Here is a 115,343-nt window from a genome sequence, read left to right as displayed (position 1 = left end):
CTGCTCGCGGCTCCACTCGCTATAAGCTTTGAAGGCCGAGGATGCGTTTCCCGGCTGACAATCGCAAGTTTGACCATCAAGGAGTCGGACCGCGGCCGCCTCCGCTTTCCCATCCCGCTTCGCCTCAGCCAAAATGCGAGTCTCCCCGGTCCATTTGCGCCATTTCCCGTCCTGCTGCAGCATGACGGCTAATCCTGTTTGCGATGCATTCCCTTCGCCTGTTAATAGAGCCCCCAGTGCATTTCCTAATGTTTTCTCCCTTGCCGGTTTAATGAAGGCCACTCTAAGCCCATTCTTCGCAGCTGCCGGCGACTTCACTTGGACGGTTTCCTTGCTGCTATCCTGCTCTGCCTCATCCTTGGCCATACCGAAGGGTGCTGCCAGTATAATCCCGAGAAAGACTACGGAAGCAACGGAGATGCGGATCAAGAGCCGGCTAATCCTTCGCTTCTTGTTCCACTGCTCGAGGATCACACTCGGATCATGAGCCAGCTCATGCTGTTTGCGTTCATAGGCTTCATACACGCTGCCGGACTGCAGAAAACAGTAGTTGGCTTTTGCTTCCTTGCCTTCTTCCATATATTGTTTGCCAAGCAGATACCATGCCATTCGATTGGTAGGATGGTTCTGTACGTAGCGCTTCAAATAAGATTTATCATTCTGATCCTCAAACATGAAACTGAACCTCCGATTCTTCGCATTGTTGTAGCTACTATATCGGCAAAAAAAACTGTACGGTTTGCACCGTACAGCTTTTTTGTGAAAATTTTAATGTTCGTCCTTTAGAACTTCTTATTGCGCAGCAGGACTGCCCGGGTATCGGATAACCACTGGACATCAAGTCCAAGCTCCTCCGCGAAGAAACGGACCGGCAGGAACAATCTGCTGTCTGACGTGAACGTTGCTGAACGAAGCGTCAATGTTTCAGTCGCCCCGCTCGAAAGCTTCTTCATGATTTGAGCTGAACCGCTCTTTACCGTATAGCTGACACCATTGTGCTCCAGAACGGCCGATCCACCTGCATATTTCACTTTGAAACCAAGCTTCTCCGTCAACACTCTAAGCGGTACGAACGTTGTACCGGCCTTAATGATCGGTGCTACATCGGCATCCAGCACGTTCTGATGATACAGCAAATGGATGCGTCCATCCGCTTTCAACTGCCCCGGAACCGTATAGGGGATCACAACTCGAATCGTATTACTGCCTGCATCGGCAATTGCGAATGCGCCGTTTTCCATCAAGGCAACATCGGTCGGCCGATTTAGCGTCGCATTTCCCGCAACTCCGCTGGTTCTGCCTTCTTCTCCGGGTGTACCTGCAATTGTGGATACCATGCCTTTATACAAATACCGGATAACATGATTAAGCGAATCCGCAATCAGCACGCCGCCTTCCGGCGTAACGGCCAAACCACGGGGTGTTTGGAACTTCGCACTGGCTGCATTTCCATCCGCATATCCCCCTGCACTGTAAGGATCGTTGGTTTGGTAGTTGATTGCAGTTCCGGTTACGCCGCCTGCAACGGTCGTAACCGTCTGTGTTTTGAAATCAATATAACGAATGCGATTATTGCCTGTATCGCTTACATATAAATTGCCTTTCGCATCTAAAGCAAGGCCGCTTGGTTCATTAAACTTCGCTTGACTGAGCGGGCCGTCCTCATAATCGCCGACTCCTTCAACGACACCGGGGAAATACTCGACAATACGCGTAGAAGCCGCGTTCAACGTCGTCACTTTACCTGCTTTGATCTGGCGAATGACATGATTTAGCGTATCAGCTACATAAATGACCCCATTACCCGAAACGGCTACATCCAGCGGATGATAGAAGCGAGCTGCTTCACCACTGCCATCAGCCGAACCCATTACCCCATTACCGGCAATCGTGATTACTTTACCTTCATTCGTAATTTTGCGGATTGCATTGTTCTCTGCATCCGCAACATATACGGCACCGCTCGCATCTTCAGCTAAACCGGACGGACGATTAAATGCAGCTTCCGCAGCGGAACCATCAAGCAAGCTTCCAATCGGCGAGTTAAGCTCGTCGTCTCCGATGTAAATCCCGGCTGCTGTTGCTGTCTGCGAAGGAGTTACAACGCGCAAATTCTGATTACGGGAATCTGCCACCAAGAAGGCATCCGCGCCGGAGTCATACAGCAGCGAGGTCGGTTCACGAAATGCTGCAGCAGCGGATTTGCCGTTTGTCAATTCAGAAACGCCGGTGCCTGCTGCCGTATAGACTTCATAAAGCGGTTTGTTTCTGAGCACGGAATCGGCCGCAGCAGCGGCGGATGTGGATGAAGCAGCATGCACGCTGCCGCTGAACGAACCAAGCAGTACAGCCGCTGCAAGTGTCAACGCGGCTGTTTTCTGTTTATTGATCATGAGATGCTTTTCCCCTTACGTCAATTTTTGGCGGGTTTAACTTGAAGCGTCAGCTCCGGCCCTTTAACCGTTGCCACCGGAGCACCGGCAGCATCTACGGCAGTAATGGACTTGATCCGAAAATGAACCGGTGCTGCCATTGTATCCGGACCAATCTCTTCATTAGCAGGCAGTATCGCTCTGACCAAGAACGGCAGCTTCACGACCGATGCAGCATTCGTGATTTGAACCGAATCCCCTGCGAATTTCGCAACCGTATAAACTAACGTATTGCTAGTTTCGCCTTCCACGATCCGGTAGTCGTCTACACTGTTAGCGCCGGTTACATGCTGTCCATCAGGCTCCACTACGAAGCCTCCGCCGCCTGAACGGTAATTCAGCGAAGTGGATACGCCATCAAAGCTGCTCGTATCGAAAGCGGCTGTCCATGCATCGTACTCGATCTCGATTTGATAACCATTGATTTTACGTGAATCGCTAAAACCGCTGAACTCGACTTCAAGATCGACTGCTCCTGTAGGACCTGAAATAATGAGCGGCGAGGTAGCATAGCCTACTTGGCTGAATTTCAAGCTGGCAAGTGCATTCGGTGTTATAGTCCCGCTATTACCGCCGCTTGAGCTATCTTCTTTGATGGGCGGTTTCTCGATTTCTTCGCGATTGGCATTAAACTTATCCTGTTCGGCTTTCGTCAATTTCTCGAAGTAGAGCTGCTCCAGCTTCTTCGTGAACTCTTCCAAGGCTTTCCTATTCTCTTCTGCGATCTTAGCCTGCTTTTCTCGTGCCTTCTTTACGGCCTCTGCCAATTTATCCTTCTGCTCTTGAAGCTGCTTCTCTTTGGATTCGCCCAGCTTCTTCTGCTTCTCCTTTAGCTCTTCGGCTGCTTTCTGCTTCAGCTTATCCGCTTCCGAGAGTTTCAGTTCGGCAACCGTGTCGAGATCCAGCAGCTTCTCTTTGGCATCCTTATTGATTTGATCGATTTGGGACTGATCGATCTTTTGCTGTTCCAACGCTTCGCGAGCTATGAGCGACAGGAGGTTCGTCAGATTATTGGCCGCAGCCTCCAGATCCTCTTCCGAATTAATCGTCCCGCCGAAATTATCCTTGCTCGCGGCTTCGCCCAGACTGTCTTTGGCTTTCTGCAGCATTTCATCTTGTTCCTTGCGAATGTTAGCTGCGTCCGCCAAGATAGCTTTGATGATGTCCGGAGATGCTCCATTAATGAAGTTGGTAATATCCATAATCGAAACGGAAGTCGTCAGCCCTTGTCCGTCTGCGTTGTTGGCTTCATCAAGCTGCTCCGACGGGTACAACGTAACCGTGTTATCCTTCGCCGGTGTTCCGTCGGTCTCAAGACGAATACCGCCGGTAATAGCCTCAATTACTCCCGCTGCCAAGAAAACGCTCGTCAGCCCCGTTCTCGGATTGACGCCGACATAGAACTGCGTGCCGCGAACGCCCATGATGGAGGTTGGCGTTTCCACTTCGAATTGATCATTCGCATTCGATACGGATTTCACCTTCACCCACAGCGAGCCCGCCCACACGCTCATCTTGGTTTTGGTACCGCTGGATTCCTTTAGTTTCGTGAACGTAACTTGTGAGCTGGGACCGATCGTAACGCTGTCCTTGTCCGCATCATCGCTCGCCAGCTGGAGTACCACACTACCGTCTTTACTTGTGGCAATCTGGTCGCCTTCATTTAAACTCATGTTTTTAAATGCCGCGAACGGTTTGGCTCCGCCTGATTTAAGAACCGTAACGGAACCTTTCATCGAATCGACAATGGCAACGCGCATCACTTGAGCCGAGGCTTTGCCTGCACCCGCAAAAAAAGATGCCGGCCCGATCGCGAGCAGCAAGCATAACATCGCGAGCAGCCTGCGGTTGTTTGTGCTGATCATGTTCCTACTCTCCCTTTCAGCTGATCATTCATGATCGCTTCCTTAATCGTTGTTTCCGTCTGCGTATGTTCCTCGGCCTCGCCTAACACTTCCGTAACCAGGACAGGCCGCTCTTTCCCTTTCACCTTCACTTCGCCGATGGATTGCGTAATGAACTTCCCTTTTACCCGAGCGAGTGTTTCTTCACTGATCAGAATTTGCCCTGGCTTCGCATTCGACTCCAACCGCGCCGCCAAATTGACGGTGTCGCCTATCGCCGTATAATCAAGCCGAAGCATCTGAGAGCCGATGTTGCCGACGACGGCAGGGCCGCTGTTCACGCCGACGCCGAAACGAACGGGCACGCCGATCTCTCGCAGACATCGTTCCTCGAGCTCCGCTGATTGGCGTTTCATCTCCAGTGCCGCACATACGGCGAGCTCAGGATGGTTGGGTTGCGTAATCGGTGCTCCGAAGATTGCCATGACACCATCGCCGATGAATTTATCGAGCGTGCCGTTCCACTTGAACACAGCCTTCGTACAAATATCCAAATATTCATTTAGCACTTGAATGACCTGCTCCGGCTCCAGCTTCTCTGACATCGGAGTAAAGCCGCGAATGTCGACGAATATAACGCTGATGTCGCGGCGTTGACCGCCTACCGTCACTTCCTCGCCGGAAGCAAGCATTTCATCCACGACCGTTCTCGGTACGAACCGGCCGAATATATTCGTAACCCGGCTGCGCTCGCGTCGTTCCGCAAGATAATGGCTGACGACGGACCATATGAAGACCGTAGTTAAGGCCAAGAACGGATATGTAAAGGTAATAAATAATGATTTAAGCTGATAGAGCTCGATCCACACCAATATAAATACGGCTGCAAGCACTCCGTATACCGCGAACGCTTTATTGCCGGTAAACCGTTCAAACAGAATCGTAGAAAGGAATGTCAGTAGAAAAATCAAAGCGTAGTTCACCATGGGACTTGCTTTGGTCGAGAATTTCCCGGCAACCAGCGATTGAATCATGTTCGCATGAATCTCAACCCCGTACATCTTCAGCGTCGTGCTGAGCGGAGTAAAATACTCGTCCTGCAGGCCGGGTGCGTAAGGTCCGATCAGAACAACATCGCCTTGATAGTAATCCGCGGGAATGTTTCCTGACAGCACGTCGAAGAAGGATTGCGAATCATATCCTGTTGCAAGGCTCATCTCTTCGCGAGGCTCCGTGTAGAACTCCGTGGCAATCTGATTGCGGCTGTCAGCCGGAATCCACTGCTCTCCGCGGTACCAGCCCTGCTTCTCCTCATTCCACGCGATTTGATGCTCTTGATCCAGTAAATAATTAGCCAGCTTCACGCTGAAAGCCGGAATTACTTGAGCTGTATCATCTTTCAGTCCGATCGTCAGCTTACGGACAGTACCGTCTTTATCCTGCAGTACATTGATATGTCCTAATTGATCCGGCCCTGCTTCAATCGTCTCGGCAGGATAGGAAATCGATTCCGTCTCCAGTTCGCCGGCTTCATCTTGTCGGGCCTTGAAGTTAAAGACGACAGGTAAGATGACATTGGGGTACTTCTTCATCGTTTCCGCCATCAGCTTATCGCTCTCCGGATCATTCCCCGGCTCTGCCAGCACGACGTCCAGCGCGATCGCTTTGGCGCCTGCGTCCGCCAGCATCGAGATAAGCTGTGCATAGAGTCCGCGATCCCAGGGGAATTGCCCTAAATTGTCGAGCGAGGCTTGGTCGATTTTGATGAGTTTAATGTTCACATTCGGTGCACGATCCGCATCTGCCTTCTGCATGATCTTATCTTGTAAAACGGACTCTACCAGTCCCAGTGTGCCTCCAGTTCCCAAACTGCTTAGAAACGACCAGAACAAACAGATCAACAGCCCGAGGGCTGTTGTAATCAACCACTTTCGCCTAAGCATATTTTCCCCCTAGTTCCCCGAAAATCAGTAAATTTTTCCTAGTAATCTTCCTTCTATTCTAGTTCACTTCCAGAAGAGAAGGCAATATAAACATGTCGAAACAACAAGAAAAATCCCACCTCTTGTCGAAACAAGAAATGGGATTATTCTTCAATCCTATTTAGCCGAATTAGTTATTAAAAGGAGCGTCTGCGATTTTGATGGAATCCGTCGGGCAGCCGTCTGCCGCGTCTTGCAAATCATCATATAGATCCGATGGGATTTCTGTGTTGCCGTGGTTACCGTCGCTGCCGAAAATAACCTCTGCTAGACCTTCATCGTCGTAGTCATAAATGTCCGGTGCCGTTGCTCCGCATGCTCCGCAAGCAATGCACGTATCTTTTTCAACCCAAGTAAACTTCGACATCGTATTCCCTCCTATTAATTGTAAGCCAAGAAACTTACGATTGTGTGGTTTTTTAGCGAACAACCCTCACTCATCACTATATAACATATGCTCGTCTGTTTGCAAGGATGTCCCCCTAATTCGTTTGTTGCGAATTAATGCCGACGGGTCGTCTCCCAGCATGCCCGCTGTAAGCACCGCATCCTCGCCAAACTTATCGCGAAGCATATCCATAGCCTTCGTTAAAGCGGCTTTCTTAGGCTGTTCTTTATATTCGAACAAGTCTAGCTGAACCGCCGTTTCAACCTGCAATGATAGATTCTGCAGCGTAATTCCCAGAAGTCTTACAGGCTCGCCGAGCGGCCAGTGTTTATCGAATAGTTTACAAGCTTCCTTATGAATATCTGCTGCGGAATCGGTTGGAACTGGAAGTGTAATCGATCTGCTTACCGTTGTCATATCCGGTTTGCGGATGACGATCTGTACAGTGGAGGCCATCATTTTCTGATGACGCATTCTGCGGCCGGTTTGATCAGCCAGATTCAGCAGTATTCGATGCACTTCCGGGCGGTCTTTCACGTCTTTAGGCAATGTCGTCGTATGTCCGACGGATTTGTTCCGTTCTCTGGCCGCATTGACCGGTGAATGATCATATCCGTAGGATGCCGACTTCATCCATGTACCGAGTACGCCGAAATGTTTCGTCAGCATGACTTCGTCGGCTTCTGCCAATTGCCCGATTGTTCGTATATTCAGTTTCGTGAGTTTGTCGGCCGTCTTCCGTCCGATACCGAACAGCGAGTCACAGGGTTTATCCCACAGCAGCTTCGGCACATCACGAATTCGGAGCACGGTGAACCCGTTCGGCTTCTGCATATCGGAGGCCATCTTCGCCAGCAGCTTATTCGGCGCTACACCTATCGAGCATGGAAGGTTCCATTCGCTGCGAATCCGTTCCTGAATGGCGTGCGCAATCTCCAGCGGTTCACCAAATGCGGATGAGCCCGTTATATCCATATAGCATTCATCGATAGACATCGCTTCAACTAATGGTGTGTACTGCCGGGCAATCGACATAAACCCGCGAGAATAGGTCCGGTACAGATCAAAGTCAGGGCGAATGAGTATCAAATCCGGGCAGCGCCGCATCCCTTCGCGTACCGTCATCCCCGTCTTGACCCCTTGCTTGCGGGCCGCATAGGAGGAAGTGACGATAATGCCTTTGCGCAGCTCCACGCTGCCGGCGACCGCTGTTGGCTTTCCTTTATATAGATGCGGTTCTTCCGCTTCATGCACGGAGCAATAGAATGCATTCATGTCCAGGTGCAAAATAATGCGGTTCTTGGCAGCTGGTTTCTGATGATCCGTGGGCATGACCGACTTCCTCCTATTCCGCAGAAAATGCTTCTAGTCTCAGCATACAATTGCCGATAGAGGCAGTCAACTTGCGGCATAACGGGCGCGTTAACCTAACATTTACGCACCGCACAAGTAATGCTATAATAAAAAATTATGACTACGCATAGGATTAGTAGTGAAGGGGGCTTCTGCAAATGATGGCAAACACAATCTCCATTTTCGACACTACGCTGAGAGATGGCACGCAAGGCGAAGGAATCAGCCTCTCCGCAGACGACAAAATAAAAATTGCCCAGAAGCTTGATTTACTTGGCGTTCATTATATTGAAGGCGGAAATCCAGGCAGCAACAGCAAGGATATCGAGTTCTTTCAACGTGTCAAGCATTTGAAGCTGGGAGCTAAGATCACCGCGTTCGGCAGCACAAGACGCAAAAATTCACTGGCAGAGCAAGACAGCAGCCTGCTGCGAATTGTCGAGTCCGGTGTTCCTGCGGCCACGCTGGTCGGCAAGTCATGGGATTTCCATGTACATACCGCTCTGCAGACGACGCTTGAAGAGAATTTGGCAATGATCTACGATTCCTTTGCCTTCCTTAAACGCAATGACGTTGAAGCGATCTTCGATGCGGAGCATTTCTTTGATGGGTACAAGCATAACCCTGAATATGCACTCTCTGTCCTGCGTAAAGCGCAAGATGCCGGTGCAGACTGGATCGTGCTTTGCGACACGAATGGCGGTACATTGCCGTCCGAAGTACATGACATCGTAACACGTATCCGAATGGAGCTTAACGCGCCGATCGGTATTCATACGCACAACGACTGCGAGCTTGCCGTAGCGAACACTTTAGCTGCCGTACAAGCCGGTGCCCGGCAAGTGCAAGGAACGATCAACGGTTACGGCGAGCGCTGCGGCAACGCGAATCTATGCTCGATCATTCCGAATCTTCAAATCAAAATGAACTATCGCTGCGTGAGTGATGATCAGCTTCAATCGCTTACGAAAACAGCCCGCTATATCAGCGAGATCGCGAATGTCCACATGCCTGTTGCGCAGCCTTATGTCGGAAACGCAGCTTTCGCACATAAAGGCGGCATCCACGTTTCCGCCATTATGAAGGACTCGAAGACGTACGAGCATATCCGTCCCGAGCTGGTCGGCAATAAGCAGCGCGTACTCGTCTCTGAGCTTGCCGGTCAAAGCAATATCATCTCCAAAGCGCAAGAGCTCGGACTTGATATCAATGCGAATAACGACAAGACCAAACAAATTATGGAACGAATCAAAGACCTTGAGCATCAAGGCTACCAATTCGAAGGTGCGGATGCATCGCTCGAGCTGCTGCTGCGCGATGCCTTCGGCGAAATGAAAGAAATTTTCAAGCTGGAATCACTCAAAATGATCGTCGAGAAAACAAACGGCAATAACATGAACGCCGAAGCGATCGTTAAAGTAAATGTCGAAGGCCAAACCGTATACATGGCGGCTGAAGGCAATGGTCCTGTTAATGCATTGAATAACGCGCTTCGCAAATCACTGGAGCAGTTCTATCCAAGCATTAATGACTTCCACCTCTCCGATTACAAAGTTCGGGTCATCGATGAGAAGGACGCAACGGCGGCTAAAGTCCGCGTGTTAATGGAATCCACGGACTTCAAGAACACTTGGAACACGGTCGGCGTCTCGAATAACGTTATTGAAGCGAGCTGGGAAGCGCTGGTCGACAGCATCCGTTACGCGCTGCTCAATATGTCCAAGATTGATAATGCCATGGATGAACCTCGCGAACAGTTCGGATTGGTTAATCACTAAACGGCAAGAACGCCGTATCCGCCATAATAGGCTGATACGGCGTTCTTTATTTTACGCTGGAATGGTGGTTATGTGCCTGTATGCTGCTCTTCTTGAACGTCAATCCACTTGTCGATGATCGCTTCCCATTTGCTCTTAGAGATGACCCCGCCTATCCGCTCTCTTACAATCCCATTGCTGTCGATCAAGAGCGTGGTAGGGAACGTGTTCACTTTGTACAAGTCAGTCGCTTTGCCGTCCCGATCCATCAGGATAGGGAATTTCAGCTTCTGCTCCGTGACGAATTCCCTTGCCTGACGCTCTTTATCCAGGCTTGTTGCATTGATGCCGTAAAGCTCCAGCTTATCGCCATACTTCTCCGAAAGTGCCTGCATATCCGGCGCCTCCATCTCGCAAGGCCAGCACCATGAAGCCCAGAAATTCACCATCAGCAGCTTCTCGCGTTTACCGCCGATCGCGGTTGCTTGGTCCGTCAAGTTCGGAAGCTCCAGCGTGGGAGCCGTATAACCCGGTTTGGGCAGCATATCGCCTGAAGCGGCAAGCGCTTCGTTATGTTTTCCTTTATTTTGGTAGACTGCGGCACCGGCCAACACCAGCACGATGACGATCAGTACAATCGAACGTTTCATCCTTGCGCCTTCTTTCTTATATGCGATATCTGTTTCGGACAACCTCCCTACATGTTACCACGCTTGGGAATGGATGCTCAAGTTCGTGGGAACATTACCGTCGAGATGACACAATTTCGCCATGGGAGCTGTTCTAATGAAGCAAGCAACAAAATCCGGTTGGACCCAAGGGAAACCGGGCAGGCTGCGCACAAGCGGAGCGAGCAGCGGCAGCAAGAACAAGGCTAATCAAGATGAACAGGGCAAAGGAAAATGGTTTCAATACTGCGCGCTCGCTACTGTGCCGCTCGTGCTTGTATTGGGTAACTCCATGCTCGTCCCGATTTTGCCGGATATGGAGAAGGAGCTTGGCATTTCAGGATTTCAAGCCAGTCTGGTCATTACGTTGTTTTCGGTTGCAGCCGGTCTTATCATCCCAATCTCAGGATACTTATCCGATCGCTTCACGCGTAAAGCCGTTATCCTACCCTCTCTTGCACTCTATGGAATAGCCGGTATAGTAGCGGGCATCGGAGCGGTTACGCATGCCTATTGGCTTCTCATTACGGCACGCGCGCTTCAAGGAATCGGCGCTGCCGGCACTTCCCCGATTGCGATGGCTCTGGTAGGGGACATGTACAAGGACGGCAGTGAAAGCGAAGCTTTAGGCCTCATAGAAGCTTCGAACGGCGCAGGCAAGGTCGTAAGTCCGATTATCGGCTCTCTACTCGCCTTAATGGCTTGGTATGCTCCATTGTTTGCTTTTCCATTATTTTGTGCAGGGTCGTTCTTCGCCATGATGTTCTTGATTAAAGAACCGCCCAATGAAAAAAAAGAGAAAACACCGGTTAAGCAGTATATTGCGGGTATCGCAAAAGTCTTCAAGGAGAAAGGACGCTGGCTCATTTCCGCATTCGTTTCCGGTTCCCTGGGGCTTTTTATTCTGTTCGGTGTCCTCTTCCGGCTATCTGACGTATTAGAAGAAGCTCCCTATAATATCGACGGTGTGGCTAAGGGCGGCGTTCTTGCGATCCCGCTCCTCTTCTTGGTTATAACCGCATACGTGACCGGCCGCAAAATCAAAAACAACGGTGCTCTCATGCGACGGCTTATGATCATCGGGTTAGCTGTGATGGGCTCGGCATTGGCAGCTGCTGCTTTCATCCACAACAGCGTATATGCGTTAATCGGCTTCGCGGCGCTCAGCAGCGCCGGCACCGGCCTCTTGCTTCCATGTCTGAACACGCTCATCACCGGTTCTGTAGATCGCGAGCATCGAGGCATGGTCACTTCGCTCTACAGCAGCTTACGATTCTTCGGAGTCGCCTTTGGACCCCCTTTATTCGGCTGGATGGCCAAACGTTCCGATACGCTGCTGTACAGCGTTGTAGCCGCACTTTCATTCGGCGCTTTACTCATCATTATTTTTATGGTCCATCCGCCTAAGACAGCCGGAGATGCTTAATGCCGCTCACTGTTTTCCGAGGATCGGAAACGATATAATGAAACAATGACCTTCGATATGAAAAGAGGCATTGTATGAAGAACACCATCATCCAAGCTAACGAGGCAGAACTCGATTCTGCTCCGGCTCAAGTATTCATTACGTCCGAAGCCTATCAATTCCTTATCGAACGCTGTCGCAGAGCATTACCGGAGGAAGCATGCGGGATATTGTGCGGGACTGCCAGTCAGGCACAGCAGCCATTCGTAACCGTAACAAGCATCCAAGCTGTTCGTAATGGATCGCGGCAGCCGCTTAATCGGTTTGCGTTCGACCCCGAGGAATGGATTCAGGCTTATTACGGCATGCAAAAAAACCGACAATCGCTTGTCGGCTATTTTCACTCCCATCCATCGTCCATGCCGATCCCAAGCACTGCGGATTGGAATGGTCTGCACACGACGGCAACGGGCATCAATTATTGGATTGTTTCGCTCCAACAGGCAGACCGTCCGTACATTCAGCCTTATTGGGCAGAGAATGGCAGCTTCACACCTTTAATGCTGACTCAAATAAGCATATAAGTCCTCAAGCGTAATGACGTTTCGATCATGCATACGCCGTAAATAATGTACCCACAGTTTGGCTGTCATAAGGGAATCCTCCAGCGCATGATGCCGCTGCGTAATCTCGATCCCGCTTAATGTCAACATATCGTCCAAGTTATAAGTAAGCCGGTTAGGCTCCAGCCATTTCGCCACCAGCATCGTATCCAGCACGCGATGTGTCAGATTCACTTTCGATGTCCGCCACAGCGCTGCATTGAGAAACTGCTTGTCATGGCCGCTGGCGTGGGCGATCAGCAATCTTTTGCCGACGAACTCCATGAAATCATGAAGCACCTGCATGAGATCCGGCGCATCCTGGGCCATTTCATTCGTAATTCCGGTTAGCTCCGTGATATGCTTGGGCACTTTCCGTTTAGGATTCACTAAGCTGTAGAAGGTTCCGCCTTCTCCTTCTACCAGTTGATCTCCTTTCACGAGCACGGCTCCAACCGAAAGAATCTCATCCCCGTTCGTCGGATAGAAGCCGGTCGTCTCCAGGTCGAAGACAACGACCTCCATATCGTGCAGGGACTGATCCATCATCGATTCCTTGCGCTGCTCCTTCGACATCGAGCGGATGAAAGCCATTTGCTGCGCGTTTTGAGCGCCCATCATCGAAGCAATCGCCGGTGTAATTCCGCCCATTTTGTATAAATGCCACATCCTGCCTACACTTTTCTGCTCCTTCATGGTTCTCCCTCCGCTGCTCTAGAGCCTTCCCGTCGTCTGCTTTTGAACGAAGCGTTGCAGCTTCTTTACTCCCTTGAGTCCGGATTTCAGCTCCTCGATTAATTCCTTCGTTAGCTTCGCATGCGGCAGCTTCCCATTGTTCATGTACAGCCCGTCTTCACGCTTCTCCGTGCTCATCAGCCGAAGACGCATGAACAAACGAAAAATGTCCGCGTACATCATGCAGTCTTCTTCCGATATGACCTCCAACTGGCGTAAACGATTAATACGTGCAAGCGTGGAAGTCTCTCGAACACCAGCTTGAATGCTTAATAATCGCATCGCATTGACCATTGGAATATAGGCACCGTATTTCAGATCCAAGCTGCCGGCGTCTGTGCCGTATTGTTCTTTAAGCAGCTGGCCGAACACGCCAATCAGCACCTTATGACGCATCGTATTATTAAGCATGTGACGAACGATAACACGGTGATTTAACATATCGGTATAATAATGATCCTTCAATAATTGCAGCAGCCGGTGCTGCCCGTAAATCATCCGACTATCGGCTACGATGAGAAGATACCTGACACATTCCCAATCCGGATCTTCAAACCAGCTGTCCAGCTTCTCTTTCCACTGTGAGAGGGATTGGCACCAGATCGGATTGGAGCTGATGACCTCACCTTCACATGGCGGATAACCGAGCTTCTGCAGCGTGTCGACAACCGTGTCGGCAAAGGTTCGAAAATAAGCCGTTACTTGCTCCCGCTCCGATTCTTCCTTCGGATCGTCGTAAATCAATCCGCTGTCCTGGTCGCTTGACAGCGTTTGTTCCGCCCTGCCTCCGCTGCCGAACAATAAATACGCGTAAGGCACGGGAGGGGAACCGTGCCCCAGCCGTGCCATTTGCGCTTCTGATAATGAGATCGCCCGACGTATAAACGCATCATGTACCTCATTCAGATCCGTATTAAATTGTTCAATCGGCTGCTTCGCGTGCAGAGCTTCCATCCGCTCGTGGATTTGATCCCGCAAGCCGCGCAGCGTCACCACATCGTCGGTAGTCCCGATGCGTGTAAGCAGCTTCGCACGAACCGGATCGCTCATGCTGTGCTCACCCCTATGTCAGTATCGAACAACTTATTCAGGCTGCGTTTTTGCTGCTTACAAGCTTTGTTGTGCTTTTTTCATTTGCTCCGGATAGCCGAATGTACCATGCTCGGAAAGGTCAAGACCGATAATTTCTTGTTCTTCCGTAACACGAAGACCCATAACGACTTTCATGATTCCGAGCAATACGAAGGAAACAACGAGTACGTAGCCGCCGCAAACGAGTACGGATTCAAGCTGTACCCACATTTGATGCCAATTGCCTGTGTCGATGATACCGCCTTTACCTACATTAAGCTTTGTTGCAAGCTCATCCGTTGCAAAGATACCATTCGCCAGCGTACCCCAAACCCCTGCTGCACCGTGAACGGAAAGCGCATAGATTGGATCGTCGACTTTGATTTTCTCGAAAAACTTAGCACTGAAGAATACGAGTACACCAGCAAGCAAACCGATTACAACAGCTGCCCAAGGATCTACGAACGCACAGCTTGCAGTGATGGCTACGAGACCGGCAAGCGCACCATTCAATGTTGTAGGAATGTCTGCTTTGCCGTTTACAAGCCAGGAAATCAGAAGCGCCGCTACTGCGCCGCCAGCTGCGCCGAGTTGGGTGTTGAATGCAACGTATCCGAAGAAGCCGTCGCCTACGCCAAGTGCGCTACCTGCGTTAAAGCCGAACCAGCCAACCCATAGTATAAGAACGGACAAAGCACCAAATACTTGGTTATGACCTAGAATTTCATTTGCGGAGCCGTCTTTATTGAAGCGGCCGATACGCGGCTTCAGAAGTACGGTTGCCGCAAAGGCTGCAAGCGCACCGGTTAAGTGAACTACCGTGGAACCTGCATAGTCTTGTGCGCCTTCAGCGAACAACCAGCCAGTTGGGCTCCAGATCCAGTGGGCGATAACCGGATAGATGAGTGCAGTAAACAATACGGTAAATACGAGGTATGCGGAAAGCTTAGCGCGTTCTGCGAAACCGCCCCATGCGATGGAAAGCGATACTGCGGCGAAAGCCAGTTGGAATACGAAGAAGATCGTGGATGGAAGTGCTTCGCCTTCTGCAGCTGATACGGCAGGAGCGAATAAGTAGCTGCCCCATCCGATAAATTTACTGATTGAATTCTCAGCGTTATCTGCGCCGAAAGCAAATGCATAACCTACTGCCCAGTAAACCAAGGTACAAAGTCCCAATGTGAAGATTGTTTTACCGGCAATATGCCCGGCATTCTTCATTCGTGTCGAACCGGATTCGAGAAGGATAAATCCACCTTGCATCAAGATAACTAACACTGCCGCGACCAGAACCCAGATCGAGTTCAACCCCATGTTCAGTGTTCCTGCAGACGGGTCGTCTGCGAAAGCCATTGCTGGAAATAACAACATAAGAGCACCTAAAGATAAAATCAACTTTTTGACCACTACGACCACTCCCTAATGTAATGTTTCTTGACATGCTAGGAAAGACTTAATGTCATTATAGTCAGAAGTACCACATTTGACAATACAGTTTTTTCATTTTCTCGAAAAAAATCTAACATTCGCTTCTTCAAATGAATCGAATGTTAAGTTTTTTCACAATTTTAGCACCGAAACCGCCTTTTCACCGCCTTATCCTTCGCGTTTTGATCGTTTTTCTCTCCTATCCTATGTCACACGCCCCTTATAAATTACGAATATCCTTCCTAGTAGTAAGGTCTCATGTCAGGTTTTATACTAACAAAATTCGTCAAAGCATTACGTTTGACTGTATGGTTATAGATTCTGTATCATAGGTACTAGAAGAATTAACGCCAAGAGAGAGGTGATTCCATTGTCCGAACATGTGCTGCACCGGATTGGCGAACTATCGAAGTTAGCCGGCGTAAGTTCACGTACAATCGATTTCTACACATCAATGGGTCTGATCGAACCCGAACGCCGCTCAGCCAAAAATTATCGTCTCTATAGTGATGAAACCTTGAATCGGCTCAAACGTATAGTACAGTTGAAGAAAGACAAATATACGCTCGATGAAATCAAGGCAAATATGGCAGGCTGGCGCAAAGTTTCAACCGAGGAGCAAGTGTCCGGAAGGCTTATGGAGCTCCAGCTTCATCTAGAACAGCTGCAACGAGAAGTTCAGGAGATTGAACCTGTCCTGAACCAATTGAAGCCCCAGCAGGCGAAGCAGGTGTTTAAACGGCTGGTGCCTCAAACAGCCGCCTGCGTTGAAGCCTTGATGCTTCTCATTAACAAAGGCGGCATTATGTAGGATTTCAACACTAATGGAGGGAACTATTTATGTTTTTTCACCCAATGGATTTTCTAATCATTATTGCCTTCCTTTTATCGTTATGGGCACAGTTTAGAGTTCGCGGCACATTTAACCGCTGGTCTGAAGTTCCAATCAATAGCGGCCTCACAGGATATCAAGCCGCAAGGATGATGCTCGATCGCAACGGACTGCATGATGTACCGGTTGAACCCGTACCTGGAACGCTCTCTGACCACTACGACCCGATTCACCGCGTCGTAAGGCTGTCAGAGCCCGTCTACTACGAGAATTCAATCTCAGCGGTTTCTGTAGCCTGTCACGAGGTCGGCCACGCCATTCAACATAGTGTGCACTACCCGATGCTGACGCTGCGCCATAAGATCTTCCCGGTCGTGAACTTCGCTTCCGGTGTTGCACCTTTCTTGTTAATCGCCGGTTTTCTGTTTCAAGCCACTGGGCTAATCGGAATTGGTATCTTGTTCTTCTCTTGTGCGGTAGCTTTCCAGCTCGTTACACTGCCCGTAGAGTTCAATGCCAGCAGCCGCGCTCGTGAAATTATGATTTCCGAAGGTTTCATCACGAATGAAGAAGAACGCGGTGTAGCGAAAGTCCTTAATGCCGCAGCGTTAACGTATGTTGCAGCAGCATTGATTTCCCTGCTTGAGCTAGTCAAGTACATTATGATTTTTACGCAAAGCCGAGATTAAATAATAAGTAGAAATTGTAAAGAGGCGGGGGATTGGATTCCCCCGCCTCTTTCTTGTTATTCCCATGCAAAAAGGCTGACATCGGACAATCGATGTCAGCCTTCCTTGTTTTCTTAGGTGCGGAAACGGCTAAGCGTTTCTTTCAGCCCGGATGATACCGTCTCGAGTTTATCGGATAGGCGAACAAGTCCCTCACTGATGCTGTTTTGCTCATTGCTCAGCGATGCCACTTCCTCGGAAGTAGCGGATGACTCTTCCGCTACTGCGCTAACATTACCCATCGCTTCGGAGAGAACCACCTGCGAACGCTCCAGCATGCTGATGGAATCAGTAACCGAGCTCAGGCTGCCGACAAAGTCGCCCATTTGACCTTGAACGGTCAAGAAAATTTGGTTCGCTTCTTTAACGGATTGAATTTGCTCCTGGAAGATCGGGTAGGCATCAGACAAGACATGTACAGTTTCGTCGATTTCCTTCTGAATGGTCTCTGTAATTTGACCAACAACATCGATGGATTGACGGGATTGATCCGCCAATTTGCGAATTTCATCAGCCACGACCATGAAGCCTTTGCCAGCTGCACCTGCACGAGCTGCTTCAATGGTTGCATTCAGAGACAAAATGTTTGTTTGTTTCGTCATATTATTGAGAACTTCCAGAATCTTACGAATGGAACGCGTGCTTTCTTTGAGGCGGTCGACTTTCTCCACCATCGAGCGGGTCATTTCTTCCGTCATCCCGGTTTTCTCGATTAAGCTGTTCATGTAAGCCGTACCTTGGCGACTTGCTTTCTCTACCTCGCCGGCAGCCTGTCCCATGTCCTGGTTTGCCGTCATCACCTGCTGCATCTGCTGGCTGATTTCCGAAGTCAGGTCACTGCCTTTCTCCGCTTCCATCGCAAGGCTCGTTGCCCCGTTTGCGATTTCTTCAGTCGCTACAGCGATTTCGCGAGCGGATACCGCTGTTTTCTTCGAAGCATCCGATAGCTCCCCTGCTGTAGCCAGAACATCCTGCGCGGACTGATTCGTCTGCGCGACGAGCACGGTGATTTGCGTCATCATCTGGTTGAAGCTTTGAGCCAATTGACCGATTTCGTCTTTCTTATTGATCGTCGAACGAACGGTCAAGTTACCGCGTTCACCTTCGTTCATCAGATTGCGCAAACTAACAAGCGGCAGTGCAACCATACGGATGACGAGCAAACCGATACCAATCGCAAGCAGCGCTGCGATCCCTGCAATAATATAAGTTGCGTTGCGGATCTGCTTCGCATCCTTAACAAGCTCATCTACCGGAATCGATCCAACCAACTTCCAATTCACCGTCGCGAACTGGTTGTACATCGCAAGCACTTCTCCGCTGGCAAGTTCTACTGTTGTCGAACCGGACTTTTCTTTCTCAGAAAGCGTAATCGGAGATGGTTTGCCGATTTGCTCCAGGTCTTTGGTGTAAACCAAATTATTCTCGCTGTCAACAATCGTGACATCACTGCCATCGCCGATCTTGAGATCCTCGAGCTGCTTGGAGAATTCTTTCAAATAGATCTCAACGATCATAATAAATTTGCCTTCATTCGTCACCGTGTTCTTCATAACACGGCCCATCGCAATTGTCGGCTCCGATGCACTGCCGCTGTAGCCTTTCACTTGAGCCGGAAGCCACATCAATTTACCGCCGCCATCGATTATCGTCTTCATCCACTTCGTATCCTTCGCATCTTCTGTACTGATGCTTGAGGATCCAACCGTTACAGAAGCCGCATCACTGCCAATCGGAATAATCGCAGCTCCGACAATAGTGGAGTTACCGAGTATGTATGACTGAATGGAATCACTTAGTTTCTTCATTACATCGAAACGCTCGTAGTCATCAGTAGTTTGGTCGTATTTCAACAAATTGTCTTGAACAATCTTATCGAGCAGAATCTGCATCGACAGCGCTTCATAGTTCTTAAACATTAAATCAAGCTTGCCCTTGGACTGGGAAATGGCTACCGCGCTCGAATCCGCTACTTTATTCTTGATGATGCTCTTCGAGGTCGAGTAGGAGAATAATCCGACTACCAGTACGCAGACGAGAATCGCGCTGAAAATAATTAGGAATAACATAAGTCCGACAGACTTAATGGGATTCGTCAGCTTCACATTCTTGATCCCATTTATGGAGGAAGAATATAAGGCTTTCACGTTTGCCCCTTTACCTTCGACTTCTTCTGATTGCGTTTTCATCTTATTTTTCTTCTCTTTCAACTTCAATTTCACTTCATGACACCACCTAATCTGAGGATAATTTCCGTGTGTGGAGCTGGTGCGTTCGTGTGGGTATGTGTCTGTTGACTTACACTAGCTGCTTAATGCCTACGTCACGCAAATCCATAATTCGACAATATACACGCAATATCCTTAATATCGGCTTTACATCTCCGTATTGTTAGGGAAACAGGGAATATTTTCTCAAAAAAAATAATCCCAATCGATCGCTCGACTAGGATTATTTGGGTCCAAATGCTTATTAACGCACTCGTTTACGCATCATGTCCATCGGTTTTACCGGATGCTCCGTCTTCAGCACGATGTGCTGCAGCGGATGTCTTGCCGCATCCAGCGCATTGCCGCTTTCGTCCGTGATGGAACCAACGGATTGTTTAAAGAAAGTGCCGTTCGGTCCGAAGAATTCTACTTCCTGCCCCGGCTTGAAATGATTCCTCTGCTGAACAACTGCAAGTCCCGTTGCCTCATCATAAGAAATAACCACTCCTGCGAAATCATAAGGAGCCGCTTTGTCTTCCGGTCCATAAATATGATCTTCAGGACCCGGAGTATCGTAGAAGAAGCCGGTATTTACCGGACGATTGGCAGCTTTCTGAATGTCATCCAGCCACACTTGCTTCAGCTCATAATGATCCGGATCAGACATGTACGAATCGATCGCTTGACGGTAAGCATTCACGACTGTTGCAACGTAATGCAAACTCTTCATCCGGCCTTCGATCTTGAAGCTGTCAACGCCAACCTCGATTAAGTCCGGAATATGCTCGATCATACATAAGTCTTTGGAACCCATCGTAAATTTATCCGCTTCGGGACCAACCATTTGCAGGTCGTCTTCATAGATATCATACTTCCAGCGGCAGGACTGGCAGCAGCCTCCGCGGTTGGAATCCCGGTCCGTGAAATGGTTCGAAAGCACGCAACGACCCGAGAAGGAAGAACACATAGCACCATGAATGAACGCTTCGATCTCAATATCGACATGCGCTTTAATTTGCGAAATTTCTTCGAGGCTCGTCTCGCGGCCTAACACGACACGCGGCAGCCCTTCGTCTTTCCAGAACTGTACAGCCTGCCAATTCAGCGTCGATTGCTGCGTGCTCAAATGAACCTCGAGCTTAGGCGCTACCCGCTGCGCGGTTTCGATAATGATCGGATCTGCAGCAATAATCGCTGCAATACCGGCTGCTTCGAGCTCGCGCAAGTACTCTTCAAGACCGCCAATATCCTCGTTATGAGCATAAATATTGGTTGCCACAAACACTTTCGCGCCATACCGTTCCGCGAACTCAACGCCTTCCTTCATCTCAGCAAAGGTGAAGTTGTCGGCATTGGAACGAAGGCCATACTTCTGACCGCCGATATATACCGCATCTGCGCCGTAATGGACGGCAAACTTCAGTTTCTCCAAATTACCTGCCGGAGCAAGCAGCTCCGGCTTATCTAAACGATTTCTCTTCCCCGTAAAGCGGGGGGATGTTTTTGTGGTCACCTGCTTCACCTCCACAACTTCTTTAGGTGACGATTAATATACTTGTTCCTTATAGAAAAATCCGTACGAAAGCTCACGGGACGGATCCTGTACTTTCACAATGCTATCCAACCATTCTTCGTTGAAGGCGTAACCTTCCGGATCCTCGCAATAGGCATCAATTGCAGCACGATACGCTTTAACGATCGTTTCATTGTACTCAATTGATTTTAACAGTCCTTCAATCCGAAAGCTATCGATATTAACTTCCATTAACTCATGTAAGTTCTCGAGCATGCATAGATCATCAGAGCTCATAATGTGAGTTCCGCCAGCATCCTCATAGATTGGGAAACGTTCATCCGGCCGTTCCGTTTCCACTAGGTACAAGCCATCTTCCCGCTTGCCGTGAACCGGAACCTCGGTCGTTTCACCATCCTTCGTCTGATGCTGGAAATAATTTTGAACAAGCGGACGCTTGGAATGATAAATATTGGTTAAACCGTGCACCTGCACCTGTACTTCAAGCGTCGTATTGGTTTTCACATCGATCACTTGATCCATGTTAAGCTCACGCGCCAGAACGAACCTAGTGGCGCCGCGGCGTCCCCAATAATTCGCTGTCGCATAGTTTGTGGAAGTCATCTCCGCGTTCCAGTGCAGCTTCATGTTTGGCGCTTCAACGCGCGCAACCATCAATACTGCAGGGTCGCCGAATACTAAGCCGTCTACGCCCGCTTCGGCCAAACCTCGAATGTAGCCGGGCAACGCACCAACGGTTTCATTGTCCATTAAGTTATTGACTGCTGCATAAACGGAAACTTGATGCGAATGAGCAAGCTTTACTGCTTCTGCCATTAGGGCCAGATCAAATTCACCCGACAGGCGCATGCCATAACGGGATTCACCCAGAATGAAAGCATCCGCACCCGCAGCGATGAGCCGCTCCATATCAGCTAGAGAACCCGCATCAACGAGCAGCTCCGGTTTTGTTGCCATTGTAAATCCTCCTATTGTCCAGCCGTTTGATTGCTCTTCTCGATGTTGCGATTATGCTCCTTGAGCGTTTCCGCAAACAGATGCTCGTGGCTGCCGTCTTTCTTCGTTACATAGAAATAGTATTCCGTCTCTTTCGGGAAAAGCGCAGCTTCGATCGATTTCAAGCTCGGAGATGCGATTGGCCCCGGAGGGAGACCATCCACTTTGTACGTATTGTAAGGGCTGTCCACCTTCAAATCGTCAATCAGCAGCCGTTCCTTCTGTTTATCGAGCAAATATTGTACGGTCGCATCGATTTGAAGCGGCATGCCTTTCTTCAGTCGATTATAGATAATGCCTGCAACGATTGGACGTTCCGCATCCACGACAACCTCACGCTCCACGAGAGACGCGATGGTCATCATGCCGTGAAAATCCACGTTATTGGCCGCAAGCGAATCCTCCCAATTCTCGGGAAGTGTATCCAGCTTATGATCCAGCTCTTGAAGCAGACGTTTGATGATCTCCTCCGGCTTGCTTGCTTTCACAAGCTCATACGTATCCGGGAATAAGTATCCTTCCAAACGATGGCGAAGGTCAGGATTCTTCGGGATGTTCTTCGCTGCATCCACGTCGCTCCATGCTTGATCCTTATCCGCAAGCGCCATGAAATCCGCTTTCTTCGCATAGCCTGCTTTATCTAGTGTTTCCGCTATTTGCTCAACCGTAAACCCTTCCGGAATCGTGAAACGCATTGTTTCTTCCTTCAACGTCTCTCCGGCGTTTAATTTAGCAATTATGGCGTCCTTGTCCATCCCCGGCGACAGCTCGTACACGCCGGCTTGAAACCGCGGTCCTTCGTCCTTGTAGCGCAAGTAATATTTAAAAATAAATGCATTCCGAATAACCCCTTGATCTTCGAGCACTTCAGCAAATCCGAATGGAGATGTCCCTTTCTTCAGCTCCACTTGAACAACATCGCCTGTCGGTGCAGGCCGCAAGCCATTCCAGATGTAGAGATAAAGACTTCCCGCGGAAATAAGCATTAATCCGAGTATGGTCACAATTACCCAGAACGTAATGCGTCCGCGTCTTGGTCCGGAAGGCCTTATGGCTCCCTCTTCCGGCAAATCTTCTGAATTCTGATGCTCTGCTCTTCTCAAGCGACCTATCCTCCATTTCTATATCAGCGCGGAAAAAGGGCGGTCGGCGCCGCCCTTCCGTACTCCTATAAGTAAAACCGGGCTCTTGCCGCCCTGTTTAAAGCTAGAGGTGCATGTTAAGGCTGATCTTCGCCTTCGAACAACAAATCGTCATACGCTTCAGAAACAAGCTCCCACTCTTCATCACTTTCAATGGATTCCAGCTCCGGATCGGAGCCTTCCTTGAAAGTAATGCGGAAGAATGCGATTTCGTCTTCTTTCTGCATATCATGCGATTGCAATCCGGCATAGGAACTGTCTCCCATTAGGAATTCGGCGATAATTTGGAATGGTTCCGTAGCGCCTTCTTCCCCAATGAGATCCACTTCCGTGCCGTAGATGTCCTTCAGGACGGAAATACGTTTTACTTCAGACACGCGTTAAGCTCCCTTCGACTATGGTTCATCGTGGATTCAACAAATCCAAAGAACTAGTCGTTATCGTCAATTTCAGCAAGAAGTGTGTTAAAGGTTTCTTCTACCATGTTCCACTCTTCTTCATCTTCAATGGTATACAGTTTCAAATCATCGCCGTCTTCTTCATAACGGAAAGCGTAGACTTCATCGGAGTCTTCGTCTTGCTCGTCTTCGGAATCCACGTTGAGCGGAACTACCATCATATATTTCTGATCGGAGCCGTCTACCTCGAACTTCATGACTACCTCGAATTCTTCTTCGTTGCCGTCTTCATCCGGAATGTAGATGATTTCCGGCTCTTCAAACTGCATGTTGTCCTTTGTCATCGTTACCCTCACCTTTTCGTTTTAGAATCGAGATAATTTTGCAAAATTAGCGCTGCCGCCATTTTGTCCACCACTAACTTTCGCTTCTTACGGCTAACGTCGGCCTCGAGCAACGTACGCTCAGCGGCAACGGTCGTAAGCCGTTCGTCCCAAAGGTGTACGGGTACATTTAGCTTTTGCTGTAAATGTTGTGCGAATGCGATGCAAATTTCGCCACGCGGCCCGATGGTGCCATTCATGTTCTTCGGTAAACCGACTACGATCTCGGATACTTCGTGTTCAACCATAAGCTTGGCAATGACTTCGTCTTCGCTGTTATCGCGGCGTTTCTCAACGACGCCCAAACCTTGCGCGGTCCAGCGGAATGCATCACTGACGGCAACGCCGATTCTGCGATCACCGTAATCCAATCCCATAAGACGCATACGACAGATTGCCTCATTTCCTTGAAGGTAATTATTTGCTGTGCTGACTTAGGTAGGAACGGACTAGTTCTTCAATTAGCTCGTCTCGTTCTTTCCTGCGAATTAAACTTCTGGCATTGTTATGCCGTGGAATGTATGCGGGATCTCCGGACAATAGATAACCCACGATCTGGTTAATCGGGTTATAGTCCTTCTCGAGCAACGCATCGTATACAGACAGCATAATTTCCCTCGAGGAAGCTTGAAGCCCTTCCGCCTTCACGTCGAATTTCATTGTCTTGTCCATCGAATTCATCGCCAGCACCTCACTTTCCAAGCCGCTTAACAGCCGTTTAATACTCTTATCATATCACATTTGTCTGTGATAGAACCAGTTCTTCGGCAATTTGGAGCGCTTCACCCAATTTAGATGGATCTTTGCCCCCGGCTTGGGCCATATCAGGGCGCCCGCCGCCGCCGCCGCCGCATGCCGCGGCTGCTTCTTTAATGATTTTACCGGCATGGAAGCCTTGCTTCACAAGCTCCGGCGAAACAGCTGCAACAAGGTTTACCTTATCCTCTGCAACTGCGCCAAGCACGATTACCGCATTGCCCAGCTTCGTTTTCAGCTCATCCACGATACCGCGGAGCGCATCCATCGACGGAGCATTAACCTCTGCAGCCAGCAGAGTGACGTCTCCTACTACTTTCGCTTTCGATTCCAGGGAACCCGCTTCGATACGGCTAAGCTTGCTTTGCAGCGATTCGTTGTCACGCGTCAGCTCTTTCACTTGACCGTGCAGCGCTTCGATGCGTTTCGGAACATCTGCCAGGTTCGACTTCAGCTGCGCAGCTGCTTGCTTCAACAGATCCAGCTGGCTTTCCATGTACAGGTACGCATTGCGGCCAGTTACGGCTTCGATACGACGAACGCCTGAACCGATACCGCTCTCGCTCACCAGCTTGAACAAGCCGATTTGCGCTGTGCTCGTAACATGGCAGCCACCGCATAGCTCCAGGCTGTAATCGCCAACGCGAACGACACGCACAACATCGCCGTATTTCTCGCCGAAGAGTGCCATCGCGCCCATCTCTTTCGCTTCCGCAAGCGATTTGTAGTCGATTTGGAGCGTCGTGCCCAACCAAATTTGTTGATTGACGCGGCGTTCGATTTCCGTAAGCTCCTCTTGGCTGATGCTGCCAAAATGCGAGAAGTCAAAACGAAGGCGATCCGGTTCAACCAGGGAGCCCGCTTGATTGACATGCTCGCCGAGTACATCTTTGAGCGCGCGGTGCAGCAAATGCGTTGCCGTATGGTTCTTGATCGTATCTTCGCGCGTTTGCGTCGAAACAGCTGCTTGCACCTCATCACCGACAGATACGGAACCGCTTGCCACTACGGCATGATGCACCGACTGGCCATGCGGAGCTTTTGTGACATTCTCAACCGTCAACGTGAAGCCTTGGCCTGTAATCGTACCGCTATCGCCTACTTGACCGCCGCTCTCTGCGTAGAATGTTGTACGATCCAAGATCACAAGAACATGGCTGCCTTCAACCGCTGAGTCCACAAGAGCATCGCCATTAACGATCGCAATTACCTTAGCGCCTTCCAGCGTCAGATCCTGATAGCCCACAAATTCCGATTTCACGGTGAAATCAGCAAGCGGCCCGCCTTGCACATTCATACCGCCAGTGTCCTGACGAGCTGCACGTGCGCGTGTACGCTGCTCTTCCATCGAAGCATCGAAGCCGTCACGGTCGACGGTCATGCCGTGTTCAGCCGCGTAGTCTTCAGTTAAATCGAACGGGAAGCCATACGTATCGTAAAGCTTGAACGCATCGGGACCGCTGATCAGCGTTTCTCCGCCGGCCTTTGCCGTCTTCACAAGCTCGCCCAGAAGCGCTAAGCCGTCCGAAAGCGTTTCGTGGAAACGTTCTTCCTCTGTACGGATAACCTTCTCGATAAACTCGCGTTTCTCCACAACCTCCGGATAGTGGCCGCCCATGATGTCGCCGACGACTTTCACCAGATCATGCAGGAACGGACGATCTACGCCGAGTGTTTTGCCGTAACGCACTGCGCGGCGAAGCAAACGACGAATGACATAACCCCGACCTTCGTTGGAAGGCATGACGCCATCGCCAACAGCAAAAGCCACGGTACGGATATGATCGGCAATGACTTTCAGCGCGATGTCCGTGTCCGCATTCGTATGGTACGTTACTTTTGCAATTTCGCAAGTGCGGTCAATAATCGGACGGAACAAATCCGTATCGAAGTTGGAGTCCACGTTTTGCAGAATCGAAGTGATCCGCTCCAGACCTGCGCCTGTATCGATGTTTTTATTCGGAAGCGGAGTGTAGCTGCCGTCTTTATTATGATTATATTGCGAAAATACAAGGTTCCATACTTCCAGGAAACGTTCGTTTTCTCCGCCGGGCCAGCATTCCGGATCATTCAGATCACCGAAAGCTTCGCCGCGGTCAAAGAAAATCTCGGTACAAGGACCGCATGGACCTTCGCCGATATCCCAGAAGTTATCCTGCAGACGATAAATCCGCTTCTCCGAAAGGCCTATTTTCTCATTCCAGAAGCGGAATGCTTCTTCATCCTCGGGATAAACCGTGACGGACAGACGCTCGGGATCGAAGCCGATCCATTCTTTGCTGGTCAGAAACTCCCAAGCCCAAGTGATCGCTTCTTCCTTGAAGTAATCGCCAATCGAGAAGTTACCCAGCATTTCGAACATCGTTTGGTGACGACGCGTTTTACCGACATTCTCAATATCATTCGTACGAATGCACTTCTGTGAATTCGTAATCCGCGGATTGTCAGGAATAACGCGGCCGTCGAAATAAGACTTAAGCGGTGCCATCCCTGCATTAATCCATAGCAAGGAAGGGTCATTATGAGGAACTAATGAAGCGCTGGGCTCAATCTTGTGCCCTTTGCTCTCAAAAAATGCGAGCCACTTGGAACGGATTTCACTTGCTTTCATCACGGTTCAGCCTCCAATTTATATAATAAAAACAAAAAAACGCCCCTAAAAAACAGGGACGAATCATTCGCGGTACCACCCTGGTTATCGCCCTAGCTCCCTCATGAGCAGCACAAACGATCTCCTTAGACAGACGTTAACGGGTCTGATCCGGTGAAGTTCATTCACACTCCGAAACCAGCCTTCAGTCATCCTTCACCCCTAGAATTCTCTCAGCCAGCGCGGAGCCTAATCGGCATACGCGAAGGAATTCTTTCTCTGCTTGGCGGTCTATGACCTACTACGGTTTCATCAACGATTTTTATTGATAGTCAGGCGTAATTGTCATAAGTATAGCGACTTTTGGCATGGTCTGTCAAATCGTCTTTCGCCTAACATAATACGCGAAGATATGCTGCACAATGACCTTCACAGCGGCAAAGATCGGCACTGCCAAAATCATACCGACAATGCCTGCTAACTCGCCTCCGACCAGCAGGGCAAAAATGATCGACAGCGGATGCATATGCAGCGTTCTTCCAACCACTTGCGGCGAGATGATGTTGCCCTCGAGGATTTGGCAGACCGAGTTCACAACCGCCACCAGCAGCATCATTTTGATCGAAACGGTAGAAGCCACAATGAGCGCAGGTGCTGCGCCGAAGAACGGTCCCAGATACGGAATAATGTTCGTCACCGCGACAACACTCGCCAGTAGAAGCGGATACGGAATGCCGATGATCAAATACCCGACATAGGCCAGCGTTCCGACAATGACGCAGACGAGAAACTGCCCCCGAATGTAACTGCCAAGCGCATGATCGATATCCTTAAGCAGCCGGACCGCATGCTTACGATGTGATTTCGGCACATAAGTGAGCAATGTTCGTTCAAACACCTCGAAATCTTTCAAGATGTAGAACGCGAGGAACGGGATAATAAACGCAATAAAGATCACGTTAATCATTTCGCCAATATTGTTGATGAATGCAAATATGGCATCGGAGCCCTGTTTCTCCAGCTTGTACAGCGACTTCTCTATTCCTGAACGGATGCTCTCCGGTAGAAAGGAGGAGTTGTTCAGGTCGTTCACCATACTCCGCGCCTGCATGGTGATATCCGGCATATGCCGGTTCAATTCCTTGAGCTGATCCATAAACATCGGAATGGCATTCACGAGCACAACCGTAAGCGACGCACAGAAAACGGCATAAATAAGCAGCACCGCGATCGTGCGCGGCACTTTTCGCTCATTCAGAAGGCTGACTATCGGATTGAGTACATACGATATAATCATCGCAATGAGAAACGGAGCCAGAACCGCGCGCAAAAAAACGTAAATGTGGATGATGATCGGTTTTAGCAACAGCAACAGATATAGAGCCGTCAGCCCCAAAATGAGATAGACAAGCCATGCAAAAAGACGGTTGTTCGTAAACCGTTCCACGGCTTCACTCCCCCTCGACTCGCGATACCCTTTACTGTCAGTATATGTACAAGTTGTTCAATTCATCCTTCGGATTCTTCAGGTCCGTTTGTAAACACAAAAAAGGCGACCCCGGCAAGGTCGCCTCTTTCACTATTCTCCGCTTAGTTCGCATGAACCTGCGGCATTTCGTCTTCGAAAAACAGATCATCCAATGAACTCAGTGTGCCGTCTTCTTCAACTTGATAGACCGACATTTTGTCACCGTTAACCGTCAATTCAATGAAGCAGCCCCAGCAGTAATACTGGTGTGATCCGATCTTTCCGATATCCTTGGAACTACAATTTGGGCATTTCATCATTCATTTCTCCCTATATCCGACTCAGAAACTGCGACCGGTGAGAGAAAAGCCTCACTTCCGGCCGGTACTATGATTACATTTTCGCCAAGCATAACCTCATCAGCTTGCCGCGGAGCAGGAAGCCACTTGCGACCTTCCATAATATCCGCGATAAATCCGTCAGTCAGCTCATATCCTACTATTTGTGTACCCTGTATCTCGTCAAAATAAACATCAGATACACGACCAAGTTGTTCTCCATCCACCGTAATGACGGGTAGATCCTTCAATCGGATCGATCCGGTATGAAAAGAGCGCTGAATTTCGGCTTGTTTGGTCCTCCGGACGGATGCTTCATTCATAATGATAACCGCATCCTCACCGCAAACCATTACTTCATTCCAGATCACTGATTTCATTGCAGTCAGAAACCGTCTGCCGGCGTCCAAAATGATTCCGCCAAGCTGCCAATGCTCATCAAACCATGCATCCTTCACATGTCCGACTTGCTTGCCGGCATTCATTTCGATGACAGGAAGACCAATCAAATGCTGTAAACGCAACATCGATGGCAGAGCCTCCTAGGCATTAGTACGAACACGCTCCATAAAAGTTTCAACTTTCTTGGCGGCCAGTTCGAGTTCCTCCATAGTATTTCCCAAACCAAAGCTGAAACGTACAGCGGATGCTTGTCTTTCTTCCGAAACATTCATCGCTATAAGCACATACGAGGGTTCGATGGCTCCCGACGTACAGGCTGACCCACCGGATGCCGCAATTCCGGCTATATCCAGATTCATCAACATCGTCTCCGTGCTAACTCCTATAAAGCTCACATTCAGAATGTGAGGAGCATAGTGTTCGGCATGGCCGTTGACGATAAGTCGGTCTGACCCTGCGATCTCACGCAACCGTTCTATCCATGTATAACGAAGCTTGTCCAAGAAAAGTTTCCGTTCTTCCATCGAATTCACAGAAAGTTCAAACGCTTTGCCGAATCCGACGATACCGGCGATGTTCTCGGTCCCCGCACGCCGTTTGCGCTCTTGCGAACCGCCGCTAAGCAACGGTTCCACAGCCGTGCCTTTACGGATATACAAAGCGCCGATACCTTGAGGCCCGTTAATCTTGTGAGCAGAGAAGCTCATGAGGTCGACGGGAAGCTGACGCAAATCGATCGGAATAGTGCCTAACGCTTGTACCGCATCAACATGTACAAGCACGCCACGAGACCGGGCGAGTTCACCGATCTCAGCAATCGGTTGAATCGTTCCGGTCTCATTGTTTACATACATGACGCTAATAAGCGCTGTATCGGCTTCAATAGCTTGTTCTACATCCGAAACCTTCACAAGGCCCTGCTCGTCTACCGGCAGAAACGTCACGCGAAATCCTTCGCGCTGTAACGCTTTGCAAGATTGGAGCACTGCCTGATGTTCGGTTGAGGACGTAATGATATGGGATTTGCCTTGTTTGCGGGCAGCTCTGGCAGCGCCGATGAGCGCTGTATTATCACTTTCCGTTCCACCGCCGGTAAAAACCAGCTCAGCGGCCGTACAGCCGATTCCTCGCGCAATCACATCGCGCGAACGATTCACAAGCTGTCTTGCAGCACGGCCAAAGCTATGCGTACTTGAAGCATTGCCGTAATTGCCGGTCAATACTTCAAGCATGGCTTTCGCCGCTTCGGGATGCATGGGCGAAGTTGCTGCATGATCATAATAAATGCGATCCATTATACAATCATCCTTAAATATAGAACATGTAGGAGTCCTGAGGCTCCTCTTCTTTATAAGTTACGAGATCCGCGAGCGTTGTCGAATCAAGCACTTCTGCAATGCTGTCACGGATTCTGAGCCATAGATTCCGCTTCGCCGGGTCATCCTCTTCCGTGAAATCGACAGGCGAAATAGGTCCTTCCAGAATACGAATGACATCGCCTGACGTAATTTCCTGCGGTTCCTTCGATAGAATGTAACCGCCGTAAGCGCCGCGGATACTCTTAACTAGCCCCGCATTACGCAGTGGCGCAATAAGCTGCTCGAGATAATGCTCTGATAGATGATTCCGCTCTGCGATGCTCTTCAGTGATGTTGGACCTTCTCCGAACTTACCTGCAAGCTCCATCATGATGGTTAGACCGTACCGGCCTTTGGTTGAAATTTTCAACTACGACACCTCTTCCCGGGCTAAACTGTATCTTATTTAAAGGCTGGAGCAATCATGGATTACAATTCATGGTATTCCCATATCATATCTATGTTAACATACCGGAAACAGAATTTGTTGAAAAAACGATGACACTTTCATGAAAATCATACGCAATCTATGCTACAATAGATAAATTGAATCGGTCGCACGGTGGAATTGACCCTCCGCAGCGGCTTTGAACTATCAAGGTGGTGGCATTTGAGATGAGCAATTCTTCTATTCGAGTCGTTGTCGGCATGTCCGGCGGTGTGGATTCGTCCGTTACCGCATTGCTGCTTAAACAGCAGGGGTATGATGTCATCGGCATATTTATGAAAAACTGGGATGATACCGACGAGTTCGGCCATTGCACGGCTGAAGAAGACGCGGAAGATGTTCGCCGCGTCTGCGATCAAATCGGCATTCCTTATTATACGGTAAATTTCGAGAAAGCCTATTTCGATAAGGTGTTTGCCTATTTCCTCGATGAATATCGTAACGGCCGTACGCCAAATCCGGATGTCATGTGCAATCGCGAAATCAAATTCGGCGACTTCCTGCAGAAAGCGATGGAGCTTGGCGCCGATTATTTGGCAACCGGCCACTACGCTCGCTTGGAGCGTACGGCTGACGGAGAAGCTAAACTGCTCCGAGGCGTGGACTCCAACAAAGACCAAACTTACTTCCTTCACGCCCTTCGTCAGGATCAGCTTGCCAAAGCGATGTTCCCCATCGGCCATCTTCCGAAGCCGGAAGTCAGAAGAATCGCCGAAGAATTCGGTCTTCATACGGCTAAGAAGAAAGACAGCACAGGCGTCTGCTTTATCGGCGAACGCAATTTCAAAGAGTTCCTCAGCGGCTACCTGCCTGCTCAGCCCGGTCCGATGATTGACATTGAATCAGGCGAAACGAAAGGCCGTCATGATGGCCTTATGTATTACACGCTTGGGCAGCGGCAAGGACTTGGCATCGGCGGGTCCGGCAATGGCGAGCCTTGGTTCGTAGTTGACAAGGATTTGAAAGAAAACATTCTGTATGTCGTGCAAGGCGATCAGCATGCAAGTTTGTACTCCACTAGCCTGACTGCAACCGGAATCAACTGGATTTCCCCGGTTAAACCGGAAGTTCCAATTACGGTGACGGCGAAATTCCGGTATAGACAAGCCGATCAAACCGTCACATTGACGCTGCGCGAAGATGGCACAACAGGCGATGTCGTGTTCGAGAAACCGCAGAAAGCCATTACACCGGGGCAAGCTGTAGTCTTCTATGACGGCGATGTTTGTCTGGGCGGCGGAACCATTGATATCGTGAATAAGTAGACTCTGAATGTATACGCAGAAGCATCTCTGATCCTACGATCGGAGATGCTTTTATTTTGCATTGGCGCGTAAATGTTTTCACTTAATCGTTTAAGTTACACGCGAAATATGATATTCTACTACTTGAAAACAGGATTGAGTCGTCAGTTCCCATTGAAAGCGAGATGATTTGGACTTATGCGTAAAGCAACGATGAAAGATATTGCCGAACAAGCCGGCGTCTCTGTCGCAACCGTCAGTTACATCATTAATAATGCCAGCAACCAGTCCATTCCGGAATCCACACGGGTAAAAGTGCTGCAAATCGCAAAGGAAATCGGCTATGTGCCCAATTTGGCCGCCCGTTCGCTGATCAAGAACAAAACGGGTCTGGCAGGGGCACTCATTAACAAAACCGGCAAGCCCTCTTCGAGAGCAACGTTTGAGCAATTGGCATTTATAAGCGAGTTGGAGCTCCTCCTCACCGCTGCAGGCTATCATTTGATCATGTTCACTTTTGACGGGACAGATCCTGCCTCCTTGAATGTTATTACGGAACGGAAGCTCGACGCCGTGTTTCTGCTCGATGTAATGGATGATATTTTCTACACGGTATCCGGTAATTTCGGAATAGGCGTCCCTTTAATTCTAATTGACAGTCTAATTACGGATAACCTGTTTAAACAAGTTATTTATGACTATGAAGCTGCACTGAGTAAAGCCGTTGAAGCTCTCGATGCACCGCATTGCTTGTTTATCGAGAAGAGCAACAATGTGGCTTACATGACATACATTGAGGATTGTGCGACTGCCCTCCGGATTCCCACCTATTCTTATGGAAACTTGGCTGAGTTGGATGCCCTGCTCGTAGCGGGAGCAGCATATCGACAAGCAATCGTCATGAATGAATTTACCGCGAACCATATCCGAAACAAAGAGATTATGGAGAAGCTTGCCGTAATTTGTACATGCGGTTGTCCCGAAATCCTAAGAAACGACATCATTCCCGTCACCTTCGGCAGCAAAGCAGCACTTGCTTATTCAGTAATGACCAATTTGCTAGCTAGGGACGAACAGTCCGTACTCGAAGAACAAACTGTGTTTAGAGTAGCTCTGCAATAGATTTTTTTGATCGTCACTTAAACGTTTAAGTTCCTATTCAACAGGAGGTATCCCCAACATATGTCCAATATGTCCATCCCTACAGCATCTTCAATGGCATCACAGCAGCCGAGTTTATCTCGCAATATTCCGTTCATCCATCTTTTTACCGCTTACACGTTATCGATTTTCGGTAATTCCTTCCACAGCATTGCCATTAATCTATGGGTACTCAGCGTCACCGGAAGCGCGAAGCTGATGACCGTCATGATGGTGACCAATCTCGTACTCAGTGCTTTGCTCGGAACTGTTGCCGGAACCGTAACCGATCGTATGAACAGACGGACCGTCATATTGGTCGCCGATCTGCTGCGCTTTGCCGTCGTGCTGCTCATCGCGTTCTGCGTGGCGATGCCGCATGCACCTTTTGCAATCATTGCCGTCTTATCTGCATGTGTCACCGTACTGGGATTGTTTCAATCCCCGGCCTTGCAAGCCTCAATCACGCCTATCGTCGGAAAAGCGCACATCCAGCGCGCCGTAGGCTTGATGAACATTTCAGATAACATTGCTCGCACAATCGGCTTTGCGGTCGGTGGCATATTCGTAGCCGCTTTCGGCGGTGCTTGGGCCATCACCATTGATGCTGTAATGTACTTAGCATCCTTCCTGCTTGTATGGAGCGCCGGATCCCTGACCCGAATATCCGTTTCAGATCAAACAATGCCGAGCACTTCCGGTTCATCATTCCGAGCAGCCTTTATGGATGGCCTCCGCAGCGTACGCAGCAATCCATTCGCAAAGTCCGTTATGATACTCATCCCGAGCTTGCTTCTGTTCTTCATGACTGCTTTCATGCTGACTCAAGTGATGGCCGTCAAGGTCTGGCATGCTTCTCCCTTCGAATTCGGCCTTATAGAGGCTTGTATCCCCATCGGCTATATGGCCGGCTCCGGCCTTATTGTGATGCTTGGAAGCCGTATGCGGCATCGGGGTAAATGGATTATGATCAATCTCATGCTCCTGGGTCCGCTCTATATGCTGCTGGCAAGAACAGAATCAGCTGCGACTGCGATTCCGCTTATCGTGCTCATCGGATTTATGTTTTCCTTCTGCACGCTTCTTATTAACATCATTCTGCGCGTTGAAGTGGCTGAAGAGCTGCAGGGCCGCATGTTTGGCACATTAGGCTCGCTTACAGGTGTTGCGCCTTCGTTAGGACTTGTTCTATCTTCCTATTACGCAGATCTGTATGGTTCCGGCGTAATCATGCTGATCGTCGGCGGTTTGATGCTGCTGTTCGGCTTAGCCGCGAATTGGCGGCTGTCTGTAATAAGAAATTATCATTGAGCCAACCCCAAAAAAGCTGCCCCAAAAGTCATCTTGCACTTTTGGGGCAGCCTGTTATAGGTATGATGGCAGTTAGCCGGTTTCTGCTTGCAATTCGATACTCTCTTCTTCGATTTGACTTCCTTGCTTCCGGATGATGATTCTGGATATCCGCAAGTGGTCTGTCTCTTCGATCACAAACTCAAAGCCGTCCGGATGCACGACACGTTGGCCTTTAGACGGAGGATTCTCGATTTGTGCATAGAACCAGCCGCCGATCGTATCGTAATCGTCGCTTTCGATTTCCAATCCGAAGTAACTGTTCACCTCTTCAATCAACATCATGCCGTTGATGGAATGCGATTGGTCATCTCTTGGCTCGATATCGGGGCGTTCTTCATCAAATTCATCCTGAATTTCACCGACGATTTCTTCCATGATGTCTTCGAGCGTTACCAGACCGGACGTACCGCCATATTCATCGATAAGGATGGCGATTTGAGTCTTCTTCTTCTGCATCAGCTTAAGCAAGTTGCTGATTTGCATGGAATCAGGCACCGTTGTCATTGGTCGCGTAATCGTTCGAATATCTAGCAAGCCTTGATGCGTGACTTTAAGTAAATCCTTAATGTGGACAAAACCGATGATATTGTCCTTGTCGCCGTCGCAAACCGGATATCGAGTATGCATTTCTTTAAGCGCAATAGCCTGGTTCTCGTCGAACGTCAGATTGGCATACAAGCATGTCATCTCGGTACGTGGAATCATAATCTCCCGCGCATGGGTTTCGGCAAAATCAAATATATTATCGACAAGCGTTAGCTCCGTATTATCAATTAGTCCGGATTTATGACTTTCTTTCATCAGGATGCGAATTTCTTCTTCGGTATGGGCGGATTCATGTTCTGCAGCAGGCTCGATACCAACGCGCTTAAGCAACCAGTTGGCTGTACCATTGAGCAGATAGATAAACGGATACATGATTTTGTGAAAACCTATGAGCGGCATAGCCGTCCACAACGTTACCGTTTCAGCTTTACGAATCGCAAACGTTTTGGGAGCCAATTCTCCAAGTACAATGTGAAGCACCGTAATGATCGTAAACGCGATAATAAAGGCAATCGTATGAATGGCGACTGGGCTAAAATGGAACTTCTCAAGCACAGGCTCAAGCATCGCTGCAATGGCAGGTTCACCGACCCAACCAAGACCAAGTGATGCCAGCGTAATTCCAAGCTGACAGGCCGACAGATACGCATCCAAATTGCTAGTTAGCCTGGATGCAAAATGAGCACGGCGATTGCCGTCCAGCGCCAGTGAATCAATCCGGCTGCTTCTTACTTTTACCATGGCAAATTCCGCAGCTACGAAAAAACCATTCAAAAAAACGAGAAAAACGATTAAAAGTAAGTTTAAAAATATGGGTAACGGGTCACTACTCAACGATTCCCTGTTTGCCGCGATTGCGACGAACAGGTGCACCTCCTTCTGGGACTTAAAATTATAAAGAAACGTTATAATACTAGAGTAGTCGATGAAGCAAGTTTACGTCAAATGCCGTCATCCCACCTTCTGGCCCGTATTCGCGGTTCTAGTTATGTTTATTCCATAAAGGTCGGCCTTTATGCGCTATTTTCTAGCTCCTGCTAACGTTTTTGGGGATTCAGAAGCTTTTTTGGTCATTTCCGCCGCTCCTGATTTTGTCGAATCTTGTCCTCCATCCCCTGATTGGTGGCATGATAGAATGTTTTCTTCGCAATTCGTTCAGGCAAATACACCTGTTTCACATAGTGTCCGGGGTAATCATGCGGATACTTATAACCTACATGCCCAAGACGCGCAGCACCGCTGTAGTGGGTATCTCTCAGATGATGGGGTACCTCGGCTGCTCCAAGCTGCTCAATGGCATTCATGGCATTGCCGATCGCAACAGCGGCGGCATTGGACTTCGGACTTTCTACGGCAAACAGAATCGCCTGGGCGATATTATATTTCGCTTCCGGCCAGCCAATTTTGTGATACGCGTCCATGGCCGTCACCGCTTGAACCATCGCCTGCGGATTCGCAAGCCCGATATCCTCGCTGCAAGCCACAATCAGCCGCCGTATGAATGTCATGGGATCCATGCCCAGCTTCTCAACCGCATACAGAAACCAAAATAAAGCCGCGTCGCTTGAGCCCCTAACGCTCTTGTGGAAAGCGGACAGCACATCGTACTGTGTCGATTCATCTGCGCGGATGGTCGGCTTGCGAATGGACTCTTCCGCTACTGCCAAGGTCACAATAACCGAGCCATCAGGCTGTGACGGTGTCGTCACCGCTGCAAGCTCAAGCGCATTCAGCGCGCGGCGTATATCTCCGCCTGCCATGGATGCCATATGCTGCATCGCTTCATCCTCGACATTCAAATCCATGAAGCCGAGCCCTCGATCACGGTCTGCCAGCGCACGGCGCATCGCAGTAAGGGCATCCTCGCGCGTCAGAGCCTCCAGCTGAAAGAGCGTCGATCTCGACAGCAGAGCTCCGTTCACATAATGAAACGGATTCTCCGTAGTAGCCCCAATGAAGATGATAATCCCCTGCTCGACGGCCGGCAATAAAGCGTCCTGCCTGGCCGAATTGAAACGATGAACCTCGTCTAAGAACAGGATTGTCTTGCGGCCATACATCGACTTGGTTATCCTTGCCTGCTCGATCACTTCCCGCACGTCTTTAACGGACGCATCTACGGCATTCAGCTTCACAAACTCCCCCTGCGTTCGTTTCGAAATGATATGTGCAAGCGTTGTTTTGCCGCAGCCCGGAGGTCCATACAGCAGAATGGAGGTGATTTGATCCGCTTCAATTGCGCGCCGAAGCAGCTTGCCCGGCCCGACAATGTCGGACTGCCCTATATATTCTTCAATCGTTTGAGGGCGCATGCGGTCTGCGAGCAGCTTCGCTCTTGGCGCTTGTTCCTCATTCTGATAGGTAAATAAATCCATCGCTCACCCGTTCCTTTCCTGCTTATCATAGCACACTAGCACAAACGTTCGCTATTGCTGTGCGTGCCTGCATGCAAAGAAGACCTTCCCCAGTGCGGAGAAGGTCTTCCGATTCGATTGGTTTTCTTATCCAAAAAACGTCTGGTAAAGCAAATAAATATTCAATCCGGCAATGACGATTGCAACAAACCAAGCGAGCACTTGAAGCCAAAGCGGATTTGCAAACTTACCCATCTTCTGTTTGTCGCTTGTGAATTTAACAAGCGGTATGACGGCGAATGAAAGTTGCAGCGACAAGATGACTTGACTCAGAATGAGCAGCTGCGCCGTTCCGCTTGCACCGTACAACCAAGTTACGATAACAGCCGGGATGATCGCGATAAGCCGCGTAATCAGTCGTCTCAGCCATGGAGCCAATCGGATGTTCAGGAACCCTTCCATGACGATCTGACCTGCCAGCGTGCCGGTTAAGGTTGAATTCTGGCCTGCTGCGAGCAGTGCGACACCAAACAATACACTTGCTGCTGTTGTTCCCAGCATTGGTGCGAGCAGGTGGTATGCTTCACCAATCTCCGCGATCTCGGTATGGCCAGCCTTGTAGAAGGTGGCCGCTGCGATGATGAGAATAGCTGCATTAATGAATAATGCGAAAAATAAAGCAATGGTGGAATCCCAAGTTGCATATTTGATCGCTTGGCGTTTACCAAGCTCGGTTTGTTCGAATTGACGCGTTTGTACGATAGACGAGTGCAAATACAGATTATGCGGCATAACCGTCGCACCCAGTATACCAATCGCGATATAGAGCATCGCCGGGTTCGAAATAATCTCCGTGCTTGGAATGAAGCCTCTCATCACTTCGCCCACTTGAGGCTGCGACCAGAAGAGTTCAACCAAGAAACAACCGCCGATGGTAACGATCAGAACGATAACAAGTGCTTCAATATATCGGAAACCCTTATTTTGCAGAAGCAGTATTAACAATACATCCAATACCGTTATGATGACCCCTGCTATAAGCGGTATGCCAAACAATAAATTCAGAGCGATCGCAGTTCCGATTACTTCCGCAAGATCGCAAGCAGCTATTGCGAGCTCACAGAGCACCCATAACGTCATCGCAACCGGTTTGCTGTAATGATCTTTACAAGCTTGGGCTAAGTCGCGTCCTGTGACAATCCCCAGCTTCCCAGCCAGTGCTTGGAGTAGAATCGCCATTAGGTTGGATAATAAGATTACGGATAAGAGCGTATATCCGAACTTTGAGCCTCCCGCCAGGTCGGTCGCCCAGTTACCCGGATCCATGTAGCCAACGGCTACGAGGTAACCCGGTCCGGCAAAAGCAAGAAACTTGCGAAACCACGAACCGGTCTTGGGAATCTTCATGGAACGATACACTTCGGGAAGGGTATTCGATGTCCTTCTATGTCGCCAGCCTTTCTCTTGTGCGGCCGATTGATCACTCATTGTTCTCACCTCATGTAAACATCAAATGTATCGTACACTCCTTACACATATGCAGGAGTGAAACTGTTGTTGCCTAATTTCATTGTACACATACAAAAAAGTTTGTCAAAGGCAACTTTTGTTGACTAGGACAAAACTCCGACATAAAAAAAGCCCGAATTAGCAGGAAATACTGCATAATTCGGGCTTTCTCACGTTATTTATCCGATGGACGTTTATGCTGTTTCGCCAGCTTTTCCGCCATTTCATTGATCCGTTTCGCGCGCGTCACTTCTTGCTTCGCTTCATTGATCCAGCGAATATATTCTTTGCGATGCGAAGGAGCGAGCTCTGCGAAGAACGATGCTGCTTCCGGTTTCAGCGTAAGTGCTGCAGTTACATCATCCGGAATAACCAGTTCCTTCACCGCTGTGGTCGTTGTACGTCCGATATCGGCCGCGCGGCTGGCTCTCGCAGAAGTCTGAGCCATCCCTACCGGGCGGAAACGCATGGCAGACCATGTCTCATCTACTGAAACGAGGGCAACGCCTTCCCAGCCTTCTTCCTTAACGACTTTCCAGCCGCGGTCACGGTTGATGTCCGTCCGAATCTTAGCCGTTCCTTTCGGATAACAGATCCAGAGGAGCCCCTCTTTCTTAACCGCTTTGAGCGCCTTAGGCGCATGTTCATTCAAGCTCGCAATGTCTTTGGCGAACAGCATGACAAAATCATACGTACCGGCGTCCATTTCATCAAATGGCTCGTGATCTTCAACGCCGAGTTCTTCCTCGTAGGAAGGAGCAGGCGCTTCCAGTACCGCGATGCGCATATCGAGCGATAGACGTAATTTGTTAACGAGTTCCGCATTCATCTAGGAAATACCTCCTTTAGCGAGCAAGTCTTTCACCACTACGCTCACCATGATTAGTCCCGCAACCGGAGGGACAAAAGCATTGCTGGACGGCGGCTGCTGCGCCTTGCGAATTTCAGGCGCATTCTCAGGCACGATACGCTGTGTGACATCCTCCCGCGGCTTCATCGGCTCTTCGGTCGAGAATACGACCTTTACGCCCTTCTTGATGCCGTCTTTGCGCAATTTCTGGCGGACGACGCGTGCGATCGGATCCATCGAGGTTTTGGAGATATCCGCTACCTGGAATTTGGTCGGATCCATTTTGTTCGCCGCACCCATGCTGGAGATGATCGGGATATTGCGCTCCAAGCATTGTTTGATCAAGTGGATCTTGTAGGATATCGTATCCGAAGCATCCACAACATAATCCAGCGGATATTCGAAAAGCTTCTCGTATGTTTCTTCCGTATAGAACATCCGCAGCGAAATCGCATCGCATTCCGGATTGATAAGCTTAATGCGGTCGCGCATCAGGTCCGCTTTGGGCTGGCCGACCGTCGTCGTAAGCGCGTGGATTTGACGATTAACGTTCGTAATATCCACGACATCTTTGTCGATCAGGATAATGCGGCCAACGCCTGTCCGCGCGAGCGCTTCTGCGGCAATGGCGCCGACGCCGCCGATTCCGAGCACGGCAATCGTGCTGCCTTTCATCAGTTCCAGACCTTCCGGACCGATGGCGAGCTCCGTTCGTGAAAATTGGTGCAGCATAATGGAAATACACCTCTTGGCTTTAATTTGTACCTGCTATAAACATAAATAATCCGGCTCTCGCCGCTACACGCGGACGAAAGCCGGTCGTTGGATTAGTTAGTTTGCTGTGCGGAAGCACCGGCTGCCGCAGCCTCAGGCTGTTTCGCAGGCTTCTGAATAGTACGGATATGCAGCTGTTGGAGCTGGGAGATATCCACTTCGGATGGCGCATCGCTGAGCAGGTCGGTTGCACTTGCTGTTTTAGGGAACGCAATCGTTTCACGAAGATTCGTGCGTCCGGCAAGCAGCATGACAAGGCGGTCGAATCCGAATGCAAATCCGCCGTGCGGAGGCGTTCCGTAATCGAATGCATCGAGCAGGAAGCCGAATTTCTCATGTGCCTCTTCAAGGGAGAAGCCAAGCGCTTTAAACATAAGCTCTTGTACGTCACGTTTGTAGATCCGCATCGAACCGCCGCCTACTTCGTAGCCGTTAAGAACAAGGTCGTAAGCTTGTGCGCGGATTGCGCCAGGATCTGTCTCGAACAATGGCAGATCGTCATCGTTCGGACGCGTGAACGGATGGTGTTCCGCTACATAACGCTTCGCTTCTTCATCGTAGCCGAGCAGCGGGAAGTCAACAACCCACTCCAGCTTGAATTTGGACTCATCGATCAAACCAAGCTGTTTACCGATTTTGAGACGCAGGTTGCCAAGTACATCCGCAACGACTTTCTTCTTGTCGGCGGAGAACAGCAGCAAATCGCCTTCTTCAACGCCAAGACGCTCCGTCATCGCCGCGATTTCTTCAGGCTTGAAGAATTTCACGATCGGGCCGCGCCATTCGCCTTCCTTCACTGTCACCCAAGCCAGACCCTTACCGCCATAACGCGCTGCGAACGGCTGCAGATCGTCAAGCTCTTTACGGCTCCAGCTCGCACAGCCCTTCGCGTTCAGCACTTTAACAACGCCGCCGCTTGCGCTGACGGATGCAAATACTTTCACGTCGCTGTTGGCCACGATATCCGTGATGTCTTCCATCTCCATGCCAAAACGAAGGTCAGGCTTATCGGAGCCGTATTTGTTCATTGCATCCGCATGCGTGATACGTTGGAACGGAGTTGGAATTTCAACGCCAACCGTTTCGCGGAACAATTTCACGACGAGCTCTTCCATCAGGTTCAGCAATTGATCCTGCGACAAGAAGGAAGTTTCGATGTCGACTTGCGTGAACTCCGGCTGACGGTCTGCGCGAAGATCCTCATCGCGGAAACAGCGTGCGATTTGGTAGTAGCGCTCGAGTCCGCTTACCATCAGAAGCTGTTTGAAAATTTGCGGCGATTGCGGCAGCGCGAAGAATTCGCCCGGATGAACACGGCTTGGCACCAAGTAATCACGTGCGCCTTCCGGCGTGCTCTTCGTCAAGATCGGCGTTTCCACGTCGATGAAGCCTTGACCGTCCAAGTAGTCGCGGAACACTTTAGCCGCTTTGGAGCGAAGCAGCAATGTCTTCTGCATTTCAGGGCGACGCAGATCCAGGTAACGATATTTGAGGCGAAGCGACTCATCCACTTCAACGCCATCTTCGATTGGGAATGGAGGCGTCTTCGCTGCATTCATAATTTCGATTTCCGTCACGCGGATTTCAATTTCACCGGTCGAAATGTTTTTGTTAACCGTCTCGGCATCACGTTCCACCACTTGACCGCGAACGGCAAGCACGAATTCGTTACGAGCACGGTCTGCGATCGCAAGTGCATCGCCGGAGAAGTCAGGGTTGAATACGATTTGCACGATACCCGTACGGTCGCGCAGGTCGATAAACAATACTCCGCCAAGGTCGCGGCGGCGTTGTACCCAGCCGTTCAAAGTAACCGTTTGTCCTACTTCCGCTTTCGTCAGTGTTCCACAAGAATGAGTTTTCAACATCATGATAGGTTAGTGGCTCCTTTTATAATGGGATTATGGGGCGTTTCCTTATTTCAGAATTACATCTGCAAGCTGATCAAGCGCAACGGCTTGCTGCTCGCCGGTCGTCATGTTCTTCAGCATGATCTCGCCGCGCTCCAGCTCGTCGTCGCCGAGAATGGCGGTGAAACGAACTTGAAGGCGGTCAGCGGACTTCATTTGCGCCTTCATTTTACGACCTTGATAATCCCGCTCCGCTGAGATGCCCCGCATTCTCAGACCGTGCAGCAGCCGCGTCACTTCGCGATCGGCCGCCTCGCCGAGACCTACCATGTACACATCAACCTGATGCAAGTTATCCAGCTGTACGCCTTGGCTCTCCAGCAGCATGACCGTACGCTCCAGGCCGAGTCCAAGACCAACGCCCGGTTGATCCGGTCCGCCGATATCGGCTACAAGCCCGTTGTACCGGCCGCCGCCGCCGATCGTATCGATGGCGCCAATGCCTTCAGCTTTGTACTCAAACGCAGTATGCGTGTAATAATCAAGACCGCGTACCAGACGAGGATTGATGGAATACGGAATGTTCATACCCGTCAAATGCATTTGCAGCGCTTCAAAGTGCGTGCTGCACTCTTCATCCAAGCTATCCAGAATGGAAGGCGCACCTTCAAAATGATGCTGATCGTTCTTACAATCCAGCACGCGCAGCGGGTTGCGGTCCATACGCGATTGGCAATCCTTGCACAGGATCTCGCGTTTAGGCTCCAAGAAACCAAGCAGCTTCTCGCGGAATGCCGCCCGAACAGCCGGCGTACCCACGGAATTGATTTCCACGCGAACGTCCTTCAATCCCACTTCAGCGTAGAACGTATAACCGAGTGCAATCACCTCGGCATCCAGCGCGGCATCCACAGCGCCAAGCGCTTCAATGCCGAATTGGTGGAACTGACGATAACGTCCTGCTTGCTGCCGCTCATAACGGAACATCGGTCCGATATAGTACAGCTTCGTCAGGTCAGGCTCGCCATAGAGCTTGTTCTCGACATACGCACGAACCGCGCCTGCCGTTCCTTCCGGACGCAGCGTTAGACTGCGATTGCCGCGGTCGGTGAACGTGTACATTTCTTTCTCCACGATATCGGTCGTTTCGCCGACACCGCGCTTATACAGCTCCGTCATTTCAAACATCGGCGTGCGGATCTCACGGAAGTTAAAGCGACGGCAAATCTCACGCGCTTTGCTCTCGACAAACTGCCATTTCTCTACCGAGCCCGGCAAAAAGTCCTGCGTGCCCGGAGGCTTCTGAAAGCCCATGTCCATTCCCCCTAAAAGTACTGCAATCCAGAATAATCATCAAAAAAAGCCCTCGTCCTCCGCCTCAAAAAAGGCAAAGGGACGAGAGCTTGTTAGATACAAAGCTACCGTGGTACCACCCACATTCCGAATCAACCAAATGATTCGCTTCAATCGGTTAACGCCCCGACTACGCATTACAGCTAATGAGCAAGCGCTTAAAGCTCTTGCAGGTTCACCGCATGTCCTCTGGGAAGTCTGTCCGCTCAAGCACGCCAAGGATTCTTCCAGCCTAGGAATCCCTCTCTGAATCGGTGCGGGTAGAACGAATCGGTCCCTTCAACGGATCGACATAATATAACCTTTATTGTATCGTGCACTTCACCATGTGTCAAGAGATCAACACACAATCATTTCCACTCATTATACCCGCCTTAAGCAATTGCATACCTGCTCTGCCCTTAGGCCGCGATAGCGGCCGTCGCTCTTGGCTCTTGGCTCTTAGGTCGCGATAGCGGCCATGCTCTTCTCCCTTCGCTCATGCTCTTAGGTCGCGATTGCGGCCATCGCCCATCGCTCTTCGGTCGCGATAGCGACCAACCCCCAACTAACATCCCCGCGGGCTACGAGCGGGCCTCCAGGTTACCGTGCGAGCGGCAAAGCCGCGAGCACCTGGTAACCCTATCGCGCGCCGAATGTAAAGCGTGTCCCGGACGGGACGAAAGCGAGCACTGCACGCACCCGATCACATGCGCCTCTGAGGCGGACTACGTTATGATGGTCCCGGAGGGACACCAGGTCGATAAACCCGGCCAAAAGTTAAGCGTGTCCCGTATGGGACGAAAGCGATCCTCCGCACCAAATATAACTCGCGAGCGCTTCTCTGTTACTCCCACGTTAGTCACATTCCGGGTGTCCAGAGGGACGGGTCCCTCGGGGTCCCCCTTGTAGGGGGATTTAGGGGGTCTCCACCACCGCAAAGAAAAAGAACCCACAAACAAGTTGTAGGTTCATCAAAGTAATATATTCAAAAAAGGGGGTCGGGTTTCATTATAGCCCGCCTATGTTAGAGTATCATTTTAAACACATTACAGTTTGGTTACAAAATATAAAGCGATTTCTTGCCGTTTCCGCAGCAACCGACAGCAAAGGACGGAGTGCTTCGACGAAGAGGCAGCCCGTCCTTCCTGTATCGTTACATATGCTCGCCAACCGGCGAACGTCTGGGTGTTGCAGCGAAGCCGCCGAAGTCAGCCGATGCTTCAATATTTTCTTCCATCTCTGCGAATATAAGCGCTTCGCGGCGATCCGCATGAAGCAGTCTCCGCGATATCCGTTCGACACTCTGCTCCTTACGCGACTGATGCATAACGAGAATCCCTCCACCGTTGTCGTGCACGAATAAAGCTGTGCACTTCTAAGGCTAGTGTTCCCGTTCGAAGCTATTCTAACACTCAAACCATCAGAGGCCTGGCTTAAGCTTTACTGTCGATTATCAAGGTAACCGGTCCCCAGTTGATCAAGGACACGTCCATCATCGCACCAAATTTGCCGGTCTCCACAGCCAGTCCGCTCGATTGAAGCTGCTTGTTGAATGCATCATACAGCGCTTCCGCTTGTTCCGGTCGTGCGGCAGCCATGAAATTCGGCCGTCTGCCCTTACGGCAGTCGCCATATAAAGTAAACTGCGATACCGAAAGAATCGCGCCGCCCACATCCTTGACGGAATGATTCATTTTGCCTTCTTCGTCCTCAAAAATGCGCAAGCCCGCAATCTTCTCCGCCATCCAGCGAATATCGGACTCATCATCCTCATGAGTAATGCCGACCAGCAGCATTAGCCCCCTATCGATCGAGCCGACCTTTTCTCCATCTACGGTAACGGAAGCCTTTTTGCTTCGTTGTACAACAACTTTCATAACCTTACGAACTCTCCCTGCCAAGCGTAATGAAATATCAGATCTGCCGTTATTGCATAATCCGCTGCACGGAATAAATATCTTTCACCCGTTTGATGCGCTCCACCACAGACTGTAAATGCTCTATGTTCCGAATCAAAACCGTCATATGAATCATGGCGAGCTTATTCTTATCCGAACGTCCGGAGACGGCAGATATATTCGTTTTGCTCTCAGACACGGCTTGCAGCACTTCGTTGAGCAATCCCGGGCGATCATGTCCGGTAATTTCGATATCAACGCTGTAGTTCGCCTCAACCGATTGTTCCCAATCTACTTCAATAACGCGAGCAGCCTCTTCACCTTCAGCACTTGGACTTACGTTCAGACAATCCAAACGGTGAACCGACACGCCGCGTCCGCGCGTGATATAGCCCACAATAGCATCGCCGGGCACCGGATTACAGCAACGAGCAAACCGGACAAGCAGATTGTCTACCCCTTTAACGGAAACGCCATGCGTCGGACGAGATTTACGAAGCGAAGGGGAGGATTTCATCTCCTTCATCTCATTCGTCAGCTCGATCTGATTCGCTTCTTCCGCTTCCTTGCGCATTTTCTCTGTCAGCTTCGTCACGATCTGAGCAGCGGTAATCCCGCCGAACCCGACAGCAGACAGCATATCGTCGATATCGTTAAACGTGAATTTATAGGCGGCTTCCTGCAGCTGAGAATCCGACATAAAGGCTGACGCTTCAAGTCCGAGGCGTTTGAGCTCGCGCTCAATGTTGTCACGGCCTTTAACTACGTTCTCTTCGCGTCTTTCTTTTTTAAACCACTGCTTGATTTTGCTTCGCGCATGAGACGATTGCGCAATCTTGATCCAGTCCTGGCTAGGGCCGTACGAATGCTTCGAGGTCAGGATTTCAACGATATCCCCGGTCTTCAGCTTGTAGTCGAGCGGAACGATTCGGCCATTAACCTTGGAGCCGATGGTGCGATTCCCGACCTCAGTATGAATCCGATAGGCAAAATCAAGCGGTACCGCGCCGGCCGGAAGCTCGAATACCTCTCCTTTTGGCGTAAACACAAATACAAGATCGGAGAAAAAGTCCATCTTCAGCGATTCCACAAATTCGGAGGCATCGCTGGCTTCATGCTGAAGCTCGATGATTTCGCGGAATAACGTCATTTTCTCTTCGAATGAACCACCCGGAACGACGCCGCCTTCTTTGTAAGCCCAGTGGGCAGCGATCCCGAATTCAGACGTGCGATGCATATCCCATGTCCGAATCTGCACTTCCGTCGGCTCGCCGGTAGGACCGATGACTGTCGTATGGAGAGACTGGTACATGTTTGCTTTAGGCATCGCAATATAATCTTTGAAACGGCCGGGCATCGGCTTCCATAACGTATGAATGATACCGAGCGTTGCGTAACAGTCTTTAATATTATCAACGATGATCCGAATGGCGAGCAGATCGTAAATTTCCGTAAACTGCTTGCTGCGCGCGGTCATCTTCTTATAAATGCTGTATATATGCTTCGGACGACCGGAGATGTCGCCTTCGATCCCCATATCCTCAAGCTTCTCCGTGATCCGGGTAATGACATCCGCGATGTATTGCTCCCGCTCCGCACGTTTCTTCTTCATGAGATTGGCGATGCGATAGTATTGCTGCGGATTCAAATAACGAAGCGCAATATCCTCCATCTCCCACTTGATGGCCGAGATGCCGAGCCGGTGAGCGATCGGGCAGAATATTTCCAGCGTCTCGTACGCGATACGCCGCTGCGCTTCCTCGGATTGATATTTCAGCGTCCGCATATTATGAAGGCGGTCAGCCAGCTTGATCAGGATAACCCGCATGTCCTGTGCCATCGCAACGAACATTTTGCGGTAGTTCTCGTTCTGCTGCTCTTCCTTGGAGCGGAATTGAATCTTCTCCAGCTTCGTAAGTCCGTCTACAACAGCGGCGCAAGCCTCACCGAAACGGGTTCTGACCTCTTCAAGCGGGACAGTTGTATCTTCAACGACATCATGAAGAAGCGCAGCGATAATCGACAACACATCCATCTGCATGTTGACGAGAATTTCAGCTACGGCGACAGGATGTAAAATATACGGCTCTCCCGATTTACGCACTTGCCCGTGGTGGGCTTGATCGGCAAATTCGTATGCTTCTTTGATCCGTGTCAGATCTTGCTCCTTCATATAGGTCGATGCTTTGTCGAGTAACTGCTCTATGCCCATGAATGTCCCTTTCCGGAAAAGCACGCTGCCTCGCGTTTTGCTTCCCAAATCATTAAAAGTGATGAACCTAACTTCGATAATCAGATTCGCCCGAGTTTTCCTATTATTATGCCTGTTTTAAAGCCTTTCCGTCAACCTCTCGCAATCCGGCCGTAAAGGCAGGTACAGAGAACGCCGGACAGCAGAAGGATGACCCTTCCGTGTCCGGCGTTATCGTGTCTGGCAGAGATTAATACGTCATTAGCGAGAAAATGTCGATTCCATCCAGCTTCTTGCGGCCATCCAGGTAACCCAGCTCGATCAAGAATGCAGCTCCAACCACTTCGCCGCCCAGCTGGCGAATCAGGTTGATCGTGGTTGCAATCGTTCCGCCTGTAGCAAGAAGGTCATCGGCAATCAGCACGCGTTGACCCGGCTTGATCGCATCCTTATGAATAGCCAGCTTGTCATTGCCATACTCCAAATCATAGCTGGCTTCAATGACTTCGCCCGGCAGCTTGCCGCTCTTGCGAATAGGGACAAAACCGACACCAAGCGTTACGGCAAGGGGAGCACCGATAATAAAACCGCGGGCTTCCGGTCCGGCAACCAAATCGATTTGTTTGTCGGCAACGGCTTGACGAATAGCGTCAATTGCATGCGCGTAGACAGGACCGTTATTGGTCAATGTGGTGATGTCCTTGAAACGGATTCCCGGCTGCGGGTAGTCAGGGATAATGCGGATGTAGTCTTTGTAGTTCATGAAATAACGACTCCTTCGTTTAGGTGTAATAATGAGTTCTGTACTTCCTTGATAATCCAATCGGTTAACCCTTTGATCGGCGCGCTGATGATTTCGTTGAGTTCGGCAGTACGCTGTGCATCGCGGTACTCCGCCGAATGCGACAGCTCACGCTTCACCGTAACAGGGCTCAGCTGAACCAGCCCTTCTTCCGTGTGAATAAATTCCAATTCCGTAAACACCTTTAACATGAACGAAACGGTGGATTCGGTAATACCGCTCAGCTTTGATGCCAATTGTTTACTTATGCCCTCTTCATCCATCGGGCATTCGCGGCGCAGCAGCTTATACATGTCCCCGAATTGTTCCCGTGTTGGAAATGCCGGTATGGCTCGGCTTATATCGTAATGAAGATGGACCGCTTCAAGTCCTTCACAAGCCGCCAGGGCATAGGATAGTTTCTCTGCGGATGGAGGTCGGCCGAAAACGAATAAGTGGGAGCATGGGACCTTCTGCTGCTTCACAAATGCATCATAAGTCATGTACGAAACATCTGCTGCTTCCTGCGAAGGTTGAGCTGCTTCGAGCCAAACCTCGCTTGGAACCAGGACAATTGGTACTCTGTACTTGCCGGCAGTAAGCTGTTTCCTAAGTCCGGGAAGCGACTCGCTGCCGGCATCCCCGCGTTTATCGAAAACTTGAATATGCGGCACTCGCAAATCGTTCACCATAAACTGTGCTTTGCGCTGACCGTTCCACTCATTAACCGAAAGCTCCCCGACCAACTCAATGGCAGCGCCATGGGAGAGATGCTCCGTCAGATGTCCGTTCCCGAAACAAACCGCATCGAGCATTTTGCCTTGTCCGCTTATGGACAGCTTCAGATGTTTGCTTTCTTTCCCCATCGCTTTGCGATCGGCAAGCGTAACACCGGTGAGCAGCAGCTTAGGGGCTTCATTGCCGATTCCGAATGGTTCCAGGTGAGCGAGCTGCTCCCTGACGCGCAAAGTCGCATCTTCCATTTTGCAGGTCAAATCGATCATCGTTTTCGGAATCCAATCCTCTTCCGTCAGCCAGCTGTCCGCAAGCGCGCTAAGCTGCGCTTCAAAGGCTTCCAGGTTGTCGCGGTGCAAGGTCATGCCGGCCGCAGCTTGATGGCCCCCGTAATGGTCCAGCAAGGCATCGCATTCGGTTAATGCCGCATGAAGGTCATACCCTTCAATGGAGCGAGCTGAGCCTTTGCTTTTGCCCGTTTCACCGTCGATGCCGAGGATCAGTGTCGGTTTATAGTACTTCTCGATGAACTTCGATGCCACGATGCCGACAACGCCAACGTTCCAGCCTTCGCCTGCAAGCACGATAACAGAAGGCTCCGGTTTGCCTGCTTCTGCGGCAGCTTTACATTTGGCCCCCCACATGTCCTGCGCTTCCTGCACGATCGTCTCCACGATGAGCTGTCTTTGGCGGTTTAACGCATCTAAGCTGATCGCACTCGCTGCTGCCGCTTCATGATCGGTTGACGTGAGCAGTTCCACCGCCTGTTTGGCATGCTCCAGTCTGCCCGCTGCATTGATGCGCGGCGCCATTCCGAATGCCACATTGGATGATTGCATAGATGCCAGCTCGATTCCTCCGACCTCGGCCAGTGCCCGGAAGCCCGGCTTCTCGGTTTGGCGAAGCTGTTCCAGCCCCAGTCTGACGAGCACGCGATTCTCATCCTTAAGCGGCATCAGGTCGGCAATTGTGCCGAGCGCAACGACGTCCGTCCATTCAATCGGAGGCTCGTCCAGCAAAGCTTGCGCAAGCTTGAACGCAACCCCAACGCCGGCCAGCCCTTTGAACGGGTAACTGCAATCCTCTTGCTTCGGATTCACGATGGCGTAGGCTTCCGGAAGCTGATGAGGCGGCTCGTGGTGATCCGTGACGACAATATCGATACCGAGCTCGTTCGCATACGCGATTTCTTCTACCGCACTAATACCGGTATCGACGGTAACGATAAGGGTAATCCCGCTATCGGCGGCGGCACGTAATGCAGCTTTATTGAGTCCATACCCTTCCAGCGTCCGATGGGGAATATAATAATCAAAATTCAGCTCCAGCCGCGTAAACAAGTAGGTCATGAGTGTGGTCGACGAGACGCCGTCACAATCATAATCGCCATAAATCCGCACTCGTTCGCCGTTCTGGGCTGCCGCTCGAATACGAGATACGGCTTCATTCATGCCCTTTAGCAGAAAAGGATCATGCAGACATTCGATGCCCCCGTTCAAAAACTGACGCGCAGATTCAACCCGGTCATAGCCGCGCTGAACCAGCAGTCTCGCGACAAGCGGTGAGAGGGACAAGCTGCGCGCTAAACCTGCTGCACGCGCCTCTCCCTCCAAATCAAACGAAGCGAGACTCCAGCGTGTTTTGGATTGCATCAATTGGCCTGACACCTCTTTTCTCAAAAAAAATCAACGCTGCTGCTATTGCAGTAGCGTCGGTAGTTGTTCCTGACTTGGATCATGATTTGTTTTGTACGGATAACCCGGATCATACGGCTCCACGTGCACGGTCACTTCCGTCATGTGACTGAACCGTTTCATCAGAAAATATTTCACGCGTTTCGCGATCTCATTGCCTTCCAGCACTGAAATGCGAGGATTGACGCTGATGACCACATCAGCAACCGCATAGTGACCGTGCTCTCTTGCACGAAGCACCTCGACGCCGATTACACCTTCCATGCGAAGCACGACTGCCTTAAGCTCCGACATATCCGCCGGCTCTACTTCCAGGTATCGGCTGCGCATGACGGAAGCGGAAGCGACTCGGTACCCGCTGGAGAAAACAATCACTACGATGATGAGCGATGCTGCCGGATCCAAGTAGTACATGACGGGCATGCCAAGCGGCTTGCCCAGCATCGCACCGCCTGTTCCGACGAGCGCCGCAAGCGAAGCGTATAAGTCCGCTCCCCGTTCCTTGATCGGGAAGCGAACCTCTTTAAGAATAAATGCAAGAAACACGACAAGAGCTGCCGGCCAGCCAGGTGCTTCATCAACACCGTCTGCGATGGATTTGATGGCAGAGATGCCAATTTCCAAACCTATAATCATAAGCAGTATGGATGCCAATACGCCGGTTGCTGCCTCCGTTCGCCCTCTGGTAGCCGGTACAGGCGCGTGAGGTGATCCCAGCTGCCTGCAGCGGCGGACACCCGTTAAGGAGACGAATGAGGCTGCTGCATCCGAAGCGGAACGGCATGCATCGGCCATTAACGCTTTGCTGCCTGCCAACATGCCGATTCCGCCTTTAATTACTGCTATACAACCGTTACCTATAAGACCGGTCCATGCGGCAGACTCGGCTTTGGCATAACGTTGGGTCGCTGTCATGGATGCCTCCTGTTCAAGCCTGTTCGCTTAAGTTTAGTACATGTGGATGAACCCGATTCGGCCCCACCCTCTACTTATCATACTACGATGCAGCCGGAGACTTGACTGCTGCTTTCGGTTTTTGTTTGTTTTTCAGGACAAGCCAGAGCTGACTCGCGATAAAGATGGACGAATAGGCTCCGCTTACGAGTCCAAACAAGATAGCCAGCGAGAACAGTCTGATGGATTCGCTTCCGAAGATAAGCAAGCAAAGCGCAGCCACGACAACGGTCATAACCGTATTAATGGAACGCGTCAACGTTTGCCAGATGCTCTCATTGACCAGTTTAGCGATATCCGCGGCATTTTTGAGTTTCGCGAATCGCAGGTTCTCACGGATCCGGTCAAAGATAACGATCGTATCGTTGATGGAGTAACCGATAATAGTCAGGATCGCCACGATGAATGGCAGATTCACTTCCAGTTTGAAGATCGAGAACAAGCTGATGACGATAAATGCATCATGCAGCAAAGCAACGATCGCCGCAATGGCAAAGCGCCACTCAAACCGGATGCTGACATAGATAACAATCCCGATGCTCGCAACCAGCATCGCATACAAGGCATTCGTCTGAAGCTCTTTGGCAATTTCAACGTCTACCGTATTGACTTCGGCAGAAGCGTCCTTGTCAAATTTCTCGTTAAAGCCTTCCTTCAGCGTCTTTTCCTTCGCATCTGTCAGTACATCGTCGAAACGAAGCGTAACACGGCTTGTCCCGACTGTTAAACCAGGTTCACCGAACCCACTATCCTTCAGGTACTTCTCGATCTCGTCCTTCTGACCCGTCAAATCTTTCTTCACTGCAATATCAACGCTGGAGCCAGCACGGAAGTCAACTCCGTAATTCAAGCCATGGATGCCAAGTGTAACAATACCAAGCACCGTAATGACAATCGAGAAAATGAAGAAGTAGCGAGCCTTCTTCACGAAATCGAATTTACGATCCGAAACCTCTGCAAATCCACTAAAGCGCACGTACTTCACTCTCCTTGACACCGAAGTAGGATTTCTTCTTCACAAGACCGCTGCGGATAATCAAAGTTAGGAGCAGGCGCGAGAAGAACACGTTCGTTAATACACTGATGATGATACTTAGAAGCAGGATTACAGCAAACCCTTTAACGGAACCAACACCGATAAAGAACAGCACGAGCGCAGCGATTGTAGTTGTCACGTGCGCATCGATAATGGTGCGGAACGAATGCTTGGAGCCTGCTTTCTGCGAGGACAGAATGCTCTTGCCGCTGCGCATCTCTTCTTTGATCCGCTCGGCCATAATGATATTGGCGTCCACCGCCATCCCGATTCCGAGAATGAAGGCTGCGATACCCGGCAAGGTCAGCGTGGCATCAATCAAGTTGAAGCCAAGCAGCAGCAGCCAAATGTATACGATGATACAGAAGCTCGCAATAAGGCCAGGCAACCGGTAAAACACCATCATGAAGAGTAAAATCAACACGGTACCGATGGCACCGGCAATAATTGTCTGTTGCAGGGACAATTTACCCAGTGTCGCACCGACGCTCTGCGTGTATTTCTCGGTCAGCTTAAGCGGCAGCGCCCCTAAGTTGATTGTATTTTTAAGGTCATTCGCTTCTTCACGCGTGTAGTTACCCGTAATAACCGCTTCGTTGCTGTTAATTTCAGCCGCAACGTTCGGCGCGGACAACTGCGTCTCATCCAAATAGATGGCAAGCTGGTTGTTCGGGCTCAGCTTGGCAATTTCGCGTGTGATTTCAGCGAACTGACTTGCGCTTTTAAGCTTAATCGCAATTTCGTAAGCATTCAGGTTCGTTTGGTGAACCGAAGCTCCGTTTTGTTTGAAGTCACTGCCGTGAAGCTCGATTTTACAGTATCCTTTATCAGCTGCGCAGCCGCGCGCGCTGCGGAATGTCAATTCGGCAGGTTTCTTGAGGATGTCCCTTACTTTGTTCTCATCGGAAACTCCGGCAATCTTGACGCGAATCCGATTGCTGCCCTCAGTCGTAACTTCCGGCTCTGTTACCCCCGTAGCATTGGCACGCGACTCAAGGCTCTTAGCCGTCTCGATCAGAGACTCCTTCGTCACTTTCCCGCCCGCCTCGATAGGCTGGGCTTCATACAGGATTTCAAATCCGCCTTTCAAATCAAGTCCTAGTTTCACGTCGTTGAAAAGCCAAGAGCTTGTTCCCGCTACTACGCCGGCAGATAGCACGACGATGAGTACGAATGCTAACAGACGATTCATAATACCCTCAGTTCCCCCTTAAATTCTCTTGTGTCAACATTCCTATTATAGCGATGCCTCAAAAACGAGTCAAAAAAAAGAGCCCACTCGTTAAAAATGGGTCCCTTTATAGGCACTTACCGTCAAAAAGTTCATAAATTTTGTCACTTTCAGCGACAAGATATCGTTGACGACCTGATGCATGGCCGGTTCGCCTGTTTTGGTATACCGGTCCTTGACACACTGCCAAATATCATTCCCGGATACATGCTCGTAACCGATCAATCGGAATTCATCCGCTTTGCTATCACATAAATGCTCGATGGTCGCGATCCATTCTTCATTCGTTAATGGTAATAGTTCGCCTGTCATACTCACGACCTCCTCACGTTACTATGCCCTTTATCCTATATTCATTCGCCGCCCTCTTGCCACTTTCCTGCTTCTCGGATCAGCATTTGAAAAATTGACATGGATTCGGACATGCTGCGCATAAGCATAAGGATAGAACAGGACAGGTCTTGCTGGTAATGGGAAGTGAAGGAAAGGGATCGAACGTAAAGGGAGAGGAACCGACTGTGACCAAGCAATCTTTTATTAAAGGCGCGTTAATTCTGCTGCTTGCAGGCATTGTGAATCGAATCCTTGCCTTTGTACCGCGTATTGCGCTTCCCCGCATTATCGGTGCCGAGGGAGTAGGGTTGTACCAGCTCGGTTACCCGTTTCTGATCGTCCTGCTCACTTTGATTACCGGCGGCATTCCACTGGCCGTTGCCAAATGGATTGCGGAAGCCGAATCCAAGGGCGATTCCAAGCGGGTCAAACAGATATTCCGTTCCGCGATGGCGCTGACGGTATTGTTGTCCCTCCTGCTTACCGGTTTATTCGTATGGCTGACCCCATGGATCACGACGCGGCTGATGACTGATCCGCGAGTCTATCAAACCTTCCTCATGATGAGCCCGCTTCTGCTCATAATCGGGATCTCTTCGGTGTATCGGGGCTATTTTCAAGGGAAGCAAAACATGATTCCGACCGCGCTTTCACAGACGCTCGAAACGGTGATTCGCATCGTATTTGCCCTGTTATTCGCAAAATGGCTGCTGCCTTATGGACTAGCCTGGGGCGCTGCGGGAGCGATGCTCGGCGTGGTCGTGGGTGAAATCGGGGGGCTGGTCGTTCTGCTCTGGCAATATGCGATTGACCGTAAACGAGTGAAGCTTGCAATTATCCGCGAGGAATCCGTTACGGAGCTTGCCTCATCGGACATTCCGTCTGCTGCAGCGAAACCACGATTTCATATTCCCTTTCATAAACGGCGTGTTCCGGTGATGCGCCGATTGATCAGTTTGTCTGTGCCGGTAACGGGCAGCCGGATGATCGGCTCATTATCCTATCTGCTCGAATCCATATTGACCGCAAGAGCTTTGCTCGCAGCAGGGATAGCTGTCGGAGCGGCAACCTCTCAATATGGTGCGCTGCAAGGGATGATTGTCCCAATCCTCCTGCTTCCGACGGCACTCACCTATTCCCTTGCCGTTTCGCTCGTTCCCTCCCTTTCGGAAGCAGCAGCCAAAGGAGACCGCGCAACCATCCATAAACGACTCCATCAATCCATGCGTCTATCTCTTGTTACGGGAGCTCCTTTCGTAGTGGTGATGCTCCTATTCGCAGAGCCGCTTTGCCGTATCCTCTACGATCATGTGGAAATTGCTCCAATGCTGCAATGGATGGCCCCTGTCGGCTTATTCATCTATTTACAGGCTCCGCTTCAAGCGGCGCTGCAGGCGCTCGATAAGCCCACCACAGCACTCCTGAACACCTTTATCGGTGCCGTCGTGAAGCTGGTCCTCATTGTTGAGCTGGCATCCAATCCATCCCTCGGGATATACGGCGCCTTAATTGCCATCAATGTCAATATCGTCCTTGTTACCGCGCTGCACTGGATCGCCGTTGTTCGCTCTGTCGGTTTCAGCATGGATCTGCTTGATTTCCTTAAAGTCGGCGCCGCGATGTTCATTATGGGAGCCGCGTCGTTGTGGGTGATGAATCTTCAGGCGCTTCCTGCCTTGTGGCATAACTTGATTCTCGCTTGCACCGCAGGCATCGTCGTCTATCTCGTTCTCATGGTGATGATGCGCATCATCGACCGTTATGATGCGGAGCGCATCCCCTATCTCGGCAGATGGTTCAAATCCTAAGAAAACACCGGCTTCTGTGAGCCGGTGTTCGTCACTTACTTATGTGGATTTTTGCCTCTTCTCGCATCGAGAAAGATTTTGCCCCGATGATCAATCGTGCATAGGAAGACTTGCTTCGGATCGGTAATTCCGCGCTGACGCAGCTGATTGTTCAACCAGAAGCGGTCTTTGCCGAGCTGCTCCAAATTCGTTTTCTGAATCTCGCCATCCATGATGAGCGGTACGGGCAGCGTTTCGAAGCGGTAATTTTTGGGGAACGGCTTAGGGAAATGGGCTTCATGGCTTTGCCCTTGTCCCCCATGCTCACCGCCCGATGATCCCGGATGGTGATGATCTTTCCGATCCTTCTGGATAATGGATAGTTTGCCTGTCGTCTCTAAGATGGCAAACTCGACATCGGCGATATTCGTTTTATTTTCCCGAAACTGAAGCATCAAGTCATCCAGATTATAGCGCTGCTTGCGCATCGCTTCTCGATTGAGCTTACCGTGCTCCACGAGTACAACCGGTTTACCGTCAAACAGGATGCGCAGCTTACGGCTTTTCAGCGTAATGACGGCAATGACAATCTGAATGACGAGCAGAAATACCATTGGCAAAATACCGTGGAGTAACGGGCGTTGCGTATCCTCGATGACGAATACGGCAATCTCGGCAATCATGACGGAGATGACTAAGTCAAAAACGGACAGCTTGCCGATCTCCCTCTTCCCCATAAGCCGCATAATGAGAAACACGATAAAGTAGATGAGAAGCGTCCGGAACATCAGAATCAAGTATTCCACTTGAGCCGCCCTCCTTGGATGTAGTGCGAGGCTGCTGCATCCCCGCATTCGCATCTGGCTGATTTATCGCTGCCAGCTGTAGTTGTTTCATGCCAGCACAAAGTACAACTATTGTCACCTGATGCAAAGTACATCATACGAAGGCCGATGTTCGAATATTTGGTAATCAAGCGGAGTGCCTGCTGCTGCGGGCCAACTTGTACTAATCTGCTCAGCTTGACCATATCTTGTAATAATCGTGAACGCGACCGTAAATAATTGGAGGGATAGCGATATGAAACCGATCAATGCCATGAAAAATGTTCCTAAGGTACACATGGCTTCACCGATGCTCGCAGGCATTTTGTATGCATCCATTTGGCTTGCATTAGGGGCGATTCTTCTCTCTTCTATGCTGAGATGGGGCAGCATGCAGGAAACCCAGCTGCCGCTTTACAGTTTAATTGTGCACGGCTTTTCCTCGCTTGCGGGCGGGTTCGTATCCGGCAGAAGATCCGGAATGCGCGGGTGGTATTATGGAGGCATGCTCGGCATTGCCTACGGCCTATTGATTCTGCTTGTCAGCTTTCTTTCCACGAACACCGGAATTAGCGGCAGAACGTTTACGATGCTGGTCGAAACCTTGCTTTGCGGCGCGTTCGGCGGCATGATCGGCGTGAACACCAAACGGTCCTGACAGCTTGTCCCGTTTGTGAACACTTTTGGAAATGGTCTCACTTGGGTATAGTTTGTGATATACTAGATCGAGCTGAAATTACGAAGGTGCTTTTAGGAGGAAAGAACGTATCATGACTTTGTTTGACAACATGACGACGGTCGCGATCTATTCGGCCATTACGGTGACGCTTCTGATCTGGTATGGAGCCGCAACGAACCCGTTCAAGGTTGGTGGATTGTTTCTCAGAGAGATGGCACTAAACCGCAAATATCTGCTGCATTTCGGCGCTTTGATGTTGATACTGTTCCTCAACAAGCTGGAGATGCGCATCGAACATCATATGACGTACACTTATGATTTCGCAACGTTCTTCCAATCGATTGAAGGAAACTTCGTCGCCAATCTTCAACATATGTTCGAGAATCGTTATTTGACTGTGTTTCTGGCTTTCATGTATGTGGTTGTCTTTCAAGCGATGCTTATTGCATCCATCGGGATATACTCCAAACGCAGCAAAGACAAACGGATGTTTTACGCATTATGTTACGCGATTATGATTAACTATTTAGTCGCGATTCCGTTCTATTTGTTCCTGCCGGTCAATGAAGTTTGGTATCATGATCCGACGAACGTTTCATTCCTTATGCTGAACGTGTTCCCGGATTTCGAGAACCAGTATCGGGCTTTATCAGGCCTTGATAACTGCTTCCCAAGTTTGCATACGTCGATATCGGTTACGCTTGCGATATTGGCCGTGCGTTCCGGTATCAAACGATGGGCATGGTTCTGCTGCATCTGTGCCGTCATCATTATCTTTGCGATCTTCTATCTGGGTATCCACTGGTTGATCGATATGTGCGGCGGAGTGGTGCTTGCTACATTTGCTTCCACGATGGGCATGCGTCTAAGCGCGATGAACCTGTCCCTGCGTCGTGGTCGCCGCAGCGGTTCCGTTACCCCGGGGAACATTACTTATCTTCGCGAGGATGCGAAATAAACAAAAGAGAGACCGTCGGTTCATTCCATTGTGGGAACCGACGGTCTCATTTTTATTGATAAATAAGCGGTCTAACCTCATCGATTAATTGCTGCAGCTGCTTGGAGCAGGCAGCATATTTCTGCTTCTCGTTTTCGTCCGCCGTCAGCAGTCCGTACATCTCCATATCCGCTTCGCATTTCTTCAATGCCGCAAGCAGTGTCGCTTGATTCTGGCTCTTCGGCTGCTTGACCTTGTCATCGTACAGATCGATCGTCAGCGTGCCGAAATCATCAATTTGGGCCAGAAACACATCCTCGACGCGAAGATCCGATTTCTTGAGCTCTTTGACCAGCCAGGCTTCGTTAAACCCTCTCACTTGAAGGGGATCCACCAGCACGACACCATCCATGACTACCGCGATTGGCTCTCGCTCAGGTGTCACTTTAATCCCAAGCTGCTTCGGGGTTAAGGGTAAATTCTCGGTCTTGAGGAGCACATTGATCGCCCCGCTTGCCTCCATGATGGCAAATTCAACGTCGGCTGCTTTGAACACATCCTTCATTCGCAGCTGCTGCATCAGCTCATCTGTGGTCAAGCGCTCTTTCTTTAAGTTCTTCTCTAGTATTTTGCCCTTCTGAATCAATACGGTCGGGGTCCCGTCAATCCAATTTCGGACTCTCTTGCTCTTTAATTGAAGCAGCTCAATGCCGAGCGACACGGCTACCCATACGCCTAAGGACAAAAAGCCCAAATACCATTTCTCATCCGTATCCAGCGAAATATACCCTGCCAAGTTACCTATAGTGATGCCCGTGATATATTCAAATACGGACAGCTCGGTAACCTGGCGTTTCCCAAGCAGCTTCGTCATAAGGAGCAAGAAGACGACTGCCATTAACGTCCGCCACGTGATCTCCATCCAATTACCCACTGTTCTCCACCTCCATCGGCGCCTGGCATGTACGTTCATTATGCGCGTAAATGCTGGAAATTATGAATGAATCTCGATCCATGTCCACTAGCTTATAATTAAAAGAAGCCGGAACGATAAGGGCTCTAAGTCCCCCTCGTTCCGGCTTCTGTTACCAGCTGGATTAAGCTTTAATGTTCTCTGCTTGATCGTCTTTCTTCTCTACTACAGGCGCAGATGGTGCTGCAGATACTGCCGCGCTTGTCGTAATCGTGTTAATCGCGCTGCGGTCGAATGTAATCTTCGTTGCATCGTTGACGCGAAGGACAACGACATCATCCGAGATTTCCATAATCGTTCCGTGCATACCGCCGATCGTTACGATTTTATCGCCTTTCTTCAGCGAGCTAAGCATCGAGTTGCGCTGCTTTGATTTACGCTGCTGCGGACGAATCAGAAGGAAATAAAATACCGCAAACATAAGTACAAACGGGAGTAAAGATGCTGCTGATCCCATATTAGTTCACCCCTTTCCTTAAAATCCTTTATCATTCTCGTGCAAGCCGTACTTATTAAAGAAGTCATCACGGAAGTCAAGTAATCTGTCATCCATGATTGCTTGTCTCACGCCTCGCATCATCTCTAGAAGGAAGTGCAGATTGTGAATCGTAGTCAATCGAATTCCGAACGTCTCGTCAGCCTTGATGAGGTGACGCAAGTACGCACGGGAGTAATTCGTACAGGTATAGCAGCTGCATTCCGGATCCAACGGACCGAAATCTTCCGTGAATTTCGCATTGCGGATAACTAATCGTCCCGAGCTCGTCATCGTTGTACCGTTACGGGCAATTCGAGTAGGCAGTACGCAATCAAACATATCGATGCCGCGAATAGAGCCTTCGAGCAATGCATCCGGTGAACCTACGCCCATTAAATAGCGCGGCTTATTGGATGGTAGCAGCGGAACCGTACAATCAAGCACGTTGTACATCAGATTCTTCGGTTCTCCGACGCTCAATCCTCCAATAGCATACCCCGGGAAATCCATGGAAGTCAACTCTGCCGCGCTCTGACGGCGCAAGTCTTCGTACATGCCGCCTTGTACAATCGCGAACAATCCTTGATCATGCGGACGTGCATGAGCGGCTAAGCAGCGCTCTGCCCAGCGGGTCGTACGCTCCAGCGATTTCTTAACATAATCATAGTCGGCTGGGTACGGTGCACATTCATCGAATGCCATCATAATGTCGGAGCCGAGCGCATTTTGGATCTCCATCGCCACTTCCGGCGACAAGAACAGCTTGTCGCCGCTGAGATGACTGCGGAACTCTACGCCTTCTTCTTTGATCTTACGCATGTTGCTTAAGCTGAATACTTGAAATCCGCCGCTGTCGGTCAGAATCGGTCGATCCCAATTCATGAATTTATGCAGTCCGCCCGCTTTACGAACGATTTCATGTCCGGGCCGGATAAACAGATGGTAGGTGTTGCTCAGAATAATATGAGCGTCCATCGTCTTCAGCTCTTCCGGGCTGATCGTCTTGACTGTAGCTTGCGTGCCTACCGGCATGAAAGCGGGTGTTTCAATAACTCCGTGAGGCGTATGTACGCGTCCAAGGCGCGCCCCTGATTGCTTGCAAGTTTTAATTAACTCGTATGTGATTGCCACTCGTGCACTTCCTCTTTCTGTCCTAGTAAATAAACATGGCGTCGCCGAAGCTGAAGAACCGATATTCCTGTTCAATCGCTTCCTTGTACGCCTTCATAATTGCCGTCCGTCCGGCTAATGCACTGACGAGCATCACCAGCGTTGACTTCGGCAGGTGGAAATTCGTTAGTAACGCATTAACCAGCTTGAACTTGTAGCCCGGAAAAATAAAAATGTCTGTCCAGCCGCTGCAAGCCTGTATATCCTCATACGTAAACCGAGACGCAACGGTTTCAAGTGTTCTTGCAGAAGTTGTGCCCACGGCTACTATTCTGCTTCCTCGTTCCTTCGCGGAGCGGAGCATTGCTGCTGTTTCTTCGCTTAACTCGTAATATTCGGAGTGCATGGTGTGTTCTTCGATCGTATCCACCGACATCGGCCGGAACGTTCCGAGCCCAACATGCAGCGTGATATAACCGATATGTACCCCTTTGGCCTTCAACTGATCCAGAAACAGTCTGGTAAAATGCAGCCCGGCCGTCGGTGCCGCGGCTGATCCTTCATGCTTGGCATAGACCGTTTGATAACGCTCGCGATCGTCAAGACGCTCTTTAATATAAGGCGGCAATGGCATTTCGCCTAGCCGGTCCAACAGTTCAGGGAAGATGCCTTCGTAATGAAACTCGATCTCGCGACCGCCCATTTCACCTTCCGCAACCACCGTTGCTCGCAGCAGCGGTTGACCGTTTCCGTCATCCCCGAAGGAAAGCTGCGCGCCAACCTTTAACCGCTTGCCCGGCTTCGCCAGCGTATCCCATCGATCCCCTTCAAGCTGCTTAAGCAGGAGCAGTTCGACTTTAGCGCCTGTATCGGATTTAATCCCCATCAATCGTGCCGGCATAACGCGAGTATCGTTTAAGATTAGGGTATCCCCCGGCTGAAGCAGTTCAGCCAGCTTAGTAAACGTATGATGCTCCACTGCGCCCGACTCGCGATTAAGCGTCAGCAGCCGGGAGGACGTGCGGTCTGCAAGCGGAGTTTGTGCGATCAGATGCTCCGGTAATTCAAAATCAAATTCATTTACATTCATCGACTGGTTCTCATTCCTTAACGATCGTCACGTCTTTGTAATAGTATTGCATTATATATTTATAGTCATACCCAAGCTCTGCCAACCCGCGCGCTCCATACTGGGACAAGCCTACGCCATGCCCGTTGCCTGAACCGACGAATCGGAAGCCGGGATCTTTGGTTGCGGCTCGCAGTTCCCCATCGCCATTGAGGATGAAGACATTGCGATCTTTCAATTCCTTGGTTTGACCATCGCCGCCGATGAGATACATCGTACCGTTATCGGTTGCCGTCGGGCGTTCACGCACGGCTTGATCTCCGCCTTTAATGGTCATTCTGGCTGTTTCGTCAATTTTGAACAATGTGCTTGGCAATCCTCCGAATGCGGCGCGATAAACATCCGGATATTTGACCTGCAGCTTCTGTCCGTTCACCAAAAGCTCAATGGGACGCCCGGACGGTCCGCTCTGGCTGACTTCCAGTGTCGAGATCTTGCCTGTTATAGGCTTCTGAAGCTTGCCGTTCGTGAATGCAAGAAGCTCTGCAGCCGTGTACGTTCCTCTTACCCAAGACATCTCATTGGATTGCGGAACTTTCTCCAACCGGACAACCAGCGTTCCACGATTAGCCTGATCGACGACAGGTACATTCTCTTGAATAAGCGGGATTGGACGCAGCTTCGCTCCATCGGCATTTACGCGCAGAAGGGCTTGTCCGGCCTTTGATTTCTGATCGGTAGCATCCAGCAAGTCCTCGCGCATGTAGCCAACGGATCCATTCGGGAGGGCAATCCGATACCATTGGTACAGCCCTTTCTCTGAGGAAGAATCCGGACTCTGCGCACTCTTCAAGTAATTAATGCTATTGCCCCAAATCTCACTCGAATCGGCTGTAGCGCCCCCAGCGCTTGAAGAGAATACCGCCTCTATCACTTTGCCGTTGTACGTGGCCACTTCGCCGTTAGTCGCATCAACCGCTGCGATCGTCGTCGGTTTCTCTGAACCGATGCCACCATAGGCTTGACTGAGTGTAGTATCTACCACATGCGCGATTTGAAAACCAAATCCCTGATAGATTGCATATGTACGCGCCGCAACCGCCTGCGACTTCAACGCTTCCGCCGGCCACGATGCCGGCATCTCTGCACCTACAACGGCGTACAGATACTGCTCGAACGGCAATTCGTTAATGACAGCAAGCTTGTTGTTTAATCCGCTTACCTCAAACTGCCCGCGATAGCTTCGATTATATCGTTCCATGAGCTTAATGCCTGTAGGAGCCGAAGTTGAAATCCATAGCTTCGCTCCGGTAGTTGGTACCGAATAAAGCGAAACCGGCGGTTTAGAAGCAGAATCAACCGTAGTATAGTCGTCCCGGATTACAAAATAAGCGGAAGTCGCATCCGTCTGACGCAGCGCCAAAGCACCGTTCACATTCAACGCTTGAGCTTTGACTTGACCGAGCGCCGTCTGATCACTCTCCGAGCCGACCACGACGGTAAACACGCCTGCATCCATGCCGGATTGTTTGATGGCGGCATACGCTTCTACGCCGCTTGCCCCGAGAGACTGCGCTGCTTTCACAGCTTCGTCTTTGGAGGCATAAACCAAACCGGTATCCAAATGAAGCGGACCGACCAGCTCTGCTTTAGTTGACTTGCCTGCATAACCGGCAAGCGTAGCATCCTTCAACCAGCGGTCTCCGGCAGCTTTCGCTTCTGCGGCTGTGGCATATGACCCTTCTTCGATTTGATAAACCTTCCCGCGAGAGTCGTTCGCCGCAGTCATAAAACCCGCTGCTCCCATTGCCTTGAGGCGTTTATATGCGGCCAGTGCCGTCATATAATCGGTCGTCTCAAGCAGCAGTGGTTTATAGTCGTCCAGAGTAAACCTGGTCGTTTCTCCGTTTCCGCTTTGAAACATCGGGACTACGCCGGAAGGCTGGCGAACGCCGACTTGCAGTGCAGCGGCCGAACTGAAGGTGGCTGCAGCCGTATCGAGCTTATACTTACTTGTATTCAGGAAGATGGCTACACGAATATTGTCGAGTTTAGGTACCGCCGCGCCGTTTGACGGTACGGATGTCCAAACGGAGAGGCCTACAACCCCGGTCAACAGCAGCGTAATTGTTCGCATCGTCTTCGGCAGCCTTGATCGTTTCACTGCCGGCACTATGGACTCGTTCGATTGAACGACGTTTATGCCCTTCATCGGCAAAACATCCATTCCCCCTTCACCATTAATCTTTTTTGGGTAACGCACAGACTCCTTCATGACAGCTGTCATCCGTTCGGCCGAACCAGTCATAACGTTTCGCCGCAATCACGCGGTAGATTCCATCCGCGGCGATTCGCAGACCCGGCACACGGTACAGCCATGCCAGCCATCTTAGCCCTCTGACCGTCCGCAAAATCCGAATGACGCCTGCAGCTCCCGCATGCAGCGTCCCATCCGCTTCAACGACATGCATCTTCGTCAGCAAGGTCTCTGTATTTAACGAAGCGAGACCGGGAATTGTTTCGTAGGTTTCGTCTAACGACTGAACCGGAATGAATCGCAGCACGGCAGTCGACTGCAGCTCCTTTAACTTACGAACGCTGCCCAGACATAAGTTGCAGGTACCATCATATAAGACAATAAGCTTCTCACGTTTGCTCTCATCCGTGCTGCGTTCTTTCTTGGCCATTATACGGAACTCCCTCCCTCACCATTGTCGGCGTCAGCTCCGGGCTGCTGCGGCACGGGAAGACCCAGATGCCGATAGGCAAGCGGTGTGACCATGCGGCCGCGCGGAGTGCGCTGGAGGAAACCGATCTGCATCAGATAAGGCTCGTAGACATCTTCAATCGTTTGACTTTCTTCGCCGATCGTGGCTGCTATCGTATCGAGCCCGACGGGACCGCCGCGATAGATGGATATCATGGCACGGAGCATTTTGTGATCGATGCTGTCCAGGCCAAGCGGATCCACTTGGATAAGTCCAAGCGCAGACTGGGCGAGTTCATGCGTAACAATTCCATCATTGCGCACTTGAGCGAAATCACGTACCCGCTTCAGCAGCCGGTTCGCAATCCGCGGCGTCCCACGGGAGCGCATCGCAATTTCTTGCGCCGCTTCACCGATAACGCTGACGCCGAGAATTTCGGCTGCCCGCGACACGATAAAAGCGAGCTCATCCACCGAATAGAACTCCAACCGGCTCACTACGCCGAAACGGTCGCGCAGCGGCGCGGACAATAGTCCGGCCCGCGTCGTAGCGCCGATCAGCGTGAACGGCGGCAGTTCCAGACGAACCGAACGCGCACTGGGGCCTTTGCCGATCATGATGTCGAGCGCAAAGTCCTCCATCGCCGGATAGAGCACTTCCTCCACCGTGCGATGCAATCGGTGAATTTCATCAATAAACAAAACATCGCCTTCCTGCAAATTCGTCAGAAGCGCGGCGAGATCGCCCGGCCTCTCAATCGCAGGGCCGCTAGTGGTTCGCAGATTAACGCCAAGCTCGTTGGCGATGATATTCGATAACGTTGTTTTGCCAAGTCCCGGAGGACCGTAGAGCAATACATGATCCAGCGCTTCTTTGCGCAGCTTTGCCGCCTCAATGAATACTTTCAGATTCTCTTTCACTTGAGTTTGACCGATATACTCGGCCAAATAGCGAGGGCGCAAACTCAGCTCCACCGCTTGATCTTCCATCATGAGGTTGGCGGAAATAATCCGATCGTCCATTCACGCGTACCCCTCTCTGCTAGCCTTTAAACAATTGCTGCAATGCCCGTTTCATCAGGGCATCCACGGATTCATCGGCTGCCGCATGATCCTTCATGCCCTGCCATGCGCGATCCAGCTCTGCTGCCGTATAGCCGAGCGTCGTAAGCGCTTCGCGTGCTTCCTTCCAGTTCTGATTGCCGAACAACGTTCCGCTGTCCGCGCCATCATCGAGTACAACGCTTGCCGCCGCGAAGCTGAAGCCTCCCGGTATTGCATCAAGCTTATCCTTCAAGTCAAGAACCATCCGCTGCGCCGTCTTCTTGCCAATGCCGGGCAGCTTGGTCAGAAACGTCAAATTCTCCTGCTGGATGGCAGCCGCGATCGTCTCCGGCTTACCGCCTGCCAGTATGCCGAGCGCGACGCGCGGTCCAATGCCTGACACTTCAAGCAGCTTGCGGAACATCGCCTGTTCCTCGCGGGTAGCGAATCCGAAGAGCAGCGTCGCGTCTTCCCGAACATGATGATGGGTGTAGATGGTCACTGCATCATCGCTCTTGGCAAACGCATACGGGTTTGGCGTAAACACCTGGTAGCCGATATCTCGCACATCTACTACAACAAACTCTGTATCCAAATGGACGACGCGTCCTCGTACATAATCGATCATTTCCGGTTCACCCCGTTAATTTTATCCGTCAGAACGGAAGAATGGGCGTGGCAAATGGCCACCGCAAGCGCATCCGCTACGTCATCCGGCTTGGGTATCGCGCTCAGCTTCAGGAACATCCGCACCATCTCCTGTACCTGTCGCTTCTCCGCTTTGCCATATCCGACAACCGCCTGCTTCACCTGCAAAGGGGTATATTCCGTCACAGGCAATCCCCGCTGGGCCGCTGCCAAAATCATCACGCCGCGTGCTTGACCGACAGAAAAAGCCGTTGTCACGTTCTTATTGAAAAACAGCTTCTCTACAGCGACGGTATCCGGTTTGTAGCGATCCATCAGCGCACAAGTAGATTCATAGACCTGCTTAAGACGCTCCTCTTGAGGCGTATGCGCTTCGGTTTGAATACAGCCGTATTGGACGGGAACCAGCTTACTCCCGATTTTGTCGATGAAACCAAATCCAACGATCGCAATCCCTGGATCTATCCCTAAAACACGCAAGCCTCTTCTCTCCCCATGCCAAAAAATAGTATGTTCAAAAATTGGCTTCCATCTATTATAGCAAATGATAGGCATGATGAGAACACGCGTTTTGTCTTTCGGGCAAGCTCCTTACCAATATAAAAGACGAACGCTGCGCGCGTCCGTCTCTCCACTGTTTGAATATTGGGCTTAGCTGGTATTGTTATTGGTATGACCTGCAGCTAGAAGTCTCGTTTCATTACTTTCTCGGTCCGATCGACTGCATAATCGCTGAATGTGGACAACACGCTGTTGTACTCGTCTTTGTCCGTTATCCGAATCCCGTTCACGAGCTCCTCGATCCGTTCCTTCGGCAAGCTGCTCTCCATGTAGTTGACATCCAGTTGAAAAAAGGTTCGCAGCACCTTTTCTTTCTTCGGCGAACCGTCGAATAACGTTAAGTTGCCTGCTTTGTCCATACTGATATAGCCGTTATGCTTGCAGGATTCCGACAAATCATCGATACGCTGCTCCATTACGACCGCTGATTCCGTATCAAGCACAGCCGTCCACTCCGGATGCTCTTTGAGTAACCTAAGCGCTTCCCTGGATGTCATCTGTCCTAGCGTGCTCTTCTCCTCACCGCATAAGAAAATACGATGAAGCTTGACGGTCACCTGCTCTGAAGGTGAGGCCAGCACGTCGATAACGCTTCTTGAAGGAGGATGCCCCTGCTTCATGGCTTGTACGGAACGAACGCTTGTAAGTGACAGTAAGGTCACAGCAAGCAGGCAGCCTAATTGCCACATTGGCCGTCGATTCCGGAGCAGCTTTTTTTTGATTTTCTTCCAGAGGCTGAATTCCATCATCGGGAACTCCCCTTTTTACCTTTTTTGTTAGTCTCTCACCTCGGCTGGAGAATTATGCACATTTTGCTCGAATATGTAGAAAAGGCTGCTACACCCGCCACATCACGTCACAAAAATAAGCCCGGCATCATCCGCGCATTTCTCCATGCGAGGACGGCCGGACTTATTTAGCGACATCGTTTAGCGATTAATCCACGGTAAACTTCCGCGGCGTTTCGGTTTCACGGTGCGCGTTTGACGAACGACAACCTTTTTGGCCGGTTTACGCGGGGAGGCCGATTTGCTCGGGGATACATTCAGTGTATCCTCTTCTTCGAACTGATCGACTTCATCCTCGCGTTTCTCATGGCAGCCGCAGTTGCAATTTTTCTTGCCTGTTGAAGCTCCTGCTACGACAGGCGCCATTTGACCGCCGCCCATGTAGCCGTAACCGCCTTGCGGGCCCATATTGGCCGGAGATACCATCGATGGATCGTAGTAGCCGTAGCCGCCTTGCGGACCCATATTAGCCGGGGATACCATCGATGGATCGTAGTAACCGTAGCCGCCTTGCGGACCCATTTCGGCAGGGGATACCATCGACGGATCATAGTAACCATAGCCGCCTTGCGGGCCCATGTTAGCCGGGGATACCATCGACGGATCATGGTAACCATAGCCGCCTTGCGGACCCATGTTAGCCGGGGATACCATCGACGGATCGAAGCCGTAGCCGCCTTGCGGACCCATGTTAGCCGGGGATACCATCGACGGATCGAAGCCGTAGCCGCCTTGCGGACCCATTTCGGCAGGGGATACCGCCTGTGGACCCCAACCGTAGCTCGGAGCTCCCCATGGCAATGTTACGGGCGGACACCATTCCATGTCTTCTGCAGGACTAACTGCAGATGGATAGCCATATCCGCCTTGCGGACCCATCTCGGCAGGGGATACCGCTGACGGATAACCGTAGCCGCCCCCCATCGATGCAGGGGATACCGCTGACGGATATCCATAGCCGCCTCCCATCGATGCCGGAGATACAGCTGAAGGATAGCCGTAGCCGCTTCCCATCGACGCCGGAGATACGGCTGTCGGCTGCCCATAGCCGCCCCCCATCGATACCGGAGATACGGCAGTCGGCTGCCCATAGCCGCCTCCCATCGATGCCGGAGATACGGCAGTCGGCTGCCCATAGCCGCCTCCCATCGATGCCGGAGATACCGCTTCTGGCATTTTCGGCATATCATAGAGCGACATGACCTCGGTAGCCGGAACGCCGTATTGTTTGAATAAGTCAACATGCTGCTCATAAGAGTTGTAAACCGGATATTTCTTTTCTGCGACCGGCATGATTTCCGGCAACGGCATCGGCATTGGAGCCGGCTCCGGCATCGGCGTCGGAGCAACTTGCTCCGGTACCGGCGTAGGCATCGGTACCGGCATCGTGTTCGGCTTTTGCCCAGTCGATTTCTTGCCGCCGAGCAAGGAAGGCGCAGTCGACATCTTGCCCATCAGGCCTTGAACGCCTTGCATCACCGAGGAAGGGTGGAGCGGATGATGACCTGATCCCGAATTCTCGTTTACGCTTTGCATGTGCGTTTCATGCATAGGATGTGCTGCGCCTGGCTTAGGTATATTTACAACTTCGCCGGTCAGCAGCACGTTTGGATTTTTCAGCTGCGGATTGGCTTTAATCATATCACTGAGCGGGATTCCCCATGCTTTGGAGAGCTTCCACAATGTATCCCCCTGCTGAACAACATGCTGGTGCATAAAGTCCGTATTTCCCGTATGGGAAGCAGGTACTTTGATCTTCATTCCGACGTCAATCATGTCCGGATTGGTGATAGCAGGATTCAGTTTAATGATTTCTTCCTGCGACACATTATACTTCTGGGCAATGAGGTATAGTGTATCGCCTTTTTTGACAATATGAATTTTCACCCGTCAAAAACCTCCTGTCACGTTTGTACGCCTTGGGCAGACGTGGTAAACGCCCGTTATCAATCCCTACATCCTATGCATGAGATGGGCGAGTGTCACCCTTCCTTACAAAAAAAAGTTAAAGCCCCGCCTCCATTACACGAGGCAGAGCTTTAACTTTCCGAACGGACCAACCACGCATGAACATGTCCATGACACCTTTACGACTACTCAGACGCGGTATATTTGAAGCTTGGATAACTTCCTAGGACGCGGACTTGACAGCCAATCGCTTCGATTTCAGCAATTGCGGACGGCAGCAGAACCGTATCCAGCGACATATCGATGTCGATCAGGAAATAATAATTGCCAAGCTGCTTCTTCGTTGGACGGGATTCAATCCGCGAAAGGTTGATGCGGCGCCAAGAGAACGCCGAGAGCACCTGATGCAGCGCACCCGGATAGTCCTCCGGCATCGTAATGAGGATGCTCGTCTTATGGGACTGCGAATCACGAAGCGTAAACGGCTCAGATCCCACCAACAAGAAACGAGTAAAGTTGTTGTCATGGTCAGTTACCGCTGTCTCCAGAACGGCGAGTTCATTATCGGCAGCGGCAGACACTTGTCCGATAGCCGCCCAGCCGCGGCCGGGGTTATCGCGCACAATGCGCACAGCTTCCGAAGTACTGCCGACATGCTCAAGCTCCGCATGAGGGATATGCTTCTTCAGATACTGCGTACATTGCGCCATTGCCACCGGATGGCTGAGCACCTTAACGATCCTGTCGTAAGCAAGCTCGCCGTCAGTCGTAAGCTCATTCGCTTCGCCGATCAAGTTCTGAATGGAAGGGTATACCCACTCCGCTTGAATCGGCAGGTTTACTTCATCCACGATCCAATCGGTATGCAGGCCAACGGAACCATCGATTGTATTCTCAATCGGAATGATAGAGTAGGTTGTCTTGCCTTCCGCTGTGGAGAGAAACACATCTGCAATCATGCGATGATAGGAATAGTGAATATCGGCACCATGGCCGTTCAATAAGTACCGTGCTGCTTCGTCTGATGTTGAGCCTTTCGTCAAACATGCTACGCTAATCATGCCCTGACTTCTCCTTTAATCCGTTCCATGAATAATTGCTCCAGCTGCTTGCTGCTCACCGTGATCTCAGGACCTTCCGCACAAGGCTTCAGCCACATCGTTTGCGCCTGAATGCCATGTTTACCAAGGGTTTCACCGAGAAATGCTTCCAGCTCCGCCTTGCGCGGGCTGTTCTTGTGAACGAGCGTAAGCAGCGTTGGACCCGCTCCGCTAAGCGCCACGCCTAAAGCACCGTGCTCCGTAGCTTGATCCAGAATTTCCTCCATACCCGGAACCAATGCGGCCCGGTAAGGTTGGTGAAGGCGATCACGCATCGCGAAAGCGATCAAATCCAGATTGCCGCTTGCGAATGCCGCCACGAGCAGCGAGCTGCTGCCTACATTAAAGACGGCATCTTTCATTGAAATTTGAGTTGGAAGTGCATGGCGTGCCTTCTCTGTCGATAACTGGAACGACGGAATGGCTACCAGCACGTCCAAATCGGCATGCGGTTCTATCCGAACCTTCTCCGCACGCGATCCGTCCCATGCCGAGACGACAATCCCGCCGAACAAGGATGCACCGACATTATCCGGATGGCCTTCAAGTTCGCTGGCGATCTGAAACAAGGCATCGTCGCTAAGCGGGTTGCCGATTAACGCATTCGCGCAAGTTAACGCCCCGATGATGGCGGATGCACTGCTGCCAAGACCGCGAGTAAGCGGAATGTCGCTGTACATCGCGATATGCAGCTCCGGCACTTCCACTCCCGCTGCCTCAAACACCTGCTGCGCAACTTTATAGATCAAATTGGATTTATCGGTTGGAATGCCCTCCAGCCCGTCTCCATGCAATTCAATAACCGTGCTTCCATCACTTGGGATCGTCATTTCGATCCAAGTGTAAAGCGACAACGCCATTCCCAGCGTGTCAAAACCCGGACCGAGATTCGCCGTGCTGGCCGGGACCTTTACCATCACCCGGCGGTTCATCATTTTGCCGCACCCTCAAGCTGACGGATCGCGTTCATAACCGCTTCTTCGTTGTCTTCTACCACGATAGGCTCGGCTTGTACACTCTTAATGGCGATGTTAGGATCCTTCAAGCCATGGCCCGTTAATACGCAAACTACCGTTTCGCCGCCTTTAAACTGCCCTTCGCGCTTCAGCTTCAGTACGCCGGCAATGGATGCAGCCGATGCGGGCTCCGCAAAGATACCTTCGCGGCGTGCGATCAGCTTGTACGCATCCAGAATTTCTTCATCCGTCACATAGTTGATTTGGCCTTGGGACTCTTCCGCTGCAGCCACAGCTGTTTTCCAGCTTGCCGGGTTACCGATCCGGATAGCTGTTGCAATGGTTTCCGGTTCCGCGATCGGCTCGCCCTTCACGATTGCCATAGCGCCTTCCGCTTCGAAGCCGACCATCTTCGGCAGCGAAGAAATTTTGCCATGTGCGTGCAGCTCCTTGAAGCCTTTCCAGTACGCCGAAATATTGCCCGCGTTTCCAACCGGAATCGCCAAGTAGTCAGGCGCTTCGCCTCCAAGCTGGTCCACAACTTCAAATGCAGCCGTCTTCTGGCCTTCAATCCGATATGGGTTGACGGAGTTCACGAGCGTAATCGGGTGCTTCGCCGTAATTTCGCGAACGATTTCAAGCGCACGGTCGAAGTTACCGTTGATCGCGATAACTTTTGCACCGTAGATAATCGCCTGAGCCAGCTTGCCAAGCGCGATATTGTTATTCGGGATCAGCACGATGCAGTTCAAACCGCCGCGCGCCGCATAAGCGGCAGCCGCTGCCGAAGTGTTGCCTGTAGACGCGCACATAATTGTTGTGCTGCCTTCTTCCATCGCTTTCGCAACCGCCATAACCATGCCGCGGTCTTTGAACGAACCTGTCGGGTTCAAGCCTTCATATTTGAAGAACAGGTTCAAGCCAAGCTCCTTGGACAGGTTCTCTGCGCGTACAAGAGGCGTATTGCCTTCTTGAAGAGTCAGCATCGGTGTGTTTTCGTTGACGGGCAGAAATTCTTTATACGTTTCGAGCAAGCCTAGATATCTCATGGAAATAGGACTCCTTTATGTGAAATAATATTTAGCCTTCTACGCGGTACACACTCTTAATGGCTTTCACGACTTCCATGCCTTCCAGCGCTTGAAGCACTTTCTTCGCAGCAGCTTTGTTCGCATCATGCGTAATGATGATGATTTCCGCTTCCGGGATATTCGGGTTCGGCTGTTGGAGCACGGACTCGAGGCTCACTTCGTATTCGGCAAAAGCTTGCGTAATGCGCGCAAGGACACCTGCACGGTCATCCACATGGAGCAGCATAAAATATTTCGAAGCGATTTGCTCGTCGGTTTTGAGTTTCTTCTCTTTATAAGCAAGCTTCTCTTGTTTACCGTTCACACCAAGCTTCAGGTTCTTCACTACAGCGACAAGATCCGCTACTACGGAAGTGGCAGTCGGCAGCTCGCCTGCGCCTGCTCCGTAGAACATCGTTTCGCCTACTGCTTCGCCATATACATAGACAGCGTTGAAGACGCCGTTAACCGATGCGATCGGATGAGAAAGCTTGACCATCGTTGGCTGCACGCTGACACTGATATAGTCGTCCTGACGCTCAGCAATGCCAAGCAGCTTCACTTCGTAGCCAAGACGCTTCGCGTACAGGATATCTTCCTTTGTAATCGAGGAAATCCCTTTTACATCCACGTCTTCGAGTGCAACGTTAGCGCGGAAGCCAAGTGTCGCAAGAATGGTCATTTTACGAGCAGCATCCAAACCTTCAACATCCGAAGTCGGATCGGACTCGGCATATCCGAGATCCTGTGCTTCCTTCAGCACATCGCCGTAAGCTGCGCCTTCTTTGCTCATTTTGGTAAGGATATAGTTTGTAGTACCGTTTACGATACCCATAATCTTCGTAATCCGATCGGACGAGAAGCCTTCCACCAGTGTACGAATGATGGGAATCCCGCCGGCAACGCTTGCCTCGTAGAGGACGTCACAGCCGTTCTCTTGCGCTTTGGCCAGAATTTCCGGTCCGTGCAAGGCCATCAAATCTTTGTTCGCTGTAACGATATGCTTGCCGCGCGACAACGCTTCAAGAATGTAGTTCTTCGTAAGTTCAATGCCGCCCATAACTTCAACGATGACATCGATATCCGGATTATAGATGATTTCCCAAACGTCCTCTGTCAGCTTCTCCGTAGAAACGCTGATGGAACGGGCTTTGTTTTTGTTTTGCACGAGCACTTTCTCAATGACGATCGGGGAACCCACTTGGCTTTCCAAATCGGATTGATGTCCTTCCACGATGCGTACCACACCTGTACCGACTGTTCCCAGCCCTAGCAAACCTACTCTGATCGGCTTCATTGTTCTGTTATCCTCCAATTCAACTCTCGAATTCTCTATCCTTGCCCAATAATCGTTGCTTTGCGTACACCGTCATGCTTACGGATGCCGTCGATTAGTTCTGACAGAGCTCCGTTCATCATCGAGGTATCTACGGAAATAATGACATTGGCAAGACCTTGCAGCGGGATGGTTTGGTGAATCGTAAGGACATTTCCTTCCGTACCGGCTACTAGGCCAAGCACTTTGGAGAGGACGCCCGACCGGTGGTCGAGATCCATGGAAATGGTTACGATCGCTTCCCGTTTCAATTGATTCTGTGTGTAGACGCCGTCTTTATATTTGTAGAAGGCGCTTCGACTTAAGCCTACCCGTTCCGTCGCTTCATGAACGGTGGCGGCTTCGCCGCGCCGGAGCATCTCTTTCACTTGGATCGTCTTCACGATCGCTTCCGGCAACATGTCCTCGCGGACGACAAAATATCGTTCTTCCACTTGCCGTCCTCCCTCAAGAGACATTTGTTCTTCCATAGAGGACATTATATCGAATAATGGCGAATGCGGCAATAGGCAATCGAGAAACACAACATTCTCATTATACCTATTTTATCCTTGGAATGAACAAAAAACTGCCGCAGCATGTCTGCATGTTCATGCACAGACACCGCCGCAGCAGTTTCACTTTATTTATTCGTGATAGGAGAAATCGCTGCCCTCGAAGAACTCGAACGTATAGTCGCCGATTCGAACGATATCGCCGTCTTTCGCACCGATCTTACGAAGCTCCGCGTCAACGCCCATCTTACGCATCGTACGTGCAAAACGCATAATCGCATCGTAGGAATTGTTGAGGTTAACCCGCTTCATGAATTTCTCGATCGTGGCACTTTCCACGTAGAAGCCTTCGTTCTCTTTGCCTACTTTGAACGAACGATCTTCTTCTTGCTCGAGCGTGTACACTTTGCGCTCGGCTACATCCTTCACTTCCTCGATCAAGCGGGTATCCGGAACGGTTGCCAGCAAATCGGCAGCCTTATACAGCAGCTCTTGAACCCCTTGCTTTGTAAGAGAGGACATCGCAACCAATTGATGTTTCTCGGCGTCGCCGCTTGCTTCAAGCTGTTCACGGAACAAAGCAAGCTGTTCCTCTGCATCCGGCATATCCATCTTGTTCGCCACAATAATTTGCGGGCGTTCCGCCAGAATCGGATTGTACATCTCGAGCTCTTGGTTGATCTTCACCCAGTCATCGTAAGGATCGCGCCCCTCCGACCCGGACATATCAAGAATGTGCAAAATAATTCTCGTACGCTCGACATGCCGCAGAAAATCATGACCGAGACCGACGCCTTCACTTGCGCCTTCAATCAGTCCCGGAAGATCCGCCATCACGAAGCTGCGTCCATCACCAACATCTACTACGCCAAGGTTCGGCGACAGTGTCGTAAAGTGATAAGCACCGATCTTCGGCGTTGCAGCCGAAACAACCGATAGCAGCGTCGATTTCCCTACGCTCGGGAAGCCCACAAGCCCAATGTCCGCCATTACTTTAAGCTCAAGCGTAATGGTGCGCTCTTGGCCTTCCTCGCCGTTCTCGCAGAAATCCGGAGCCGGATTGGCTGCCGTCGCGAAACGGCAGTTGCCGCGTCCGCCGCGTCCGCCCTTGGCCACAATGATTTCCGAGCCGTGCTGCGTCATATCCGCGATAATGGCTTCGGTTTCGTCATCAATGATGACCGTCCCCGGCGGGATACGAACGATCATGTGCTCCGCGTTAGCGCCGTGCATCGTTTTCACTTTGCCGCGCTCGCCTCGCTCGCCTTTGAAATGCCGCTGGTAGCGGAAATCCATCAGGGTACGTAGCCCTTCGTCTACGCGGAAAATAACGTCGCCGCCTCTTCCGCCGTCACCGCCGGCCGGTCCGCCGTTCGGTACGTATTTCTCCCGGCGATAGGAAACGATTCCGTTTCCTCCGTCGCCGCCTTTTACGAATATCTTTGCTTTGTCGACAAACATGTCCTAGCCTCCGTTTATTTCCCAAGCTGCGCTTGCAGCATGACACTTGCTGATTGCAGGCCATTCTCCGCCAGCTTAAGCGGTGATTTATCAAGCGCCCGCTTGCATTTCATCTTCCAATCATCCATCTCTTTAATGATACCTTCACAGTGGAACGATACGCTTAGCTGCTGCTCGTCCCGCGAAATCCGTACAACGAGCCGCTCAGCATCACCCGTGCCGGGTCTGATGGCGAATCGATAGGCATTGATAATGCCGACGATCGATTCCGCCGCAAGCTCGCCGTCAAGCGGCAGCTCCGCCAAATTCACATCACCGTCAATCTCCACATCAATTACCAATGAGTGCGATATCGTGCGAAACGACTGTATAAACAAGACAAGCGACGGAATTCCGAGCTTCGCGATCTTGCTCTCCGTTAACATCCGTTCTCTTATCTGTTCCACGTACTGAACGGTCTTATCCGCTTTGCCCATTCGAATATATCCGTATATGACCTGCAGATCATTCATCCAATCATGGCGATGATGATTCAGCGTTCGAATGGATGCTTGCTGCATCGCAGAAGCAGCCCTTGCCATTCGCGATTCTTGTTCCCTTCGTTCCGTAAGAACCCAGAACGCAGCTACAAGGACAAGCCAGACTATAAACACAGCCAGCAGCCAGAGTTCCGCCGGCCAAATGAAAACAGCAGCAGCAGGAACCAAAAGGGATGCAGCCGCAAATTGTTTGGTCATTCCGATGCGATTCATAAGCCGAGCCTACTTTCCTGTTCTTTCCTAGCCTTAAACAGTATATCACGAGAAAGTAGAAAGATCATCTTTGGTTATCGCTTTGTTCATAAAAAAAAGAAAACCCCGGTCTGCATGCAGACCAGGGATCTTTCACTATTCTGCTGCCGCTACCGGAGCAAGTGTAACTGGGTAAACGCTGACTTTCTTACGATCGCGTCCCCAACGCTCATATTTCACAACGCCTTCCACTTTCGCGAATAGCGTGTCGTCTTTACCGATGCCAACATTGTTGCCCGGGTGAACTTTCGTTCCGCGTTGACGAACTAGGATGCTGCCAGCAGTTACCGTTTGACCGTCAGCGCGTTTAGCGCCAAGACGTTTGGATTGGCTGTCACGTCCGTTCTTCGTGGAACCTACACCTTTCTTCGAAGCGAAAAGCTGAAGATTCAGTTTCAACATGGATGTTCCCTCCTTTATTCCCGAAATTGTTGACGAATATCAACATACTTCCCGTACGAGGCTGCAATGGAATTCAGCATGACGATCATACCCTCCAGCAGCAGCTGAGCTTTCTCGTTAGAGCTCGCATCACTCGTTACCGGAATATCTGATCGGAGCCAGCCGCTCTTCATGGAAGCAGGGAGAGCAAGTCCCGCCAACTCCTCAATCGCGTTCACCGTGCCGACCGAAACGGCCGATACGCCAGCACAGACAATATCTTTGCCCGGCTTTGCAAACTTGGCATGTCCTTCTATTGCAAACGCTACGATCCGTGTATTAACGGCGGATTGCCGTTCAATGGTGACCGTAATCATAATTTAACCTCTTAAGCTTGGATTTTGCCAATCGTTACTTTGGAGTACGGCTGACGGTGACCTTGCTTACGGCGGTAGTTTTTCTTCGCTTTGTATTTATAAACGATGATTTTTTGACCTCTGCCGTGTTTTTCGACTTTAGCTGTTACAGTAGCGCCGGAAACAACCGGAGCGCCAGTTACTAGCTCGTCGCCTTTAGAAACAGCCAAGACGCGGTCAAACGTTACCTCTTCACCTTCAAAAGCATTCAGCTTCTCAAGAAATAGAACGTCGCCCTCTTGAACTTTGTACTGTTTTCCACCAGTTTCAATAATCGCAAACATATGTTGCACCTCCTTATATCGAAGACTCGCCTGATTCAGGTGCCGACCTCAGAAGGTCGAGCTTAGAAACCTGTTCTGCGCGGTATTTGACTGCAGATCAGATATCCTCTGCAGACACCATAACATAATAGCACATCCAAACGCCCAATGGCAATTCCTTTTTTATAAAATCATTCACATGCACGAATGATGGCTGCGTGGTAGCGGAAGATTCGTTATCTAAATGACGGGTGAAGTTGTTTGCTCCCGTACCTTCTTGCGGGTAATTTCGAGCAAACCGAGCCTTGTCCAGCCGACTACCTGGCATTTGGTTCGATCAGCGCGAACGAGCCGCTCAAGCAGCTGCATCACTTCGTCCCGATGTTCTTCTTTCTCCATGTCGATAAAATCCACGATAATGATGCCGCCGACATCTCGAATCCGCAGCAGCCGGGCGATCTGCTCCGCCGCTTCCAGATTCGTGCGAAAGACCGTGTCTTCTAAATTGCTCGTTCCGACGAATTTACCAGTGTTAACGTCGATTACCGTTAGAGCTTCCGTCTGATCCCAAACCAAATCACCGCCGCAGCCTAAGCGAACACGCCGCTCAAACGCTTCATGCAGCTGCTCATTGATTCGATAATGCTGAAACAGTCCCGCTTGCCCTTGTTTCTCGAACAGCCGCAGCCTTGGCAGCATCGCCGGTGCCATTTGCTTCATAAGCGCCTCCGTTTGGAGGTAGGCCGTTCGATCATCGATCCATAGCTCGTCCATCTCCACTGTCAGCAAATCCCGCACCAGTCGGTGAACGAGATCGGCTTCGCGATGGAGCAATGCCGGCGCGGATGAGGACTTCCCTCGCGCCTCGATACCTTGCCACAGTTCCCGCAAGAACTGCACATCGTGCTGAAGTGAATCGCTGCTCTCGCCGATTGCCGCGGTGCGCATAATGACGCCTTCTCCGGGTAATCGAATCTGTTCGCCAATGCCTCGCATTCGGAGGCGCTCCGCTTCTCCGATCACCTTCTTAGAGACGCCTATGTAATCGGCAGCAGGCATATAAACGAGAAATCTGCCTGGCAGCGAATAATGCGTCGTAACGCGGGCGCCTTTGCCGCCGAGCGGCTCCTTCATTACTTGAACAATCAGCTCTTGGCCGGCAGTAAGCAATTGATTAATTTGCGGTTTTTCCTTACTCTGCCGTTCCAGGTGAGGATGCAGCACGTCGTCGATGTATAGAAATGCATTCTTCGTCAGCCCAATATCAACGAATGCGGCCTGCATCCCCGGAAGCACGTTAATGACCTTGCCTTTGTAGACACTGCCCACTAATTGACCGGCATCTTCGTTCTTTTCCATATAAAATTCGTGTAATCGGTTATTGTCCACAACGGCAATTTGCAGCCAATCCTTCTGCTTGTGTACCAGCATTCTTCTCATCTTTCGACCTCCCGTCCAGTCGGTCTTTACTGATACTTATATTACATGAAAAGCTCCAAGACTGCACGGTCAGCCTTCCCATCTTCAAGAAAACCGTTCACGATTCGCTGCTCCGGCACGACACCGAGAATATCCCCTTTATCCTCCATAATGACGATTAAGTGATAGCTGTCCCGCTTGAACAGCTGTAATGTGCTTTGAACCGTATATCCCCTCGGAATAATGATGGGCATCGCCCATCCCCCTCTCGCAACGATTCGCGACGAGGCCATAGCCCTTGTCGTTAAGAACCGCAGAAACAAATAGGGGATATTCCGATAGGCTGTCCAATTTGTGAGCAGCAAAAACAACCCGACCGCGAACAAATTCATGTGAATATGGACGGCATTTCTCTCCACCAGAGCGGGGACAAAGGCATACAGCAGCATGATGCAGCTAAAGAGCAAGCTGACACGCCCGCCCCAGATAAGCGTCCCATAGAAAGTAAGCGCACGGCTAAGTGCCGCTTGCATCAGCTTCCCTCCATCCAGCGGCAGGATCGGCAGCAAATTAAACAGGCCAATCATGACGTTAGCTTGCCATACATAGTCCGCCCATTCATGACTCCATATCCCAAGCTGGCCTAAGAGCCAGGCAACGGCGGCCATCCATACATTCTGGAGCGGCCCTGCTATGGCGACGATGGCTTCTTCTTTAGCCGGCACGCCGCTGCCCTCTTCGACCTCCGCTACGCCGCCAAACGGCAGCAGCTTGACTTCTCGAATTCTCCAGCCGAAACCTTTTGCCATCATAACGTGGCCAAGCTCATGAACCAGTACGATCGCAAATAAGGTCAGCAGCTCAACAAAATACCCGGTCACTACGGAGGCGAGCATGACCAGCACGAAGAGCGGATGAACGGACCAGCGGATGCCGCCAAGTTTAATCAATCGGGACGACGTCCGCTGGATCGACGTACTGGCCTTTTTCCTTCACGGCGAAATACAACAGGCTTTGCTGGCCTTCCTCCGCTACCGGCAGCTTGCCTATCGTTTTTCCCGCTTCGATCCAATCGTTCACGGCTACACGGACTAATCCCAGATGACCGTAGACCGATACTCGATCATTGGCATGCTGCACAACTACCGTTTCGCCCATTTCATCATCTTTAGATACGACAAGCACCCTGCCTGTCTCTACGGCAAGGACCTCTTGGCCCGGCTCACCCGCCAGCTCAATCCCACTTAGTGTTTCCGCAAACGTTCTGACCACGGTACCGGAATGGAGCGGAGACACGATGGGAAGATCGACAGCGCCTTCGGCCAATTCGGACTCCTCGCCATTATGGTCGCCGAACAAGGGGATGAAGGACGGCGCACCTGCAAACCAATCCTTGTACAATGCGGCAGCAGCATCGAAATTCATTTCCTCCGTCAGCGCAGACGTCACCACTTGCTGTCCTTGCTTGGCAGCAGGTACATCCAGCTTGAAGAGCGCAAACACGATAATGAATATAGCCCCGGCAATAGCCGTTTGGATGAACAACCCTCGGACGATGAATCGAAAATCTCGCGGTGGCGGCGCTTGCGGTCCCCCTTGCTTACTCGCTTTCACATCTTTGCTTGGCAAAGGCGCAATCCTCCAACCAGCGCTTTCCCATGGATTCGGGTTCGCCTTCCACAATCGCTCCGGATCATCTTCCAGATCTCGCTGTACAGATGAGGAAATGGAAGCTGTCTTCATTGGGGAATTGGCTTGAGGTTCGGCAGGACCTGACAAGGGTACCAGATGAGCCTGAGCTTGGGGCTGCTGCATAGCCTGTTTAAGCGGAAGTGTGCTGTTGTTATGTTCCATGATCCGGCGGATACGCTCTTGTCTGCGCTCGCGGATACTTTTTTTCGTATCCATACTAATCCCTCCATCTCTAATCGCTAATATATATGAGCATGTGGGACTAGTTATGTTGTGACGCGCCGGTAAACGGCAAAAAGCCGCCAAGCTGGTTGCTTGAGCGGCTAAGTGGCCATTTCGTATTTCTCTTGATGCGCCTTCACGCTGAATACAAGACCGATACAAAGCATATTGAGCAGCAATGAAGTACCGCCATAGCTGATGAATGGCAGCGTAATGCCGGTTATCGGCATAAGGCCGATCATCATGCCGATGTTCTGGAAGACTTGAAAGACGTACATCGAGACGATCCCAATTACGATGAAAGAGCCCTTCAAGTCATAACACTGGAATGCAATGATGATCATGCGGTATATCAGCAAGAAGTAGAGCATGAGCACGACGGCGGCTCCTTGAAACCCGAATTCCTCACCGATAACGACAAAGATCGCATCCGAATACGGATAAGGAATAAACTTGCGGTTCTTCGACTCGCCTTTCATATAACCATCGCCCGTTAATCCTCCGGAACCGATCGCAATCTTCGCCTTCTGGGCTTGATAGACTTCTTTCTCGGAGGCTGTTTCGGGATTAATGAATCCGTTAATACGCTCGTACCAGTGGGTCTTCTGGTGTTCTTGCAAATAGTCGTGGATTTGTTTGTTATACGCATTGAACAGAAACATGAATAGGATTAGCGAGCCTACCGTTATCCCCAGACCAAGCAAAACATGCGTATATTTGACATTCCCGATCCATAGCATGCCAAGGACGATAACCAGATAGATGATGGCATTACCCAGATCCGGTTGAATCATGACCAAAGCGAAGGGGATAAAAGAGAAGAACGCAATGACCAGCAAATCCTGACGGACCCGCAGTGCATCTCCGTTCCTTCTGCCCATGAGGTAAGCGACCGTGATGATCAGAATGATCTTGACCATCTCGGCAGGCTGGAACTGGAGCCCTCCGGGCAGCTCGAACCAGCTCTTGGCACCGTTAATCTCAACGGCCGTGAAGTAAACGACAACCAGCAATACAATCCCCAGGCCGTAAAGAAACATCCATGCTTTCAGAAACACGCGGTAATCGAACAAAGTGGCTACTAACGCTACGAAAAATCCCAATCCGTAAAATATGACCGTTTTCACGTCGTAATTGGCGTAATCGGGATTCCCGTAAGTTGCGCTGTGTACCAGCATCGTACTGACTACCATGAGTGCCAGCAGAATGATCAGCATGCCAAGGTCAACCTTCTTCAGTTTGTTTAGCACCTAGCAATCATCCTATTCCAAGAAACTTGCGGAACCGCTTAATGACGCCCGATTTCTCCTCGAGCGGCATCAGCGGCACCATATCGCCGAGCATACGGCGCGAAATATTCCGGTAAGCAATCGCAGCGCGTGAGGAAGGATCCATCACCGTTGGCTCGCCTGCATTCGCCGAACGAATCACCTTCTCGTCATCCGGTACGATCCCCAGCAAATCAATAGCCAGCACTTGGCAGATTTCATCGATATCGAGCATCTCGCCGCTGCGCACCATATTGGCGCGAATGCGATTGATGACCAGTCTTGCAGGCACATGAATCTGCTCCAGCAAGCCAATAACACGGTCCGCATCGCGAACAGCCGCATTCTCCGGAGTCGTCACGACGATGGCACGGTCAGCACCTGCCACTGCATTGCGGAAGCCTTGCTCGATCCCCGCAGGGCAATCGATAATGACATAATCGAAGTCTTTCTTCAGCTCAAGAATCATATCCCGAACTTGTTCCGGAGTCACATCTGATTTATCTTTCGTCTGGGCAGCCGGGAGCATATAGAGCTCCTCGAACCGTTTATCTTTCACCAGCGCTTGATTCAGACGGCAGCGTCCTTCCGCTACGTCGATCAAGTCATAAATAATCCGGTTCTCCAGCCCCATGACGACATCTAAATTGCGCAGGCCGATGTCGGTGTCGACCATGCAAACTTTTTTCCCCAATAACGCAAGCGCCGTTCCAATATTCGCTGAGGTCGTCGTCTTGCCAACGCCGCCTTTACCCGATGTGATTACGATCGCTTCTCCCATGACTCAACTCTCCCCGCTCCAGCCATTGGTACTGCTGCTATACAGACCTGCTGCAAAATGATTTCCCGCTATTGCTGCGCTAGCTAGGCTCGAAACACGACCGGCAGCTTTCGCAGCCGCTGCAGCTGTGTCATTTTGTCGATTTTCATGACGCCTTCGCTTAAATACGCAAACTCCATCGTTGCATCACCGGTCATCCACTCATCCGGCGGTCGACTGATGACTTCGCTGATACGAAGCTGTGTCGGCCGAAGCAGCGATGCCGCGATAATCGAATCTTCTTTCCCTTTGTAGCCGGCATGTGCCAAGCCCCGAAGAGCGCCGAGCACATAAATATCACCTGTACACAGCAGCGAGCCGCCCGGGTTCAAATCCCCCATAAGCAGCAAGTTGCCGTCATGCTCAAGTGTCTGGCCGGAACGGATAATACCCGTCAATACCTTTAAATTGTTTCCGTCTTCCACCTTCGGCTCCGGGCGGGCTTCGCTTTCAATCGACTGCACAAGCAAATTGCCCTGATTCCGGATGGCCGTTCGAATTCGTTCCTTGTCTTCCTCATTCACTTGCCGGGTGCCGAGCTTCACTTGAACGTGAACAATGGGACCTGTCAGCAGCTGTTGGTGCGACTTTTCCAATTTGAATTGCAGCTCATCCAGCAACGCGGAAAAATCACATGTGTCGTCAAGAAGGAAAATCAGACCATCTTTGACGCCTTTGATCGTAATATGCTGCTTCTCGGCCACGCTCGTCTTCACCCCTTCTCTATACGATTCTTGCACGGATGCGTATTTTCCTGCCTGGCATTCGCTATTCTTCTTCCTCTTCCGACTTGGCATTGCTGCCCGTTCGTTCAAACCATCGCCTTGCCGGGACATAAATCACTAATGCAAACAGAATTTGCAGAAAAACGCTCGGAATGATGTGATGAGATACAGCCCATTCAAACGTCTGATCGGTCAACCGGAACACGCGATAGATGAAATATACAATGGTATCGTAGGCAAGAGTGGACATGCAGATCATGAGCAGCGCCATCAGCAAGGTGCTTCTTTTGCGCTCCAGAAGAAAACCGGTCATATAACCGACCAGTCCCATAGAGAATGAGTGAACCCCGAGAATCCGGCCGTAAAAGGCCAAATCCTGCAGAAGTCCAAACGCCAATCCAAGGATAAGCGCCGTATGTCTGCCGCGATATAATCCGGCAAAGAGTACAAACGCTAATGTGAAATGAGGGATGATCCGTCCTACCATACTATCAGGCAGCAGCCAGTAGAACCATGTACCTTCGACAAGGAAGAACAGCAGAATGACGGCAACGATACGCTGCATACTCATTCTGCGTTCTCTCCAGTCTCGGGCAATTGTACGACAAACACTTCCGTTAAATGGTCAAAATCCGCAGCCGGCGTAATCGTGGCCGTGTACGTTAAACCGAAGTCACCGACTTGGCTGGAATCGACCGTACCGATAACCATCCCCCGGGGGAATACATTGCCCTGTCCCGAAGTAATGATGGTATCGCCTTTAGTGAGCGGATCATGCTCGGAAATTTTGGACATGGACAGCTTGCCTGTGTCGGAATGATAGTTATCCACGATCCCGAAGGAATCTTTCTCTTTGCCAAGCACAGTTGCGGCGATCGCCTTCGTATCCGGTGAAGTTTCACTTAACTTCGTAATCGGCATCACCGATGAGAAGAAAGGATCTACGCGATTGACAAGGCCGACGAGGCCTTTGTCTGTAACGACCACCATGTTTATCTTGATGCCGTCCTTGGAGCCCAAATTGATGCGGATTGTCTCCGAGTAGGGATCGTTGCCAACGGCAACAACCTGCGCGATCAAATACTTATAGTTATACAGCTGCTTCTGCCGTTCCGTAAAGTTCAGCATTTCCTGCAGCTCTTTGTTCTTGGCTTCTACAAAATTATACTTAATGCTGTCCCTTGCATAAGCAGCGGCCGCAATGCGCAGCTCCTCGTTCTCCTTGTAGATGGCGTGCAGGTTGGATAAATCCTTGAACAGCTCGGCCACATAGCCGGCTGGTCGATACATCCATTCCTGCAAGAATGCCGTGGAATCGAGCGAGAAGTTTTCCGGCCATGTCAGCTTCTTCCGGTCACCGATGGAGAAGCCCATGACGGCCACGAATAGGATAAACACGATCATCAATACAAACATCCGCTTATTACGCATCCAATTAAACAACTTCTCTTCACCCGCCCATTCCACGCTCAATGCTCAGGCGACTCTGTGGTTCGTACAAACCAAACAAAGTCGCTCATCCGTTTCCCCTTAGAAAGCTATCCGGATATTATCGCTTCGAACGAGAAACCGGGCCTCCACGTGTCTTGAACAGCTCAATATTGTCCAGTGCGCGGCCGGTACCGATCGCAACACAGTCCAGCGGATTCTCTGCCACTATAACAGGCATGCCCGTTTCGCGGGAAAGCAGCTTGTCCAAGTTCTTCAGCAGCGCGCCGCCGCCCGTAAGGACAATACCGCGGTCCATAATATCCGCAGACAATTCCGGCGGACATTTCTCAAGCGTAACCTTAACTGCATCTACAATTGCATTAACCGTATCGGACAGCGCTTCGCAAATTTCCTCCGAAGAGATCGGCAATGTTTTCGGTAGTCCGGACACGAGGTCACGGCCGCGAATTTCGATCGTTTCCTGACGGTCCAGGGACAGTGCGGAGCCGATCTCCATCTTCAGCTGCTCGGCTGTACGCTCACCGATCATAAGGTTGTACATCCGTTTGATGTACTGCATAATCGCCTCGTCCATCTCGTCGCCTGCGATACGGATCGAACGGCTCGTTACGATGCCGCCAAGCGAAATAACGGCTACTTCCGTCGTACCGCCGCCGATATCGACAACCATGCTGCCTGTCGGCTCCCATACCGGAAGATCAGCGCCGATCGCTGCCGCAAACGGTTCTTCAATGGTGAAGGCTTCACGCGCGCCTGCTTGAACCGTCGCATCTTTAACCGCACGCTGTTCTACCGCTGTAATACCGGAAGGTACGCATACCATTACGTTCGGATGGCGAGGAAACAGAGAACGCTGCTTCTGTGCTTGACGGATAAAATATTTAATCATCGTTGACGTTGTTTCGAAGTCTGCGATAACGCCGTCCTTCATCGGACGAATCGCGCGAATGTTGCCGGGTGTACGGCCAATCATCTTCTTGGCATGCTCACCTACAGCTTCGATAGTTTTCGAATCCGTACGTATCGCGACTACGGAAGGCTCTCTTACCACAATGCCTTTGCCTTTCACATATACCAGCGTATTCGCTGTACCAAGGTCAATACCTAAATCTTTTGTGAATCCACCAAACATGTTTAATCTTCCTTTCTTCCTTAAGACAATACTTCTTATTATATTACATATGGCCTTGCTCCTTCAAACTTATAAAGCGATTGTCACCTATTACCAAATGATCGAGTACATCAATTCCGACAAGCTCTCCGGCTTCTATGAGACGCTGTGTCAGCGCTATGTCTTCCGAGCTCGGCGTGGGATCGCCGCTTGGATGGTTATGTACGCAAATGAGAGAGGCACTGCTGCATTTAATCGCGGCCCGAAATACTTCCCGCGGATGCACCAGTGTCGCATTCAGTGTTCCGATCGACAACGTTTCTTTTAAAATAACCTGATTCTTCGTATTTAAAAACAAACAGACGAAATGTTCCTGTTTCAAATAGCGAAGCTCCTCCATTAGGAGGTTCGCCGCATCCGCAGGCTTTCGAATTGTCGGCAGCTCTCCCTGCTGGCTTCTGGCAATGCGGCGGCCAAGCTCGATGCCGGCTCGCAGCTGAACGGCTTTCGCCGGACCGATGCCGCGAATCTTGGTCATCTCGGCCACGCTCATATCGACAAGTCCGTGCAGGCTGCCGCATTGACCGAGTATACGGGATGCGAGCAGCAATGCGGATTCCCGCTTGGTGCCGGTACGAATTAAGATCGCGAGCAGCTCGGCATGGCTTAATGCTTCCGCCCCAACGGCCATCATCCGCTCTCTTGGCCGATCGGTGGTCGGAATATCCTTCAGTACGTAGGGTTCTCGTTGCGATTCCATCTCTGTTCCCTGCCTTCCCGCGAACTGATCGGTCAAATAACCTCGATATGAAATTCAGCCAGCATGTCCGACAGCAGAGATAGAGAAAGTCCTACCACGTTAAAATAGCAGCCATCGATGCGGTCAACAAGTGTTGCGCCAAGTCCCTGTATGCCATAACTGCCGGCCTTGTCCATTGGCTCGCCGGAAGCGACATAACGTTTGATTTGATCATTATGCATAGATTTCATCATTACCCGCGTCATGCGATGATGAACCAGCTCTCTTCCTGAAGAGGTATCAACCAGAGCAATTCCTGTATATACTTCATGCTCCCGGCCCTGCAGTTCGGTCAGCATACGGATCGCATCCTGTTCGTCCACCGGTTTGCCGAGCACTCGTCCATCGAGTACGACGATTGTATCCGCACCGATTACGAGCGAATGGGAGGCATCGTCGTCTTGCAGCATCTCCGCTGACGCTCGTGCTTTACGCAGGCCAAGCTGCTCGACGATTTGGGCCGGCAGCCAATCTGTTGGGGTACTTTCATCGGTATCGCTTGACAAAATGAGAACCGGCAAGGAAAGGTCAAGAGCTGCGACCAATTCCCGCCGGCGAGGAGATGATGAAGCCAGCACAAGCCGGCGAACGTTCGATGAACTTGTAGGGGGTACAATCATGGATGCAGCGCTCCTTAACGCGTTGTGTCGGTTCCCTATAGCTTGCGGTAGATCCATATTGCTGCGATCAGTCCGATAATGCTTAAGAGACTAATCTCAATCCGCAGCGTAAACGAGTAGCTCAGAACGAGTAAATCCGCAGCCGGCGACCATACGACAGGTGACGTTTTGGTTAGGAAAGCCAGTCCCGGCACCTGAGACAACCAGCGGGAAACAAGTGCGCCCGTGAGCAGCCCGATCAGTATGAAAAGCAGCAAAACCCAGAAGTTTTTCTTCATCTTCCAACGTCCCTCGCCATATTTTGACACGTATACTTTATTATACGCGCCACGGGAACGCTTTACAATGCATCCATCGATTCAAACCAGGCTTTCTCCGCGAACACGGCTTTCATGAGAGAAGCCTGCATCGACCATAGGTAAGCGTCGGATGGTTTCTTCGTATATTCATCAGCAGCCACAGCCGCCGTGTTAATCAATTGGGTTAATTTCTGCAGCGACGACTTGTTCACTTTATCGGTTAAACCCGCTGCAAGCGCATTAGCCGAAGTAATCCACTGCTGGTGCAGCTCTTTCCAGTCTCCCGCATCGTTCGTCGTGCCGCTCAGCCGCTCTACCGTGAGGCGATTCAAGCTTGCGATCAGTCCGTTCGTTTGCTCGAAGAAATCTTCCACCGCGGCAGCGTCACCTTTGAATGCAATGCTGGTCACCGCGGGAAGATCGATTTGCTTGACATATACCTCCATGTTCGTCAGCAAATGTCCAAGCATCTGTGCTTCATCCCGATCCGGCGACATACCTACATAGACCCGATAGTCCTCTTGGGTTGTAAGTGGCGCGGCTGCCAGCCCTTTGGCGGCAAGCTCATCGACCGCGGCATTCAAACCTTCTTGATTGCTGAATACGCCGTACTGAAGCATATAATAGGAGCTCTCCGGAATGTTTACTTTAATCATCGATTGAGCTGCCGAAGAGCCGCTTCCGCTTCCGTTATCGACCGTACTGTTGCTGTTAGTCGCTCCTGCGGGAGATGGTTCGTTGACCTTATCGTTTGCAGCGGCGCTACCGCTTGGACCGTCAGTTGATTCTGCCCCATCTGTTATAGAGCCGCTAACGGAAGCCCCCGGCTGATTCACGGAGCTATCCGATCCAAACGAGCCGTTACCCGTAAACAACGCCAACACAAAGTACCCGAATAACGCGCCTGTCGCAATCGCTCCGGTTACCGAAGCAAACACCTTAAACCATGAAGGCCCTTTGGATGGCCGTTGATTCGATCCGCTCATATAAGAGCCGAACGAGGTGCGGGCTTGCATTTGCAGCTCGCTCCGTCTTCGTTCGCGCTCTTCCATTTCCTCGTCGAGAATCGGATACATATCAATCACATTTGGGTTCGCTTGGATCCGTTTACGCGGTTCCTCATATTCATCGCCCAGCAGAATCGTTTCCGCCTGTTCCATATGCGGTGGCAGCTGCTCTTGCGCGGCATCGTATAATGGATCGTCATGCTTCTTCGTCCGTGCCGACTCGTTCGAGCTCGGTTTGCGCGTTTTCGGACCGTCAGCTTTCTGTCCGTCCGCTTCACGAATGAGCTGCTCCAAGGCATGGGCATCATTTTGAAAAGGGCTGTTCCATGATCCTATTTCGGACGTGAATTTCATTTCCTCTTGAAAGAAAGGGATGACATTCGCGGAATTCCTCTGTTCTTGCTTCTGTTCCGGTTTCTGCTCTACCCGAGCACCGCTCTGCGTATCGAAACGGTACGTAATGCGTCCTTTAGCACTCATCGCATTCTCTCCTTGTCCACATACTCTAGTAACAGTCTATGAAAAAGTTAAGAGGAATATGACCCCCTCTCTATGCGCTGCGAGGTCGGACCGTCTGCATTCCTTGACCGGTATATTCCTTCTAAGGTATATTCAGTTTATGAATGCCACAATGAGCGCTCTTGCCGAGCCTAATCGGTTACGTATCGTCGAGCTCTTGCGGGACGGCCCGCTTACGGTTGGTGAAATTGCGGAACGGCTTAGCCTTCATCAGCCGCAAGTGTCTAAACATTTGCGCGTCCTTCTGGATGCCGGTCTCGTCGAGGTTCACCCCGTCGCCAACAAGCGTATCTATAAGCTCGGGACGCAACCTCTCCGGGAGCTCGACGATTGGTTAAGCACCTTCCGCCGGACATGGGAAGAGAGATTTGATCAATTAGACGAATATTTAAAGAAGCTGCAAGCGAAAGATGAGAATGCTGAAGAGTAGGAGGGGCGGTCGTCGATTAACCATAAATAGATATCTGCAGAGGCTGTCTCTAAAGTGCACTAATCGGCTTTTGGGGCGGCTTTATTTTGTTCCTTACGAGATCGTCTCACGGCAGTAACAGCCCGCATCCGCTCCGCAAATCAGCACTTTCGTCAAAAGCCCCCTCTGCTTAGCGGCATTCCAGCTCTAACGGTTGTGCCAGTGGTTATTTGGCATAAATTTATCCTTGTTATTTTCTAACGGTTGCTAGCGAGCTTATTTAACGTGTTTCACTGGGAACTGACCATTATGCTTCAAATAACGTCTGACACAACCGTTAAAACTTCAAAAAAGCTTATTTGCATGAAATAGCCGTGCTGACAACCGTTACAGTTTTGTTCATGATGCATAGACAAAGAAATCACTGCCTGAGATAGTCACGACATCGCCTTCGTTTGAGAGTGGGTAGATAAAACTCTAAAAACCAAAGAGAACCCCCACTCTCAAATGGAGAGTGGGGGTTCTACAATACCGGCATTCACGCCGATACCTACATCATGCTGCTACGCTCTGGCCCGCAGCGTCTTCGCAAGCGAATCCGCTACCTTCCAAATATCGCCTGCACCCATCGTAATTACGAGATCGCCCGGCTGCACTTGATCGGTCAGAACGGCCAGTACCTCATCCTTCGTAGGATAGTAGGTTGTGTTGGCATTACTGTTCTTAATGATAAGCTCCACGAGTTTCTTCGAGTTTACCCCTTCGATCTGCTGTTCGCCTGCCGGAGAATAAATATCCGTGATGAGCACCTCATCCGCTTCCGTGAAAGCACGGCTGAACTGATCCAGCAGGAAGAAGGTTCTCGTGTAACGCTGCGGTTGAAAAACCGCGATAATCCGTTTGCCCGTCGACTTGGCTGCGCTGATTGTAGCCTCGATCTCCGTCGGATGATGCGCGTAGTCGTCAATGACCAGAATATCATTTACTTCCCCGAGCACCTGGAATCTGCGCTTGGCTCCGCGGAAATCGACGATCGCTGCCGCGATGGCCTCGAACGAAACACCAGCTTCCAGACAAGTGATAACGGTAGCCATCGCATTGTACACGTTATGACGCCCCGGAACAGACAGCTCGATTCGACCGAGCAGCTGCCCATGGCGCGTCATATCGAAGGACGCTTTGCGATCGCCAAGCGAGATGTTCTGCGCACGGTAGATCGCCTCATGGTCGATACCGTAGGTCAGCACGCCTTCACTGCCGAGCGGGCCTGCAATCAGCTCAGGGAGCATCGCTTGCATGTTCGTGTCGTCCGAGCACACAATCGCGCTGCCGCCATCCTTCACTTGGCTTAGAAACTGCACGTAAGCCGCTTTCAATTTATTGAAATCACCGTCATAGTTTTCGAGATGATCCGGTTCAATGTTCGTTACGATTGCGATTGTGGGATGGTACTGCAAGAATGACCCGTCGCTCTCATCTGCTTCCGCTACGACATATTCGCCTTTGCCTGCCTTTGCATTCGTGCCGACGTTGACGATTTCGCCGCCGATGATATACGTGGGGTCGAGTTTGCAGTTTTCCATGACCAGCGCGATCATAGAGGAAGTCGTCGTTTTACCGTGCGCTCCCGCAACTGCGACGCCTTTGCCGTTATTCATCAATCTTGCAAGCATTTGAGCGCGGTGCAAAATAGGAATGTTCAGCTCTTCTGCCGCTCTGCGTTCCACATTGTCCCGAGACAGCGCCGTCGAATAAACGACCAGATCCGCTCCTTTGACATGCTCCGGCTCATGACCGATGTAAATGCGTGCGCCTTTAGCCGCAAGCTTCTCCGTAAGTTCTTGCCGAGCAACATCAGAGCCGGTCACTTTAAAGCCCATCTCCAGCATAACGCGCGCGATTGCGCTCATGCCGTAACCGCCAATTCCGATGAAATGTACGTGTTCTGCCGTATTCAAAGACGGTTCACCAACCTTTTTCAGAATCCTTATTATAGAGCAATTGGGAGCGGACGTCGGCAATCAAATAGAGCGTTCCGGTTACGACTGCCAAATCATCCGCATTCGAGAGCGACTGCAGCCGCTCCAGTGCAAGCTTCCAATTCGGTTCGATGATGAGCTCGAAAGAACGGCCGATTGTCTCCTCCCGAATTTCCTGAACAAGCGCTGCCAGCTCTTGCGCCGGCAATGCTTTGCGAAAATCCGGCTCGGTCACGACAAGCGTATCCACTAGAGGTAGTATATGCCGCAATGTGTCACGATGATTCTTGTTCGCGAGCATCCCCATCATGAGATGAAGTTTGTCGTACTTGTACGTGCCGCTCAGCGATGCCGCCAGCATTTGCGCGCCTTCCGGATTATGTGCGCCGTCGATCAGAAGACGCGGCGAAGTTGCGATCATTTCAAGACGACCGGGCCAAGCAGCCGCACGAAGCCCTTCTCTTAAATCCTCGTCTTCGAGAATAAGCGCATAGTATTGCCTCATAACTTCAAGCGTCATGACCGCCACAGCGGCATTCGACTGCTGATGTACACCGTTAAGAGTAATCGTGAGCGGCTCTATCGAACGGAACAGGCCTTCGAAACGGAAGGTTTGTTCATTCTCCTCCACATGCAGCGGCTGAATATGAAAATTCCCTCCGAGCATATAAAGCGAGCTATTCTTAGTTTGTGCCGTCTCTGTAATGATCGCGGCCGCTTCCGGCTGACTGACGGCACTGACGACCGGAACACCGGCTTTAATAATGCCGGCTTTCTCTCTTGTCACCGCCTCAATCGTATCGCCGAGAATATCCATATGGTCATGGCCGACATTCGTAATGACCGAAACGAGCGGAGTCACGATGTTCGTCACGTCCAAACGACCGCCAAGTCCGGTCTCCCACACGACAAAGTCCGGGTAGGCAACTGTGCCGTAATACAAAATAGCAAGCGCAGTCGATACCTCGAACATCGAAGGAGAACCGAGTTCCGTCGCCGCGATCTCTTCTACCAACGGTTTCAACCTGTTGGCGAGCAGCAGCAGCGTTTCTTCCGGAATATCCGCTCCATTGTATTGGAAGCGGTTTGTGAATTTCGTGATATAAGGGGACGTAAACGTCCCCACATCATACCCGCAGCGAAGCAGGACACTTGTTAGATAGGCACATACTGACCCTTTGCCGTTCGTACCGGCGACATGAATAAATTTAAGCCGGCGCTCCGGATGACCCGTAAGCTCCATCAGCTTCTCAATTCGTTCCATGCCCGGACGGATGCCGAAGGCGACGAGTCCTTCGATCCAATCTCTTGCTTCTTCATAACTGGTAAGCGACGCCGCCGCATCCGACTCCGTAGTTAGCTGTTGTTCTGTCATGATTCTCTTCCTTCTTCCCGCGGTCAGGATTAACCTTTAAGCTCGGCAATCCGCGCTTTCACCATATCACGTTTTTCCGCATAATCAGCCATCTTGGCGCGCTCTTCCTCAATTACCTTCGCAGGAGCTTTCGCAACGAAGCCTTCATTGCCAAGCTTCTTCTCTACCCGCTCCACTTCGCTCGTCAGGTGAGCAATTTCTTTCTCAAGACGAGCAATCTCTTGCTCGATATCAATTAAGCCTGCCAGCGGCAAATACATTTGGGCTCCGGTTACAATCGCCGTCATCGCTTTATCCGGCGCAGCCAGATCCAAGCTGATGGTAAGCTTCGACGTACCGCAGAAACGGATAATGAATTCTTCGTTGCGTGCCAGAATGGCTGCTTCGCTCTCGCTGGACGGTTTGATTTGAAGCTCGACCTTCTTGCTCATAGGGACATTAACCTCGGCACGGATATTCCGAACCGCGCGAATCATATCCATTAGAAGCTCCATCTCGGCAACTGCCTCAGGTGCTTCAAGCGCTTTGTCATAGACCGGCCACTCTGCGAGTGTAATGGTCTCGCCTTCATGCGGCAAGTGTTGCCATATTTCTTCGCTGATAAACGGCATGAACGGGTGAATCAGGCGCTGCGTGCGATCAAGCACGTAGGCCAGCACCGATTGCGTCGCGCGTTTGGCATGCGCATCTTGCCCATTCAGGTTGAGCTTCGCGAACTCGATGTACCAGTCGCAGAGATCATCCCAAATGAAGTTATACAGAACGCGGCCGGTTTCGCCGAAATCATAGCTGTCAATCAAACGGGTAACGTCAGCAACCGCAGCATTCAGGCGGTGCAGAATCCAGCGGTCGGCCGTGCCGAGCTTCACGTTAATATCAATATCCGCAGCCGTTACGCCTTCTAGGTTCATCAGCGCAAAACGGGATGCATTCCAGATCTTGTTCGCGAAGTTACGCGCTTGCTCTACACGTTCCCAGCGGAAACGCAAATCCTGTCCAGGCGTGCTGCTGGTCGAAATCATATAACGCATCGCATCCGCGCCGTATTTCTCAATCACATCAAGCGGATCAACGCCATTGCCGAGCGACTTCGACATCTTCTTGCCGTTCTCGTCGCGAACGAGACCGTGCATCAATACGTCTTTGAACGGAATTTCGTCCGTAAATTCAAGGGCGGTGAAGATCATACGAGCAACCCAGAAATAGATAATGTCATAGCCGGTTACCAGTACGTCTGTCGGGTAGAAACGTTTCAGATCATTGGTTTGCTCCGGCCAGCCCAGTGTCGAGAACGGCCACAGCGCTGAGCTGAACCAAGTGTCGAGCACGTCTTCATCTTGACGAAGCGATTCGTTTCCGCAAGCGGAGCATGCGCTTTGATCTTCACGGGCAACATGCATAGCGCCGCAAGAATCGCAGTACCAAGCCGGGATGCGGTGTCCCCACCACAGCTGACGGGAAATACACCAATCGCGTACGTTCTCGATCCATTGCAGGTAGATTTTCTCGAAACGATCCGGAACGAAGTTTACGCCTTTACCGGATTGCTGCGCATTAATTGCAGCTTCCGCGAGCGGCTTCATATCAACGAACCATTGTGTCGACAAGTACGGCTCAACCACGGCGCCGCTGCGCTCGCTGTGACCGACTTGATGAACGTGATCTTCGATTTTGATGCAAACGCCGCTCTCTTGCATATCAGCTACGATTTTCTTGCGGCAATCCGCACGATCCATGCCGTTGTATGGACCTGCTTCGGCATTCATCGTACCGCTCTCATCCATCACGACGATTTGCGGCAGGTCGTGACGCAGGCCGACTTCAAAGTCATTCGGGTCGTGAGCCGGTGTAATCTTAACCGCGCCGGAACCGAACTCTTTCTCTACATACTCATCTGCGATGATTGGAATTTCTCTGCCGATAAACGGCAGTACGAGCATTTCGCCGATTAGGTGCTTATAGCGCTCATCCTCCGGATGTACCGCAACCGCCGTATCGCCAAGCATCGTTTCAGGACGCGTCGTAGCTACCGTAATGAACCCGGAACCGTTCTTCAGCGGGTATTGCAGGTGGTACAGGTGACCGTTAACCTCTTTATGTTCAACCTCGATATCCGATAACGCCGTGCGGGCGGCCGGATCCCAGTTAATGATTTTCTTGCCGCGGTAAATAAGGCCCTTCTCATAGAGGCGAACGAATACTTCACGTACCGCCTGCGACAAACCTTCGTCCAGCGTGAAACGCTCGCGCGAATAATCGAGCGAGAAGCCCATTTTGGCCCATTGCTCGCGAATGGTTTCGTTGTACAGCGCCTTCCAATCCCATACCTTCTCCAGAAACCTCTCACGGCCAAGGTCATAACGGGACTGGCCTTCCTCGCGCAGCTTCTGCTCTACCTTTGTTTGCGTAGCGATACCTGCATGGTCACTGCCCGGCAGCCACAGTGCGTCATAACCCTGCATCCGCTTCGTACGAATCAGAATATCCTGCAGCGTAAAATCGAGCGCATGCCCGATATGCAGCATGCCGGTTACGTTTGGCGGCGGAATCACGATTGTATACGGCTCTGCCGAAGGGCGTTTGCCCGCTTCGAAAAACTTGCCTTCCATCCAATATGGATACCATTTCGCTTCTGCCGTCTTCGGATCGTACGTTGTCGGCATTTCAGTCGTTGCTTGTTTTTGTGTCATCAGCTTATCCTACCTCCACTGTATTTCTAATCCATTTAAGATTTCAAATACGCATAATTAACGAAAAAAAATAAACCTCTCGCCCTTAATTCAAAGGACGAAAGGTTTAGCTTCCGCGGTACCACCTTTGTTCCGAACCGTGCATGACGCAATCGGCTCGACAACTTTAAACAGATAACGGCTGCAGCCGGCCGGTACTTACGAAGAAAGACGCTTCGTTCATCCAGCAACTCCGGGGCGACAAATCGCAGTTCATATCCTACAGAACCTCTCAGCGCAGCGGTTCTGCTCTCTGAAGGCATTCCTGCCAATCTTCCCCATCAACGTTCATTATAATAAAGTATTACCCTATTTTTTCTATCATACACGTTATTATTTGCATACGTCAATCCCAGCAGGATAGCGGCCTAATTCAAGCTTTCCACAACTGGCAAAAAGCCCCTTCAGGGACCGGTTGAGGTCATTCCCAAAAGGGCTGGTCATTAAGTATAGCGAGCCATCGAAATTATGCATGCCGGACTATGGAATATAGAGCACCTGTCCTTCACTGACGCTTTGATCTGAGAGTCGGTTGTATAGCGCGATCTCGCGGGCCTGCAGCTGGTAGCGCCCGGCTATGACGTCTAGCGTCTCTTCGCGCTGCACGATGCAGATGCGCAGCTTCCGGAACGATTGTTCATCGCCTGCTCTGCCGTAGAACAGGTTCTTCCACTCAATCTCGTCGCCGCTCGATTTGCGGGCTTCCGCGGCTTTCGCTTCCGCGACCTGTTCGGCGGCGGCTCTGGCTTCCTGCTCCCTGCGGCTCGATTGCAGCAGCGCTCTGAACCCGACGCCGCCGGCAGATTGCTGATCGGCTTCATCCTCGGCTTGCTTGCTCGCGAGCGCGACGCGCATCTGCTTGCGGGCGGATTCTGCCTCCGAAGCGGAAACATCGCCGTACTGCTGCACATCTGCAGTCACCGCGGCGGCCTGTGCTTGAGGGCGAACCAGCGGTTGTTCCCGCTCAGCAGCAGCCGGAACGATGACCGCCTCCTGCTGTTCGGATGCACTCGCATTGACCGCGATCTGGCTCGGTTCATAAACAGTCGGTTCTGCGATTGGAACTTGAAACAAGGCAGCCTGCGATTCACGATTCAGTGCTTCCTGTCTCTCCTGTTCCCTCGCCCAAGCCGACGCTCGTGCCGCGATCGCCTCATTCTCGGCTGCCTCGCGCAAAGCGGCTTCTTCTACCGCTTGCCGTTCATATTCCGCCGCTAACCGCCGCTGCTCGTAATCATATTGAGTGAGCTGCGGCGCTTCATCGGCCTCCCTGGAATGAACGACTGTTATGGGTTCTTCGCGCTGCCAAGATTCTGCGGGCTCTGATTGCTCGATCTCGATACCTAATAAGGATAGAACCCCCGTAATGTTGAGCGTTCGGGTGGAAAGCAAATCCACGTCAAAGTTATCGATCTCAACGGAAATGTCATCCAATCGATGAATACGATTCAAAGGCAGCGTAATTTCGACAGGAATCCAATGCTCCAGAGATTGTTCGGCTAAAGGCTCATCCTGTGCGCGATAAACGCCTGTAAGGAGCAAATGGCCTTTTAATAAAACCTGCTCGTCTTGCTGAACAATCCCGATTCGCGGCACAAGCTCGATCTCATCAAGCTCGTCGATCGCCGCTACCTCTTCGGGTAAATGTACACGTTCATAAATGTCAAATCGCAAACCACTAGACGGACTGGGCACGCTTGTCGTCCTCCTTTCCCCTTGTCAAGAAGCTTGGTTACAGCTTTCTTCCCTATTTATCTATATGGCAAGGGGTGGGTAGGCATGACTACGATTTTCCCAGAGAAGCGTACCGTTCGCGGACCTCCGTAAACCAATCCGGCTCGGATGCGGACAATATCGTCTCCTCATTCGTCCATGGGTGTCGAAATGTAAGCTGCTCGCCTCGGAGAGCCTGATGGCGAAGCTTGCTGTCCGAGCCGCCATAGAGGGCATCCCCGACAAGCGGGTGACCCAAATGGCTCATATGTACGCGAATTTGATGCGTTCGCCCGGTCTCGAGCCAGACTCGGACAAGGGAAGCGCGTTTGTAGACCGCAATCGTTTCATAATGCGTAATCGCGTGATCGCCATGCGGCGAAACTCTTCGACGGCCATTAGAGTGACGGTCTTTGCCAATCGGCTCGTTGATCGTGCCGCGGCTCCGTTTCAATGCCCCTTGCACCAGAGCAACATACTGCCTGCCGATGCCTTTCTCTCGCATCGCCTCGTCCAGCCGCAGCTGCGCCAATTCATTTCGTGCGTAGAGAACCGGTCCGGCCGTATCGTCGTCAAGCCGATGAATATGCTTGGCAGGCAAACCATCTCCGCGAAGCAGCCCTGCACGCGCCGCTTCCTCGTCAAGCGTTCCTCGCTGACCGGGAACAGAAGGATGTACCGGCATACCGGCAGGTTTGTCCATCACAAGGCACCAATCATCGTAGTAAAGAAGGCCGGCTTTCAGCGACGCACCAGAATCGGCATCTCCTTGCGAGAGCGAACGAAAGATAGCATCACTGCTTGCATCCGCAGCAATAAAGGTGCGCAGCAGAATGCTGCTCCCCTCCATCTGAATGCCGCCTACCGAGAACAGCCGGTTCAGCCATTTCTCCGGAAATAAACCAAGGGCCAGCAGCCACTGCCGCACATGATGCGGATGGCTCCCGGCCTCTATTACTGGAACAGCGGCGGAACCGGCGAAGCTGGCCAGCGTTTCCGCCGACAGCTTCAGCCACTCTCCGCTGCGTTCATAGTTCATCGAATGTCCCATTATGGTTCAGCTCCTACAATACGCTTTCTTACAAGCGACGAAACGCCTCGTCATGCGCCGCAATGGTCGCATCAATGGCTGCTTCATCATGAATGCCGGAGACAAACATGCCTTCGAACTGGGAGGGGGCAATGCTGATACCGAGATCTAACATGGCTGCAAAATAAACCTTGAAGCGCTCGAGATCGGAAGTTTTCGCCGTATCGTAGTTGATGACATGCTGCTCTGTAAAGAACGGGCAAACCATCGATCCGACGCGGTTAATCGTGCTCGGAATACCGTGCTTCGCCGCATTGGCTTCGAAACCGCGCTGCAATCGAACCGCCATCCGCTCCATGCGCTCATAGGTTTCCGGTGTCAGCAGGCTAAGCGTTGTATAGCCGGCTGCCATCGCAAGCGGATTGCCCGAGAGCGTGCCTGCTTGATAGATCGGGCCGCTTGGCGCCATCATCTCCATAATTTCGCGCTTACCGCCGTATGCGCCAACCGGCAAACCGCCGCCGATTACTTTGCCGAGGCAAGTGAGATCCGGCGTTACGCCATACAGACCTTGTGCACAGTTCATGTGAACGCGGAAGCCGGTCATCACCTCGTCAAAGATCAACAGGCTGCCGTATTGCTCCGTCACCTCGCGCAGCCCTTGCAGGAAGCCGGGAAGCGGCGGAACAACGCCCATATTGCCGGCAACCGGCTCAACGATGATACAAGCGATTTGTTCGCCGAAGCTTTCGAATGCCAGCTTCACCGAAGCAAGGTCATTGTAAGGCACCGTAATCGTATGGGAAGCTACGCTTTCCGGTACGCCCGGGCTGTCCGGCAGCCCAAGTGTCGCTACGCCTGAACCTGCTTTAATAAGCAAGCTGTCGGCATGGCCGTGATAAGAGCCTTCGAATTTTAAAATTTTGCTGCGTTTCGTATAACCGCGAGCCAGGCGAAGCGCGCTCATGGTCGCTTCCGTGCCGGAATTCACCATACGTACAATCTCTACGGATGGGACGCGTTCGCAGACCAGCTCGGCCATTAGCGTCTCAATCTCAGTTGGGGCGCCGAAGCTGGTGCCTTTCTCCGCTGTTTTCTTAATCGCTTCGATCACTTCCGGATGGGCATGGCCCATAATTAGCGGACCCCAGGACGCCACGTAATCGATATAGCTGTTACCGTCGATATCGTAGACTTTGTAGCCTTCGCCGCGGTCCATATAGATCGGGTTTAAACCGACGGATTTAAATGCACGAACCGGAGAGTTCACGCCGCCCGGAATTACTTTTTTCGCGCGTGCAAAAGCTTCTTTGGAACGTTCGTCCGTTCTTTTCGGATTCTTTTCGCTCATTTCTCGCACCTGCCTGTTAAATTGTGACTTTGGTATGGTAAACTGCTAGGAGATTATCAGGTTGAAACTGTCGTGCAATGGAGAGGGAGAGGCTGATCATACGTGCTTGAATTGCTTAAGAAAGTACAGCTCTTTGAAAATTTAAACGTCGAACAGCTTCAGCGTATAATGTCGATTGCTCGCAAGCAATGGTTCACAGCCGGCACAGTGCTCTTTCAAGAGAAAGACTTCGGCGCAGCCATTTATATTCTGCTTAAAGGCTCCATTAAGATTTATACCCGCAGCACTTCCGGCGACGAGAAAGTATTATCGCTTCTCCAGTCCGGCGAAAGCTTCGGCGAGCTGTCGCTGCTCGACGGCCGTCCGCGCTCAGCATCCGCTCAAACGCTGGAAGACTCGACGCTGCTGGTTATCTCCGGCAACGACTTCCATGGGCTGCTTCGCGAGCAATTCGAGATCACGCGCCACATTATGGCTCAGCTATGCCGCAGACTGCGTGATACCAATCAGCATGTCTACGACCTCACTTTCGTCGATTCACGTACGCGAGTGCTTAAGAATGTCATTCTGCTGGCTAATCGACACGGCTCAAGAACCGGGAACATCATTACGATTAAGATGCCCCTCAACTACGATGAACTCGCTCAGATGGCCGGTGTAGCCAAGCAGGAACTCTCCCAAGTGTTGAGGGACCTCGAAGATCGCCATATATTAACGTTTAGTCTAAATGCATATAAGCTCGACTTGGCCCGCCTGAACGGTTAAACCCGTCCGGGCTTTTTTTTATGGCCGGCCGTTTGTTAGGCTTCGCCTCTCAGCCAGCGGGCTGCATCCAAAGCATGATACGTAATGATCAAGTCGGCCCCTGCGCGCTTCATCCCCGTTAACGTCTCCAGGACAACTGCACGCTCATCGATCCACCCGTTTGCCGCAGCTGCTTTTACCATGGAGTATTCGGCACTCACGTTGTAAGCTGCAACCGGCAGGTCAAAATGCTCTTTCAGCATCCGAATGACATCCATATAAGCAAGCGCAGGCTTCACCATGAGGAAGTCTGCCCCTTCCATAATGTCCGCCTCCGCCTCACGCAGCGCTTCGCGCGCATTTGCCGGGTCCATCTGGTACGTCTTGCGGTCGCCGAATTGCGGCGTGGAATGTGCGGCTTCACGGAACGGGCCGTAGAAAGCCGAAGCATATTTGACCGAGTAGGACATGATCGGCACCATATCGTAGCCTGCCGCATCCAAACCTTCGCGGATCGCTCCGACAAATCCGTCCATCATATTGGATGGCGCGATAATATCTGCGCCGGCTTGCGCTTGCGAAACGGCTGTTTTAACCAGCAGCTCGAGCGATGAATCATTATCGATAAAAGCATTTCCCGTGCGGGCATCATGATGGATCATGCCGCAATGGCCATGGTCCGTAAATTGGCATAAGCATGTATCTGCAACAACCAGAAGCTGCGGCGCCCATTCTTTGATCGCTCTTGTTGCTTGTTGAACGATCCCGTTCGGATCGTACGCCGAAGAACCGACTGCGTCTTTCGAATCCGGCACGCCGAAGAGCAGCACAGCCTTTACGCCTGAATCAACTACTGCCGCTACTTCTTGCTGCAGCAGGTCAAGGGAAAGATGATAAACGCCCGGCATCGAAGAAATTTCTTCCTTCACCCCGGTACCGTGTGTAACAAATAACGGATATATAAAATCGTCTACGGACAAATGCGTCTCGCGCACCAGCGAGCGCAGCGCGCCTGATGAACGAAGTCTGCGGTTTCTCGTAATCGGAAATGCCATAATTAGAAAGCCTCCTTCTTAGTTGCGATGCACGAGCCGTGATTGGGCTATGGCATCAATAAGTCCGTCAATGGTTGCATCCTCCGGCTGTATCGTAACCTTCAGACCGGCTTCTTCAGCCGTCTTCGCCGTAATCGGGCCGATACAAGCGATCTCGATCCCTTGCAGCAGCTCAAGAGGATCATCTACCCCCATGCGGCGCAATACTTCGAATAAATTGGTAACGGTAGAGGAGCTGGCAAACGTAATGACATGAACGCTTCGTTTCTGAAGCAGTTCAAGCGTCTCCTCATCCTGGTTGTCTGCCAGAATCGTTTCGTACACATCGATTTCTACAGGAGTCAGACCCTTCGCCTTCAGCTCTCGCGGAAGAACTTCGCGAGCGAGATCACCTCTTGGCAGAAGCACACGCTGACCTTCGACTAAGTACTCGGACAAGCTATCAAGCAAATCATCAGCTTGGAACCTTACCGGCAGCACATCGACGAACAATCCGCGCTTCTCCAGCGCTTCGGCTGTTTTCGGCCCAACTGCGGCGATACGCGCCTTATGGAACCGTCTGATATCAATACGCAGCTTGTGCAGCCAGTTGAAGAAATAGTCTACACCATTGACGCTCGTAAACATAATCCAGTCGTAGTTCTCTGCTTCATTCAACGCGCTGTTAACCGTATCCACGGATGCTGCATCCGTAGGCTCACGGGTCTCAATTACAGGGAACTCGCATGGCTCCCCGCCAAGCTCTTCAATACGCTCAGCCAAATCGCTGCTTTGCGCTCTGGCTCTAGTAATCAGCACTCGTGTTCCGAACAGCGGCTTTAGTTCATACCACTTCAGTTTCTCGCGCTGTTTGACTACGTCACCGACGACAATGACTGCCGGCGGCTGGAAGTTGGCCGCTTTCACGATCTCCTCGATCGTTTCCAGCGTGCCTGTAATCGTTCGTTGTTCAACCCTTGTCCCCCAGCGAATGAGAGCTACAGGCGTCTGAGCAGGCTTACCATGCTTGATAAGCTGCTCTGCTATATAGCCGATCTTAGCAACACCCATTAAGAAAACAAGCGTACCCGTAGCAAGGGTAACCTTATCCCAGTGAATGGATTGATCAAGCTTGTCCGGACTCTCATGCCCGGTAATAATCGATAACGATGATGCCAAATCTCGATGTGTCACAGGGATTCCCGCATAAGCAGGTACTGCAATGGCAGAGGTGATGCCCGGTACGATTTCGAACTCGATGTCATTATGGTACAGCAATTCAGCCTCTTCGCCGACACGGCCGAAGATCGTCGGATCGCCGCCTTTCAGACGGGTCACGATCTTGCCCTCCAGCGCCAAATCCACAAGCAGCTGATTAATGTCCTCTTGCTTCATGGTGTGCCGGTCCGGTAGCTTTCCCACGTACACTTTCTCTGCTCCCGGCTTTAAATACCGGAGCAGTCTTGGACTGGCTAGTCGATCATAAACAACGACATCACATTTGCTGATGCATTCTTGTCCTCGCAGCGTAATCAGCTTTGGATCGCCGGGTCCGGCTCCAACCAAGTAGACTTTCCCTTTGCTCTTCCCCTTCAGCAAAACGTTCATCCCCTTACTTCTGCTAAAATACGATCTGCTCCTCTTGCCTTCAGTGCTTCTGCAGTTTGCAACCCCAATGCAATCGGATCTTGTCCGCGCAACGTTTCTTTGAGTAAAATACCGCCATCCGGCGAACCGACAATACCCGTCAGCTCGAGCAGACAAGTTTCACCATTCTCAGCTGTCTCCACGATCGTAGCATGTGCCCCAATCGGAATCTGACAGCCGCCATTGAGTGCTCCGAGGAAGCTGCGTTCAGCGGATACGGTTAGTGCGGTAAGCGGATCGTTCAGGAGTGACAGCAAGTGACGTACTTGCGCATCCTCTGTTCGGCATTCGATGCCAAGTGCACCTTGACCAACCGCAGGCACGCATAGATCTTCGGGCAGATAGGAAGAAATTTTCGATTCCCAGCTCATGCGATGCAGTCCGGCTGCTGCCAGCACAATGGCATCGAACCCTTCGCTCTCCAGCTTCTTGATTCTGGAATCGATATTGCCCCGAATGGATTCGATCTGCAGATCCGGTCTCGCATTCTTCAGCTGGCTGGAACGACGCAGACTGCTTGTTCCGACCTTAGCCCCTTTAGGCAGGTCGGAGAACGTTAAACCGTCCGCCGTAATAATACAGTCCCTTGGGTCTACCCGCTTAGGAGTCGCGCCATTCATCAAACCGTCAGGAAGCTCGTACGGCATATCCTTCATACTATGTACCGCTAAATCAATCTCTTTATCGAACAGCGCCTGCTCGATCTCTTTCACAAACAGACCTTTCCCGCCGACCTTGGATAACGTTACATCCAGTATACGATCGCCTTTAGTCACGATTTTGCGAATCTCAAACGTATACGGCAGCCCATGCTGCTCGCTTAGTGCTTGAAGCTGATCTATAACTTGACCGGTTTGCGTCAAAGCAAGTGCGCTCTGACGGGTTCCGACTACAATGACTCGGGGTTGTTCGTTTCTGTGGGACATGTTTATTTGCTCCTCTCAGCCGCTTGCAGCAGCCTGCTCATCCATTCATCGATCTGACTTTCTGTATAGGTAAATCGTACTTCATTTCGTTCGGCTTGCGAAGCAACCTCTTCTGCAGCCATTCGCAATAAGGAGGTTCTAAGCTCCGGATTCAAGCTGCTCGACAGCACTCGTGCTCGCAGTAATCGAAGCCCTTCGACGGAATCTTCGAAGCTTTCGTCAAATTGCTTCGCTAGCCGCCGCTTCAAGATTGCTGCCAATGCCGGGCTTGCTCCCCCTGTCGTAACCGCTAGGAGCAGCTCACCGCGTCGCACGATCGAAGGCGTAACGAAGCTGCCTTCTTCGCCCAGATCAGCAACATTTACGAAAATACCAAGCCGCTCTCCCAAGGCTGCAAGCTCTTTATTTACGTGACGATTATTCGTCGCAGCAACAACAAGCATCGCTCCTTGAAGATCCCCTTCCCTGTATTCCCTTTGCACAAGCTCGATAGACCCTGCAAGGGCCAGCTCTTGAAGAGCGGAAGAAGCAGCGGGCGCAATAACCTCTACCTGATCGGCTCCCCCATCCAGCAGTCCTTGCACTTTACGCTCCGCAACAGAGCCGCCTCCAACTACAATACAGCGTTTCCCTTGAAGCTTCACCATCATGGGATAATAGGTTTTCATGAATGCAACCAACTCCTTGGCGCCCCTTAAGACCAGCCGTGAAAATTCGAGGCTTGATTCATCAATACATTGAGCAGCATGACGCCGTAGCTGATCAAATTAAGCCTGGCGAACTTCCAGCCTGAACCGTCAAACCAGCGGTGCCCTAGCAAATTCCAGATGTAGATGGCCAAAGCTATAAAAGATGAAATCACCTTTAAATCAAGCAATAGTTCATAGCGTCCTTCTATAAGAATAGATGTGACCGCCACAGCCAGCGATAACGTCAGCAGCGGCGTGCCGATCAGAGCGGCTCTGAACATGAAGCGATCCGCCACATCCAAACTCGGCATCCTCTGCATACTCTTCGTCCATTGCTTGCCTTTGAGACGAGCGAAGAGAAACATATACATCCCTGAGAATATCCCGCTGATCGTCAGCGCGGCATAGGCCAAAATCATCAGAATGATATGAACGACCAGCATGTTCTGCGCCAATTCCCATCTCGCTAGAGAAGCGCCTGAGCCAATGCCGAACAAATTGACGGTCAAAACTGCGAACCCGATAACATTTACGAAGAAGACGATAAACTCCATCCTAAAAAAACGGCTCATCACAAGTGAAACCGTGATAAGCAGCCAAGAAAAAACGAGCAAATATTCAAACAATGAGATGTTAGTCATGTCCAGATGCGAGATGATGCGATGTACGATGAAGCCTGTTTGCAGTACCCAGACGAAAATAAGCAGCCCTGTTCCCACTTGTTTCGCTTGCCGATTTCGATCAACGAAATCGGAGAAGTAAAACAGAAGGCTCAGGGCATAGATATACAGCATTCCATCATAAAACCAATTTTGTGTAACCATAGATGGCCTCCGCAAACTTTGAACAAGTTATCTGATAACCTAAATCCCGCTGCTTATCTCCGGGATGTTAGGTTGTAATTGCCGCAATTGTACTTTTGAGTACCGGCATTGTATCTCCGCTTGGAGCGACTTCTTTAGTCCCAGCCGGATTACGCTGCTCTGCGTTGTTCTTTGTTTGTTCCAGCGTGTCTTCCAAGGCGAATAGTTTCACGAACATATCCATAGCCTCGTCGGCATGCTTCTCTCCTGCCATTTCTTTAATTCGCAGAATCGGATCATGCATCATTTGGTTCACGATGCTCTTCGTCAGCTTATGAATGACCTTAAGCTCGCGATCGCTTAAGTCCGGGAGCTTGTTCGCCAAGCTGTCCATCGTTTCCGCATGAATGTCCGTCGCTTTATCCTGAAGCGCACGAATCAGCGGTGCAACGCCTAATGTTTTGTACCAACCGCGGTACACATCGAGCTCAGCTGAAATCATCGTTTCAATCTTAGCAGCCTCTGTACGGCGCTGCTCCATGTTGCTCTCCACGATGCCTTCCAGATCATCGATATCGTATAGGAACACGTTCTTAACCGATGCAATAGCAGGATCAAGATCACGCGGTACCGCAATATCAATCATAAAGAGGGGACGGGATTTACGTTTCTGCATCGCAGCCGCAACCTGTTCGCGGCCCAGTACATACCCGTCTGAGCCCGTAGAGCTGATAACGATATCCGCTTCATGCAAACGAGAAATCGCATCTGCCATCGACAGCGGAGTTCCGTTGAACTTATCCGCCAGCTGCACGGCACGGTCATAGGTACGGTTAACGACGAATACTCGTTCCACACCGTTCGCGTACAGATGCTTAGCTGTTAATTCACTCATCTTGCCGGCACCGACGATCATCACCGTCTTGCCGTTAAATTGTCCGAAGATCCGTTTGCCGAGCTCGACTGCAGCATAGCTGACCGAAACCGCAGCTTCACCGATTGCAGTATCGGAATGTGCCTTCTTCGCAAGCGTTACAGCTTGTTTAAAGATCGTATTAAACAATGTGCCTGTAGTCTTCTGCTGCTGAGCAAGAAGGAACGCATTCTTGACTTGACCCAGAATCTGAGTCTCGCCAATGACCATGGAATCAAGTCCACAGGTGACACGGAACAGATGGTCGATCGCCTTCTCATCCTCATACATATATAAATCCGAGGTAAACTGCTGTCTCGGCGTTTTAAACCATTTCTCCATGAAACTGCGTATATAATGTCCGCACAACGTCGGACGGTCAACAACAGCATACAATTCAGTGCGGTTACAGGTCGCAACAATGACACCTTCCATAATGCTCTTCGTTTGCTTCAACTGCTCAAGTGCCTCAGGCAGATCTCGTTCGGAGAATGTAAAACCTTCTCTGACTTCAACCGGTGCTGTGCGGTAATTAAGACCGACGACTATAATGTGCATGCGCGTTCACCTGCCCTTCACTAATCATTTTTTCATCATTTAGTATAGCACAGTTAGTCTTGATGTACCCCTGCAAATATGAAAATTGTTTGAAAACGCGCAGTTTGGTTTATGCCATCAAAAAAGGCCACGGATTTCTCCATGGCCCCTCTTTAGTCATATGAAAATGCTACACAAGCTCAACTTGCTTCATATCCGCTTCCACGACTTGCAGTTCACCCATACCGCGAACAAGTTTCTTAGCATGTGTTACTTTTGGTTTCAAAACAGACATCATGTAGTCAATCGCCAATTGCGGATCGACTGTTTCTCCACATGTATAGCAATCAAGAGCAGCGAAGCCTCTCTCAGGATACGTGTGAATGGAAAGATGACTTTCTGACAGCAGTACGAGCACTGTTGCGCCTTGTGGCTCAAATTGTTTGGCTTGAACTGAGAGTACTGTAGCGCCGCATGCCTCTGCAGCTTCTACCATTTGGGCTTGTAAAAATTCCGCGTTGTTGAGCAGGTCAAAATCTACACCCCAAGTGTCAACAGCAACGTGTCTTCCGAAAGTTGAATATTCCATCTCTCGGTTCCCCCTTCCTAGGAATAAAATGTTTTGTAATTTCATCCGCTAGGACCTACGTCATTCACTGCCCGAGGGACTTTCCTCTCGCAACATTACCATGTCCTGAGTGAATCCTGGTTCCTATTCATTGCAACGAAAATAAAAATAACATCTATCGCTCAGAAATGCAACAGTTTTTTTGGGCAGATTTAAGTTGACAACATGCAGTAAACTCCAGTAAACAACGTATGTACGTTTAGTTGAGCTGGTGATGGTCCTCTGCAAAATTTAATATAAATAAAAAAAGCCGCAAATGAGCGGCTTTCGAAGTATGATGCTCTACGGCTTTGCTTAAGCTTCCATTAAGAACAGCGCTCTTGCATGCTGTGCCAGCCGTTGATCGATAAGCGATATTTGCCCGCGATCACTGCATTGGTTGCGTAAATCGAGCAATTGATTAATCGCAACTTGCACGATTTCAATTTCCTTCTCGATGTCGTTCACGCGGAAAGTCGCTTCAAGCTGACCGACGGTATCTTTGAATTCAAAGATCACTCTCGACTCATTGTTCTTGATTTCGACAATTTTGCGAACAGTTCCTTCAGCATAATGATAGATCATCGTATAATGTGGATAAATGCGATTGACGACTGCATCTCCGCGGAACAACGATACCGCTTTGCGCATTGCGTTCGTAAGTCTCGGATGTACAATACGGCACGAAAGTGCGCATACGTACAAGTCTTGCTTACGTTCGAAAGTAAGGCGGACTTCTTCTCGTCCTGCGTCGTCCTCGAGAACCATCTCGTGATTGCCGTTCTCTAGTACCCGCACCTGCTGCTTAATATGCTGGTCTTCAAAAAACCGGACAAATCCCGCCATCTCTTCAGCCGTTAATTGCAGAGAAGCATTGACATACTCCGTGGCTATCCGCTGAGCCATAAAAATCTCCTCAATTCTATAAAGTAACGCGTTTGTAAATCAGTTGCTTACCTATATTATACCCGATCGAAGCGGTTTATTCCTGCCGCCCATTCGCGATATTCACGCATATTTCTGAATAATCAAGGAGATTTTACGAAGAGTCGTTGCTTTTATGCGTTATCCTCACTTTTCGATTGAAACTTCTTCCGTTTCTTCCGCTTCTTCGCTTGTTTCCGCTATCGTTTGATTTATGATTGCCCAAAGCTCATCGCGGCCGAGGCCTGTCTCAGAAGAGAAGAGAACATGGAAATCCCCCGTCTGGAAGCCCAGCTTCTTTTTCACCATCTTCACATGCTTATCCCACTTGCTCTTCGGAATCTTGTCCGCCTTCGTCGTCACGACGCAAACCGGAATTTCATAATGCTTCAACCAGTCGTACATGAGGCAGTCGTCCACGGATGGTTCATGGCGAATGTCGATGATAAGAAAAACCATCTTCAGCGGTTCACGGTCGCTTAGGAAGGTCTCGATCATCGTGCCGAACTGTGCACGCTGTACTTTCGATACTTTGGCATAGCCGTAACCGGGGAAATCGACCAAGTAAACTTCTTCATTCACACGGTAATAATTGAGCTGCTGCGTCTTGCCCGGCTGCGAGCTCGTTCTGGCTAACCCTTTGCGCATAATCATCTTATTGATGAGCGATGATTTGCCGACATTAGAACGCCCTGCCAGAGCGAACTCTGGCAAGGCATCTACAGGATATTGATCCGGCCTTACGGCGGAAATAACAAATTCAACATTCTTAATCTTCACGTTTAAGCAACCTGCTTTCTTAATGCGTCTGTACCGGTGCTGCTGCCTCCACTTTGACAAGCGCGTGCTTGATAACCTCATCCATCGAGCTGACGGGAACGAACTCCAAATCGGCTCTGACGCTGTCTGGTACATCGCGCAAGTCACGCTCGTTGTCTTTGGGAATCAGCACCTTCTTGATGCCCGCCCGGTGCGCTGCGAGCGATTTCTCTTTGAGACCGCCAATCGGCAGCACGCGGCCGCGCAGCGTAATCTCTCCGGTCATCGCCACTTCTTTATCCACCAGACGATTCGTTAAAGCAGAAATAAGTGCCGTCGCCATCGTAATGCCCGCTGACGGTCCATCCTTCGGAATCGCACCTTCAGGAATATGGATATGGATATCATTTTTCTCATGGAATAGCGGATCAATCCCAAGCTCATTGGCACGGGAGCGCGTATAGCTGAAGGCTGCCTGCGCAGATTCCTTCATCACATCGCCGAGCTTGCCTGTCAACGTGAGCTTCCCGCTTCCCGGCAGCACCGTTACCTCAATAACGAGCGTATCGCCGCCAACTTCTGTCCAAGCAAGGCCTGTAACGGCGCCGATTTGATCTTCGACCTCCGCCATGCCGTACCGGAACTTGGACGGTCCGAGCCATTCTTTAATTTTCGCGGAGTCCACCTTAATCGGCGTTACGTTCTCGTCCGTCACGATGGCTTTCGCAGCTTTCCGGCACATCGCCGCAATTTGCTGCTCCAGATTACGCACGCCGGATTCTCTTGTGTACTCGCGAATGATCTGCAATAATCCGTCTTCTCCGAGATCCACTTGCTCTTCAAGCAAGCCATGCTCGCGTTTCTGTTTCGGCAGCAAGTAGCGATTCGCGATTTGCAGCTTCTCAAGTTCTGTATAACCGGGAATGTACAGCACTTCCATCCGATCGAGCAGCGGCCTTGGAATGTTGTGGATGGCATTGGCCGTCGTCACGAACATGACGTTCGAGAGATCGAACGGCACTTCGATAAAATGATCGCTGAACGTATTGTTTTGCTCGGGATCAAGCACCTCAAGCAGAGCAGATGCAGGATCGCCGCGGAAATCCATCGCCATCTTATCGATCTCATCAAGCAAGAACACCGGATTGAGCGAACCTGCCGTCTTCATGCCTTGAATAATCCGGCCCGGCATCGCGCCGACGTATGTACGGCGATGACCGCGAATTTCAGCTTCGTCGCGTACGCCGCCAAGTGAGATTCGCACAAACTGTCTGCCAAGCGACTTCGCGATTGAACGAGCCATCGAGGTTTTACCAACCCCCGGAGGGCCAACCAAGCAAAGAATCGGGCCTTTCAGCTTCTTCACGAGCTGCTGTACCGCTAAGTATTCCAGCACGCGTTCCTTCGGCTTCTCGAGTCCGTAATGATCCTCGTTAAGAATAGCTTCCGCTTTTGCCACATTCAAATCATCTTCCGTCAGCTTGTTCCAAGGTAAGGAAAGGAGCCAATCAATATAATTGCGGATGACACCGCCCTCGGCCGAAGTCGATGGCATCTTCTCCAGACGGTCGATTTCCTTCTCGACCTTCTCTTTCACTTTATCCGGAATACCGGAGTCCGCCATCTGTGCGCGAAGCTCTTCCACTTCGCCGGCACGGCCTTCTTTCTCGCCGAGCTCCTTCTGAATGGCTTTCATTTGCTCGCGCAAATAGTATTCCTTCTGTGTCTTCTCCATCTGCTTCTTCACACGCTGACTGATCTTGCGTTCCAACTCCAGCACTTCGCGCTCGTTGTTCAGAATATCCAGCAAGCGCTCGAGCCGCTCCCGCACATCAATCGTTTCAAGAATATCCTGCTTATCCTTGATCTTAAGCGACAGATGGCTGGAGATCACATCGGCAAGCCTGCCCGGCTCATCAATATCCGAAACAGCTGCCAATGTCTCCGGCGTCACTTTCTTCGACAAATTGATGTAATGCTCGAACTGATTAAGCACCGTCCGCATGAGAGCATCAATTTCCGGATCCGTCGATTCCGCCTCCGGCAGTTCTTTAATCGTGACCTCGTAGTAATCGTCATTCGGCAAATAATCGACAATCTCGGCACGGACAACGCCTTCCACCAGCACGCGGATCGTACCGTTCGGCAGCTTAAGCATTTGTCTGACTCTTGCGGCCGTGCCGACCCGGTAGATATCTTCCTGCGATGGCTCTTCAATATTCACTTCCGATTGCGAACATAGCAAAATCATATGATCGTCCAGCATGGCGCGATCAAGCGCGCGCACCGACTTCTCCCTGCCTACATCCAGATGCAGCACCATGCTGGGGTATACAAGCAGCCCCCGTAGCGGCAGCAGGGGCATACGACGACCTTTCCATTTAGCAGGTCCCATTCCAGCACCTCCGTCTTTGAAGCTTCCTCACAGATCTTTCGTAACCGATTCCTTCGGCCTTAAGTCTTAGGGCTTTCATCCATTTTATCACTCAACGGAATCCGCCTGCAAATAGGGCAGTCCTGTTGCGATAAATACGTCGGCTGCAGGCGCCTGCGAAGCAGACTGCATTTGCGTATCTTCAGCACCAAACACATGGCGGAACACCTCATCCACATGCTCGACAGGAATAACCTGCACACCTTGCAAATCAGCGAAGATAGCCTGCCAATTTTCTCTTGGGATCAATACCGTATCCGCTCCGGCTTGGAAAGCTGCCTCGACTTTGGCCAGCACGCCGCCGACAGGCTTCACATTACCATGGATACCTACCTCACCGGTCATAGCAAGCTTATTGCTGATCGGCTCTCCTTTAATGGCAGAGGCAATTGCCGTAGCCATCGCGATACCGGCAGACGGGCCGTCAATCGGTGTTCCGCCCGGGAAGTTAATGTGCAAATCGTAATTTTCCGGTTTCATGCCCATTCTTCTTAGGACCGTAAGGACGTTCTCGATGGAGCCTTTAGCCATGCTTTTGCGTCTGAGCGTTCTGCTGCTTCCGCCGCCCAGTTCTTCCTCGTCTACAACACCTGTGATTGTATATACACCTTTTCCGGCTCTGGCTCCGATTGCGCTAACCTCGATCTCCAGGAGCGTTCCCATATTCGGTCCGTATACGGCCAGTCCGTTCACAAAACCTACTTGCGGCGCTGTCGGCACCTTACGGTCAGGACGCGGCGGGATTTGACTGCTGTTGACGACCCACTCAATGTCGGCGGCCGATATCGTATCGCGTTTCTCCGACAGCGCGAGCCCTGCGGCAAGCTGGATGACATTAACGGCTTCACGGCCATTCGTTGCATAACGCGTTACGACGTCAATGGCTTCTTGGGACGGCGGCAAGCCGATCTTCTTCAGTGCATTGACGGCAATTTGGGAGATCTCATCGGGCAGCAGCGGGCGGAAATAGATTTCCATGCAGCGCGAACGAAGCGCCGGCGGCAGCTCCTGCGGTGAACGCGTCGTAGCGCCAACAAGGCGGAAATCAGCAGGCAAGCCATTTTGGAAAATGTCATGGATGTACATCGGGATATTGTTATCCTCGGAATTGTAATACGCGCTTTCCAGATACACCTTGCGATCTTCCAGTACTTTTAACAACTTATTCATCTGAATCGGATGCAATTCACCTATTTCATCAATAAACAGCATCCCGCCATGCGCTTTCGTGACTGCGCCGGGCTTCGGCTGCGGAATACCGGCGACGCCCATTGCGCCTGCTCCTTGATAAATCGGATCATGCACGGAGCCGATAAGCGGATCCGCGATCCCGCGTTCGTCGAAGCGAGCCGTTGTCGCGTCGATTTCCGTAAATTTCGCATCCTGCAAGAATGGAGAGCTCGGATTCTTCTTCGCTTCCTCCAGTACCACCCTTGCTGCAGCGGTTTTCCCAACGCCCGGAGGACCATAGATAATGACATGCTGCGGATTCGCGCTGCACATCGCCGCTTTGAGCGCACGCAGGCCGTCCCGTTGCCCCACAATATCATTTATCGTTTGCGGCCGTGTTTTCTCAGACAAAGGTTTCGTCAGCGAAACCGAGCGCAGCTTACGTAATTTATCCATTTCTTTACGGGACTCTCGGTCGACAGCCGTTCGATTTGTTTTCTGATTGCGCAGCAAATTCCAGAAGTACAAACCAATCACGATAGCGAAAAACACCTGGATCAACATCAAAATCAAACTTAAACTCATAGCAATTACTCCTCTCTTAAGAAGACTAGCGGCGAGCGCGGTTTCGTTCCTTCTCGGGCTGAAAAGAAAAGAAACGGCTTACGCCGTTTTTCTTCATACAAAAAATCCGGCTTTACGGGGCTCATACTGTTCAGTATTGCCCCCGGCCGGATGGAATAATCGCTATGAATACGTAAAGTTTGAATGGCTTTCCTA

The 115,343-nt window shown here is 50.9% G+C and carries 106 protein-coding genes (2 of these 106 cut by a window edge); 13 read left to right on the top strand and 93 right to left on the bottom strand.

Annotated features, from left to right (window positions below):
- The 6 genes from BM412_RS05555 to BM412_RS05530 all read right to left on the bottom strand — a co-directional run.
- On the bottom strand, window positions 1–675 hold the start of the coding sequence (locus BM412_RS05555; protein WP_091215019.1) for a L,D-transpeptidase. 738 nt of this gene lie to the left of the window's left edge; 675 of the gene's 1,413 nt are visible here — the first part of the coding sequence; its start codon is at window positions 673–675; its stop codon lies off the left edge, out of view.
- Between the two features lie 107 nt (window positions 676–782).
- Window positions 783–2,393: a stalk domain-containing protein gene (locus BM412_RS05550; protein WP_091215016.1), complete on the bottom strand. Its 1,611-nt coding sequence runs from the start codon at window positions 2,391–2,393 to the stop codon at window positions 783–785.
- Window positions 2,394–2,413: 20 nt separating this feature from the next.
- Window positions 2,414–4,297, bottom strand: a complete 1,884-nt coding sequence (locus tag BM412_RS05545; protein WP_091215013.1) for a FecR family protein — start codon at window positions 4,295–4,297, stop codon at window positions 2,414–2,416.
- On the bottom strand, window positions 4,294–6,201 hold the full coding sequence (locus BM412_RS05540) for a CHASE2 domain-containing protein (protein ID WP_177245669.1): 1,908 nt from the start codon (window positions 6,199–6,201) through the stop codon (window positions 4,294–4,296). The genes BM412_RS05545 and BM412_RS05540 overlap by 4 nt, the downstream gene beginning before the upstream one ends.
- Before the next feature lie 187 nt (window positions 6,202–6,388).
- Complete coding sequence (locus BM412_RS05535; RefSeq protein WP_091214960.1) at window positions 6,389–6,625, bottom strand: ferredoxin; 237 nt, start codon at window positions 6,623–6,625, stop codon at window positions 6,389–6,391.
- 66 nt (window positions 6,626–6,691) lie between these two features.
- Complete coding sequence (locus tag BM412_RS05530) at window positions 6,692–7,978, bottom strand: DNA polymerase IV (RefSeq protein ID WP_091214957.1); 1,287 nt, start codon at window positions 7,976–7,978, stop codon at window positions 6,692–6,694.
- Window positions 7,979–8,160: 182 nt separating this feature from the next.
- Here BM412_RS05530 and cimA point away from each other — a divergent pair, with 182 nt between their 5' ends.
- Window positions 8,161–9,777 (top strand): citramalate synthase, encoded by a 1,617-nt coding sequence (gene cimA / locus BM412_RS05525; RefSeq protein WP_091220217.1) that lies wholly within the window; start codon window positions 8,161–8,163, stop codon window positions 9,775–9,777.
- Between the two features lie 68 nt (window positions 9,778–9,845).
- Here cimA and BM412_RS05520 read toward each other — a convergent pair whose 3' ends face one another.
- Window positions 9,846–10,406 carry a TlpA family protein disulfide reductase gene (locus BM412_RS05520; RefSeq protein ID WP_091220214.1) on the bottom strand — a complete coding sequence of 187 codons (561 nt, stop codon included), beginning with the start codon at window positions 10,404–10,406 and terminating at the stop codon, window positions 9,846–9,848.
- 136 nt (window positions 10,407–10,542) lie between these two features.
- Between BM412_RS05520 and BM412_RS05515 the strand changes: the two genes are divergently transcribed.
- Window positions 10,543–11,850, top strand: coding sequence for an MFS transporter (locus tag BM412_RS05515; protein ID WP_091214954.1), 1,308 nt, complete (start codon window positions 10,543–10,545; stop codon window positions 11,848–11,850).
- Between the two features lie 74 nt (window positions 11,851–11,924).
- Window positions 11,925–12,413: a M67 family metallopeptidase gene (locus BM412_RS05510; RefSeq protein ID WP_091214951.1), complete on the top strand. Its 489-nt coding sequence runs from the start codon at window positions 11,925–11,927 to the stop codon at window positions 12,411–12,413.
- Here the strand turns inward: BM412_RS05510 and BM412_RS05505 are convergent.
- Genes BM412_RS05505 through BM412_RS05495 form a run of 3 tightly spaced genes read right to left on the bottom strand, consistent with a single transcriptional unit; the run spans window position 12,387 to window position 15,608 of the window.
- A complete protein-coding gene (locus tag BM412_RS05505; protein WP_091214949.1) occupies window positions 12,387–13,127 on the bottom strand; it encodes an exonuclease domain-containing protein in 741 nt (246 codons plus the stop codon). The genes BM412_RS05510 and BM412_RS05505 overlap by 27 nt on opposite strands.
- 18 nt (window positions 13,128–13,145) lie before the next feature.
- Complete coding sequence (locus BM412_RS05500; protein WP_091214947.1) at window positions 13,146–14,216, bottom strand: DUF294 nucleotidyltransferase-like domain-containing protein; 1,071 nt, start codon at window positions 14,214–14,216, stop codon at window positions 13,146–13,148.
- Between the two features lie 57 nt (window positions 14,217–14,273).
- Entirely contained in the window at window positions 14,274–15,608 is a 1,335-nt protein-coding gene (locus BM412_RS05495; RefSeq protein ID WP_256256135.1) for an ammonium transporter, read from the bottom strand.
- A gap of 427 nt (window positions 15,609–16,035) precedes the next feature.
- On the opposite strand from BM412_RS05495, the gene BM412_RS05490 reads away from it, so the two are divergent.
- Together BM412_RS05490 and BM412_RS05485 are read left to right on the top strand one after the other, a co-directional pair.
- Window positions 16,036–16,476, top strand: a complete 441-nt coding sequence (locus BM412_RS05490) for a MerR family transcriptional regulator (protein ID WP_210654737.1) — start codon at window positions 16,036–16,038, stop codon at window positions 16,474–16,476.
- A gap of 29 nt (window positions 16,477–16,505) precedes the next feature.
- Complete coding sequence (locus BM412_RS05485; protein WP_091214940.1) at window positions 16,506–17,186, top strand: zinc metallopeptidase; 681 nt, start codon at window positions 16,506–16,508, stop codon at window positions 17,184–17,186.
- A gap of 113 nt (window positions 17,187–17,299) precedes the next feature.
- Here BM412_RS05485 and BM412_RS05480 read toward each other — a convergent pair whose 3' ends face one another.
- The 14 genes from BM412_RS05480 to cymR all read right to left on the bottom strand — a co-directional run bounded on the left by BM412_RS05480 (window position 17,300) and on the right by cymR (window position 31,170).
- Window positions 17,300–19,447, bottom strand: coding sequence for a methyl-accepting chemotaxis protein (locus tag BM412_RS05480; RefSeq protein ID WP_256256134.1), 2,148 nt, complete (start codon window positions 19,445–19,447; stop codon window positions 17,300–17,302).
- A gap of 250 nt (window positions 19,448–19,697) precedes the next feature.
- On the bottom strand, window positions 19,698–20,948 hold the full coding sequence (locus BM412_RS05475) for a peptidase U32 family protein (RefSeq protein ID WP_091214937.1): 1,251 nt from the start codon (window positions 20,946–20,948) through the stop codon (window positions 19,698–19,700).
- A 33-nt stretch (window positions 20,949–20,981) separates the two neighbouring features.
- On the bottom strand, window positions 20,982–21,926 hold the full coding sequence (locus BM412_RS05470) for a peptidase U32 family protein (protein ID WP_091214935.1): 945 nt from the start codon (window positions 21,924–21,926) through the stop codon (window positions 20,982–20,984).
- Between the two features lie 11 nt (window positions 21,927–21,937).
- Window positions 21,938–23,068 (bottom strand): endolytic transglycosylase MltG, encoded by a 1,131-nt coding sequence (mltG, locus tag BM412_RS05465; protein WP_091214932.1) that lies wholly within the window; start codon window positions 23,066–23,068, stop codon window positions 21,938–21,940.
- A gap of 116 nt (window positions 23,069–23,184) precedes the next feature.
- On the bottom strand, window positions 23,185–23,484 hold the full coding sequence (locus BM412_RS05460; protein ID WP_091214930.1) for a DUF1292 domain-containing protein: 300 nt from the start codon (window positions 23,482–23,484) through the stop codon (window positions 23,185–23,187).
- 53 nt (window positions 23,485–23,537) lie between these two features.
- Entirely contained in the window at window positions 23,538–23,849 is a 312-nt protein-coding gene (locus tag BM412_RS05455; protein WP_090983166.1) for a DUF1292 domain-containing protein, read from the bottom strand.
- Window positions 23,850–23,857: 8 nt separating this feature from the next.
- Complete coding sequence (gene ruvX, locus BM412_RS05450) at window positions 23,858–24,274, bottom strand: Holliday junction resolvase RuvX (protein ID WP_090983164.1); 417 nt, start codon at window positions 24,272–24,274, stop codon at window positions 23,858–23,860.
- A gap of 31 nt (window positions 24,275–24,305) precedes the next feature.
- Window positions 24,306–24,569 carry an IreB family regulatory phosphoprotein gene (locus BM412_RS05445; protein WP_090983162.1) on the bottom strand — a complete coding sequence of 88 codons (264 nt, stop codon included), beginning with the start codon at window positions 24,567–24,569 and terminating at the stop codon, window positions 24,306–24,308.
- Between the two features lie 49 nt (window positions 24,570–24,618).
- Window positions 24,619–27,255, bottom strand: coding sequence for an alanine--tRNA ligase (gene alaS / locus BM412_RS05440; RefSeq protein ID WP_091214927.1), 2,637 nt, complete (start codon window positions 27,253–27,255; stop codon window positions 24,619–24,621).
- 355 nt (window positions 27,256–27,610) lie between these two features.
- Window positions 27,611–28,681 carry an AI-2E family transporter gene (locus tag BM412_RS05435; RefSeq protein WP_091214925.1) on the bottom strand — a complete coding sequence of 357 codons (1,071 nt, stop codon included), beginning with the start codon at window positions 28,679–28,681 and terminating at the stop codon, window positions 27,611–27,613.
- 143 nt (window positions 28,682–28,824) lie between these two features.
- Window positions 28,825–29,022 (bottom strand): hypothetical protein, encoded by a 198-nt coding sequence (locus BM412_RS05430; RefSeq protein ID WP_090983156.1) that lies wholly within the window; start codon window positions 29,020–29,022, stop codon window positions 28,825–28,827.
- A complete protein-coding gene (locus BM412_RS05425) occupies window positions 29,019–29,567 on the bottom strand; it encodes a PRC-barrel domain-containing protein (protein WP_091214922.1) in 549 nt (182 codons plus the stop codon). Before BM412_RS05425 ends, BM412_RS05430 begins: the two co-directional genes overlap by 4 nt.
- Window positions 29,568–29,582: 15 nt before the next feature.
- Window positions 29,583–30,737 (bottom strand): cysteine desulfurase family protein, encoded by a 1,155-nt coding sequence (locus BM412_RS05420; RefSeq protein ID WP_091214919.1) that lies wholly within the window; start codon window positions 30,735–30,737, stop codon window positions 29,583–29,585.
- Window positions 30,738–30,750: 13 nt separating this feature from the next.
- Entirely contained in the window at window positions 30,751–31,170 is a 420-nt protein-coding gene (gene cymR / locus BM412_RS05415) for a cysteine metabolism transcriptional regulator CymR (RefSeq protein ID WP_090983150.1), read from the bottom strand.
- Between the two features lie 245 nt (window positions 31,171–31,415).
- Between cymR and mnmA the strand changes: the two genes are divergently transcribed.
- From mnmA to BM412_RS05400, 3 genes are all read left to right on the top strand, one after another.
- Window positions 31,416–32,513 carry a tRNA 2-thiouridine(34) synthase MnmA gene (mnmA, locus tag BM412_RS05410; protein ID WP_091214917.1) on the top strand — a complete coding sequence of 366 codons (1,098 nt, stop codon included), beginning with the start codon at window positions 31,416–31,418 and terminating at the stop codon, window positions 32,511–32,513.
- 177 nt (window positions 32,514–32,690) lie between these two features.
- The gene (locus tag BM412_RS05405; RefSeq protein ID WP_091214914.1) at window positions 32,691–33,614 is read left to right on the top strand and encodes a LacI family DNA-binding transcriptional regulator; all 924 of its coding nucleotides are present in this window, start codon (window positions 32,691–32,693) and stop codon (window positions 33,612–33,614) included.
- A gap of 60 nt (window positions 33,615–33,674) precedes the next feature.
- A complete protein-coding gene (locus tag BM412_RS05400) occupies window positions 33,675–34,943 on the top strand; it encodes an MFS transporter (RefSeq protein WP_091214911.1) in 1,269 nt (422 codons plus the stop codon).
- Window positions 34,944–35,015: 72 nt separating this feature from the next.
- On the opposite strand, the gene BM412_RS05395 is transcribed toward BM412_RS05400, so the two are convergent.
- The 16 genes from BM412_RS05395 to BM412_RS05320 form a co-directional block, all read right to left on the bottom strand.
- Window positions 35,016–36,365, bottom strand: a complete 1,350-nt coding sequence (locus tag BM412_RS05395) for a hemolysin family protein (protein WP_091220205.1) — start codon at window positions 36,363–36,365, stop codon at window positions 35,016–35,018.
- A 236-nt stretch (window positions 36,366–36,601) separates the two neighbouring features.
- The gene (locus BM412_RS05390) at window positions 36,602–37,906 is read right to left on the bottom strand and encodes a replication-associated recombination protein A (RefSeq protein WP_091214908.1); all 1,305 of its coding nucleotides are present in this window, start codon (window positions 37,904–37,906) and stop codon (window positions 36,602–36,604) included.
- Between the two features lie 126 nt (window positions 37,907–38,032).
- The gene (locus BM412_RS05385) at window positions 38,033–39,373 is read right to left on the bottom strand and encodes an Nramp family divalent metal transporter (protein ID WP_091214906.1); all 1,341 of its coding nucleotides are present in this window, start codon (window positions 39,371–39,373) and stop codon (window positions 38,033–38,035) included.
- Window positions 39,374–39,569: 196 nt separating this feature from the next.
- Window positions 39,570–40,223, bottom strand: coding sequence for a YdeI/OmpD-associated family protein (locus BM412_RS05380; RefSeq protein ID WP_091214903.1), 654 nt, complete (start codon window positions 40,221–40,223; stop codon window positions 39,570–39,572).
- Window positions 40,224–40,976, bottom strand: a complete 753-nt coding sequence (locus BM412_RS05375) for a tRNA threonylcarbamoyladenosine dehydratase (protein ID WP_091214900.1) — start codon at window positions 40,974–40,976, stop codon at window positions 40,224–40,226.
- Window positions 40,977–41,071: 95 nt separating this feature from the next.
- Entirely contained in the window at window positions 41,072–42,889 is a 1,818-nt protein-coding gene (aspS, locus tag BM412_RS05370) for an aspartate--tRNA ligase (RefSeq protein ID WP_091214897.1), read from the bottom strand.
- Between the two features lie 45 nt (window positions 42,890–42,934).
- On the bottom strand, window positions 42,935–44,182 hold the full coding sequence (hisS, locus tag BM412_RS05365; protein WP_091214893.1) for a histidine--tRNA ligase: 1,248 nt from the start codon (window positions 44,180–44,182) through the stop codon (window positions 42,935–42,937).
- A 1,174-nt stretch (window positions 44,183–45,356) separates the two neighbouring features.
- Complete coding sequence (locus tag BM412_RS32035; RefSeq protein ID WP_177186732.1) at window positions 45,357–45,530, bottom strand: hypothetical protein; 174 nt, start codon at window positions 45,528–45,530, stop codon at window positions 45,357–45,359.
- A 106-nt stretch (window positions 45,531–45,636) separates the two neighbouring features.
- Window positions 45,637–46,080 (bottom strand): D-aminoacyl-tRNA deacylase, encoded by a 444-nt coding sequence (gene dtd, locus BM412_RS05355; RefSeq protein ID WP_091214889.1) that lies wholly within the window; start codon window positions 46,078–46,080, stop codon window positions 45,637–45,639.
- 49 nt (window positions 46,081–46,129) lie between these two features.
- Window positions 46,130–48,313 (bottom strand): RelA/SpoT family protein, encoded by a 2,184-nt coding sequence (locus BM412_RS05350; RefSeq protein ID WP_091214886.1) that lies wholly within the window; start codon window positions 48,311–48,313, stop codon window positions 46,130–46,132.
- Window positions 48,314–48,542: 229 nt separating this feature from the next.
- Complete coding sequence (locus BM412_RS05345) at window positions 48,543–49,055, bottom strand: adenine phosphoribosyltransferase (RefSeq protein ID WP_091214884.1); 513 nt, start codon at window positions 49,053–49,055, stop codon at window positions 48,543–48,545.
- A complete protein-coding gene (gene recJ, locus BM412_RS05340) occupies window positions 49,052–51,460 on the bottom strand; it encodes a single-stranded-DNA-specific exonuclease RecJ (RefSeq protein ID WP_256256127.1) in 2,409 nt (802 codons plus the stop codon). The genes BM412_RS05345 and recJ overlap by 4 nt, the downstream gene beginning before the upstream one ends.
- Before the next feature lie 45 nt (window positions 51,461–51,505).
- A complete protein-coding gene (locus tag BM412_RS05335) occupies window positions 51,506–52,417 on the bottom strand; it encodes a cation diffusion facilitator family transporter (protein WP_091214878.1) in 912 nt (303 codons plus the stop codon).
- Window positions 52,418–52,499: 82 nt separating this feature from the next.
- A complete protein-coding gene (gene secF, locus BM412_RS05330; RefSeq protein WP_091214876.1) occupies window positions 52,500–53,432 on the bottom strand; it encodes a protein translocase subunit SecF in 933 nt (310 codons plus the stop codon).
- Entirely contained in the window at window positions 53,422–54,684 is a 1,263-nt protein-coding gene (gene secD / locus BM412_RS05325; RefSeq protein WP_091214874.1) for a protein translocase subunit SecD, read from the bottom strand. The genes secF and secD overlap by 11 nt, the downstream gene beginning before the upstream one ends.
- A 90-nt stretch (window positions 54,685–54,774) precedes the next feature.
- Window positions 54,775–55,035 carry a post-transcriptional regulator gene (locus BM412_RS05320; RefSeq protein WP_091214872.1) on the bottom strand — a complete coding sequence of 87 codons (261 nt, stop codon included), beginning with the start codon at window positions 55,033–55,035 and terminating at the stop codon, window positions 54,775–54,777.
- A 206-nt stretch (window positions 55,036–55,241) separates the two neighbouring features.
- Between BM412_RS05320 and spoVB the strand changes: the two genes are divergently transcribed.
- Window positions 55,242–56,864, top strand: a complete 1,623-nt coding sequence (gene spoVB, locus BM412_RS05315; RefSeq protein WP_091214870.1) for a stage V sporulation protein B — start codon at window positions 55,242–55,244, stop codon at window positions 56,862–56,864.
- A 35-nt stretch (window positions 56,865–56,899) separates the two neighbouring features.
- Here the strand turns inward: spoVB and BM412_RS05310 are convergent, their stop codons facing one another.
- A complete protein-coding gene (locus BM412_RS05310) occupies window positions 56,900–57,649 on the bottom strand; it encodes a YetF domain-containing protein (RefSeq protein ID WP_256256126.1) in 750 nt (249 codons plus the stop codon).
- A 274-nt stretch (window positions 57,650–57,923) separates the two neighbouring features.
- On the opposite strand from BM412_RS05310, the gene BM412_RS05305 reads away from it, so the two are divergent.
- On the top strand, window positions 57,924–58,325 hold the full coding sequence (locus tag BM412_RS05305; protein ID WP_256256125.1) for a TIGR04086 family membrane protein: 402 nt from the start codon (window positions 57,924–57,926) through the stop codon (window positions 58,323–58,325).
- Window positions 58,326–58,437: 112 nt separating this feature from the next.
- Window positions 58,438–59,304: a phosphatase PAP2 family protein gene (locus BM412_RS05300; protein WP_091214865.1), complete on the top strand. Its 867-nt coding sequence runs from the start codon at window positions 58,438–58,440 to the stop codon at window positions 59,302–59,304.
- Between the two features lie 52 nt (window positions 59,305–59,356).
- On the opposite strand, the gene BM412_RS05295 is transcribed toward BM412_RS05300, so the two are convergent.
- The 34 genes from BM412_RS05295 to BM412_RS05130 all read right to left on the bottom strand — a co-directional run bounded on the left by BM412_RS05295 (window position 59,357) and on the right by BM412_RS05130 (window position 90,751).
- Window positions 59,357–60,217 carry a DUF421 domain-containing protein gene (locus BM412_RS05295; RefSeq protein ID WP_091214862.1) on the bottom strand — a complete coding sequence of 287 codons (861 nt, stop codon included), beginning with the start codon at window positions 60,215–60,217 and terminating at the stop codon, window positions 59,357–59,359.
- Window positions 60,218–60,380: 163 nt separating this feature from the next.
- Window positions 60,381–60,713: a preprotein translocase subunit YajC gene (yajC, locus tag BM412_RS05290; protein WP_091214860.1), complete on the bottom strand. Its 333-nt coding sequence runs from the start codon at window positions 60,711–60,713 to the stop codon at window positions 60,381–60,383.
- An 18-nt stretch (window positions 60,714–60,731) separates the two neighbouring features.
- A complete protein-coding gene (gene tgt / locus BM412_RS05285) occupies window positions 60,732–61,865 on the bottom strand; it encodes a tRNA guanosine(34) transglycosylase Tgt (protein ID WP_091214857.1) in 1,134 nt (377 codons plus the stop codon).
- Between the two features lie 22 nt (window positions 61,866–61,887).
- Window positions 61,888–62,934 carry a tRNA preQ1(34) S-adenosylmethionine ribosyltransferase-isomerase QueA gene (queA, locus tag BM412_RS05280; protein WP_091214854.1) on the bottom strand — a complete coding sequence of 349 codons (1,047 nt, stop codon included), beginning with the start codon at window positions 62,932–62,934 and terminating at the stop codon, window positions 61,888–61,890.
- A gap of 10 nt (window positions 62,935–62,944) precedes the next feature.
- Entirely contained in the window at window positions 62,945–65,176 is a 2,232-nt protein-coding gene (locus tag BM412_RS05275) for a SpoIID/LytB domain-containing protein (RefSeq protein WP_256256124.1), read from the bottom strand.
- On the bottom strand, window positions 65,154–65,600 hold the full coding sequence (locus BM412_RS05270) for a thiol-disulfide oxidoreductase DCC family protein (protein WP_091214851.1): 447 nt from the start codon (window positions 65,598–65,600) through the stop codon (window positions 65,154–65,156). The genes BM412_RS05275 and BM412_RS05270 overlap by 23 nt, the downstream gene beginning before the upstream one ends.
- The gene (gene ruvB / locus BM412_RS05265; RefSeq protein ID WP_091214847.1) at window positions 65,600–66,643 is read right to left on the bottom strand and encodes a Holliday junction branch migration DNA helicase RuvB; all 1,044 of its coding nucleotides are present in this window, start codon (window positions 66,641–66,643) and stop codon (window positions 65,600–65,602) included. Before ruvB ends, BM412_RS05270 begins: the two co-directional genes overlap by 1 nt.
- A 19-nt stretch (window positions 66,644–66,662) precedes the next feature.
- On the bottom strand, window positions 66,663–67,292 hold the full coding sequence (gene ruvA, locus BM412_RS05260; RefSeq protein ID WP_091214845.1) for a Holliday junction branch migration protein RuvA: 630 nt from the start codon (window positions 67,290–67,292) through the stop codon (window positions 66,663–66,665).
- Window positions 67,289–67,792, bottom strand: coding sequence for a crossover junction endodeoxyribonuclease RuvC (gene ruvC / locus BM412_RS05255; RefSeq protein ID WP_091214843.1), 504 nt, complete (start codon window positions 67,790–67,792; stop codon window positions 67,289–67,291). The genes ruvA and ruvC overlap by 4 nt, the downstream gene beginning before the upstream one ends.
- A 203-nt stretch (window positions 67,793–67,995) precedes the next feature.
- Window positions 67,996–68,622 (bottom strand): BofC C-terminal domain-containing protein, encoded by a 627-nt coding sequence (locus BM412_RS05250; protein ID WP_091214840.1) that lies wholly within the window; start codon window positions 68,620–68,622, stop codon window positions 67,996–67,998.
- Window positions 68,623–68,802: 180 nt separating this feature from the next.
- A complete protein-coding gene (locus BM412_RS32315; RefSeq protein WP_091214838.1) occupies window positions 68,803–70,548 on the bottom strand; it encodes a LysM peptidoglycan-binding domain-containing protein in 1,746 nt (581 codons plus the stop codon).
- Window positions 70,549–70,754: 206 nt separating this feature from the next.
- A complete protein-coding gene (gene pheA, locus BM412_RS05240; protein ID WP_091214835.1) occupies window positions 70,755–71,630 on the bottom strand; it encodes a prephenate dehydratase in 876 nt (291 codons plus the stop codon).
- On the bottom strand, window positions 71,627–72,604 hold the full coding sequence (gene thrB / locus BM412_RS05235) for a homoserine kinase (protein ID WP_091214832.1): 978 nt from the start codon (window positions 72,602–72,604) through the stop codon (window positions 71,627–71,629). Before thrB ends, pheA begins: the two co-directional genes overlap by 4 nt.
- A complete protein-coding gene (gene thrC / locus BM412_RS05230; RefSeq protein WP_091214829.1) occupies window positions 72,601–73,674 on the bottom strand; it encodes a threonine synthase in 1,074 nt (357 codons plus the stop codon). Before thrC ends, thrB begins: the two co-directional genes overlap by 4 nt.
- 31 nt (window positions 73,675–73,705) lie before the next feature.
- Window positions 73,706–74,992 (bottom strand): homoserine dehydrogenase, encoded by a 1,287-nt coding sequence (locus tag BM412_RS05225; protein WP_091214827.1) that lies wholly within the window; start codon window positions 74,990–74,992, stop codon window positions 73,706–73,708.
- A 35-nt stretch (window positions 74,993–75,027) separates the two neighbouring features.
- Window positions 75,028–75,465, bottom strand: a complete 438-nt coding sequence (locus tag BM412_RS05220) for an ACT domain-containing protein (protein WP_090983085.1) — start codon at window positions 75,463–75,465, stop codon at window positions 75,028–75,030.
- Between the two features lie 192 nt (window positions 75,466–75,657).
- Window positions 75,658–76,986, bottom strand: a complete 1,329-nt coding sequence (gene obgE / locus BM412_RS05215; RefSeq protein WP_091214823.1) for a GTPase ObgE — start codon at window positions 76,984–76,986, stop codon at window positions 75,658–75,660.
- Window positions 76,987–77,000: 14 nt separating this feature from the next.
- Window positions 77,001–77,738 carry a Spo0B domain-containing protein gene (locus tag BM412_RS05210; RefSeq protein WP_091214820.1) on the bottom strand — a complete coding sequence of 246 codons (738 nt, stop codon included), beginning with the start codon at window positions 77,736–77,738 and terminating at the stop codon, window positions 77,001–77,003.
- Window positions 77,739–77,873: 135 nt separating this feature from the next.
- Window positions 77,874–78,179, bottom strand: coding sequence for a 50S ribosomal protein L27 (gene rpmA / locus BM412_RS05205; protein WP_090983078.1), 306 nt, complete (start codon window positions 78,177–78,179; stop codon window positions 77,874–77,876).
- 14 nt (window positions 78,180–78,193) lie between these two features.
- A complete protein-coding gene (locus BM412_RS05200; protein ID WP_091214817.1) occupies window positions 78,194–78,535 on the bottom strand; it encodes a ribosomal-processing cysteine protease Prp in 342 nt (113 codons plus the stop codon).
- An 11-nt stretch (window positions 78,536–78,546) separates the two neighbouring features.
- Window positions 78,547–78,858: a 50S ribosomal protein L21 gene (gene rplU, locus BM412_RS05195; RefSeq protein ID WP_091214815.1), complete on the bottom strand. Its 312-nt coding sequence runs from the start codon at window positions 78,856–78,858 to the stop codon at window positions 78,547–78,549.
- A gap of 219 nt (window positions 78,859–79,077) precedes the next feature.
- Entirely contained in the window at window positions 79,078–80,277 is a 1,200-nt protein-coding gene (locus tag BM412_RS05190; RefSeq protein ID WP_091214812.1) for an Rne/Rng family ribonuclease, read from the bottom strand.
- 41 nt (window positions 80,278–80,318) lie between these two features.
- Window positions 80,319–81,206 (bottom strand): M50 family metallopeptidase, encoded by an 888-nt coding sequence (locus BM412_RS05185; protein WP_091214809.1) that lies wholly within the window; start codon window positions 81,204–81,206, stop codon window positions 80,319–80,321.
- The gene (locus tag BM412_RS05180; protein WP_091214806.1) at window positions 81,199–82,164 is read right to left on the bottom strand and encodes a M23 family metallopeptidase; all 966 of its coding nucleotides are present in this window, start codon (window positions 82,162–82,164) and stop codon (window positions 81,199–81,201) included. The genes BM412_RS05185 and BM412_RS05180 overlap by 8 nt, the downstream gene beginning before the upstream one ends.
- A 107-nt stretch (window positions 82,165–82,271) precedes the next feature.
- The gene (locus tag BM412_RS05175) at window positions 82,272–83,420 is read right to left on the bottom strand and encodes an FtsW/RodA/SpoVE family cell cycle protein (protein ID WP_091214803.1); all 1,149 of its coding nucleotides are present in this window, start codon (window positions 83,418–83,420) and stop codon (window positions 82,272–82,274) included.
- 7 nt (window positions 83,421–83,427) lie between these two features.
- Entirely contained in the window at window positions 83,428–84,219 is a 792-nt protein-coding gene (gene minD / locus BM412_RS05170) for a septum site-determining protein MinD (RefSeq protein ID WP_091214800.1), read from the bottom strand.
- Between the two features lie 83 nt (window positions 84,220–84,302).
- Window positions 84,303–84,962, bottom strand: coding sequence for a septum site-determining protein MinC (locus BM412_RS05165; protein ID WP_256256349.1), 660 nt, complete (start codon window positions 84,960–84,962; stop codon window positions 84,303–84,305).
- A 64-nt stretch (window positions 84,963–85,026) separates the two neighbouring features.
- Complete coding sequence (gene mreD, locus BM412_RS05160) at window positions 85,027–85,554, bottom strand: rod shape-determining protein MreD (protein ID WP_091214795.1); 528 nt, start codon at window positions 85,552–85,554, stop codon at window positions 85,027–85,029.
- Complete coding sequence (mreC, locus tag BM412_RS05155) at window positions 85,551–86,399, bottom strand: rod shape-determining protein MreC (RefSeq protein ID WP_256256123.1); 849 nt, start codon at window positions 86,397–86,399, stop codon at window positions 85,551–85,553. Before mreC ends, mreD begins: the two co-directional genes overlap by 4 nt.
- A 133-nt stretch (window positions 86,400–86,532) precedes the next feature.
- Entirely contained in the window at window positions 86,533–87,567 is a 1,035-nt protein-coding gene (locus BM412_RS05150; RefSeq protein WP_091214793.1) for a rod shape-determining protein, read from the bottom strand.
- Between the two features lie 43 nt (window positions 87,568–87,610).
- Entirely contained in the window at window positions 87,611–88,306 is a 696-nt protein-coding gene (gene radC / locus BM412_RS05145) for a RadC family protein (RefSeq protein ID WP_091214790.1), read from the bottom strand.
- Between the two features lie 32 nt (window positions 88,307–88,338).
- Window positions 88,339–88,965, bottom strand: coding sequence for a Maf family protein (locus tag BM412_RS05140; RefSeq protein WP_091214787.1), 627 nt, complete (start codon window positions 88,963–88,965; stop codon window positions 88,339–88,341).
- Window positions 88,966–89,000: 35 nt separating this feature from the next.
- Window positions 89,001–89,273, bottom strand: coding sequence for a DUF4321 domain-containing protein (locus BM412_RS05135; protein WP_371264720.1), 273 nt, complete (start codon window positions 89,271–89,273; stop codon window positions 89,001–89,003).
- 32 nt (window positions 89,274–89,305) lie between these two features.
- A complete protein-coding gene (locus BM412_RS05130) occupies window positions 89,306–90,751 on the bottom strand; it encodes an SPOR domain-containing protein (protein WP_091214784.1) in 1,446 nt (481 codons plus the stop codon).
- Between the two features lie 139 nt (window positions 90,752–90,890).
- Between BM412_RS05130 and BM412_RS05125 the strand changes: the two genes are divergently transcribed.
- Window positions 90,891–91,220, top strand: coding sequence for an ArsR/SmtB family transcription factor (locus BM412_RS05125; RefSeq protein ID WP_091214782.1), 330 nt, complete (start codon window positions 90,891–90,893; stop codon window positions 91,218–91,220).
- Between the two features lie 542 nt (window positions 91,221–91,762).
- On the opposite strand, the gene murC is transcribed toward BM412_RS05125, so the two are convergent.
- The 6 genes from murC to hemL form a co-directional block, all read right to left on the bottom strand.
- Window positions 91,763–93,157: a UDP-N-acetylmuramate--L-alanine ligase gene (murC, locus tag BM412_RS05120; RefSeq protein ID WP_091214779.1), complete on the bottom strand. Its 1,395-nt coding sequence runs from the start codon at window positions 93,155–93,157 to the stop codon at window positions 91,763–91,765.
- 7 nt (window positions 93,158–93,164) lie between these two features.
- Window positions 93,165–94,553 carry a bifunctional folylpolyglutamate synthase/dihydrofolate synthase gene (locus BM412_RS05115; protein WP_091214778.1) on the bottom strand — a complete coding sequence of 463 codons (1,389 nt, stop codon included), beginning with the start codon at window positions 94,551–94,553 and terminating at the stop codon, window positions 93,165–93,167.
- A 29-nt stretch (window positions 94,554–94,582) separates the two neighbouring features.
- Window positions 94,583–97,243 (bottom strand): valine--tRNA ligase, encoded by a 2,661-nt coding sequence (locus tag BM412_RS05110; protein WP_091214775.1) that lies wholly within the window; start codon window positions 97,241–97,243, stop codon window positions 94,583–94,585.
- 519 nt (window positions 97,244–97,762) lie between these two features.
- Window positions 97,763–98,977, bottom strand: coding sequence for a LysM peptidoglycan-binding domain-containing protein (locus BM412_RS05105; RefSeq protein WP_143111568.1), 1,215 nt, complete (start codon window positions 98,975–98,977; stop codon window positions 97,763–97,765).
- Between the two features lie 88 nt (window positions 98,978–99,065).
- Complete coding sequence (locus BM412_RS05100; protein WP_091214770.1) at window positions 99,066–100,046, bottom strand: RluA family pseudouridine synthase; 981 nt, start codon at window positions 100,044–100,046, stop codon at window positions 99,066–99,068.
- Between the two features lie 28 nt (window positions 100,047–100,074).
- Entirely contained in the window at window positions 100,075–101,376 is a 1,302-nt protein-coding gene (gene hemL / locus BM412_RS05095; RefSeq protein ID WP_091214768.1) for a glutamate-1-semialdehyde 2,1-aminomutase, read from the bottom strand.
- Window positions 101,377–101,478: 102 nt separating this feature from the next.
- Here hemL and BM412_RS05090 point away from each other — a divergent pair, with 102 nt between their 5' ends.
- Complete coding sequence (locus BM412_RS05090; RefSeq protein WP_091214766.1) at window positions 101,479–102,141, top strand: Crp/Fnr family transcriptional regulator; 663 nt, start codon at window positions 101,479–101,481, stop codon at window positions 102,139–102,141.
- Between the two features lie 35 nt (window positions 102,142–102,176).
- On the opposite strand, the gene hemB is transcribed toward BM412_RS05090, so the two are convergent.
- The 12 genes from hemB to ispG all read right to left on the bottom strand — a co-directional run.
- On the bottom strand, window positions 102,177–103,175 hold the full coding sequence (gene hemB, locus BM412_RS05085) for a porphobilinogen synthase (protein WP_091214764.1): 999 nt from the start codon (window positions 103,173–103,175) through the stop codon (window positions 102,177–102,179).
- A gap of 18 nt (window positions 103,176–103,193) precedes the next feature.
- Window positions 103,194–104,762, bottom strand: coding sequence for a uroporphyrinogen-III C-methyltransferase (gene cobA, locus BM412_RS05080; protein WP_091214762.1), 1,569 nt, complete (start codon window positions 104,760–104,762; stop codon window positions 103,194–103,196).
- On the bottom strand, window positions 104,759–105,727 hold the full coding sequence (gene hemC / locus BM412_RS05075; RefSeq protein ID WP_091214759.1) for a hydroxymethylbilane synthase: 969 nt from the start codon (window positions 105,725–105,727) through the stop codon (window positions 104,759–104,761). Before hemC ends, cobA begins: the two co-directional genes overlap by 4 nt.
- Window positions 105,728–105,729: 2 nt before the next feature.
- The gene (locus BM412_RS05070; protein WP_091214756.1) at window positions 105,730–106,395 is read right to left on the bottom strand and encodes a precorrin-2 dehydrogenase/sirohydrochlorin ferrochelatase family protein; all 666 of its coding nucleotides are present in this window, start codon (window positions 106,393–106,395) and stop codon (window positions 105,730–105,732) included.
- Between the two features lie 26 nt (window positions 106,396–106,421).
- Window positions 106,422–107,240, bottom strand: a complete 819-nt coding sequence (locus tag BM412_RS05065; protein ID WP_091214754.1) for a cytochrome C assembly family protein — start codon at window positions 107,238–107,240, stop codon at window positions 106,422–106,424.
- Between the two features lie 67 nt (window positions 107,241–107,307).
- Window positions 107,308–108,690, bottom strand: a complete 1,383-nt coding sequence (hemA, locus tag BM412_RS05060) for a glutamyl-tRNA reductase (RefSeq protein ID WP_091214751.1) — start codon at window positions 108,688–108,690, stop codon at window positions 107,308–107,310.
- 169 nt (window positions 108,691–108,859) lie between these two features.
- A complete protein-coding gene (gene speD / locus BM412_RS05055; protein WP_090983026.1) occupies window positions 108,860–109,258 on the bottom strand; it encodes an adenosylmethionine decarboxylase in 399 nt (132 codons plus the stop codon).
- Window positions 109,259–109,591: 333 nt separating this feature from the next.
- Entirely contained in the window at window positions 109,592–110,182 is a 591-nt protein-coding gene (locus BM412_RS05050) for a non-ribosomal peptide synthetase module (RefSeq protein ID WP_091214748.1), read from the bottom strand.
- 165 nt (window positions 110,183–110,347) lie between these two features.
- A complete protein-coding gene (yihA, locus tag BM412_RS05045; protein WP_091214745.1) occupies window positions 110,348–110,980 on the bottom strand; it encodes a ribosome biogenesis GTP-binding protein YihA/YsxC in 633 nt (210 codons plus the stop codon).
- A 19-nt stretch (window positions 110,981–110,999) separates the two neighbouring features.
- Entirely contained in the window at window positions 111,000–113,354 is a 2,355-nt protein-coding gene (lon, locus tag BM412_RS05040; protein WP_091214742.1) for an endopeptidase La, read from the bottom strand.
- Window positions 113,355–113,441: 87 nt separating this feature from the next.
- A complete protein-coding gene (lonB, locus tag BM412_RS05035) occupies window positions 113,442–115,148 on the bottom strand; it encodes an ATP-dependent protease LonB (protein ID WP_091214740.1) in 1,707 nt (568 codons plus the stop codon).
- A gap of 192 nt (window positions 115,149–115,340) precedes the next feature.
- A protein-coding gene (gene ispG / locus BM412_RS05030) for a flavodoxin-dependent (E)-4-hydroxy-3-methylbut-2-enyl-diphosphate synthase (protein ID WP_091214737.1) crosses the window boundary here: on the bottom strand, window positions 115,341–115,343 show its 3' portion. 1,119 nt of this gene lie beyond the right edge of the window; 3 of the gene's 1,122 nt are visible here — the last part of the coding sequence; its start codon lies off the right edge, out of view; the stop codon is at window positions 115,341–115,343.

The organism is Paenibacillus sp. BC26, assembly GCF_900116125.1.
Taxonomy (GTDB): Bacteria; Bacillota; Bacilli; order Paenibacillales; family Paenibacillaceae; genus Paenibacillus_Z; species Paenibacillus_Z lignilyticus.
Note: the sequence above shows the minus strand (reverse complement) of the source record. Positions and strands in the feature narration are given on the sequence as shown.

Bases quoted from the DNA above. Each gene is read 5' to 3' on its own strand.
- BM412_RS05550 (WP_091215016.1), bottom strand. From the start codon at position 2,393: ATGATCAATAAACAGAAAACAGCCGCGTTGACACTTGCAGCGGCTGTA.
- BM412_RS05545 (WP_091215013.1), bottom strand. From the start codon at position 4,297: ATGATCAGCACAAACAACCGCAGGCTGCTCGCGATGTTATGCTTGCTG.
- BM412_RS05535 (WP_091214960.1), bottom strand. From the start codon at position 6,625: ATGTCGAAGTTTACTTGGGTTGAAAAAGATACGTGCATTGCTTGCGGA.
- BM412_RS05530 (WP_091214957.1), bottom strand. From the start codon at position 7,978: ATGCCCACGGATCATCAGAAACCAGCTGCCAAGAACCGCATTATTTTG.
- cimA (WP_091220217.1), top strand. From the start codon at position 8,161: ATGGCAAACACAATCTCCATTTTCGACACTACGCTGAGAGATGGCACG.
- BM412_RS05520 (WP_091220214.1), bottom strand. From the start codon at position 10,406: ATGAAACGTTCGATTGTACTGATCGTCATCGTGCTGGTGTTGGCCGGT.
- BM412_RS05515 (WP_091214954.1), top strand. From the start codon at position 10,543: ATGAAGCAAGCAACAAAATCCGGTTGGACCCAAGGGAAACCGGGCAGG.
- BM412_RS05510 (WP_091214951.1), top strand. From the start codon at position 11,925: ATGAAGAACACCATCATCCAAGCTAACGAGGCAGAACTCGATTCTGCT.
- BM412_RS05505 (WP_091214949.1), bottom strand. From the start codon at position 13,127: ATGAAGGAGCAGAAAAGTGTAGGCAGGATGTGGCATTTATACAAAATG.
- BM412_RS05500 (WP_091214947.1), bottom strand. From the start codon at position 14,216: ATGAGCGATCCGGTTCGTGCGAAGCTGCTTACACGCATCGGGACTACC.
- BM412_RS05495 (WP_256256135.1), bottom strand. From the start codon at position 15,608: ATGTTGTTATTTCCAGCAATGGCTTTCGCAGACGACCCGTCTGCAGGA.
- BM412_RS05485 (WP_091214940.1), top strand. From the start codon at position 16,506: ATGTTTTTTCACCCAATGGATTTTCTAATCATTATTGCCTTCCTTTTA.
- BM412_RS05470 (WP_091214935.1), bottom strand. From the start codon at position 21,926: ATGGCAACAAAACCGGAGCTGCTCGTTGATGCGGGTTCTCTAGCTGAT.
- BM412_RS05455 (WP_090983166.1), bottom strand. From the start codon at position 23,849: ATGACAAAGGACAACATGCAGTTTGAAGAGCCGGAAATCATCTACATT.
- ruvX (WP_090983164.1), bottom strand. From the start codon at position 24,274: ATGCGTCTTATGGGATTGGATTACGGTGATCGCAGAATCGGCGTTGCC.
- BM412_RS05445 (WP_090983162.1), bottom strand. From the start codon at position 24,569: ATGAATTCGATGGACAAGACAATGAAATTCGACGTGAAGGCGGAAGGG.
- alaS (WP_091214927.1), bottom strand. From the start codon at position 27,255: ATGAAAGCAAGTGAAATCCGTTCCAAGTGGCTCGCATTTTTTGAGAGC.
- BM412_RS05430 (WP_090983156.1), bottom strand. From the start codon at position 29,022: ATGATGAAATGCCCAAATTGTAGTTCCAAGGATATCGGAAAGATCGGA.
- BM412_RS05425 (WP_091214922.1), bottom strand. From the start codon at position 29,567: ATGTTGCGTTTACAGCATTTGATTGGTCTTCCTGTCATCGAAATGAAT.
- BM412_RS05420 (WP_091214919.1), bottom strand. From the start codon at position 30,737: ATGGATCGCATTTATTATGATCATGCAGCAACTTCGCCCATGCATCCC.
- mnmA (WP_091214917.1), top strand. From the start codon at position 31,416: ATGAGCAATTCTTCTATTCGAGTCGTTGTCGGCATGTCCGGCGGTGTG.
- BM412_RS05405 (WP_091214914.1), top strand. From the start codon at position 32,691: ATGCGTAAAGCAACGATGAAAGATATTGCCGAACAAGCCGGCGTCTCT.
- BM412_RS05400 (WP_091214911.1), top strand. From the start codon at position 33,675: ATGTCCAATATGTCCATCCCTACAGCATCTTCAATGGCATCACAGCAG.
- BM412_RS05390 (WP_091214908.1), bottom strand. From the start codon at position 37,906: ATGGATTTATTTACCTATCAGAATGAGGAACAAGCGCCAAGAGCGAAG.
- BM412_RS05385 (WP_091214906.1), bottom strand. From the start codon at position 39,373: ATGAGTGATCAATCGGCCGCACAAGAGAAAGGCTGGCGACATAGAAGG.
- BM412_RS05380 (WP_091214903.1), bottom strand. From the start codon at position 40,223: ATGAATGCGGAACTCGTTAACAAATTACGTCTATCGCTCGATATGCGC.
- BM412_RS05375 (WP_091214900.1), bottom strand. From the start codon at position 40,976: ATGCTGCACCAATTTTCACGAACGGAGCTCGCCATCGGTCCGGAAGGT.
- aspS (WP_091214897.1), bottom strand. From the start codon at position 42,889: ATGATGTTGAAAACTCATTCTTGTGGAACACTGACGAAAGCGGAAGTA.
- hisS (WP_091214893.1), bottom strand. From the start codon at position 44,182: ATGGGCTTTCAGAAGCCTCCGGGCACGCAGGACTTTTTGCCGGGCTCG.
- BM412_RS32035 (WP_177186732.1), bottom strand. From the start codon at position 45,530: ATGCATCAGTCGCGTAAGGAGCAGAGTGTCGAACGGATATCGCGGAGA.
- dtd (WP_091214889.1), bottom strand. From the start codon at position 46,080: ATGAAAGTTGTTGTACAACGAAGCAAAAAGGCTTCCGTTACCGTAGAT.
- BM412_RS05350 (WP_091214886.1), bottom strand. From the start codon at position 48,313: ATGGGCATAGAGCAGTTACTCGACAAAGCATCGACCTATATGAAGGAG.
- BM412_RS05345 (WP_091214884.1), bottom strand. From the start codon at position 49,055: ATGAACTACAAAGACTACATCCGCATTATCCCTGACTACCCGCAGCCG.
- recJ (WP_256256127.1), bottom strand. From the start codon at position 51,460: ATGCAATCCAAAACACGCTGGAGTCTCGCTTCGTTTGATTTGGAGGGA.
- BM412_RS05335 (WP_091214878.1), bottom strand. From the start codon at position 52,417: ATGACAGCGACCCAACGTTATGCCAAAGCCGAGTCTGCCGCATGGACC.
- secD (WP_091214874.1), bottom strand. From the start codon at position 54,684: ATGAATCGTCTGTTAGCATTCGTACTCATCGTCGTGCTATCTGCCGGC.
- BM412_RS05320 (WP_091214872.1), bottom strand. From the start codon at position 55,035: ATGACAGGCGAACTATTACCATTAACGAATGAAGAATGGATCGCGACC.
- BM412_RS05305 (WP_256256125.1), top strand. From the start codon at position 57,924: ATGAAACCGATCAATGCCATGAAAAATGTTCCTAAGGTACACATGGCT.
- BM412_RS05300 (WP_091214865.1), top strand. From the start codon at position 58,438: ATGACTTTGTTTGACAACATGACGACGGTCGCGATCTATTCGGCCATT.
- yajC (WP_091214860.1), bottom strand. From the start codon at position 60,713: ATGGGATCAGCAGCATCTTTACTCCCGTTTGTACTTATGTTTGCGGTA.
- queA (WP_091214854.1), bottom strand. From the start codon at position 62,934: ATGAATGTAAATGAATTTGATTTTGAATTACCGGAGCATCTGATCGCA.
- BM412_RS05270 (WP_091214851.1), bottom strand. From the start codon at position 65,600: ATGGCCAAGAAAGAACGCAGCACGGATGAGAGCAAACGTGAGAAGCTT.
- ruvB (WP_091214847.1), bottom strand. From the start codon at position 66,643: ATGGACGATCGGATTATTTCCGCCAACCTCATGATGGAAGATCAAGCG.
- ruvA (WP_091214845.1), bottom strand. From the start codon at position 67,292: ATGATCGATTATGTACGAGGACGCGTCGTCCATTTGGATACAGAGTTT.
- BM412_RS05250 (WP_091214840.1), bottom strand. From the start codon at position 68,622: ATGATGGAATTCAGCCTCTGGAAGAAAATCAAAAAAAAGCTGCTCCGG.
- pheA (WP_091214835.1), bottom strand. From the start codon at position 71,630: ATGATTAGCGTAGCATGTTTGACGAAAGGCTCAACATCAGACGAAGCA.
- thrB (WP_091214832.1), bottom strand. From the start codon at position 72,604: ATGATGAACCGCCGGGTGATGGTAAAGGTCCCGGCCAGCACGGCGAAT.
- thrC (WP_091214829.1), bottom strand. From the start codon at position 73,674: ATGAGATATCTAGGCTTGCTCGAAACGTATAAAGAATTTCTGCCCGTC.
- BM412_RS05225 (WP_091214827.1), bottom strand. From the start codon at position 74,992: ATGAAGCCGATCAGAGTAGGTTTGCTAGGGCTGGGAACAGTCGGTACA.
- obgE (WP_091214823.1), bottom strand. From the start codon at position 76,986: ATGTTTGTCGACAAAGCAAAGATATTCGTAAAAGGCGGCGACGGAGGA.
- BM412_RS05210 (WP_091214820.1), bottom strand. From the start codon at position 77,738: ATGAATCGCATCGGAATGACCAAACAATTTGCGGCTGCATCCCTTTTG.
- rpmA (WP_090983078.1), bottom strand. From the start codon at position 78,179: ATGTTGAAACTGAATCTTCAGCTTTTCGCTTCGAAGAAAGGTGTAGGT.
- BM412_RS05200 (WP_091214817.1), bottom strand. From the start codon at position 78,535: ATGATTACGGTCACCATTGAACGGCAATCCGCCGTTAATACACGGATC.
- rplU (WP_091214815.1), bottom strand. From the start codon at position 78,858: ATGTTTGCGATTATTGAAACTGGTGGAAAACAGTACAAAGTTCAAGAG.
- BM412_RS05190 (WP_091214812.1), bottom strand. From the start codon at position 80,277: ATGAGAAGAATGCTGGTACACAAGCAGAAGGATTGGCTGCAAATTGCC.
- BM412_RS05180 (WP_091214806.1), bottom strand. From the start codon at position 82,164: ATGGATACGAAAAAAAGTATCCGCGAGCGCAGACAAGAGCGTATCCGC.
- minD (WP_091214800.1), bottom strand. From the start codon at position 84,219: ATGGGAGAAGCGATCGTAATCACATCGGGTAAAGGCGGCGTTGGCAAG.
- mreD (WP_091214795.1), bottom strand. From the start codon at position 85,554: ATGAGTATGCAGCGTATCGTTGCCGTCATTCTGCTGTTCTTCCTTGTC.
- mreC (WP_256256123.1), bottom strand. From the start codon at position 86,399: ATGTTTGTATTGATGATCGTGTTTATCCTATTCGTGGCCGTCATGGGC.
- BM412_RS05150 (WP_091214793.1), bottom strand. From the start codon at position 87,567: ATGTTTGGTGGATTCACAAAAGATTTAGGTATTGACCTTGGTACAGCG.
- radC (WP_091214790.1), bottom strand. From the start codon at position 88,306: ATGGAATCGCAACGAGAACCCTACGTACTGAAGGATATTCCGACCACC.
- BM412_RS05140 (WP_091214787.1), bottom strand. From the start codon at position 88,965: ATGATTGTACCCCCTACAAGTTCATCGAACGTTCGCCGGCTTGTGCTG.
- BM412_RS05130 (WP_091214784.1), bottom strand. From the start codon at position 90,751: ATGAGTGCTAAAGGACGCATTACGTACCGTTTCGATACGCAGAGCGGT.
- BM412_RS05125 (WP_091214782.1), top strand. From the start codon at position 90,891: ATGAATGCCACAATGAGCGCTCTTGCCGAGCCTAATCGGTTACGTATC.
- BM412_RS05115 (WP_091214778.1), bottom strand. From the start codon at position 94,553: ATGACAGAACAACAGCTAACTACGGAGTCGGATGCGGCGGCGTCGCTT.
- BM412_RS05110 (WP_091214775.1), bottom strand. From the start codon at position 97,243: ATGACACAAAAACAAGCAACGACTGAAATGCCGACAACGTACGATCCG.
- BM412_RS05100 (WP_091214770.1), bottom strand. From the start codon at position 100,046: ATGGGACATTCGATGAACTATGAACGCAGCGGAGAGTGGCTGAAGCTG.
- hemL (WP_091214768.1), bottom strand. From the start codon at position 101,376: ATGAGCGAAAAGAATCCGAAAAGAACGGACGAACGTTCCAAAGAAGCT.
- hemB (WP_091214764.1), bottom strand. From the start codon at position 103,175: ATGGCATTTCCGATTACGAGAAACCGCAGACTTCGTTCATCAGGCGCG.
- cobA (WP_091214762.1), bottom strand. From the start codon at position 104,762: ATGAACGTTTTGCTGAAGGGGAAGAGCAAAGGGAAAGTCTACTTGGTT.
- hemC (WP_091214759.1), bottom strand. From the start codon at position 105,727: ATGTCCCACAGAAACGAACAACCCCGAGTCATTGTAGTCGGAACCCGT.
- BM412_RS05070 (WP_091214756.1), bottom strand. From the start codon at position 106,395: ATGAAAACCTATTATCCCATGATGGTGAAGCTTCAAGGGAAACGCTGT.
- BM412_RS05065 (WP_091214754.1), bottom strand. From the start codon at position 107,240: ATGGTTACACAAAATTGGTTTTATGATGGAATGCTGTATATCTATGCC.
- hemA (WP_091214751.1), bottom strand. From the start codon at position 108,690: ATGCACATTATAGTCGTCGGTCTTAATTACCGCACAGCACCGGTTGAA.
- speD (WP_090983026.1), bottom strand. From the start codon at position 109,258: ATGGAATATTCAACTTTCGGAAGACACGTTGCTGTTGACACTTGGGGT.
- BM412_RS05050 (WP_091214748.1), bottom strand. From the start codon at position 110,182: ATGGCTCAGCGGATAGCCACGGAGTATGTCAATGCTTCTCTGCAATTA.
- lon (WP_091214742.1), bottom strand. From the start codon at position 113,354: ATGGGACCTGCTAAATGGAAAGGTCGTCGTATGCCCCTGCTGCCGCTA.
- lonB (WP_091214740.1), bottom strand. From the start codon at position 115,148: ATGAGTTTAAGTTTGATTTTGATGTTGATCCAGGTGTTTTTCGCTATC.